Genomic DNA, 114,357 nt, shown 5'->3' on the forward strand with positions numbered 1-114,357 from the left:
AAGCATCAAAAAAGATGCGGAGATCATTCCGTTTTTTGAGCTTCCGGCGCGGCGCGCGGCATTGTAGCGTCCGTCGCAACGATCAAGCCGCGGCGGGACGCCTCATGAAAATCATCAGCAGCATCGAAGAGCTCAATAGGATCTATGGCGCAGGCCTGTCGCAGGCCTCAGTCGACAAGGTGACCAAGCGGCTGACACCGCTCTATCGGGAGATGATCGAGACCTCGCCCTTCGCAGCACTTGCGACCGTCGGGCCGGAAGGGCTCGACTGTTCGCCGCGCGGCGATCTCGGCGGCGTGGTGCGCGTTGCAGATGACGAGACGCTGCATCTGCCGGACTGGCGCGGCAACAACCGCGTCGATTCGCTTTCCAATATCGTGCGTGATCCCAGGCTCGCGCTGATGTTCCTGATCCCTGGCTCGAACACGACGATGCGCATCAACGGCTGCGGCGTCGTCTCGGATGACGAGGCGTTGCTTGCAAGCTTCGAGATGGACGGCAAACATCCGCGCACCGTCATCGTCATCTCGATCGACGAGGTCTATTTCCAGTGCGCGCGCGCCGTGATGCGGGCCGAACTGTGGAATGCCGAACATTTCGCCGATCCTGCAAGGCTGCCCACGCCCGGCCAGATGCTGAAGGCCGCGGTCGGCGATTTCGACCAGGAAACCTACGACCGGGAATGGCCCGGCCGCGCGGCGAAGACGATGTGGTAAAACCGCCGCGGAGTGGAACGGCCGTCAGGTCTTGTAGATCAGCCAGCTCTTGGTGAAATCCTTCTGCATGCCGTCCTGATAGAGGATCGTGCAGTTGCGGCCGGCATTCTTGGCGCCGTAAAGGGCGATGTCGGTCTTGCTGTAGAGTTCGCCGGCATCCTCGGCGCTGGAGGCCATGCAGATGCCGATCGAAACGGTGATCGGGCCATAATTGACCCGCGTGCGGGAATTCTTGAACGGGGTCGTTTCCAGCGTGCGGCGGATGCGCTCGGCGATTGCCGTGATTTCCTCGGGCGTATTGCCGTCGATGATGAGGGCGAATTCCTCGCCGCCGGCACGGGCGACGAAGACATCGCGCCGGACGTTGCTGCGGATGACGGAGGCGACGGTGGCAAGGATCTTGTCGCCGACGGGATGGCCGTAGGTGTCGTTGATCTTCTTGAAGTTGTCGATGTCGGCGAGCAGCAGGGCCGTCACGGGCCGCATGCCGGGATTGTTGAAAACGGCGGCGAGGCGCTCGTCGAAGGCGCGGCGGTTGGAAAGGCGCGTCAGCGAATCGGTGTTGGCGATGCGTTTGTATTCGTCCAGTTCCTTGCGGACCTGGTCCATCTCCTGCGAGCGTTGGACGACGTCCTCGACGGTGCGTTCGCCGTGCGCCATGGTGTCGCCGGTCGCCTGGCTCAAAAGTTCGATGGCGTTTTCGATCAGCTCGACGCTGGCATTGCTCTTGGAGGTGATGCGCTTATGGGTCTCGCCGAGCAGCCTGGTATAGCTTTCGAGCGAACTCTGCTCCTGTTTCAGGATCCGCAGCAGGCCGTCGAGTTCGCCTGATATGCGGGTATGGGCGTCATCGACGACGCGGACCGGGCTGCTGGTGAAATATTGCGCGCCAAGCGCGTCAAGTTCGGCCTGCGTCGCCTGGCTGCCGAGCGCGGAAAGCTCGCGGGTGAGCGCCGGATTGGAACCGATATAGGCCTCGTAGAAGAGTTCGTAATTGCGCGGTATCGGCGCAACGCCCATCGAGCGCATGGCATAGGTGATCTGGCCCGCAACATCGGGAACCTGCACCTTGGGCGCGACAGCCGTATTCATCCGGCGAACTCCTCATATATTCAAAGGCAATATTCTATTTGGTAGCTTAAATTTCTTGGGAAAAGATTAAAGCGATATATACCAAATACTACATACGACAATTGCCCCATGGGTCAATACTTCTTGCAGGCCTATGATTCTGCACGGAAAAACGTATCTTTGGCGAGACAGTGCATACTCATTGTGTGAGAACGGTGTCTGAAAAACTTACAGTTCTTCTCTGCCGGAGATCGTCTTCGACTTGTCGATATCAGCCCAGGTTCAATTCCTGGAAGAAATCATTGCCCTTATCGTCGATGACGATGAAGGCGGGAAAGTCTTCGACCTCGATCTTCCACACCGCTTCCATGCCGAGTTCGGGATATTCGAAGACTTCGACCTTACGGATGCAGTCCTGGGCGAGGCGGGCGGCAGGGCCGCCGATCGAGCCGAGGTAGAAGCCGCCGTGTTTCTTGCAGGCCTCGCGCACCGCCCGTGACCGGTTGCCCTTGGCGAGCATCACCATCGAGCCGCCGAAGGACTGGAACTGGTCGACGTAACTGTCCATGCGGCCGGCCGTCGTCGGGCCGAAGGAGCCGGAGGCGTAGCCGGCGGGCGTCTTGGCCGGACCGGCGTAGTAGACCGGGTGGTTTTTCAGGTAATCGGGCATGCCTTCGCCCTTTTCCAGCCGCTCGCGGATCTTGGCATGCGCCAGGTCGCGGGCGACGATGATCGTGCCGGTCAAGGACAGGCGCGTCTTGACCGGATGTTGCGACAGTTCGGCAAGCACCTCGGCCATCGGCCGGTTGAGATCGATACGCACAGTCGATTCCGACAGCTTCGCCTCATCGATCTCGGGCATGTATTTCGACGGATCGGTTTCGAGCTGCTCGATGAAGATGCCGTCGCGGGTGATTTTGCCCTTGGCCTGGCGGTCAGCGGAACAGGAGACGCCGAGGCCGATCGGCAGCGAAGCGCCATGGCGGGGCAGGCGGATGACACGCACATCATGACAGAAATACTTGCCGCCGAACTGGGCGCCGACGCCCATCTGCTGCGTCAGTCTGTGGATTTCCTTCTCCATCTCGAGATCGCGGAAGGCGTGGCCGCTTTCCGAACCTTCGGTCGGCAGCTCGTCGAGATAGCGGGTCGAGGCGAGCTTGACGGTCTTCAGGTTCATCTCGGCCGAGGTGCCGCCGATGACGATCGCCAGATGATAGGGCGGACAGGCTGCCGTCCCTAACGTCAGGATCTTCTCCTTAAGGAAGTCGATCATCCGGTCATGCGTCAAAAGCGAGGGCGTGCCCTGGTAGAGAAAGGTCTTGTTGGCCGAGCCGCCGCCCTTGGCGACGAAGAGGAATTCATAGGCGTCGGTCCCTTCCTCGTAGATGTCGATCTGGGCCGGCAGGTTATTGCGGGTGTTCTTCTCCTCGAACATTTTCACCGGCGCGAGCTGCGAATAACGCAGGTTCTTCTTCTCATAGGCATCCATGACGCCGCGGGCGAGGGCGGCGCCATCGCCGCCTTCGGTCCAGACCCTGCGACCCTTCTTGCCCATGATGATCGCCGTGCCGGTATCCTGGCACATCGGCAACACGCCGCCGGCAGCAATATTGGCATTCTTCAGGAGGTCGTAGGCGACGAAGCGGTCATTGTCGGTCGCCTCGGGGTCGTCGAGAATCGAGGCGAGCTGCTTCAGATGGCCGGGGCGCAGCAGGTGGTTGATGTCGGCAAAGGCCGTTTCGGCAAGCAGGCGGATGCCTTCCGGCTCGACGGTCAGGATGTCTTGGCCCTTGAAGCTATCGACCGACACATGATCGCTACTGATCTTGCGATAGGGCGTGGTGTCCTTGCCGAGCGGGAAGAGATCGTCAGCCATCGAAGTGACCTTTCTGGTGGGCGCGTCGCTAAATTGGAACCGATCTAAATCCCCTGTCGGGCAAAAGCAATCTGCATGCGGCGGAGTTTGGCCTTGCGGCCATGTCGTGCTGCATTTTGCCGTCGGGATGTCACACGCGGCAGGCGAGTAAAAGAAAGGCGAGATCGACATTTGTCGCGAAACGGCCGACTTCAGGTTGCCTCCAGATCAAGTCCGGTTCATATTCCCGCAGCGTTAACCTGCCGGGGCTTCCAATGCCAAATGCAAAGCCAACTGCTGTCGACGACCTACTCGTTTTTTTCGAACATGACTGGATCAGGGGCGATCTGCTGCGCCTCGCCAGCGATCCCGAAGGAGCGGAGATGTATGCGCGCTTCGTCAATGGCGTGCGTATCGACGCCAAACATGGGCCTGACCATGAAACGATCATCGAAGGCAAGTACGGAACCTTCAAGGTGAAACCTGACGGTTACTTCACGTACGAGCTGGACTACACTCTCGACCTGGTGAAGAATTTAGGGAAATACGATCAGCTCATCGAGACGCTGAGCTACAAGATGTCCGATGGCTCGGGGGGCACGGACCTCGGCGTGCTGACGCTGGCGATCGACGGCGTCAACGAAGGCGAAAAATACCACGAGGTCCTGGATTTTGACGACATGGGCGTCACGTCGAGGGCGGATAATTTCTTCCTTCCCGACTATCGGGGCTTTGCGCTCTCCGTGAACGACAGTCAGGAGCTGACGCTTCTGAACGGCATCGTCTACGATACCATCCCGGGCGTCGACGCCATCACCGAGGACGGCTTCAGCGATACCGTGCTATCCCCGGGCGCGCTGCCGGTGACCTTGAAAATGGTCGATGGCGGCGAGTTTACCTTTCAGGGCGTCTCGATCGCCGAACTGTCCGCATTGCCCTTTCACCTGACGCTCACTGCCCTGAACGACGGCCAGATTGTCTATCAGCAGGAGCTTGAGGTCACTGGCCCCAGTCTCGACGTGAATATCGAAGACATTGAAGATATCCGTTTCGATTTCATGGGCAATTCGGTCGTGATGGACAATTTTTCGCTGTTGGTGTGAGGTTTGCCAGGGCTGTGGGTTGCCGCGGCAGGCGGATGCGGGTTTGTCCGCGTTGGTCAAAAAATTCAGCGAGAATGGCTACCCCAACCTCCCTCATTCCTGTGACGAGCACAGGAATGAGGGAGGGGCGGTGGGCGGTACTCCCCAAGGTCCTACTTCGGGCCGATCATCGTTTCCGGGCGGACAATCGCATCGTAATCCTCCGCCGAGACCAGTCCGCTGGCGAGGGCTTCTTCCTTCAGCGTCGTGCCATTCTTATGCGCGGTCTTGGCGATCTTGGCGGCGGCGTCGTAGCCGATCTTCGGGGCGAGCGCGGTTACCAGCATCAGCGAGCGGTCGAGGCCGGCCTTGATGTTGTCCTCGCGCGCCTCGATGCCGACGACGCAATTGTCGGTGAAGGAGACGGCGGCGTCGGCCAGCAGCTGCACCGATTGCAGGAAATTATAGGCCATCATCGGATTGTAGACGTTGAGCTCGAAATGGCCCTGGCTGTCGGCGAAGGTCAGCGCGGCATGATTGCCGAAGATGTGGATGCAGACCTGCGTCAGCGCCTCGCACTGGGTCGGGTTGACCTTGCCGGGCATGATCGAGGAGCCGGGTTCGTTTTCCGGCAGCGCCAGTTCGCCGAGGCCGGCGCGCGGGCCGGAGCCGAGCAGGCGGATGTCGTTGGCGATCTTGAAGAGGGCGGCGGCCGCCGCATTGATGGCGCCATGGGAAAAAACCATGCTGTCATGCGAGGCAAGCGCCTCGAACTTGTTCGGCGCGGTGACGAAGGGCAGGGCCGTTATGGCCGCGATTTCTTCGGCCACCTTCTCGGCGAAACCGATTGGCGCATTGAGGCCGGTGCCGACGGCGGTGCCGCCCTGGGCGAGTTCGCAAAGGCCGGGCAGGGTCATTTCGATGCGTTTGATGGCGGAGCCGACCTGGGCGGCATAACCGGAAAATTCCTGGCCGAGCGTCAGCGGTGTGGCATCCTGGGTGTGGGTGCGGCCGATCTTGATGATGTGGCTGAATTCGGTGACCTTCATGTCGAGGGCGGCATGCAGGTGCTTCAGACTTGGCAGCAGGTGATGAGCGATCCGTTCGGCGCAGGCGATGTGCATCGCCGTCGGGTAGGTGTCGTTCGACGACTGGCTCATATTGACGTGATCGTTCGGATGCACCGGCTTCTTGGAACCCATGACGCCGCCAAGCATTTCTATGGCACGATTGGAGATCACCTCATTGGCATTCATGTTGGACTGCGTGCCCGAACCGGTCTGCCAGACGACAAGCGGAAAATGCTCGTCGAGCTTGCCCTCGATCACTTCCTGGGCGGCGTCGACGATTGCCTTGCCAAGTGCAGGGTCGAGCTGGCCGAGCGACATGTTGGCGCGGGCTGCGGCCTGCTTGACGATGCCGAGCGCACGCACGATCGACAGCGGCTGCTTTTCCCAGCCGATCTTGAAATTGCCGAGCGAACGCTCGGCCTGGGCGCCCCAATATCGGTCGGCGGCGACGTCGATCGGGCCAAAAGTATCGGTTTCGGTGCGGGTTGCGGTCATCGGCCTTGCCTTCCCTTTACATGCTGTTTTCGGTCATCTGAGAAAGATGAGGTCTTATAGGTGGGAACGTCCGACAAGAAAACCGGACCCCATGCGAAATATTGAAATCCAAAGTCATGTTTGGATGGGTTGTGGTGCGTGCTTTTTCGGCCACTTTGAAAATTTTATGCGTCCGGGCGATTTCGTCCCACTGGCCCGGATGCGAAAATTCGGTAAAAAATTAACTAATAATTTCATAATTTTGTGTGAACTTCGGCGCGGCGCCGCGCAGGATCTCCGTCACACAGAATTGAGTCCGCCGGCGCTGGCGGCGCAGGCCGGTTTCTGATCAATGAGCCGGACGCTGAGTTTCGCGGGATTTGAGCTGAGAACAGCATGACACCGGGACTGGAAGATATATGACGTTCGTTTTGAAAAGCGCGGCATCCGCATTGGCAATTTCCTGCGGCGTGGCGGTTATGAGTGCCGCAACCGCGCATGCTTATACTTTGATGGACATGCTGCGCGGCGACAGGCAGCGGACCCAAAGCACCATCTTCATGGATCAGGCGCCCGGCCGTCCGGTGCCGCGCGGCGCCGACGGCGGCTCGCTCGGCGGGCTCGATCCGGAAGCGCCGCTTCCGAAGGTGAGCGGCCCGCGTTACTACACCTATAAGACAGAGACGCTGCAGTTCGTCGACACCAGCAGGTTTGCCGATCCCGTCGTCACCGGCGCGGTCGCCGATGTTTCGGCAAGCGGCGATGCCAGCGCCGAACCCGCAGTCCAGCGCCGCTTCCTGGCGCAGGCCAAGGTGCGCGCCAATGCGGACGTTGCGAAGGTGCTCGAAGCCTATTACGGCGACAGCCGCAATCCGCTTGTCTGGGTCGATGGCAACCAGATCAACGACCGCGCGAAGTCGGCGATGGCGACACTTGCCGATGCGGCTTCCGTCGGGCTCGATCCTGCCGATTATACGGTCCAGACACCGGCGATTGACCCGGCCAATCCCGATCCCGCCTTCCGCGACCGGGCGCTGACGCAGTTTGAGCTCGAACTCTCGGCCAAGGTACTGGCTTTCGTGCAGGACACCGTGCGTGGGCGCATCGATCCGAACAAGATCTCCGGCTATCATGACTTTCAGCGCAAGGCGGTCAATCTGACGTCGGTGCTGAAGCTTGCCCGCATGAGCCCCGATGTCGGCGCCTACATCGCCAGCCGTTCGCCCGATGGTGCTCAGTTCGAGGCGCTGAAGGCGGAGCTTGCCAAGCTTCGCGCCGCCGACGGCGGCAACGAGGAGCGAATCGTCGTTTCGCTCGACAAGCTGCTGAAGCCTGGCGACAGCTCGCCCGAGATTGCCAATATCGTCAAGGCGATCGGCAAGCATGGGTCCGAAACGCTGAAGACCGATCACGCGGCAACGCTTGCCGCTTACGCAGGCAGCACCGACTATTCGCCCGATATCGTCTCGCTGGTCGAGGCCTTCCAGCAAGAGCGCGGACTGAAGGCCGATGGCGTCATCGGCCAGGCGACCGTGCGGGCCATGACCGGTGGCGATACCAATGCCTCGAAGATCGACAAGCTCGTCGTCGCCATGGAGCAGGCGCGCTGGCTGCCGGAGGATCTTGGTTCCCGCTACGTGATGATCAACCAGCCGGCCTTCATGGTCTATTACCACAATGACGGCAAGGAACAGCTGTCGATGCGCGTCGTTGTCGGCGGCAAGAACAATCAAACCTATTTCTTCGACGACGAGATCGAGACGGTGGAGTTCAACCCGTTCTGGGGCGTGCCGCAGTCGATCATCATCAACGAGATGTTGCCGAAGCTGCGTTCGGATCCGAACTATCTCGACCAGCTCGGCTATGAAGTCGAGGTGAACGGCCATGCCGTCGCCTCGTCGAGCGTCGATTGGTACGGCTCGACCAATAATGTCTCGGTGCGCCAGCCGCCGAGCAGCGACAATGCGCTCGGCGAACTGAAGATCCTGTTCCCGAACAGCCACGCGATCTACATGCACGACACGCCGTCGAAAAGCTTCTTCAAGCGCGATATGCGGGCTTTGAGCCACGGCTGCGTGCGCCTTGCCAATCCGCGTGCTATGGCAGCTGCCGTGCTCGGCACGACGGTCGACGACGTCGCCAAGCAGATCGCCACCGGGCAGAACCATGCCGTGAAGGTGCCGCAGAAGATCCCGGTCTACGTTTCCTATTTCACCGCCTGGCCGAACAAGGACGGCGTGGTGGAATATTTCGACGATGTCTATGGCCGCGACGGCTATGTCGACAAGGCCTTCGACGCGACGACAAAGGCGCGTGGCGCGCAGATTTGACGCAGGGTCTAGCGGGTTATGGAATGGGCGGTCTTCGGGCCGCCCGTTTTGTTTTGGGAGTGAGGAGTAGGGGAGTGTTGCGCTTGGCAGACTGGCGCCCAAAACTCGCCCCTCATTCCTGTGCTCGTCACAGGAATCCAGCAGCCGCTTGTCTACGCGGCGGGGAATTGCAGCCCCGTCGACAAATGGTGCCATTGCAGAAGCAATGTCGTCTTCAAGTGATGGATGCTGGTCTCAATTTAAGGGTCTTTTCGGCTTGCGGACGCAAGCCGGCTGGATTCCTGTGACAAGCACAGGAATGAGGGAGGGAGAGGACAAATGAGCGGACTCCTCAGACCGCGACCTTCACCGCATACTCCCGCAGCAGCCGCTCCACCAGTTCCGGCGTCAGCTCATCGTAGTGGGTGATGATCATATCGGGATCCAGGTTGGAAACCGGCACGTCCGAATATCCAAAAGGCACGGCGATCGACGGTACGGCAGCGTTCTTCGCCACGGCGATGTCGTTGATGCTGTCGCCGATCATCACGGTGCGGGTGATGTCGCCGCCGGCGCGGTCGATGGTGCCGGTGAGGTGGCGGGCGTCGGGCTTGCGCACGGGGAAGCTGTCGCCGCCGGTGATGGCATCGAAATAGCTGACGAGGTCGAGTTTTTCGAGCAGGCCGAGCGCCAGGCTTTCCATCTTGTTGGTGCAGACGGCGAGGCGGTAACCGGCAAATTTAAGCCGGTCCATCGCGGCGACGAGGCCGGGATAGGGTTCGGTGCGGCCGGGCATGTTGCCGGCGTAATGGGCGACGAAGCGCTCGACCAGCGCCGGCAGGGCGTCGCTTTCGAGCGGATGGCCGCGCAGCCGGCAGGCGCGTTCGATCATTACGCGCGCGCCGTGGCCGACGAGATGGGTGAGGTCGTCATAGCTGACCGGGTCGAGGCCAAGGGCTGAGATCGTATGATTGAGGCTCTCGACAAGATCCGTATGGGTATCGAGAAGGGTACCGTCGAGATCGAAGACGATGAGTGCCGGGCGGGCGTGGGAAATGGTCAAGGCTTGTCTCTTTGCGCAATGGGTCGTTCTGGAGAAAAGTCGTCCCGAGGCACGACAGGTTTCCCCTGGGAACGACAGGTCGGCTCCGGAACGATGGATCATCCCAGAGGTAGGCGATCGCGCGGCGGAAAGCAACGTTAGGATGCCGGCCGGGAAGGCCGCAGGCATTTGTTTCGGCTTTTCATTTTCCGTGATGATTTTGACTTTCGTTTGCCAGGCGAGCCGTGTAAACAGCACATCCAACGCAATAATTCGGAGTTGGCGGCGCATGGATGCCCGCGAAATGAAGATAAAGGCCGCCGCAGCCGCACTCGCCCATGTCGAAGACGGAATGCGCCTCGGCATCGGCACGGGCAGCACAGCGGAAGAATTCGTTCGCCTGTTGGCGGAGAAAGTCGCAAGCGGCTTCAAGGTCGAAGGCGTTCCGACGTCAGAAAGGACGGCGCGGCTGTGCGTCGAGCTCGGCGTGCCGCTGAAGTCGCTCGATGAACTGCCGGCACTCGACCTGACAATCGACGGCGCCGACGAGGTCGATCCGGCGCTCAGATTGATCAAGGGCGGCGGCGGCGCGTTGCTGCGCGAAAAGATCGTCGCGGCCGCTTCCGAGCGGATGATCGTCATTGCCGACGAGAGCAAGCTTGTGGAAACGCTCGGCGCCTACGCGCTGCCGATTGAGGTCAATCCGTTCGGGCTCGTCTCGACACGGATCGCGATCGAGAAGGTCGCGGCCCGGCTCGGCCTTTCCGGCGAACTCAGTCTGCGCCAATCCGGTGACGGAGAGTTTACCACGGATGGCGGCCATCACATTATCGATGCATCTTTTGGCCGCATTCCTGATGCAGAGGCGCTTTCGAGCGAGCTGAATTCCATACCCGGCGTCGTCGAACACGGGCTCTTTATCAATATGGCGGCACTTGCAATCATTGCCGGTCCTGCGGGTGCGCGCACGCTGCAGGCAAACAGATAACAGGAGCGTACACACATGATGAACATTGCAGGTCTTGGCCGTTTTGCCGCTGCGACCATCGTTCTTTCCGGTCTTGCCTTCGGCTCTGCCGTCAAGGCGCAGGAGGTCTCCGAGGAGCAGCTGAAGGCCTCTCGCGCGGCGATCGACGCCATCGGCGCCACCGCCCAGTTCGACAACATTTTGCCCGGTCTTGCCGAGCGCCTGAAGGCCGGCCTGATCCAGGATTCGCCGAACTACCAGGACATCATTTCGTCGACGGTCGACGCGCAGGCGCTGGCGCTGGCGCCGCGCCGCGGCGATCTGGAGAAGGAGGCGGCGCTCACCTATGCCAAGACCTTCACCGCCGACGAACTGAAGGCGATCGCCGACTTCTATAATTCCGACGTCGGCAAGAAGCTGCTGCGCGACGGCCCGGTTGCCTCGCGCGAGACGGCGAAGGCTGCCGACATCTGGGCGCAGGGCATTTCTCGCGATCTGGAAAAGCAGAGCAATGCCGAACTCTCCAAGGTCATCAAGGCGCCGCCGCCGGCAACCGACAGCCCGGTGGCTCCGGCACCCGCTCCGGCCCCGGCTGCCCAGAAGTAGGGGCTGCCTCCGCAGATTTGCAAAAGCCCGGCATCGTCCGGGCTTTTTTGCTATGATGGATGCGGCAATACTGATGAGGCTTTGGCGAGGCAACATGTCTGCTCATTACGAGGGCTTGCAGGTGCGAGTATCAGGTAGGGTCCAAGGGGTCGGATTCCGCATGTGGGCGCGCGATGAGGCGTTGCGGCTCGGGCTCACAGGCTGGGTGCGCAATGAAGCGGACGGATCGGTCACCGCTTTGATCGCAGGATCCGATACCGCCATCTCGACAATGATCGATCGTTTCGGCCGCGGGCCTGCGGGAGCATCGGTTTCCGGCGTCGAGTCGGAAGCGACCCAGCTTGCGGAAATGCCGACGGATTTCCGCATCACCGCTTGAAAGCGGCAAACCGCCAGGAGATGGCGCTCTGTGAGCGCCGGACCCTCAGCCCCAATCCTTCGAGCTCTTGGCCAATTGCCATACGCCCGTTTCATCCGGCTCAACGCGCTTGTTGCCGCGGTAGAAGATCGGCAGTCCTGTTTTCTTGTCCATCGCAAAGCGGCTCGGCGCGTATTTTTCGTTCTCGTGGCCTTGGATGGCAAGGCCGAGCGCTTCCTTGAATTTGCCAGCCTTGCAGAGGTTGGCGAAGAGAGTTTGATCCATCTTTTGCTCCGGCTTCTTTTTTACAGCGTGGATTTGCCTGCCAGCCTCAGGCGGTCGGGTCAACCGTTTGCCGGGAAAATTCGGGCGAGAGGAACGGGATGATGCAGGAGCGGGCTTTTGTTTTCAGGGCGATCACCCCTATATCAGGAACATCCTTCCAGCGATTCCCTTCCGGAGCTCCTCATGTCTTCCTACGACTACGACCTCTTCGTCATTGGCGGCGGTTCCGGAGGCGTGCGCGGCGCGCGTGTCGCTGCCTCGCTCGGCAAAAAGGTGGCGATCGCGGAGGAATACCGCTACGGCGGCACCTGCGTCATCCGCGGCTGCGTGCCGAAGAAGCTGTTCGTCTATGCTTCGCAGTTCCATGAGCATTTCGAGGATGCGGCCGGCTTCGGCTGGACGGTCGGCGAAAGCAGCTTCGACTGGAAGAAGTTGGTGGCGGCCAAGGATGCGGAAATTGCCCGGCTGGAAGGCCTCTACAAGAAGGGCCTTGCCGGCGCCAATGCCGAGATCCTGGAAACGCGCGCCGAACTCGTCGACGCCCATACGGTGCGGCTTGTGAAAACTGGCCAGGCGGTGACGGCAAAGACGATCGTGATTGCCACCGGCGGGCGGCCGAACCCGCATGCAGCCCTTCCCGGCCACGAGCTCTGCATCTCCTCCAACGAGGCCTTTCATCTCGAAGAGCTACCGAAATCGATCGTCATCGCTGGCGGCGGTTATATTGCCGTCGAGTTCGCCAATATCTTTCATGGCCTCGGCGTCGAGACGACGCTGATTTATCGCGGCGCCGAGATCCTGTCGCGCTTCGACGAGGATCTGAGGCGCGGGCTGCATGAGGCGATGGTCGCCAAGGGCATCTGCATCCTTTGCCACGACATGCTGCAGAAGGTTTCTAAGGGCGAGGGCGGGCTCGTTCTGGAGACGCTGAACAGCGGCACGCTGCAGGCCGACGTCGTCATGCTGGCGCTCGGGCGCGATCCGAACACCGAAGGCCTCGGCCTCGAGGCGGCCGGCGTTGCGATCGACGAGCGCGGCGCGATTATCGTCGACGACTATTCCCGCACCAATGTCGAGAACATCTACGCGCTCGGCGATGTCACCAACCGGGTACAGCTGACGCCGGTGGCGATCCACGAGGCGATGTGCTTCATCGAGACCGAGTACAAGAACAATCCGACCCGGCCGGACTACGAGCTGATCCCCACCGCCGTCTTCTCGCAGCCGGAGATCGGCACCGTCGGTCTTTCGGAAGAAGAGGCGGGCAAGCGTTACGGTGAGCTCGAGGTTTATCGGGCTCAGTTCCGGCCGTTGAAGGCGACGCTTTCCGGCCGCGCCGAGCGGATGATCATGAAGCTGATCGTCGATGCGGGAAGCCGCAAGGTAGTGGGCGCCCATATCCTTGGCCATGATGCCGGCGAGATGGCGCAGCTGCTCGGGGTCACGCTGAAGGCCGGCTGCACCAAGGACGACTTCGACCAGACCATGGCGCTGCACCCGACTGCGGCCGAAGAGCTCGTCACCATGTATGCTCCTAGCTATCGGGTCCGTGACGGGCAGCGCGTCTGAGTCATCCGTGTGCGCTTAAAGCGCGTCGCATCAAACGTGATTCATGCGACGTGCTTTAGCTCTTTGTTTTGATGCATGTCGTTATCCCGGAACCGCTGTGCACTTCCGGGCGACATGCATTAGCTGGTAATGCGAGGCGCGCGAATGACCTTGAGGAATAGCGCCTTCATCGCATCGGCGATACCTTCCGTCGGCGTCACCTCGAAATAGAGGCCGGGCGAGGCGCATTCCTGCATCTTCGTCGGGATCTGGCTTTGGAAGGGGCTGATCCAGGTATTGTACCAGCTGTTCTTCGGCAGAGGTAGATAAGTGGTGTAGAGCACCGCAATCCTGATGCCCTTGTCCTTCAGCGGTTTGCAGAAGGAAGTGTCGATTGGCTCCTGGCAGCGGTTGCCGGTCAGTTTCTTGGTGCAGCCTTTCGGCTTTTCGCTGTCGCCGACGCCGTCCGAGACGAAGAACAGGATCTTCTGCGGTGTCGTGGCGGTGCTGCCGTCGCCGGGGGTGGTGATAATGTCTTTCATCTGCGTCAGCGCGTTGTCGAAGCTCGTCTGCTGGTCGTTATTGTAGCCCTGCTTCGGGATGGTCATCAGATCAACCGCGTCAGTGTAGGTGCCTACCTTGTCGAGGTCGTCCGTCGGGTCCGATATCGTGGTCAGATTGGCGTCTTCGGCCTTGGTGCCGAAGGTATAGACTCCCATGCGGAACTGGTTGGTGGAAACGCGCGTCGACTTCGCGGTCAGCGTCAGCTCCTTCGTCGCTTGGCGCACGACATCGATGCGCATGCTGACTCCGAGCTTCTTGGCAAGGTTGTAGTAGTTGTTTTTATTTTCCGTTTCGTGGCAGGCGAAAGCGCAGCTATCGCTGGTGTTCTTTTCCATCGTCGCGACGTCTTTCGCCGTGGCGCCGACGCCCATCGATGGCGTGTTGTCGAGCAGGATGTAGAAATCCATGAACGATGCGGTCAGATATTCGGCGGTTGCCGTGCCGGAGATGGTGATCGAATCTTTGCCGAGAACGCGCATGAAGGTGGTCGGCACAACCGCGGTGAAGGAAACCTGTGAATTCAGCTTGTTGGCGGTCTTGGTAACGTCGATGCCGAGATCGACATTAACATCCGACAGTTCTCCCGATACCTGCGACAGGAAGATGCTGCGGGCGTCGGTCTTGCCGAGAGAGATCGTGCCATTGCCGCTCATGGTCATGGCGGCGGCGACCGCGCCGGATTTTTCGGCGATCGAGCCGACGGCGGCGGCATCGGCGGCAGCAAAGAGCTGCGTGCGTAGGCTCATGGCGTGGGCGAAATCCACCGCCATGCCTGCCATGCCGAGGAGCGGCACCATCAGCAACGCCGTCATGATGCCGAAATTGCCCGAACGATCCGATATGAATCCCGGCGGAAGGATCGCCATGATGTGTCCCCGATGTTGAAACTCTTCCCGGTTCTACATTCAAAGTCTAAAATATGGGGAAACCGACGTGGTATATGCCGGTTTAACGATGGAAACGGGGATTTTTGCTACCTGTATGCGAGCGTTGGTCGATGGCGGTAGCGTGGCATGGAGCATCGGGGCGATTGGCCTTTGCAAGCCCGATCTAAAGGGCTATAAGCCGCCGCAATCAAGGACAGGTACATCCCAGGGACGGGTGTGAATGAGGTGAGTGACATGGCAGAGAATTGGACCCCGAGCAGCTGGCGGCAGAAACCGATCCTGCAGGTTCCCGAATATCCGGATGCAGCCGCTTTGGCGGCAACGGAGGCCACGCTCGCCAGCTATCCGCCGCTGGTTTTTGCCGGTGAGGCGCGCCGCCTGAAGAAGCATCTCGCCAATGTCGCAGACGGAAACGGCTTCCTGCTGCAGGGCGGTGACTGCGCCGAGAGCTTCGCCGAACACGGCGCCGACAATATCCGCGACTTCTTCCGCGCCTTCCTGCAGATGGCCGTCGTGCTGACCTTCGGCGCGCAGCTGCCCGTCGTCAAGGTCGGCCGCATCGCCGGCCAGTTCGCCAAGCCGCGTTCGTCGAACGTCGAGAAGCAGGGCGACGTGACGCTGCCGGCCTATCGCGGCGACATCATCAACGGCATCGAGTTCACCGAAGAGTCGCGCATTCCGAACCCGGAGCGTCAGGCCATGGCTTACCGCCAGTCGGCCGCAACGCTGAACCTTCTGCGCGCCTTTGCGATGGGCGGTTACGCCAACCTCGAAAACGTGCATCAGTGGATGCTCGGTTTCGTCAAGGACAGCCCACAGGGCGAGCGTTACCGCAAACTTGCCGACCGCATCAGCGAAACCATGGATTTCATGAAGGCGATCGGCATCACCTCGGAAAACCACCCGAGTCTGCGCGAGACTGATTTCTTCACCAGCCATGAGGCGCTGCTGCTCGGCTACGAGGAGGCGCTGACCCGCGTCGATTCCACCTCCGGCGACTGGTATGCCACATCAGGCCACATGATCTGGATCGGTGACCGCACGCGCCAGGCCGACCATGCACATATCGAATATTGCCGCGGCATCAAGAACCCGATCGGTCTGAAATGCGGCCCGTCGCTGCAGGCCGACGATCTGTTGCAGCTAATCGATATTCTCAATCCGGCGAACGAAGCCGGCCGCCTGACGCTGATCTGCCGCTTCGGCCATGAGAAGGTCGCTGAAAACCTGCCGCGGCTGATCCGCGCCGTCGAACGCGAGGGCCGCAAGGTGGTGTGGTCCTGCGACCCGATGCACGGCAACACGATCACGCTCAACAACTACAAGACCCGTCCTTTCGAACGGATTCTGTCGGAAGTCGAAAGCTTCTTCCAGATCCACCGCGCCGAAGGCACGCATCCCGGCGGCATCCATGTCGAAATGACCGGCAAGGACGTGACGGAATGCACCGGTGGCGCCCGCGCCGTCACCGCCGACGATCTGCAGGACCGCTACCACACCCATTGCGATCCGCGCCTCAACTCCGACCAGGCGCTCGAGCTCGCCTTCCTGCTTGCCGAGCGCATGAAGGGCGGACGCGACGAGAAGCGCATGGTCGCTCACGGCTGAGACCAGCCCGATACGGATGAAGAAAACCCGGCGTGATGCCGGGTTTTTTATTGCCTTCAAATGCTGGCTTGGACGCTATGGAGATTGGCATAGATGCCGTCTTGCGCCATGAGCTGGTCATGGGTCCCCTGTTCGACGATGCCCTCTGCCGTCAGAACCAGGATGCGGTCGGCATGGCGGACGGTCGACAGGCGATGAGCGATGACCAGGGTGGTCCGGCCATTCGCCAGGCTCAGCAGCGCCTGCTGCACCGCCCGTTCACTCTCATTGTCGAGCGCGCTGGTCGCTTCGTCGAAAATCAGGATCTCCGGATCCTTGAGGAAGGCGCGGGCAATGGTGAGGCGCTGGCGCTGCCCGCCCGAGAGTTTGACGCCGCGCTGGCCGATATCGGTGTCATAGCCTTGAGGCAGGGCCATGATGAAGTCGTGCGCATTGGCGGCGCGGGCCGCCGCCTCCAGCTCCGCATCGCCGGCATCGGGCCTGCCGTAGCGAAGGTTCTCCGCCACGGTGCCGGCAAAGAGATAGACATCCTGCTGCACCACCCCGACATGGCGCCGCAGCGAGGCCAGCGTCACATCGCGGATATCAGTGCCGTCAATGCGGATCGCTCCGGCCTCGACATCGTAGAAGCGCGGTATGAGCGCGCATAGCGTGCTCTTGCCGACCCCTGAAGGACCGACGAGGGCAACGAACTCGCCGGGCGCGATGGTGAGGGAAAGCCGCTCCAGCACGCGCGGGCCATCGGCCTCGTAACCGAAGGCGACGTTGGAGAAACTGATCTCTCCCCTCGGCGCCGGCATCGGCCGGGCGGCGGGCCGATCGGTGATATCAGGGTCGATCTCCAGGATTTCCATCGCCCGGATGAAACCGGTGTAGCCTTCCTGCCAGAGACGCACGAAATTGGCGAGCCGCTGGACCGGATCGACAAGCACGGCAACGCAGAGCAGAAAGGTCAGCATATCCGGGACGGTCAGGTCCGCTGTCAGGATACGCAGGCCTCCGACGACGATCACCAGTATGGTGACGAGCTGGGCGAAGGTTTCCGTGCCGACCGAAAACCATGCCTCGCTGCGGTAGCCGTCGGCGCGGCTTTGCAGGAAGCGCCGGTTCTGCTCGGCGAAGCGTTCCCTTTCCAGCGCCTCGTTGGCGAAGGACTGGACGACGCGGATGCCGGCGAGCGCATCCTCGACCCGCTCGTTCACGGCGGCGATCTGATGCTTGCTGGCTTCCAGTGCGCGGTTCATGCGCCGGTTGAAATAGAGCGCATAGATCACCGCGACAGGGGTCAGCAGCAGGATAAGGCCGGCCAGCGGCGGATCGATGAAGAACAGTACCAGCATGGCGCCGCCATATTTCAGCACAGCGATGGAGAGGTCCTCGGGTCCGTGGTGGAAGAGCTCGCCCAGCCATAGGGAGTCGTTGGTGATACGGCTCATCAGCTGGCCGGTGCGCTGGCGGTCGTAGAAGCTGAAGGAGAGCTGCTGGCAGTGTTCGAAGAGTTCCTGCCGCACCGTCGCTTCGATACGGGCGCCCATGACGTGGCCGCGATAATCGACGAAGAAGATGGCGGCGATCTGGACCGCCAGGACGGCCAGCATGATGCCGCCCATCCCCAGGATCTGGGCAAAGGCCTCCGGGGCGTTAGGCAGAGCCAGAAGACGGCTGGTGACGATATTGGCGCAGAGCGGCAGGGCGAGCGCCGTACCGGCGACGAGGATGGCGCACAGCAGATCCGCCAGCAGCAAAGGCAGATGCGGGCGATAATAGGAGAGAAATTTTCGCATACGCGACCAACGCCGACCGCGGTCGACGGTTGAATCGTCCAGAAAGAATTTCAGGAAGGCGTTATGGCGTCGCGAGCTTTTCCTCGCGCGGGAGAACCGAATATTCATGAGGCAGAATGTCCCTGTGGGCGATGTTTCCTTTCTGTTTGGACAGGGTCGCTCTCATGTCAGTCTCCCAGAGGTTGAATGAAATTGGAGCTGCAGTATCGCCGACTACAGCGACTGATTCAATGCCGGCATGTGACGGGATGGGCGGGTGTTGTCGACAAGCAACAGCGGTGACCGCAACAACTGGACACCGGCAACGCCTGCGAGCGTCAAGATTTCTGATGATTTTGTTGAACGGAATGGATTTGACGGCAATCGCGATCGGCGGCAAGTGTCACTCATAAAAGGGGAGAGCGATCATGACCGAACGGCATACAGGCGGCTGTCTTTGCGGCGCCGTGCGATATTCGATTGGGGCGAAGCCTGGCCCCGTTGTCGGCTGCCATTGTTCGCAATGCCGCCGGCAGACCGGGTTCTATTATGCTGCGGTCAATGTGCCGCGCACGGCCCTTTCGGTGGAAGATGCCGGCGCGATCCGCTGGTATCGGTCGAGCGCCGAAGCCCAGCGCGGCTTCTGCTCGAATTGCGGTTCGGCGCTGTTCTGGCAAGGAGACCAATCGCCGGAGGTTTCCGTCATGGCCGGAACTTTCGATGAACCGAGCGGCCTTGCCTTCAGCCATCACATCTACTGCGCCGACAAGGGCGATTTCTATGAGATCACCGATGGCCTGCCGCAATATGACAGGTATCCGGTCTAAAGCGCGTCGCGATCTTTCAGATACGCTCCTCGGGCTTTAGTTTCTTGTTTTTACGCACGTCGTTGCGGCGAAACGCCTAGCGGCTTGCCCGGGGAAAACCGCTTCGCGCTTTGCCTGGGAAATCCGCTGCACAGTTTTGCGCGACATGCTTTAGCCCCTGGCGGCAAGATCGGCGCTGAGGCGGGCGACGTCCTCGCGAAGCGCCGTAAGCTCGGTCAGCACGCGCATGTCGATCTTCTGGTGCAGGGAGAGCACTTCGAGCTCGGCCTTGAGATTGACTTCGTAATCCTTGGCGGCTTCGAAGCGGTCGCGTTCGGCTTGGCGGTTCTGCGACATCATGATGATTGGCGCCTGGATGGCGGCGAGCATCGACAGGATCAGATTGAGGAAAACAAAGGGGTAGGGGTCGAAAGCGCCTGTTGCCAGGATGATGGTATTGATCAGCGTCCAGACCACAAGGAAGGCCAGGAAGGCGAGGATGAACGACCAGGAACCGCCGACGCGGGCGATGCCGTCGGCGACGCGCTCACCGAACGAGGACTCGGCGGAAAGAGCGGCGTTGACATCGGTCGAGATGACTTTGCGCGCGTGCGCCTTTGCCAGCACGCGTTTTTCAATATCGCCGAGTTCGTCGGCCGGCTTGTCGAAATGATGGTGCATGAAGTTCGAAAGATTAGACATGGCCTGTTTCCGGTGCCCGTTATCGATGCAGTCGCTATCGGGCGCAGTATTCCGCTCCTCCGGCAAATTGCAATGCGTGTCTATGCCGCGAGGCGGTTGCGTGTCCGTTCACAAAAATTTCGTCGCCGCAAGGTGCGGCTTTTGCCGCGGACATGTTGCGGTTGCGGAAGGTGCAGGCTAAATAAATGACATGACACAGGAAAACGCTCTTTCTGATATCTTCCGCATTGCCATCGGCCAGCTCAACCCGACGGTTGGCGATGTCGCCGGCAATCTCGCCAAGGCACGCGAAGCGCGCGCCGATGCGGCTCGCGAAGGGGCGCATCTGCTCGTTCTGACCGAGCTTTTCATCTCCGGCTATCCGCCTGAAGATCTGGTGCTGAAGCCGGCCTTCATCCGCGCCTGCTGGAAAGCTGTGGAGAATCTTGCCGCCGACACTGCCGATGGCGGGCCAGGTGTTCTCATTGGTTTTCCCCGGCAGGACGAGACCGGACGCTACAATTCCGTCGCCGTGCTCGACGGCGGCACGGTGATCGCGGTGCGCGACAAGATCGATCTGCCGAACTACGGCGAATTCGACGAGAAGCGCGTTTTCAACCAGGGCGCCATGCCGGGGCCGGTGAATTTCCGCGGCGTGCGCATCGGCATTCCGATCTGCGAGGATATCTGGGGCGACCTCGGCGTCTGCGAGACGCTGGCCGAAAGCGGGGCCGAGATTCTGCTGTCGCCGAACGGTTCGCCCTATTATCGAGGCAAGGTCGATATCCGCCATCAGGTGGTGTTGAAGCAGGTGATCGAGACCGGCCTGCCGCTGGTCTATGCCGCCCAGCTCGGCGGCCAGGACGAACTGGTATTTGATGGCGCCAGTTTCGCCTTCAATGCCGACAAGTCGCTCGCCTTCCAGATGAGCCAGTTCGAGACCGCGCTGGCGGTGACGACATGGAAGCGCGGCGAAACCGGCTGGCATTGCGCCGAAGGGCCGATGGCGCATATTCCTGAAGGCGAGGAGGCCGACTACCGCGCCTGCCTGCTCGGCTTTCGCGACTACGTCAACAAGAACGGCTTCAAGACGGTGGTGCTCGGCCTTTCCGGCGGCATCGACTCGGCGATCTGCACGGCAATCGCCGTCGATGCGCTGGGCGAGGAGCGGGTGCGCACCGTCATGCTGCCCTACCGCTACACATCGGAAGACTCGTTGAAGGACGCGGCCGATTGCGCAAAGGCGCTCGGCTGCCGCTATGACATCGTGCCGATCGAGCAGCCGGTGATGGGCTTCAGCAGCGCGCTGTCCGATCTCTTCGCGGGCACGGAGAGCGGCATCACCGAGGAGAACCTGCAGAGCCGGGCGCGCGGCGTCATCCTGATGGCGATCTCCAACAAGTTCGGCGCGATGGTGGTGACGACGGGTAACAAATCGGAAATGTCGGTCGGCTACGCCACGCTTTACGGCGACATGAACGGCGGCTTCAATCCGATCAAGGACCTCTACAAGATGCAGGTCTATGCGCTGGCCCGCTGGCGCAACGAGAATGTGCCGCCAAGTGCGCTGGGGCCGTCGGGCGAGGTGATCCCGAACAATATCATCGACAAGGCGCCGTCGGCCGAACTGCGTCCCGACCAGAAGGATCAGGATTCGCTGCCGCCCTATCCGGTGCTCGACGATATTCTCGAATGCCTGGTTGAGAAGGAGATGGCGGTCGAGGAGATCGTCGCGCGCGGCCATGATGTGGCGACCGTCCATCGCATCGAGCACCTGCTCTATCTCGCCGAATACAAGCGGCGGCAATCGGCGCCGGGCGTGAAGATCACCAAGAAGAATTTCGGGCGTGATCGGCGCTATCCGATCACCAACCGGTTCCGGGATCGCTAGCGCTGTCGGGATTGTTGACGCTATCGCTCTAGAAATGCGAGGGAGGAAACATGCGCAGCTCGGTCGAGATCTACAATGTCAGGACGGGCAGAGCTCGCGAGGTTTGGCAGACGGACAAGCTCGTCGAGGCGCCGAACTTCTCGCCCGACGGTTCCTACCTGCTCTTGAACGGCGACGGGCTGCTCTGGCGACTGCCGCTCGATGGCGGCGAAGTCGTCAAGGTCGATACCGGCTTTGCCGTCAACTGCAACAATGATCACGGCATTTCACCCGATGGCACCGAGATCGTCATTTCTGATAAGACCGAATTCGGCAAGTCGACGATCTATATCCTGCCCATCGAGGGCGGCAAGCCGCGGCTCGTCACTGAGAACCAGCCGTCCTACTGGCACGGCTGGTCGCCCGATGGCCGCCAGCTTGCCTATTGCGGCATCCGCGACGATCTCTTCGACATCTATACGATCTCCGTCGACGGCGGCGCCGAGACGCGGCTGACGCATGGCGAGGGCCGCAATGACGGGCCGGATTATTCCGCTGACGGACAATGGATCTATTTCAATTCCAGCCGCACCGGGCTGATGCAGATCTGGCGCATCCACCCCGATGGCAGCGGGCTGGAGCAAGTGACGTCGGACAATCAGGGTAACTGGTTCGCCCATCCATCGCCCAGCAATGACAAGGTTCTGCTCCTGTCCTATGACCCGTCGGTTTTCGACCATCCGCGCGATCTCGATGTGCGGCTGCGGCTGATGGACATGGATGGCGGCAATCTGAAGACGTTGTTCGAGCTGTTCGGCGGGCAGGGCACGATCAACGTGCCCTGCTGGTCACCAGACGGTGACGAGTTTGCCTATGTGCGGTATTTCCCGGTGAGATCTTGAGAGCGGCGCACCGCCATTTTTTTATGGGGTGGTGGTGGCCTGTCTGGCACGATTGAACCTTGTGCGCCTGACTAACTTGACGCGACGTCCGGCACATAGTTGCCGGTTTGGTTGCGCCTAGCGCTTCATTTTTGTCACTCCTCGATACATCCATAAATTCAACTTGACCGCGACCACCGAACGCCACTGAGAGAAAAATGGGATCTGCCGAAAGCGGTTTCTTAACCTCGCACCCCACGTAGAAGCTCACGTTTGCAAGCCGCTCGGTTTCTGACACTTCGATTCTGGAACAACTCGCATATCGTATTCGATCCATTTCCTGGGATTCAGTAAGGTATTTATTTAATATATCCCTCGTCTGCTCTTCCGGGCTCTTGTGTGACTGGAGGGTTTCTCCATAGGAGCATATAAAAAGTATAGAAAATGTAAAGAATAATACTATGGGACGACTTAGTATTTTAACAAAACGAAACTCATCTTGCACCTATGGGCGCGGCTGTTGCGACGATATGCATTTTCACAAAGCTCTGATCTAATCCTCAAGTCAACTCGCTTAGGGCTGGCGGGCGGCCACTATTTGATGATGGGGAGTGGGGGGCAGTTGGTCCGCGGACTCTATCAATACCCGTAAGGCATTTTGTCGGCCGTACTTGCGCCGAATTCTCCGCAGTAAGCTTTCCGGGCCTCGTAATCGCTAATGTATTCGCCAGCGGAATTGTCGTGACAATTCGAGATCATGGCATCGGCGGCAAGGCCTGACCAAACTATCGCGATAACGAAGACAATCAGGCATGACAGGCAAAATCCGCCCAGAATTTTCAACAAGCGCATCGGTAGCCCCGTTGTCTAGCTAAACGTGTTTATGGGGTCCTTTCAATTGAGCAAGGCCGCTTCTAGCACGATGTAGCCGATCCTTTGATGATGGGGCAGTGGGTTTGTGCGTTTTCTATAGCACCTTCGCCACTCTGACATGCCAATCGGCCTAGATAGACCCAGCTAACATCGTTTCAAATAGGAAATTACTCAGTCGTGCGTAAAGTATTGATCGCGACCTTAGCCTTCATGATCTGCTGCCCTGTTCTACTGTTTATCACGTTTCCGGTCGAGTATCTTCGGAGGCTCGGAAAATACGAGCACTCTCATGCTCTCAATCGGATGGCGGTCCCGATCGCCAGATTCTATATACAGAATGATATGAGATATGCTTGCGGTAACGAGACGTACTTCAGGAATTATAATGCCATGAGCTTTTTCGATGACCTGCCGCTTTCGCCGGACGAGGAGATCATGCTTCAGTCACAGGACAAGATTGCACTCCTGTTTTTGAGTGACGTCGTTTATGACGATAATGAATATCTCGACTCTATTCGAAGCGTGACCGCTTATAATATGGTCGTCGCCTCTAAGTGCCTGCACAGGCGCACGTCGTGAAAAGCCCTCACCGGCGGACGCGGTCGAAGTGCTGGCTTCCTATGGCCTGGTCAAACCGGAACCATGGGGCGGCTTCTGGACCGATGAGGGCCTGCATCTTTTGGACGAAGATTGACATGCGAATGGGCGGCGGGATATCTGCCCGCCGCGCTTGATAGAGCCGCTCAGGCCGCGACGGCGGCCTTGCGACGATCGCGGACGGCGTGGGCCAGATTATCGAGCACGTCGACCGACATGTCCCAGTCGATGCAGCCGTCGGTGATGGACTGGCCGTAGACCAGCGGTTTGCCTGGCACGAGATCCTGGCGGCCGGCGACGAGGTTGCTCTCGATCATCATGCCCTTGATGTGGCGGTTGCCGGCGGCGATCTGCGAGGCCACGGATTTGACGACGCGCGGCTGGTTCATCGGATCCTTGCTGCTGTTGGCATGGCTGGCATCGATCAGGATGCGTGGGGTCACACCCAGTTTGACGGCTTCGCCCACGACAGCTTCGACATCGGCTGCTTCATAGTTCGGCTGTTTGCCGCCACGCAGGATGATGTGGCAGTCCTCATTGCCCTTCGTCGAGGCAATGGCGGCTTGCCCGTCCTTGGTGACGGCGGGGAAATGATGCGGCTGCGAGGCGGCTAGGATGGCGTCGAGCGCGACACGGACGCCGCCGTCAGTGCCGTTCTTGAAGCCGATCGGGCAGGAGAGGCCGGAAGCGAGCTGGCGATGGATCTGGCTTTCCGTCGTGCGGGCGCCGATCGCGCCCCAACTGACGAGGTCGGCAATGTATTGCGGCGTGATCGTCTCGAGGAATTCGACGCCGGCGGGCAGCCCCATGGCGTTGACGTCGAGCAGCAGGCGCCTGGCAATCCGAAGCCCCTCCTCGATGCGGTAGCTGCCATCGAGATGCGGGTCGTTCATCAAGCCCTTCCAGCCGACCGTAGTGCGAGGCTTTTCGAAATAGACGCGCATGACGATTTCGAGATCGCTGGAGAAGCGCTGCCGCTGTTCCGCCAGCCGCTCGGCATATTCGCGTGCCGCAGCAGGATCATGGATGGAGCAAGGGCCGATGACGACGATCAGGCGGTCGTCTTCTCCCTCGAGAATCTTATGGATCGCATGGCGGTTGCTGGTTACCGTCTCGCTGACGGCAACGGTTCGGGGGATTTCCGCGATGATATCAGCGGGTTTGGTCAGCGGTGTGATCTCGAGGATGCGGAGATCGTCAATGGTATCGGACACGGTATGGCTCCTGTTTGGTCATACCGTGCGGAACAAAAAAGCCGCCAGGTAGACTAGCGGCTGTTCGGGTTGTCGTCGCGTCGACTTCAGTTACGCATAGACCCGCATCCGCTGGGAGCAGCGGTACAAATAAAATCGCGAGGCGTAGATCGAAGTGGTCGACATCGGGCGTGTGTATCGTCGCGGCAGCATTTTGTCACGCAGAATTTGCGGCTTAAAAACCAGGGCGCGGTACCCTTCCCGCAGGGAGCAGAAAGCATATCGCCCAAAAGCGCGGGGCTTCAGGGCGATATGAAGGAGAAGCCGAGATCAGAGGGCGTCGACGTTCACGCCGACGGTGATGGCGCCGATCGGCGTTCCCTTGTCATCGGAAATCGTGACGCTTGCCTGCGACTGCAGCGCCTGGGTCGATTCGTCCTTTTCGATATCGTCGACGAAGACGGCGTCCTTGCCGGCGCCGAAGGATTTCTGGAACTTGCCTTCGTCGCCCTGCCAGTAGTCGGAGGTGGGATCGCTTTGGCCGACATTCAGCCCCTTTGCATCCATGACGAAGATCTCGGCAATCTTGCCATTGGAGGCAGCCTTCTTTTCCTGAAGGAATTTCGACAGCGCATTGCCGAGCACGCCGTCAATCATCGAATGGTCGGAACCATCGACCTCGGCGCGCCACTTCTTGTCGAGGGCGTCGATATCGGCCTGGCCCAGATTGGCGTTTGCGGCATTCTGCGCCTTGATGGCCTCGATGATAACCGGATCGTTCAGCCAGGGCTTTATGTCGCTTGTCACGTAGTCGGAGATCGGGGCGAGCTTCGCATCCTGCGCCATGGATACGCCCATAGGCACGGCGACTGCGGTGCAGGCCAAAAGAAATGCGGTCACGACTTTCTTCATAACTGTTCCCTTCCCGATTTTTGGGGTGTTGAGGATTGAAAGCTTATTGAACGACGTTTGCGTCAGAACTCTTCCCAGGCATCGGGAGAAGCGGCGATGGCGGTGTTGCCCGCATGCCGCTGCGACAAGGCCCTCTGTTCCGGACGAGATTGACGAACGGGTTGAGTGGCTTTGGGCTGGCTGGCGGCAGAGGCTGCGACAGTGAACCTGCCGGCCGAATCCTGCAGAAGGCGTCCCTGTGTGCGCAGCTCCTGGCAGGCCGCGTTGGTCTCTTCGACCATTGCCGCGTTCTGCTGGGTGGCCTGATCCATCTGGTTGATGGCGCCATTGATTTCCTGCAGGCCGGTCGCCTGTTCGCGATAGGACTGGACGATGGAAGCGATGCTGTCGCTGATGCGGTTGATCTGCTCTTCGATCTTCAAGAGGGCATCGCCGGTTTCGTTCACCAGCCCGACGCCGGCTGCCACTTCCTGGCCGGAGACGCTGATCAGGTTTTTGATTTCCTTCGCCGCATTGGCGGACCGCTGGGCAAGTTCCCGCACTTCCTGTGCGACGACGGCAAAACCCTTGCCGGCTTCGCCAGCACGCGCCGCCTCGACGCCAGCGTTCAGCGCCAGCAGGTTGGTCTGGAAGGCGATTTCATCGATGACGCTGATGATGCGGCCGATCTGGCTCGACGAGGTCTGGATCCTGTCCATCGCTCCGATCGCGTCGCGTACCACGGTCGCCGAGACATGCGCGCTGCGCTTCGTTTCCTCGACCAGCTTCCCGGCACTCTCAGCCCGTTGCGATGACATTCTGACCGTGGTGGTTACCTCATCCAATGCGGCGGCGGTCTGTTCCAAGGCTGCTGCCTGCTGCTCGGTCCGCCTGGCGAGCTGATCGGCGGAGGAGGCAAGCTCGCTCGATCCGCCTTCCACTGCGACTGAAGCGATCTTGATCTCGGTCAATGCGGCCGCAACCGCTTCGACCATGCGGTTGAAATCCTGCCGCAGTTTATCGAATTCAGGACCGAGATCGGCGAGGTGTATCGAGAAGTCGCCGGCGGCGAGCTTTTCCAATTCATTTGCGAGCGCTGTCATGACCTGCCGCTGAGCATTGCTGGCTTCCTCCGTCAAGGAAGCGTTGCGCGCCCGTTCGGCGTCGAATGAGGCGCTCTGCTCGGCCGCGGCCTGCTCTCTTTCGACCTTGGCAATCGCCTCGTTGCGGAAGACTTCCAAGGCACGTGCGAGGAAACCGATCTCGTCGCCGTTTTCCCTGTAGGTAACGGGAGAGGCCAGATCGCCTTTCTGCAGCGCGCTGATCCGCTCGCTGAGAACCCTGAGGGGGCGGCCGACGAGGCTGCGCATGGCGAGAAGAAAGGCGACAACGGCGATGGCGGTGATGACGAACTGCGTCAGCAGCGAAATCAGGACCTTCTGCTTGACTTCGGCAGCGATTTTTTCGACCGACCAGTTGGTGACGACGTAGCCGGTCGCCTTGCCTGATTTATCCAACGGAAGCGGCGCAATGATCGTAACAACGCCGGCAGATATTCCGCTGTCATCGATCGTCGTTTTCTCAGGCTTGGTGCTGAGGCTCTTTGCCAGATCGGCGGGTGCCGGCAAACCGCTGATGCCGTCACGTGTCCACGTATCGACGGCGGCAGGTTCGGCGTTGAAGGCGGCAAACTGCACAAGATCAAGCGAGGGGTCGTCGCGGTAAAGCGAATAGGCGTCGCGCACAGCATTCGCCTTGCCCCATTTCACGCCGCCGGCGGCCAGAGACGCAAACTGCTCCACGTCCTTGGACCAGTTCGCCTTGGCGCCATCGATCAACGCCCTGGTTTCGTACATCCAGGTGTAGGTGGCAAAGGCGGAGATGCCGCAAAGGTTGACGGTCACGATAATCGCCGCCAGCTTGGCTGTCAGAGGCATCGTTTTCAAAAAATGGAACATGCCGCGTGGGCCTCGAAACGCGGGCTCGGTCAGATATGTTTCCGACCAGCCTATCAATACAGGCATCCACGCCGGCGGTCGCAGCATGAGCACTCATGCCCATGTCCCCTGTGCGACCCAAAACGCGCAAACGCAGTCTGTCTTCGATGTGTGAAGAAATCATAAAGTGGAATGGGATAGCGAAACGGCGGCCAGCGGGATCAAGGGCTGTTTTCCGCCATGGCCTCTTCCGGCTCGGCCTGGCGGTGCTTGCGGCGGCGCGTCGTCAGTTCGGCGCCGGCATCGCGCGGCAGGCGCAGGAAGGTGATGCAGGCCAGCGCCGAAATCGCCGAGACGCTGAAGAAGGCGGTGTGAAAATCCGAGACCAGAAGCCTGCCGCCGTGGAGGCTGCTCGAAATTTCGAGGATGCCGCCGGCGATCGCCACACCCATTGCCATGGATATACGCTGGGCAACGGCGTTGATCGCGGTCGCCTGGCTGCTGTCGGCCTCACCGACATCGCCGAAGGCCATGGCGTTGACGCCTGAGAAGGCCATGGAGCGGAACAGGCCGCCGATCAGCAGGCAGGCCATGATCAGCGGCAGCGGCGTCTCCCTGGTAAAAAGGCCGTTGATGCCGAGGAAGATTGCCGCCAGCAAGGTGGTGATCGATATCACGGTGCGGAAACCGAAGGCATTGAAGGTGCGCGAAGCGGCAAATTTCGACCCCATGGAGCCGAGCGCGCTGACGAAGGTGACCGAGCCCGATTGCAGCGGCGTCAGGCCGAAGCCGAGCTGCAGCATCAGCGGCATCAGGAAGGGCAGGGCGCCGAGGCCCATGCGGAAATTCGAGGCGCCGAGGATCGCCGCCCGGAACATCGGATAACGGAACATTTTCGGATCGAGCAGCGGATAGGGCGCGCGGCGGGCATGCAGGAGATAGAGGAGGCCGGCAAGGATGCCGACGGCCACCGTGACATAGCCGTAGATGACAGGCACGGCCGGCAGGCTGATCACCGACAGGCCGAAGACGAAGCCAGAAAAGCCGATGCCGCAAAGGAAGAAGCCCGGAAAATCCATCGGCCGTGGACTGCGAGGCTCGACCGCCGGCAGGAAACGCGTGACGAGGATGATGCCGAGCACGCCGATCGGGACATTGATCCAGAAGATCCAGTGCCAGGTGAGATAGGTGGTGAGGAAACCACCGATCGGCGGCCCCATGATCGGGCCGATCAGCGCGGGGATGGTCAGCCAGGCCATGGCATCGACGAGTTCGTGGCGCGGCGTTCCCCGGACCAGCAGCAGACGGCTGACCGGCGTCATCATCGAGCCGCCGGCGCCCTGGATCAGCCGCGCGACGACGAAGGCCGCAATCGAATTGGAAAAGGCGCAGGCGACTGAGCCGATCATGAAGACGAAGATCGCCATACGGAAGATGTTGCGCGCGCCGAAACGATCCGACATCCAGCCGCTGATCGGGATGAAGATCGCCAGTGCCACGAGATAGCTGGTGACGGCAAGCTTCAGCGCGATCGGCGAGGTGCCGATATCGGCTGCGATCGCCGGCAGGCTGGTGGCGATGACGGTCGAATCCATCTGTTCCATGAACAGGGCGACCGCAAGGATCATGGGTGTCAGGCGGGGCACGGGCAACTGGGTGCAAAGAGGAAAATTGCGGCGCCACAGGCGTCGGTTAGGATCTGTTCGGTTCTACGGCAGCGATGCACAGCTGTCCACGCGATCGATGTCACATACGGGTGAATGCGGCATGAGGTCGCTTGCCGCAGGGCCGGTTTGCTGAAATAGATGCGCCGTCAGGTGCCCGCTTTTCAAGCGGGAGAATCGGGAATCCGGTGCGAGACCGGAACGTGCCCAACGCTGTAAGGCCGACGTTTGCCGCTTTATCATGCCACTGGCTTTCGCCGGGAAGGCTGCGGCAGACGGATGACGCCAAGTCAGAAGACCGGCCTGGCAAGATAGACCGAACCCGCGCGGACGGCGGGCGGTTGCGTTGTTGGGGATTTGACGATGCGACCCTTTGATGAGGATGCCCTGTCCGTGGCGTCCGGTTTTTCCTTGGCCGAACGCGAGGCCGTCTATCACGCGATCATGACGCGGCGCGACGTTCGCAGCCAGTTCCTGCCCGAGCCCTTGCCCGACGACGTGGTGGAACGGCTGCTGACCGCCGCGCACCACGCACCCTCCGTCGGCTTCATGCAGCCGTGGAATTTCATTCTGGTGAGAAGTCCAACGGTGCGAGCGCGCATCCGCGATGCCTTTGCCAAGGCCAACGAGGAAGCGGCATTGATGTTTGAGGGCGAGCGGCGGCAGGTCTATCGCTCCCTCAAGCTGGAAGGCATCGTGGAGGCGCCGCTCGGTATCTGCGTAACCTGCGATCCCACCCGCAGCGGCAGCGTGGTGCTGGGGCGCACGCACAATCCGCGAATGGACAGCTATTCGACAGTCTGCGCCATCCAGAATCTCTGGCTGGCGGCCCGCGCCGAAGGGATCGGCATTGGCTGGGTCAGCATCTTTCACGAAGCCGACCTGAAGACCATTCTCGGCATCCCCGAGCATATCGAAGTGGTTGCCTGGCTCTGCGCCGGTTTCGTCGACCGGCTCTACGACCAGCCGGAACTCTCGGTCAAAGGCTGGCGGCAGCGGCTACCGCTTGAGGAACTCGTCTTCCACGATGGCTGGGGAAGGAACGAGAGGTAGCGATCACTGCTGCTGCGGCTGCGGGCCAGGTGCGGCAGGATTGGCAAGGTCGATCGAGCCCTGGTCGCCGGCGAGGAATTGCGGGCCGACCTGGCGGACCTTGTTCTGCGTGGGGTCGTAGGGACGCTCTGGAACCGATGGCTGCGGCGCGGCGGCGGCCGCTGTATCCTTCGCCGGCGGATTGGTGCGGATGGTGGTGATCGAGCCCTGTGGCGGCGGCTGGCTTATCGCCTGCTTGCCGCGCATCTCGTCGTAATAGGCGGTGAGATTGCAGGCACAGGCGTTTTTCTCGCCGGGCGCGCGGCTTTTGTAAGCGAAGGCGTTCTTCATGGCGCTGTAGGGCGTGCCGGTTGCGACCGAGATCATGTTCGAGGCTTCCGTGCTCGTCACGTCGCGATAGAAAAGCTGGGTTTCGATGCCGGGGCACATCTTGGCGCAGGTCTGGGCGTCGCGGCCGAAATCGACCGAGGTGGTGTTTGAACTGATCGGGAAGAAGCCGCCGTCACAGCTGCGCACGCAGATGGTGCTGACCGGCGACAGCATATCGGCCCGCGGCAGGCCGTAGCGCGGATCGGCCTCTCCGCCGCCGAGCGGAATGAAAGTGTCCGAACGCATCGCCTGCTCCTCGACGCTCGGGGCAGGGTCGTTGGCATTGCGCTCGGAAGGCGCATAGAAGTTCTCGCTGTTGCAGCCGTTGCTGTCGAGCGCGGCCATCAGTTCGCGGCGGTCGTCATCGGCGCCGTTCCGGCCGGCCAGCTCGTTGCGGCGGTCCTGGAGATAAGCGATATTGTCGATCATCCGGCCTTCGGCCTGCGACAGCTCGGTGCAATAATCGGCATTCTCGCCGCCGATCACCACCATGCTGCCCGAGGTGCAGCCGTAGTTGCGCAGATCGTTACGCACCTTGCGAAGCTCGAGGTTCTGCTCGGCCATGGCATTGGCATATTGGCGTGCTTCCGGGCCGTTGCCATTGCCGATCGAGCGCGGCAGGTCGGCGAGACGGCCGCGCAGGTCCTCACAGATGGCATTGGTCTGCGCGACGGCGGGCGCTGCGAAGGCGAGGAGAAGGGCGAGAGACAGGTTTCGGCGTTTCACGGCGTCGTCCCGGAATGAGCAAACGGTCGGTGGGTCGAATGCGACTTCAATCGGCCGCGCGTTTTCCCTTAACGGATTTCTCTTAATAAGCTCAAAGAAAATATTAGCGTATTTTCCTGATCTTATCCAGCAATCGCCAGAGACGCGGTGAAAATGACAAGCATCCCCGACGAGATCCCTTCCTTTGCACCGACATCAGGCGTGACGGAAGCCCAACACGGCCTTCACCTCTTCGCGGACGGTTGTTATGAGCCCGGTTCCGGGCATGGAGGCTGGTCGTTTGTCGCTTATCGCGATGCGGTGGAAATCGCCTCCGACTTCGGTGGCGTCGACGATTCCAGCAATAATGCCATGGAATTGACCGCCGTTCTCAGGGCCGCCATGTGGATCAACAGCCAAACAGCCGGAGAACCCGCGATCATCTGGTCCGATTCCGTCTATGCCGTCAAAGGCTGCAACAGCCGCCGACATATCTGGAAGAACAACGGCTGGAAGAAAAGCAGCCCGAATGGACATGGGCGACGGCGAACGATCGACAATGCGGACCTCTGGAAAGCCGTCGATCGTCAGCTATCCCAAAACGCCCTGGTGACCATTGCCTGGTGCAAGGGACATTCGGGGATTGCCGGCAACGAGCGCGCGGACGCGCTCGCGGATAGAGGACGCCTGTCGATAGCCGATGGCTGACGTTGGCGGCAACCGGCTTACGCCGGCTGCGATGCCTCGACGACGGCGAGGGCGGCCATGTTGACGACGCCGCGGGAGGTGACTGAAGGCGCCAGGATGTGGGCGGGCAGGGCGGTGCCGAGCAGGATCGGGCCGACATGCAGGCCGTCCGTCATCGACTTGACCACGCCGAGCGTGATGTTGGCGGCGTCGAGATTTGGGAAGACCAGCAGGTTCGCCTCGTCGTGCAATGTCGTATCCGGCATGACGCGTTTGCGCAGCGCTTCGGTGATGGCGCTTTCGCCATGCATTTCGCCGTCGACCTCAAGATCGGGGGCAGTCTCGCGCACCAGCTGCAGGGCGTTGCGCATCTTCGTGGCGCTCTCGGATTCGCGCGAGCCGAAGTTGGAATGCGAGACGAGGGCGGCGCGCGGGGTGATGCCGAAACGGCGAATTTCCTCGGCCGCCAGCACCGTTGCCTCGGCAACCTCCTCGGCGCTCGGATTGAAGGTGACGTAGGTGTCGGTGAAGAAGGTGGCGCCGCGCTGCGAGATCATCAGGCTGAGGGCGGAGAAATCGCGGACATTCTTGCGTTTGCCGATGATCTGACGGACGTCGCGCAGATGTTTTTCATAGCGGCCTTCCAGACCGCAGATCAGCGCATCGGCTTCGCCGCGCCTCAGCGCCAGTGCGCCGATGACGGTGGTGTTGGTGCGCACGATGGTGCGGGCGGCTTCGGGAATGACGCCGCGGCGGCCAACGAGGGAGAAATAGAGATCGACATATTCGCGGAAGCGCGGATCGTCTTCCGGGTTGATGACTTCGAAATCCTGCAGCGGCCGGATACGCAGACCGTAGCGCTTCAGGCGCGTCTCGATGACCTGCGGGCGGCCGATGAGGATCGGGTCGGCAAGGCCTTCCTCCAGCAGCACCTGGGCGGCGCGCAGCACACGCTCATCCTCGCCCTCGGAGAAGATGACGCGCTTGCGCTCGGCGGCCTTGGCCGCGGTGAAGATCGGCTTCATGACGAAGCCGGAGCGGAAGACGAAGCGGTTCAACTGGTCGAGATAGGCGTCGAAATCCTGGATCGGGCGGCGCGCCACGCCGCTCTGTTCGGCGGCCTTGGCAACGGCAGGCGCGATGCGCAGGATCAGGCGCGGATCGAAGGGCGAGGGGATCAGGTAATCCGGGCCGAAGACCGGCGTCTCGCCGGAATAGGCGCGGGCGGCGACGTCCGACGGTTCCTCGCGGGCAAGGGCGGCGATGGCGCGCACGGCCGCCATCTTCATTTCCTCGTTGATCGTCTCGGCGCCGCAATCGAGCGCGCCGCGGAAGATATAGGGGAAGCAGAGGACGTTGTTGACCTGGTTGGCGAAATCCGAGCGGCCGGTGCAGATCATCGCGTCGGGGCGAGCGGCACGGGCAAGATCAGGCATGATTTCGGGCGTCGGATTGGCGAGCGCCATGATCAGCGGCTTGTCGGCCATCTGCGCCAGCAGCTCCGGCTTCAGCACGCCGGCGGCCGACAGGCCGAGGAAGACGTCGGCGCCGCCGATATTTTCGGCGAGCGTGCGCGTGTCGCTCTTCTGGGCGTAGACGGATTTCCATTCGTCCATCAGCTCGGTGCGGCCCTCATAGACGAGGCCTTCGAGATCGTGGACCCAGATGTTTTCGCGTTTTGCGCCGAGAATGACCAGCAGGTTGAGGCAGGCAAGGGCGGCGGCCCCGGCGCCGGAGGCGACGATCTTGACGTTCTCGATTGCCTTGCCGGCAAGTTCCAGCCCGTTTAGGATCGCGGCGGCGACGATGATCGCCGTGCCGTGCTGGTCGTCGTGGAAAACCGGGATCTTCATCTTCTCGCGCAGGCGCCGCTCGACCTCGAAACATTCCGGCGCCTTGATGTCTTCGAGATTGATGCCGCCGAAGGTCGGCTCCAGCGAGCTGACGGTCGAGACCATCTGCTCGACGCTTGCCGCGTCGATCTCGATATCGAAGACATCGATGCCGGCGAACTTCTTGAAGAGCACGGCCTTGCCTTCCATCACCGGCTTTGAGGCCAGCGGACCGATATTGCCGAGGCCGAGCACGGCGGTGCCGTTGGAGATGACGGCGACGAGATTGGCGCGCGAGGTATATTCAGCCGCCATCTCAGGATTGTCTCGGATGGCAAGGCAAGGGGCGGCAACGCCCGGCGAATAGGCGAGCGCCAGGTCGCGCTGGTTGCCGAGCGGCTTGGTTGCCTGGATCTCCAGCTTGCCGGGACGGGGATAGCGGTGGAAGAACAGCGCCTGCTCGTCGAGATCGCCGCTTGTCAGGTTCTTGTCCGTCTTGGATTTTTCCTGGTTATCCATTGCCGCCTCCGTGCACGTCTTTTTGGGAGTTCCCTCCATACATCAATCGGATACGGGCGACAGTATGGAAATGGGGGATGGGCGAAGTTTTCGAGAAGTGGGCGCCCGGTGGCTTCAGGCGATTAGCTAATCCTTTTGGAAAACTTGTTTGGCGATCACCGCAGGCGCAATATGCCGCCGCGACGGTGCGGGGCGCCGGTCGCATGGAGGAAATCATGGACAATTTGAACCTCACGACCCTGCAAAGGGGGCAGACGATGGTCAATGACGTGGCCATCGATGCGTTTGCCGCCGGATTTCGCGGCAATCTCCTGACCGGTAAAGACAAGGATTACAATGAGGCTCGGGCGATCTGGAATGCGATGATCGACCGGCGGCCCGGGCTTATCGCGCGTTGCGCCGGTGCTGCCGATGTCATGCGCGCGGTGCGGTTTGCCCGCGACAACAATCTTCTCGTTTCGGTGCGCGGCGGTGGGCACGGCATTGCCGGCAACGCGGTTTGCGAGGGCGGCGTCGTCATCGACCTGTCGGCGATGAAATCGGTGCGGGTCGACCCGGAGACGCGCCGCGCCAGGATCGAGCCGGGGGCAACGCTTGCCGATGTCGACCAGGAAACGCTGGCCTTCGGGCTGGTGCTGCCGACCGGCATCAATTCCACCACCGGCATTGCCGGCCTGACGCTTGGCGGCGGCTTTGGCTGGCTGACCCGCAAATTCGGGCTGACGATCGACAATCTGGTCTCGGTCGATGTGGTGACGGCCGATGGCGAACTGGTCAAGGCAAGCGAGACGGAAAGGCCGGACCTCTTCTGGGCCTTACGCGGCGGCGGCGGCAATTTCGGTGTCGTCACCTCCTTCGAGTTTCAGCTGAACCCGCTGCATTCCGATGTTCTTGCCGGGCTGGTCGTACATCCCTTCGCTGACGCGGAGAGAGTGCTGCGGGAATATCGGCAGGCGCTGGAAGCCGCACCCGATGAACTGACCTGCTGGGTGGTAATGCGCCAGGCGCCGCCGCTGCCCTTCCTTCCGGCCGAGTGGCACGGCAAGGAGGTCGTGGTGCTCGCCATGTGCTATTGTGGAGATATCGCGGCGGGAGAAAAAGCGACGGAAAGATTGCGAGCGATCGGAAAGCCGATTGCCGATGTCGTCGGTCCGGTGCCGTTCACCGGCTGGCAGCAGGCATTCGATCCGTTGCTGACGCCAGGTGCGCGCAATTACTGGAAGAGCCAGGATTTCGCCTCGCTTTCGGATGCGGCGATCGAGGTGCTGCTCAACGCCGTGCGCAAGCTGCCGGGACCGGAATGCGAGATATTCGTCGGCCATGTCGGTGGCGCGGCCGGCCGTATTGCCACCGAGGCCACCGCATTTCCGCAGCGCAGTTCGCATTTCGTCATGAACGTGCATGCGCGCTGGCGGGAGGCCGGGATGGATGCAAATTGCACCGGCTGGGCGCGCGAACTTTTCGAGGCAACCAAGCCGCATGCCGTGGGAACCGCCTATATCAACTTCATGCCTGATGACGAGGCCGATCGGGTGGAAATGGCCTATGGCGCCAATTACGCCCGGCTTGCCGAAATCAAGCGGCGTTATGATCCTGACAATCTGTTTCGGATGAATCAGAACGTCAAACCGATGGCGGCTGTGCGGGCTGCGTGAGGGGATCGAAACGGAACTTGGCTGCAGTGAAAACCCCTCCCGACAAGGGAGGGGCTTGATGCTGCTGCCGATGCTTTGCATTCGTCCCTTTGTGGGGTCTATCCCTCAGGCTTCGGCGTGATCGTCACGTCGGCGCCATAGGCATCGCGCAGTTCATTTTCCTGTCCCGGCTGCCGGTCGGCCGCCTCATGCAACAGGATCGACTCGTATCCTTGCAGGCGCGTCCCCTTGATCAGTGTGATATCGGCATTTCCGGGGTTGTCGGAACGCTCGAACCACTCGACGGGGCGGTGGAGAAAATTCATTTCGACTGCCCGGTTGGTGACGCCATGGCCGACGATCACGACGTTGTGGCTGCTGTTTTCGGCGTCGCGCATGACGGTCTGCAGGAAGAGGCGCACCCGCTGGGCCACATCCGCCCGGCTCTCGCCATCCGGCGGCCGCGCGTAGAACTTGCCGCTGTTGCTGCGCAGCCTCGCCCATTTTTCGAACTCTTCGGGGAATTTCTGCTTCTGTTCGGCATGGTCATAGATTTCGGTGAAAAGACCGAAATCCTGCTCGCGCAGCAGGTAATCCTCCCGGATCTCGCCGATGAAGCTTTCCGGCAAGGCTGTCAGCAAGGCATCCTTGCTCTGCCGTGTCCTGAGGAATGGTGAGTACCAGATATGCAGCTTGCCGAAATCGGCGCGTGGCAATGCCTTCAGATAGGAGGCGATGGCCCTGCCGGCTTCGACCGCCTGACGGTGGCCCCACTGCGTCAGCGGCACGTTGTGGTCGCCGAATTGGCGATAGGCCTGTTCGTTGAGGTTGCCGAGAGATTCGCCGTGGCGAACGAGAAATAGACGCATCAGCCATCCCGCAGTGTCGGACCTGGAATCGCCGCCATCATGAACGTGCCCGATGGAGAGGGCAACATCGCCACCGCGCCGGCTTTTCCGCAACCTGTCATCTTCCTGAAACACGAGTCTGGTTTTGGAAGGTGAGATGAAAGATGGGGCATGAGCGACGCTCGTGATAGACATGATGGAACCCAGACATTTCCGCACGCTCTTCATTTCCGATGTCCATCTCGGCTCGAAGGCCGCGAAGGCTGATTTCCTCCTGGATTTCCTGCGCCACCACGAGGCCGATACGATCGTGCTCGTCGGCGACATCGTCGACGGCTGGCGCCTGAAGCGCAGCTGGTACTGGCCGCAGGTCTGCAACGACGTGGTCCAGAAGCTGTTGCGCAAGGCGCGCAAGGGCACGCGCGTCGTCTATATTCCCGGCAATCACGACGAATTTCTGCGCGATTTTCCGGGCATGCATTTCGGCGGCATCGAGGTTGTCGAGCGCATGATGCATAACGGCGCCGACGGCAAGAAATATCTGATCCTGCACGGCGACGAATTCGACGTCGTCGTCCGCAACGCCCGCCTGCTCGCCTATCTCGGCGACTGGGCCTACGATACGGCGATCCGCATCAACCTGCTGCTCGCGGCCGTGCGCCGCCGCCTCGGTATGCCCTATTGGTCGTTTTCGGCCTGGGCGAAGCTGCAGGTCAAACATGCCGTCAACTTCATCGGCGAGTTCGAGCGCGTCGTGGCGGAGGAAGCTCGCAAAAACGGCGCCGACGGTGTCATCTGCGGACACATCCATCACGCCATCATCCAGGACATGGACGGCATCCGCTACATCAATACGGGCGATTGGGTGGAAAGCTGCACGGCGGTCGCCGAACATGAGGATGGCACCTTCGAACTGATCACCTGGCGAGCGCTCGCCAGCAGCGTGCCGACGCTTGCCGCCATTGAAATGCACGATGAAGGCGAACTGGCCCCGCAGGCGGCCTGATTTCGGCATCGGCGCATCCGCACTCCACCGACTTACCCGTTACCGTCGGGCGACAGGCTGTATTTATTTTCTAAAACGTTTCAGTAGGGCTATTTCTCGCAATAGGCGCCTCCAGGGTGGTGTGTTAGGACAACGACCAGTTTCCTTCAGGTCCACCAATGATTCCCGCCCAATATTCCCCGAGTGAGGGAGCGCCCCCGCGCTTCCGGCTGCTCAGCGCGCTTTCGTATTGCGCACCGCTGCTCGTCAACGGCATCGTTCTGCCGTTCTTTCCGGTCTGGCTTGCGACCCATAGTTTCAGCGACCACGAGATCGGCATCATCCTTGCCATACCGATGGTGGTGCGCGTGCTGGTGGCGCCCGTCGTCGCGATGATTGCCGACCGTCTGAAGGAGCGCGCCGACGTGCTGCTCTGGTCAGGCAGCCTGTCGCTGCTGACGGCTATCGCGCTTTTCTGGACGACGAGCTTCTGGCCGGTGACGATCGTCTATGCGCTGCAGGGCGCCACCTTCGCGCCCTATGTGCCCGTCGTCGAATCGATCGTCATTTCGGGTGTGCGCCGCTGGGGGCTCGATTACGGATCGATGCGCGTCTGGGGCTCTATTGCCTTCATCGTCTCGACGCTGGTCGGTGGCCAACTGATCAGCCGGTGGGGCGGCGGATTGGTGCTCGATGTCATGGTGTTCGGCTTTGCCATGACGGTCGTCATGGCGATCTTCTGTCCGCGCATCGGGCCGACGCGGCGGCGTGGCCAGCCGATCAACATTCCGGCCGCCACCGGCAGCGGACTGCGCGAGCCGCATTTGCTGCTGCTCTTGATCGGTGTCGCCATCCAGCAGTCGAGCCATGCGGTGCTCAACGCGTTCTCGTCGATCTATTGGCATCATCTCGGCTTTTCCGGCACGGAGGTCGGCTTGCTCTGGAGCGCCGGCGTTGCTTCCGAGGTGACGGTGTTCTTCCTGTCGAAACGTCTCAACCGGCGCTTCGACGCTTGGACGCTGATCCGCTTCGGCTGTGCCGTCAGCGTCTGCCGCTGGATCCTGTTTCCCATGAATGCGGGGTTTGCCGGGTTTTTCCTGCTGCAGTGTTTCCACGGCTTCACCTATGCCTTCGTCCATACCGGCGTGCAGCGGCGGATCATGGCGACGGTGCAGGAGACGCAGGAATCCTCGGCGCAAGGCGCCTACTTCTTCTACGTCGGCATGGCGATGGCGCTGATGACGCTGGCGTCGGGTTATCTCTATGCCTGGCTCGGCGTCGTCAGCTATTACGTCATGGCGCTGGTCGCGTTTACCGGCCTCGGCCTCGTCATATCGGCCTATTACCTTCAGCCCCAGAGCGTGCTTTCGGGCGGAAAGACCAGGGAAGCGGCGTAGCGCAGGCCGGGTTCGCGGTCGCGGGCAAGCAGCAGCGGGCCGTCGAGATCGACGAAATCGGCATTCTGGGCGAGCAGCACCGCCGGCGCCATGGCAAGCGAGGTGCCGACCATGCAGCCGATCATGATGCTGAAACCAAGCCGCTCAGCTTCCGCCTTCATCGCCAGGGCTTCCGTCAGGCCGCCTGTCTTGTCGAGCTTGATGTTGATCGCGTCATAGCGGTCGGCAAGGCTCGCAAGATCGCCGGTATGGTGGACACTTTCGTCGGCGCAGACGAGGAGCGGGCGGCGTATTTCAGCAAGCAGTGCGTCGCGGCCGGACGGCAGCGGCTGCTCGACCAAAGCCACACCGGCTTGCGCCGCGATATCAAGATGACGTTCCAGCACCGCTTCCGGCCAGCCCTCATTGGCGTCAAGGATGATTGTGGCATCGGGCGCGGCGGCGCAGACGGCGCGGATGCGGCTTTCATCGTCGCCGGTGCCGACCTTGACCTTGAGCAGCGAGCGGCCGGCATGTTCACGCGCCTTTGCGGCCATCACCTCCGGTTCCCCGAGCGAAATGGTATAGGCGGTGGTGAGTGGCTTCAGATCGGCAAGGCCGAGGCGGGTCGCAACGCTTTCACCCGTTCGTTTGGCCTCGAGGTCCCAAAGGGCGCAATCGACGGCATTGCGGGCAGCGCCGGGCGGCATCGCCGACAACAGGTCGCGGCGCGAGATCCCGGCCTCGACCAGCGGACGCGCGGCTTCGATCTGGGCGAACACGCTCTCCATGGTCTCGCCGTAGCGGCGATAAGGCACGCATTCGCCAAGCCCCCGCGCACCGTCTTCGGCGAGCGTACAGGTAATCACCTCGGCCTCGGTCTTGGCGCCGCGCGAGATAGTGAAGGCTCCGGCAATCGGAAAGGAATTCATCTGGATATTGAGGGTGCGCGGCATTATTGCTGTCCTGTGAGCATGGAAATCGCACGTTGCTTCTGTATATTGACGCGCCGGGCGGCAAAGGATCCGCCGAGTCGGCGATGTCGCCCTTAAGCCTTGAAAGACATAAGTATCTTGAACGCCGAAAATCGCAACGTTGCCTCACTTGACGTGGACGACCAATCCGGTGGTTCGGGGCAGCATGTGCGTCTCAAGGGCAACTGGCGCAGCGCCTATGTGCATTTCGTGCTGCGCGACTTCGAGAAGCTGCTGCATCAGAAGGCCGGGGACCTGACGGTCGATCTCTCCGACATCACCGATATCGATACCGCTGGGATCTGGCTGCTGTGCCGGCTGAAGAAGGAAGAGGAGGCTGCCGGCCGAACCGTCCGCTTCGAAGGCACCAATCCGCATATCGATGAAATGCTGGAGATGTTTTCCGAGGAGCCGGCCAAACCGGAGCCGGAGCAGAAAGAGAAGGTCTCGCTTGCTGCGCGCGTCCTCGCGCCGATCGGCAGGATGACCTACGACATCTGGGACAATTTCGCCGCCGCCATGTATATCCTCGGTTCGGCAGTGCGCGGCGCGCAGATGAAGTTCGGCCGCGGCAGCGGCGTTTCCCCGGCCTCGATCGTCAACCAGATCGACCACATGGGTGTTCGCGCCGTTCCGATCATTCTTCTGATGTCATTTCTGATCGGGGCGATCATTGCCCAGCAGGGCGCCTTCCAACTGCGCTACTTCGGTGCTGAAGTCTTCGTCGTCGATCTCGTCGGCATCCTGCAATTGCGCGAAATCGGCGTGCTGTTGACCTCGATCATGATCGCCGGCCGTTCGGGCAGCGCGATCACCGCCGAAATCGGCTCAATGAAGATGCGCGAGGAGATCGACGCGCTGAAGGTGATGGGACTGAACCCGATCGGCGTGCTGATCTTCCCGCGGCTGGTGGCGCTGACCATCGCGCTGCCGCTTTTGACGGTGCTGGCGAATTTCGCCTCGCTCGCCGGCGCGGCCGCCGTCGCCTGGGGCTATTCCGGCATCACCTTCGCCAACTTCCTGTCGCGCCTGCACGAGGCGGTCACGCTGTCGACGGTGCTCTCCGGCATGATCAAGGCGCCGTTCATGGCGCTGGTCATCGGCATCGTCGCCGCCGTCGAAGGGCTCAAGGTCGGCGGCAGCGCGGAATCGCTCGGCCAGCATGTGACGGCTGCGGTGGTGAAGGCGATTTTCGTGGTCATCCTGATGGACGGGCTTTTTGCGATGTTCTATGCAGCGATCGACTTCTAGCATGGCGAATCGCGTGGAAAAACCGATCGATACGGAAGACAGGGACGACAAGAACGAGAGGGACATCGTGCTCTCGGCGCGCGACGTCACCGTTGCCTTCGGCTCCAAAGTGGTGCTCGACAATCTCAACCTGAATATCTATCGCGGCGAGATCCTCGGCTTCGTCGGCGCGTCGGGCACCGGCAAATCGGTGCTGATGCGCACTGTGCTCCGGCTGCTGCCGCGGCGTTCCGGCACGATCAAGATCCTCGGCCAGGATTTCGACGAACTCGATGAGCCGCAGCGCAACGCGCTCGACATGCGGCTCGGCGTGCTGTTTCAGCAGGGGGCGCTGTTCTCGTCGCTGACGGTCAAGGAAAACATCCAGGTGCCGATGCGCGAATATCTCGACCTGCCGCGCTCGCTGATGGACGAACTGGCGCATCTGAAGATCCGCATGGTCGGGCTCGCGGCCGATGCCGCCGACAAATATCCGTCCGAACTGTCCGGCGGCATGATCAAGCGCGCCGCCCTTGCCCGGGCGCTGGCACTCGATCCCGAACTCGTCTTCCTGGATGAGCCGACCTCGGGTCTCGACCCGATCGGCGCTGCCGAATTCGACGAGCTGATCGCCAACCTGCGCGATAGTCTGGGACTGACCGTGTATATGGTGACGCATGACCTCGACAGCCTATTTTCGGTCTGCGACCGTATTGCCGTGCTCGGAAAGAAACGGGTAATGGTGGAAGGCACGATCGACGACATGCTGGCCTATGACGATCCCTGGGTGCAGGCCTATTTCAAGGGTAAACGGGCACGGGCGATCGTGCCGCAGGATGATGGCGCGCGGCACGGCAGCAGCGGGAAGTGATCGGATAAATGGAAACCAAAGCCAATTACACGATTGTCGGTTTTTTCACGGTGTTGGTGATCGCGGCTGCCTTCGGCTTCGTCTACTGGATGGCCGAATATGGCCGTGGCGGCCCGATGACCGAGCTGATCGTGCGTATTCCGGGTTCGGCCAACGGCCTCAGCGTCGGCTCGCCGGTGCGCTTCAACGGCATTCAGATCGGCTCGGTGCAGACCCTGTCGATCGATGCCGACGATCCGCAATATTCACTGGCGTTCACCCAGGTGCGCACCGATGCGCCGATCTATCCGTCGACCAAGGCTGCTCTTGAAATTCAGGGCCTGACCGGGGCTGCCTATATCGAACTGTCGGGCGGCCGCAAGGGCGAGGAAAGCATCCTCCAGCATGCGATCGACAACGGCAAACGCGCCGTCATCGTCGCCGATCAGTCGAGCGTCACCAATCTACTGGCGACCGCTGACAAGATCCTCGATCGCGCCAATGACGCGGTCGGCGAACTTCAGGGATTCATCGAAGATTCACGCGCGCCCCTCACTCAGACGTTCAAGAATGCCGAGACCTTCTCGGATGCGCTTGCCAAGAATTCCGGCAATATCGACGCCTTCCTACAGAGCGTCGGCGAGCTGTCGAATACGGTGAAGGCGGTCTCCGGCCGTGTCGATTCGACGCTTCAAGCGGTGGAATCGCTGGTCAAGGCGGTCGACGCCCAGAAAATCGACAATATCGTTTCCAACGCCGAAAAGATCACTGCCAATGTCGCCGATGCCTCTGGAGATCTGAAGGGGGCGATCCAGAAGTTCGACCAGACGGCCACCACCTTCAACGATTTCGGCAAGCAGGCCCAGGCGACGCTCGACCGCGTCGACACGCTCGTCGCCCAGATCGACCCCGCCAAGGTGAAGGGCTCTGTCGACGACATCGCGCAGGCGACCAAGGATGCGCGTGCAGCCGTTGCCTCGATCCGGGATGTCGCAAACACGGTTTCGTCGCGCCAGAAAGATATCGACCAGACGATCCAGGACGTCTCGCAGCTTGCCAACAAGCTGAATTCGGCCTCGACCCGCATCGACGGCATTCTCATCAAAGTCGATGCGCTGCTCGGCACCGACAATACACAATCGATGTTCGCACAAGCGCGCGATACGCTGGAATCCTTCAAGAAGGTCGCCGACAATCTGAATGCACGCATCGGGCCGATCGCCGACAATCTGCAGAAATTCTCCAGCGGCGGCTTGCGCGACGTGCAGACTCTCGTCAACGACATGCGCGGAACCGTCAACAATCTCAACGACACGATCACCAACTTCGACCGCAATCCGCAACGCCTGATCTTCGGCGGGGACACGGTCAAGCAATATGACGGCCGGACGCGGCGTTAACTGGGAAGTCAGGGGTAGCCTAATATGGTCGCATCGCATCTCTTGTCGCGCCGTTCATGGATCAGGGGAACGGTGATCGCGCTGCCGCTGACGGCGCTGATCCTTTCGGGGTGCGGCACCGCGGCCAAGAACGATACCTATGACCTATCCGCCGCCGTTGACGGTGACGGACCCGCGGCCAAATCTCGCCAGATCCTGATCGCTTCGCCAACGGCGCTGAGTGCGATCGGCAGCGAGCAGATCGTCATCCGCGTTTCGCCTTCGGAAATTCAGTATCTCTCGCGGGCGCAATGGGGCGACAAGCTGCCGCACATGGTGCAGTCGAAACTGGTGGAAGCCTTCGAGAACTCCGGCAAACTCGGTGGCGTCGGCATACCGGGGCAGGGACTGGCGATCGACTATCAGGTCGTCACCGATATTCGCTCCTTCGAGATCGACGCTTCCAACGGCAATCAGGCGGTGGTCGAAATCTCCGCCAAGATCCTCAACGACCGCAACGGCTCGGTGCGCGCACAAAAGGTGTTCCGCGCCATGGCGCCGGCCGGCGGCGACAATGCCGGCTTCGTCAAGGGCCTAGACCGCGCCTTCTCCACGGTTGTCTCCGAGATCGTTAACTGGACGCTGCGTTCAATCTGAGATGGCGTTTGGCGACCGCTGCGTCGACATCAAGGGTTGCCGATTCTGAAAAATATGCGGCTCCATGAAGTCGGGGCTGTCATCGTATTCAAATTCTTCACGAATTTGTGGAACGCATCATGTTATCGCTGTCAGGAGGCATGCTGCATGGTGGTCGCAAGAGTATTCGGAAAGTCGTCGTCGGAGGCGATCCAGCGCGATAACGACCGCCTGGCTGCGCTGCAGCAGCTCGATCTTCTCGACACGCCGCGGGACGAAGGTTTTGAGCGGATCGTCCGCCTGATAAAGCAAATCTTTTCCATCGACATCGGCATCGTTTCCCTGATCGATGCGCACCGGCAATGGTACAAGGCTTGTTCCGGCCTCTCCGCCGACGAAGTGTCGCTCGACGACACATTCTGCCGCTGCGTGGTGGACTGCGACGAACCCGTTATCGTGCAGGATGCGACCAAGGACGCGCGCTTTTCAAGACATTCTGCGGTGACCGGCGAAGACCATATCCGCTTTTATGCCGGCGTGCCGTTGAGAACGAAGGCCGGGCATATGATCGGAACGGTCTGCGCGATCGACCGCCGGCCGAGATCGTTCGGCAGCAGAGATCTCGACATTCTCCAGGAACTGGCGGGGGCGGCGATGGACCGCATCGAGCTCGTACAGTCGGCCGCCACCGACAGTCTGACCGAGGCGATGACACGGCGCGCTTTCAAGCAGGAAGCCGATCAGCTGATTTCGCTCGCTTTGCGGCACCAGCATGACCTGTCCTGCATCGCCTTCGATATCGACCATTTCAAGAAGGTGAACGATACCTATGGGCATGCCGCGGGAGATGCGGTTCTCAAGGCGGTTGCCTCGATTTGCAAGGCGACCCTTCGCGCCGGCGATCTGTTCGGGCGTATCGGAGGCGAGGAATTTGCCGTCGTCCTGCCGCATGTCGACCGGGAAGGGGCTTTCGCCGTCGCCGAGAAGCTCAGAGCCGCCATCGCCGCGCAGCCCATTCGCGGTGATCACGGTTCTTTGAATGTCACGGCGAGCTTCGGAACGTCGGCGCTTTCGATCGTCAGCAAGGAGATCGAGACGCTGTTGGCTCAGGCGGATGCCGCGATGTATCAGGCCAAACATGCGGGACGAAATCGTTGCGTGTCATGGAGTTCCATCCACGCCGATCATGCAATTGGTGCGCGGCGGCGGGTGCTGAAGGCAGGTTCGATCCTGTTCAACGATCGACGCTCGACCATCGACTGCACCGTCAAATCCATCGGCTCGGAAAGCGCCGGCATTTCGGTGTCCAGTTCGGCCGGCATTCCTTCCGAGTTCATTCTTGCCATCAAGGGAGAAGGATTCGAAACGAATTGCCGGGTGATCGCCCAGGACCGGCAACACCTGGAAGTGGCTTTCAGATAGAATAGCAGCCTATTTTGTCGGCTGCGCATCCGTCATCGTCGCTCCGGGCTGGTTGCTCGGCGTTGTGGAAGCTGTCGCGCTTGATGAGGGAGACAGGGTGCTGTCCAGCAGGCCTGCCATCTTGTCGTCGCGCAGGCTCGCTGTCTTTTCGCCCATGACGACGCCGACGACGCGGCGGCCGTCCTTCAGCGCCGATGTCACGACATTATAGCCCGACGCGTCGGTATAACCGGTCTTGATGCCGTCGACGCCGTCATAACGATACATGAGGTTGTTGTGGCCGCGCAGCTTCATGCCGCGGAACTGGAAGCCGCGCATAGAGAAGAGCTTGAACTCCTCGGGAAAGTCCCGCATCAGCGAAATGCCGAGAGTTGCCATATCTCGCGCCGAGGTGACCTGCTCGGGATCGGGAAGGCCCGAGGGATTCCTGAAGACCGTATTCGTCATGCCGAGCTGGCGCGCCTTGTCGGTCATCGCTTTGGCAAAAGCCTGTTCGGAGCCGCCGAGCTGTTCGGCGATCGCCACGGCAGAATCGTTGGCGGACAAGACGACGATGCTTTCGACCGCTTCGCGCAGCGTCACCTGGCGGCCGGCGCCGACGGCGAGCTTGAACGGTTCCTTGCTCTCGGCATTTTCCGACATGGTGAGCTTCTGGTCCCAGGTGAGGCGTCCCTCATGCAGGGCCTCGAAGGCGAGGTAGAGCGTCATCATCTTGGTCAGCGACGCCGGATAGTTCAGGTCGTCCTGATTGGAGGCTTCGAGAACCTGACCGGATTGCGCATCGACGACGAAGCTCGCCTGGCCGGCCTCGACCAGGGTGAACGCGCCCAGCAGAACGGCGGAAGAGAGCGCGGTGGCAAGGAGCCGGGAGGTCGTCTTGGTCATCGATGTTACTGTCTCTGTCGTTGGAAGGTCGAGCGTTGGAAGGTCGGGTCAGCCGTTAGCTAAACGCAAGCCGATCGAGAAAGTTTGTGACGAAATGAAGGACGGGCGGCAATAAAAAAGCCCCATCCACAGCTGATTCATTTTGTCTCACCGAATTGGGGTTTTGACAAAGGCACGGGCGGCACGTAGAAAATTCGATCATGACCATGAAGCGCGCCCCTTTCTCCCGCCATTTCAGCACCTGCCTGCAGGTCGCGAGTGTGCGCGCATTTGACGGACGAGGTCTCCGCGTCCCGCTGTGACGTTGGGCGCTCCGGGCGTCCGGCGCGCTGCTGGACGTAAAGCCCCTCACCACGTCAATCAAGGCTGCCAGGGAGACAGGCGCCGTGCTCAATCTTTATCATGTCAATTCGCTCGTCCATTGGGAGGAGCGCGAGATCCATCTGCGCGATCATATGATCGGCTTCTTCTCGCAAGAGGTCGGCCGCTTTCTCAAATCGGTCAATCCGGCCTGGGATGTCAGAAGGGTCGAGGCGCCGGCGCTGATGCCGCTGGAGATGGTTTCCAGCGCCTATTCGAACGTCGATATCTGGGTCCAAGAACAGCTTTCCGCCGGCGATACCGCGCTGGTGCTGAGACCTGAGACCACGCCGTCAACCTATGCCTATATGCAGTATATTCTCGGCAACCACTCGAAGACGCGGCTGCCGCTCTGCGTCTGGCAGGCGGGCCGGTCCTATCGCCGCGAGCAGGAGCAGGCGACCAAACACATCCGGCTGAAGGAGTTCTGGCAGCTGGAATTCCAATGCGCCTTCACGACCGACAGCGGCAACGACTATCACGCCGCCTGCCTCGAACCGGTGCGCCGCATGATCGCCTCGCTGATCCATCTACCGACGCGGATCGTGCCCTCCGACCGGCTGCCGGCCTATTCCGAGGTGACGATGGATATCGAGGTCGACAATGGCGACAAATGGATGGAGGTCTGCTCGATCTCGCGACGCACGGACTTTCCGCAACGCTATCGGTCGCAACCAAAAAAAGGACCTGCTGTCGACCATGGCGTCCTCGTGCTGGAAATCGCCATCGGTCTCGATCGGTGCGTTTACAATTGGGGCATAGCGGCCGATCGGTGAGAAAGGGAACCGGGGTCGCTGCGGCGGTCCCGGCTTTCCATGGCACATGGTGCGGTTGGTAGCGAGCTGTCGTCGTTTGCCGGTGTTGAACGTTCGGGCGTCCCGTTGCTATGAATAGGATCAGCGACAAGGACACGATTGTATATCTCCTCGGGCCTACATGCATTCATCGAACAATGGGATGAGAACCCATGCTGATTATCTTTGGCGGCTTGCCGGGGAGCGGGAAAACGACTGTTGCCCGCGCGCTCGCGAAACGGCTGGGTGCCTTATACGTCCGGGTGGACACCATCGAACAGGCGATCAGAGTGTCCGGTGGTGACCCTGCAAGAGACGTCGGTCCGGCAGGGTATGTCGTCGCCTATGGGGTTGCCGAGGACAATCTCACCCTCGGCCGCGTGGTGATTGCCGACTCGGTCAATCCGCTTGACATAACCCGCGACGCTTGGCTGGCGGTCGCGGCGCGGTCCGGCGTGCTCGCGGTCGAAGTGGAAGTGATCTGTTCCGACAAGACCGAGCACCGCCGTCGGGCCGAGACGCGGAAAACGGATGTGGAAGGTCTGGTGAAGCCAACGTGGCAGGATACCGTCGAGCGAGAATATGACGATTGGGGGCGGAGGCCGATCATTGTCGATACGGCAGCGAGGGATGTGCCGGAGGTCGTCGAGGCGCTGATCGTCAAGTTGAGGACCGATCGCCTGCTTCCGATTTGATGTTGGCTGTTGCTGCCGGAGCCTTATGAAAAATCAATGTTGGCGGTGGGACGGATATCGACGATCGCCCTGCCGGCGTCGAAACCGTCGAGCGTTTCATTGTGGTGGGCGACAATCTCGGAGAAGGTGAGGGTCGCCGTATCGCCGGTGGTGTGGCCATCCGCCACCAGCGTCACGTTATAGCCAAGAGAAACGGCGCGCCTGACCGTCGTGTCGACGCAGAATTGCGACATGCAGCCGCCGATGACGAGGTGAGTGATCGAGCGTTCGTTCAGGCGTTCGGCAAGGTCGGTCTCGAAGAAAGACTCGGCGCTTTTCTTGCGCACGACGACCTCGCCTGGTTCCGGCGCAATCTCCTGGCGCAGCGCCCATCCTTCCGTGCCGACGGCCAACCGGTGACCACTGTCGCCGTCATGTTGGATCAGCACGACCGGCGCGCCCGCATTCCGAGCTTTCTCCTGAAGCGACGCCAGCCGCGCGACGGTCTCGTCGAGTGCGGCATCAATCTCGGGCTGGCGCTCCGGCAAGGCTTTTCCGGAAAGGATCGCATTTTGCACGTCGATGATCAGAAGGGCCTGGGTCATTTGGGGCGGTTTTCCGTGGCTGGACAAAGGGGGCTCGGTACTCGCCAATGGCTGCAAGAGAGGTTTTAGTCGCACCGGCATCTTACGAGAAAAGCCGCCTGACACATGGTCAAGCGGCTTTCCCTCAACGTCAATTGAAATCGGCAAACTCAGCTGAGCCTGCCTGCGGCATGGGCAAGCATGGTGTAGACCTTGCCCGTATCTGAGGTCAGGTAGGACTGCGAGACGATCTGGTTCGGGTCGGTGCGGGCGACGTCGGCCAGTAGCTTTTCGAAATCACCGATATAGCGATCGACGGCGGTGCGGAATTCCGGTTCGCGGTCATATTTGCGCTTGATCTCGTCAAAGGTCTGCTGGCCCTTCAGCGTGTAGAGGCGGCGGGTGAAGACGTCGCGCTCGCCGCGCTGATAGCGGCGCCACAGATCGACCGAGGCGTCGTGATCGATGGCGCGGGCGATATCGACAGAGAGCGAGTTCAGCGATTCGACGACATGGCGCGGATTGCGGATGTCACTGCTGCGTGCGGCCGGTGTGGCGGTTTCCGCCGAGCGAGCCGGGGCACGGGCAGGCGCCTCGTCGGCGGCCTCCTCACGTGATGCGCCGCGCAGCAGATCGCTGATCCAGCCGCCGCTTTCGGCACGAGCCGGTTCCTGGCGGCCTGGTTCCTGACGGGCAGGCGCGGGCTGCGGAGCGGCGCGCTGGGGAGCGGCAGCCGGTGCCGGCGGGGCGATCGTTCCGCGCAGGCCCGTCGCTTCGATCGGCGCGGGCGCTGCCGGCTGTGGCGGCGGGGGCGTCACCGGCTGACTTGCGATCGGCTGACTTGGGATCGGCTGGGCGGCACGCGGGGCCGGCTGCGCCTGGGCGAGCGTGCGGGCGACGGGCTCAGAGATCTCGAGCTGCTGGCTGGAGCGGCCGACGAGCTGGGAGATATCCTGCAGCGCCTTAATCTGCTCGGCGACGGCCCGGCGCATGGCCGAGGCGCTTTCCTTGGCTTCCTCGGGAAGGTCGAAGGCGCCGCGCTTCAGTTCGGCGCGGGTGGCGTCGAGCTCGTTGCGGATGTCGGCGGCGGAGCGGCGGATATCATCGGTGGCGCCGGAGAAGCGGCCGACGGCATCATCGATCGCTTCGCGCAATGCTTCGCGCATGTGCTGGGCGGCGCCGTCGGAGGCGCGGCCGGCTTCGCCGAGCATGCGCTCGACTTCCGACAGCGACGCCGTCAGGCCACCGCGTATGCGGTTGGAGAGGTCGCCGGAGCGACGCTCGACATTGGCGAAGGTGCCGTCGATCGTCGTATTGGCCTCGTCGCCGGCGCGGGTGATCGCCTCGCGCATCGTCTCGGCGGCTTCCTGGGCGCGTTTCTCGGTTTCGGTAAGAATGCGGCCGATATCGGCGAAGGAGGACTGCACGCCCTGGCGCAGATTGCCGGTGACCTGGCTGGAGCGCTGTTCGGCTCGCTCGAACACGGTCTCGATCATGCCGCCGAGGCCGCGCATGGTCTTCTCGATCTCGTCGGAGCGTTGAACCAGGCTGACGGAGAGCGCTTGCAGCGCGCCTTCGCGCTCTTCGAGCGTCGAGGCAAGGTTGGACTGGGCGGCGCCGAGAAGCTGCGAGGCCTGTGTCAGGACCTTGGAGTGTTCGTCGAACCGGCCGATGATGCCGCCGACCTGTGACAGCGTCTGCCCCGAAATGTCAGAGAGGCGGTCGACCTTGCCTTCGAGAAGCCGGGTCGAGGCGTTGACCATCTCGGCAGCCTTGGTGGTGGAGTCGGCAAAGCGCGTCGTGGTTTCGCCGAGACGGCTGTCGACGCTGGTCAGCTGCTCGACGGCGCGGTTCATCATCATCGCCATCGCCGCGCTGCTTTCCGACATGCGCTCGACGAGGCCGTTGACGTTGCCGACCAGGCTGTTTTCGATGGCGCTGACGGCGTTGGCGACATTCTCGGTGCGGGCGGCAACGGCGCTGGCGAGCGCTTCGTTTTCGGTACGCAGACGGTCGGCGCTGAGGTTGGCTGCTGCGGTGATGCGGGCGGCGGCCTGTTCGCCGGCATCGGTATATCGGTCGATGATCGGACGGGCAGTTTCGTCGAGGATGCGCGTCAATTCGACCGAACGGCCAGCGAGCATCGAGTTGAGGTCGCGGGTGCGCTCGTCGAGTGTCGCGCGGATCGAATTGCCGCGCGCTTCGAGCGCCCGGTCGATGCCGGAGAAGGTCGTATCGATCTCGCGGGCGCGCTCCTCGAGATTGGAGCGGATAGCGTTGCTGCGGGCTTCGAGCGCCCGATCGACATCCGCCATGGTGGCGGAAATCTCGTTGCCGGCTCCCGACAACGTTGAGCGGATGGCATCGCCGCGCGTCTCCAGAGACTGGCCGGCATCCGACAGCGCCTTGGAGATGGCATTGACCTGCGTACCGACGATGGTCTCGGCCTCGGCAACCTTGTTGACGATGGCGTTGCCGGCTTCCGAGAAGGTCTGGGCGACGGCGGCGGCCTGGCTTGCCAGCCGGCTCTGGGCTTCGGCGACGCGGGTGACGATCTGCGACGAGCGCTCATCCATGGTGCGGGTGAATTCGTCGCTTTTCGCATTGAGATCGACGGCGAATTGCTGGCCGGTCTTGCCGAGCAGCTCGGTGGTTCTCGTCGCTTCGCCTTCCATTCCCTGGGCCGCCTCGGCAACCGCGCTGCGCAGCGTCGAGGCGAGGCCGGCGGCCTTGCCTTCGATGGTGCGGTTGACGGCATCGAGGCCGACGGTCAACGCACGATCCATGGTGGACAGACGTTCCTCGATGCGTTCATTGCCGCGGTCGAGGGTTTCGCCAAGGCTGGCGGTGCGGCCGTCGATGGCGCCGGTCAGGGTTGTAGCGCGGCTGTCGAGCGTCTCGGCCAGATTGGCGGCGCGGCTGTCGATCGCCTGGGTGAGGTTTGCGGCGCTGCCTTCGAGCGTCGCGGTGATACGCCGGTTGGCGTCGTCGCTAAGCGCGCTGATACGGGAGATGCCGTCGGCAAGCACGCCGGAGAGCTGGCCGCTGGCGGCTTCGACCCTTTCGGCGACACCGCCGACGCCGTTGCTGATGCGGGTCTCGATCGCCGCTAGACCGGATTCCACCCGCGATCCGGTTTCTTCAAAACGGCCGGTCAGGCTTTCGACAGACTGATCGAGTTGGGCGGAGAAATTCTGCGTGGAGGTGGAAATCGCATTTGCCGCCTCCTGGAAGCGGCCGGCGATCTGGCCGGCGCCGGCATGCATGCGCTCTTCCAACGTCTGGGCGCTGGCATCGATAGCCTGGCGGATCGAGGCTTCACGGTCCTCCAGCGACATTTCGAGCATGCTGACGCTCGTCGCCACCGAGGTGCCGATGCTGGTCGCGTGTTCCGTCAGCGTATCGTTGATAAGCGTATGGGCCTGGTTCAGCGACAGATCGATGGCATTGGCGCGATCTTCAAGCGTCGTGCGGATGCGCTCATGGGCAGAGGTGAGCCCGCCTTCGATACGCGCCGCGGCCTCGTCGGCGAGGCCTCCGAGCCGCGCATGGGCATCGCTCAGACGACCTTCGATGCGGCCGGTCAGGCCGCCGACGAGATCCTCGAAGCGAGCGCCGCCGGCATCGAGAACGCCGGAAAGGGCGGCACTATGCTCGGAAAGCGCATTTTCGAGCCGTTGCTGATTGTCGGTGTAAGCGGCGCGGATAGCATCGGTCTTGTCGGTGAAGGCGCCGGCGACGCGCGACTCGGCGCCGGAGACGGCCTCCATGATGGCGTTGCTGCGCGCTTCGAGCACGCTGTCGAAGCGGCTCTGGTTGTCGTCGAGCGAAATGGCGAGCGCCATGGTCTTTTCGTCGAGCGTGTCGGTCAGCCTGTCGTGCGTTGCCGTTACGGCACCGATGATCGCGGCGGTGCGGTGCACCAGGGCTTCCTCGAGGCGGGCCTGGCCTTCATTCAGCGAGGAGGCGATGGCCGCAGCTTTCCGGTCGAGCACACCGTTCAGGCCGTCATGCGTGCCGGAGACCGCCTGGGTGATGGCATCGGCGCCTGAGGTCAGGGTTTCCTCGAGGCGGCTCTGGCTCTCGTTCAGCGAAATGGCAAGCGCCATTGCCCGGTCGTCGAGTGTCTCGGACAGGCGGTCGTGGGTAGTGGAGACCGCACTGAGGAAGGATTCCGAGCGGCTGTCAAGCGTGTCCTGCAGGCGGCTCTGACCTTCGTTGAGCGAGGCGGCGAGGGCTGCCGACTTTTCATCGAGCGTTTCCGAAAGCCGCTCATGCGTGCCGGACACGGCCTTGAGGAAGGCTTCGGAGCGCGCTTCGAGCGTGTCTTCGATCCGTGACTGGCTCTCATTCAGCGAGATGGCGAGCGTCATCGCCTTTTCATCCAGCGTTTCGGACAGGCGCTCATGGGTGCCGGAGACCGCATTCAACAGGGCCGCGGAGCGGCTTTCGAGCGTCTCCTCGATGCGAGCCTGGCCTTCGCTGAGCGAGGTGGCAAAAGCTTCCACCTTGCCTTCCAGCGTTTCGGACAGACGATCATGCGTGCCGGAGACAGCGTTCAGCAGAGCCGCCGAGCGGGTCTGAAGCGTCTCTTCGATGCGGGCCTGGCTCTCGTTCAAGGAGATGGCGAAGGCCGCCGCCTTTTCGTCGAGGGTCTCGGCAAGTCGGTCGCGCGTGCCGGACACGGTGTTCAGCAATGCCTCGGCACGGGTTCCAAGCGCATTGTCGATGCGGGCATGGCGCTCATCGAGCGAGGTGGTCAGGGCGGCGGCCTTGCTGTCCAGCGTTTCGGACAGGCGGTCATGGGTGCCGGAGACGGCGTTCAGCAGGGCCGCGGAGCGGGTCTCGAGCGTATCTTCAATGCGGGCCTGGTTTTCATTGAGCGAAATGGCGAGCGCCATGGCCTTTTCATCGAGTGTCTCGGAGAGGCGGTCATGCGTGCCCGATACCGCGCTCAGCAGCGCTTCCGAGCGGGTCTCGAGCGTATCCTCGATGCGGGCCTGGCTCTCGTTGAGGGAGATGGCGAGGGCCATCGCCTTTTCGTCGAGCGTCTCGGCCAGACGGTCATGGGTGCCGGAGACGGCATCGATGATGGCATCGGCGCGTGATGTCAGCGCTTCTTCGAAGCGGCTGTGATGGGTGGTAAGCGCATCGACAAGCGCACCGCCGCGCTCGGCCATGACGCTGTCGATGCGGCCGTGGGCCGTGCCGAGCGCCTCGCTGATTTCGGCAGCGCGGGCAGTCAGCATGCCGCTCAGCTCCTCGCCGCGGCCGCCGAAGGCTGCGGTGACCTGCTCGGTGCCGGCGGCAACGGCGGTGGTCAGATCGCTGGTGGTGGTGCGCAGCGTGTCGCGGAATTCGGCCGAGCGGGCCTGAAGATTGTTCTGGAGATCGGAGGTGCCGGATGCAAGCGTCAGCGCGATTTCCGAAGTGGCGCTCTGCAGCGCCGAAGTCAGTTCGCCGGTGCGGTTGGTGAGCGCCGCGGTGATTTCGTCCGCCCGGGTGCCGAGCGCGCTTTCCAGCACTTCGTGGCCGGTGGAAAGCGCAGTGGCGAGTGCCAGCGACTGGTCGGTCATCGAGGAGCTCAGCCGGTCGATGCCGGAACTTAGGATGCCGTCGATCGAATCCGAGCCGCCGGTCAGCGTCTCGTTGATGCGGGCGAGGCTCTCCATCAGCTTGGTGTCGAGCGAGCCGGTGCGCTTGTCGAAGGCGCTAGTGAATTCAGCGACTCGTTCGTCGAAGGCGGTAGACAGCTGGGCGACGGTCGTCTGGAGCCGTTCTTCGAAGAAGCCGGAGCGGACGTCGAGATCCATGACGGCGTCGTCGGCGGTGCTCTGCAGGCTCTGGCGGAAGCTCGCTCCCTTTTCATCGAGGGCGCTGTTCAGCTTCGACAGCACGTCGTCAAGCGTGCCGCCGATGGTGCGTTCACCTGAAGTGAGGCTCTCATTGATCTCGCGGGTGCGGGCGATCAGTATCTCGCTGAGCTGCTGCGTGCGCTCGTGCAGCGCGGCATTCAGCTTCTCAGTGCTGCTGTCCATGGTCGAGGCGCGCGTCTCGAATTGGCTGAGCAGTTTTTCGCCATGGTCATTGAGGTTGACGGAGAGCGCTTCGAGGCGGTTGTCGAATTCGGTGGCGAGCGCGAAACCCGATGCGTTCAGCGTCTGCAGCAGGCTATCGGTCTTGGCGGCGAGCAGGCTGCCGATCGATTGCAGGGCATTGTCCGATTTTTCCAGAATCGTCGCGGCGCGCGTATCGATCAGCGAGGCAAAGGCCTCGCCCGATGTGGAAAGCCGCACGGCGATCTCTTCGGTTGCCAGCGAGAGCTCTTCCTTCAACTGGTCATGGACGCTGCCGATCGAGGTGCGGATGCGATCGGCATGGTTGACGATCGCCTCGCGCTCCGAGCCAAGTTCGTGGACGAGGCCGCGGACGCGCAACTCGTTGTCGGCATAGGAGCGTTCAAGTGCATTGACTTCGGAATGGACAAGCGTTTCGAGTTCGGACGCACGCGCAATGGTGCGTTCGATGCCTTCATTCATGGCCGAGACCTCACGGCGCACGGCCTGGCCGACGGTCATGATGCGCTCGGAGGCGATGGTTTCCGGCTCCGCCAGTCGCAATGCGACCTCCGCCATGGAACGGGCGGCGTTGCGCATGTCCTGGGCGCGGGCGATCATGATGGCGAAAGCATAGAACATCATGACGGGGATAATGATGCCGACGAGGCCGGCGATGACGCCAGGCAGGGCGACGAGATCGGCGAGCGAACGGATCTGCCAGATCTGCGGGGCATAAAGCAGCGACATCAGGCCGAGGCCGCCCATGACCCAAAGCACTGAGAACAGCGTGGCGGTGCGCACCGCCGAGCGGCTGGAGGCGCCGTCGAAGGATTTCAGAATCGAGGCGGGCGTGTTGCGGCTGGCATCGTTGGCGGGCGTGAAAGCCGGCCCCCTGGAAGCCTGCTCGGCCCCGGCGCTGCGGCGGTTGCGGCGCTGCGCTTCTTCCTGGGCCTGCTGGTTACGCGCATTCACTGGATCAGACACATTAGCCTCCGGGGCCTCTGGCGCATCGCCGCGGCGAGACGGCACGTTATCTTTGCCGAAGTCGATCTGGAGCGCCTCGTCCAATGCCTTGAACGCCTTGTCCTCAATCGACTCGTTATATTTGTTGTTCGCCATTGGTTATGCCTCGTTACTGTCGGCCGGTCCGGCAGCGCAATCCCGGGCTTCCGCCTCGCCGGGGAACAACTTTGCCGTTCCAGCCTTCCATCCCAACGACGGACGGATAAGCATGTCATTTCAGAGTAGATAGCCGCTTTTTCAAACGGAAGGTATCAAAACACTACCATTATCCACTCGCTCGGCAAAGGCGCGTACCATAAACCCGCTCCACCAGTATCGTAGTGACACATCTGGGCTCTTCACACAATTAATGAAGGCTTGAGATTCCAAGCTCGTTAACCCGTTGTTAACATCTTTAGATCTGCGGCACCGCTTAAAAACCAATAATTTAGCGATATTTAACGGATGTTAACCATATGGCGAGATTTCCGCCCTGCATGTGCCGGAATTTAACGCGATGGCCACCCTCCTGTCGCAGAACTGTTGCAACTGCGCACGACACGAGACGGGAGAATTGGCAATGGCAGCTCAGATGGCAGCTTTGAACATCGTATTCGAGGCGCCGGATAATGCAAAGGGACCCTGTCCCTCCAAGGTCCGGCCGATCGATCTCGTCCATCTCGCCAAGCAGACGATGGGCGACAAGTCGCTGGAAATCGAAGTCCTTCAGATGTTTGCGCGCCAGGCTCGCGCATGCCTGCAGGATATTGCGAGCGGCGAAACCATCCGCGTCGGCGCGGCCGCACACCGCCTGAAGGGCGCGGCAAGCTCGGTGGGGGCGTTCCGCGTGTCGCAGACGGCCGAAGCCGTCGAGGAAACCGGCGGTGACGCCGGGGCGACGGCAGCGCTCGGTGCCGCCGTCATCGACGCCGAGAATTTCATCCTCAAGCTCTGCCGCGGCTGATCCTTGTTTGAGATCGTTTGAATGAGGCCCGTTGTTCCATTGCGGAACCGCGGGTCTTTTTGCGACGTCTTCCATGACGCTTTGAAGACGGCGGGCGGAGGCCCGATCTGCGAGGTTATGGCGACTTTCCCGATGTTGACTGAAGCGTCGAATTGTCGGAAGAAAATCCGCCCATCATTTGAAGACCGGAAATAGTCCTGATGCCAAAACTTACCATCGTCGCCTTCGACGGCACGCGCTTCGACCTCGATGTCGACCAAGGCTCCACCGTCATGGAGAATGCCGTGCGCAATTCGGTGCCCGGCATCGAGGCTGAATGCGGCGGCGCTTGCGCCTGCGCGACCTGTCATGTCTATGTCGATGAGGCATGGACAGAGCAAGTCGGCCAGCCGGAAGCGATGGAAGAAGATATGCTCGACTTCGCCTTCGATGTGCGCCCGACCTCGCGGCTGTCCTGTCAGATCCGCATGAAGGCTGCCTATGACGGGCTCGTGGTGCACGTGCCGGAACGCCAGGCTTAAGCGCCGAGCTGCACACTTCGCCGGAATGGGATCCACAAAAAAGACGCCTCGCGCGCTGGTGCGAGCGAGGCGAGGCGGGCGCATTACCTACGGATGAGGGAGGAACATCCGCGGCTTCGGAACGCGCCAGGAGAACCCAGCGATGAAAGAGCAGATGCCGTAGCTGCACTTTCGAATGTGTTCATATTAACGCGTCCCGGTTGAGTCTGCCAGGATGAAAAATGACCATTCAATCACTGGGGAGGGTGCAAGTTTCGCACAAGTTTCGTTGTCCAGCTAAGGTTTTCCGCTCGCAACCAGACTGAAAAAGCCTTATTTTGCGCCGGCTCGGCCGTTGATTCGATTGTTCAACAATCTCAGCATGCGCTTCTGGAAATTGACCGCCTCGACCCGGTCGAATCGCGCCTGCTGCCGATCGTGCTCCTCTATACCGCGAGCTGATTCGCCTGAGACGAGTTCCTGCATGGCCTCGCAGCTGCGCTGCTGAGGCAAGGTGCGGATGGCGCGTTCCATGGCGCGGGCCTGATCGCGGGCGATTTCGGCATGGCGCTCCTCGTGGCGCTTGATATCGCTCGACAGGGCGTCCCAGATCATTGACAGCTCCTTGCTGGCGCCCTTGCGGCTGTTCCAGCGCGGCAGGATGATCTGGGTGTGGACCGTGACCTTGACGTTGCCGACACGGCAACGTCCGTTATCCTGGATATAGGTGGCTTCACCGCCGAAGCGGATCTTGGTGGCGCCGGGGTGGCGCGCCGAGGAACCGCTCGAGGTCGGGCCGCGCCGGCTGAGTTCGCGGTCGAGCTCATCCGCGGTTTTGCCGCGGATGTCGAAATAGGAATAGCTTTTCGATGCGATCACTTCTGCTGCCACTGGGCTGCAGACGGAAAGAGCAATGGAAAAGGCGATAGGAAGGACCATATAACGCACTGCAAGCGGCATTCTGAACGCAACCCGTGTTGAAATCGACCGGAGCTTGGGGCATAGCCACCGCAAGCGCAATATCGGATGGCGCTTTTTTCGCGATCGATAGGATAAGTCTGGTGACAGGGTTCGAAGGCAGTTTATGGCGTGTGGGCCATGGCCGGGAGATCGAACTCGGCCGTCGTTCTCTCATCATGGCGATCATCAATGTGACGCCGGACTCCTTTTCCGACGGCGGACGCTTCGAAACCGTCGATGCTGCTGTCGAGCACGCGCTTCGCGCGGTGAGCGAGGGTGCCGGGATTGTCGACATCGGCGGGGAATCGACCCGCCCGAACGCCGCTGCCGTCAGTCCTTCCGAGGAGCAGGCGCGCGTGCTGCCGGTCATCGAGGCGCTGCGCGGGCGCACCCAGGCGCTGATCTCGATCGATACCTATCGCGCCGAAACGGCGCGGCTGGCGGTCAGTGCCGGCGCCCATATCGTCAACGATGTGTTCGGGCTGCAGAAGGAGCCCGATATCGCCGACATCGCCGCGGCGACCGGGGCCGGGCTCTGCATCATGCATACCGGCCGCGACAGGGCGAAGCTTCCGGACGTGATTGCCGACCAAGTGCATTTTCTCAAGCGGTCGCTTGAGATCGCTCAGGCCGCCGGCGTCAACAGCGACCGCATCGTGCTCGATCCGGGCTTCGGTTTTGCCAAGGAGACGGCGGAGGAGAACCTCGAACTGATGGCGCGATTTTCCGAACTTTCCCGCTTCGGACTGCCGCTGCTTGCCGGGACGTCGCGCAAGCGCTTCCTCGGCGCGGTGACGGGGCGTGAGGCGGCAGACAGGGATGCGGCGACGGCCGTCACCAGCGCCCTGCTCAGGCTTCAAGGGGCTGCTGTTTTCCGGGTGCACAATGTCGCAATCAACAGGGATGCGCTTGATATCGCCGATGCTATGCTGAATGCGCGCCAGGAATTCGAGAGGAAGCGGCCGACATGACCACCTACACGATCACGCTGCAGAACTGCGCCTTCTTTGCGCGCCACGGCGTGCACGACGAGGAGGAATTCCTCGGCCAGCGCTTCTTCGTCGATGCCGAGCTCGATGTCGTTGCCGGCGAGGCGCTGAAAAGCGATTCGATCGACGATACCGTCAATTACGGCATCGCCTTCACGGTGATCGAGGGGATCGTCACCGGCAAACGGCGTTACCTGATCGAGGCCCTGGCGCTCGATATCGCCAAGGGACTCTGCGATACATTCCCGCAGGTCCGGCGCGCAAAGATCACGGTGCGCAAGCCGAATGCGCCGGTGCCCGGCGTGCTCGATTTCGTGCAGGTGAGCGTTGAACACTTTGCCTGAGACTGCATTGCAATCGGCCACACTCGGCCTCGGCGGCAACATCGGCGATCCCGTCAAGGCGATGGCCGTCGCACTGCAGCGGCTGGACGGACGAGATGACTGCCGGGTTACGGCGGTCTCGCGGCTCTACCGCACGCCACCCTGGGGCAAGACCGACCAATCCTTCTTCTTCAACGCCTGCGCTGCCGTCGAAACCCGGCTGGAGCCGGAGGCTTTGCTCGATGTCTGCCTGTCGATCGAACGGGAGATGAAACGCGAGCGTATCGAGCGCTGGGGGCCGCGCACACTCGACATCGACGTGCTGACCTATGGCGACGTCATCCAGGAGGCGCCGCGGCTGGAACTGCCGCATCCGCGCATGACCGATCGCAGTTTCGTGCTGATGCCGCTTGCCGATATCGCGCCGGACCTTATCGTCAAGGGCAGGGCGGTCAGCGACTGGCTTGAAGATGCAGAGGTAGCGGGCATCGAAGTCGCCAACAACAGCCGCGACTGGTGGCTCCAAACCTGAGGCAGAGATCCTGAAACGGAAAACGGCGGGAAACCCGCCGCTTCAGGAAAATGCGCTGTAGCTTCAGGAAAATCCGCGGTGCGATTGATCTACTGGATGGACCCGACGGCCATCTCGTCGACCTGGCGGGTCAGCGTCAGGCCGATGACCGGGATCATCTGGCTTTCGACCTTGACCGAAACAGTGACGTTCATCGTCTTGTCATCACGCACGCGGGCGATCATCGCGCCGTTCAGCTTGGCGCGGTTGATGCCGACGACGACGGTATCTTCGCTGACGGCGCCAGAGACGACGTCAAGACCCTTGCCGGCGGCGCCGTCAAGGAACTTGCCCTTGTAGGTCGAGCCCGACTGCGAGATGACGGCTGTCATCGGCTGCTTGAAGACGCCGACGCGGCAGGTGCCGTCGAGCTTGATGCCGGCGCCGCTGTCGCCCGTGGGCTCGCCGATCAGGTTGCAGGTGAATTTCGTCCCCTTGTATTTGCCGGCGACGATTTCGCCCGGGCCCTTCCATGAGCCGGCGACGGAATCGAAGAAGGCCTTGTCACGGGTTGCGGCGGTAGCTGCCGGAGCGACGTCTGCGACGGGAGACAATGCCGCGGCGGCCAGACCGCATATAATGAGAAACTTGCGCGAATACATGGATTTTCCTTGGCAAACACCACTCACGAACTGGCTGCAAGTTTTGCCTGGGAATGGTTAATCCTTCCTTTCAATCGTGCCGAAATGCGCTGGAATACAGGGGTTTCGCGCGGTCCAGATTTTAGCTTGTCGCTATTAGAGCCTTGAATCTGCTGTAATTTCGCCAACATTCCGTTAGGGATGGCAAAGTGTGCGGAATTGCTCCGACTCTCAAGGAGTGTTGCCGCGCGGCGACATGGAGGGCGTGAGGTCGCCGATGAAATCGCCGATTCCCGGCCGCTTCAGGGCATGGAAGGCGAGCGGGCGGCAGAGATCCATTGCCGCGATTCCAATGCGGGCGGTCATCAGGGCGTTGATGACGCCTTCGCCGAGCCGGGCCGAGAGCTTGGAGGCCAGCCCATGGCCGAGCACCTGCTGGACGAGGCTGTCGCCGACGGCGATCGAGCCGGTGACGGCCAGATGCGCCAGCACGTCGCGCAGCAGACGGAACATGCCGAGCGTGCCGGGACGGCCGCCGTAAAGCTCGGCCATAGCTCGGATAAGACGCACGGCCTCATAGAGGACGTAGAGCAGGTCGACCACGGCGCGCGGGCTGACGGCGGTGACGATTGAGACGCGCTTGGAGGCGTTGACGATCAGGGCACGGGCCTTGCGGTCGAGGGGCGTGAGCAATTCCCGTTCGGCGAGCGCAATCAGATGCGGGGGATCGATGACCTCGCTTTCCGTCGCCTTCAGCGTGGCGCGGCCCTTCGATGTCTCGGGATTGGCCGACAGCAGCGTGCTCAGGCGGGCGACGACGGCGCGCGCCCGTGCCGGCCGGGTTTCGACCATCGCGGCTTCCGCTTCGGCCTTGATCGCCTGGACGGCGGCAAGGCGCATCATCCCTAATGTTTCGCGGATGATGAGCGCAAGCACGGCGAGGATGCCGACCGCAAGCACGGCCAGCGCCGCATAGCCCAACCAGTCGGCACGGGTGAAGAGATCGCGGATCAGCCTATCGGTCCAGAGGCCGATGCCAAGCGACAGCAGAATGCCGAAGGCGCCGGCGGCGATCTTGCCGAAGGAGGTTCGGCGTCTCAGCGGCGTTGCCACGGGCACTGCGCTCAGATCCTTGTCGGGATTGAGGAAGGGATCGTCCTCATCCGCCGTCACGACGATGTTTTCGGAGAAGCTTTCCGGCTTGCGCCGCTGCTCTGCCTGGCGGCCGTTGTCAAGGCGCTCGGTGGCCTCGTCCTCGTAGATGAAAGCCGCGGGCGGGCGGCGTGGCGGATCGGAGGGGGGCTGGCTCATGCGAGACGATCTCCGAACAGGAACTGCATGGCGCGGTCGAGGCGGATATGCGGGACCGACAGCTTGATGCCGCCGCCGGTTTCCTCAAGCTGAGGCGGGCGGAACCTGACGACATTGACATCAGGCAGCCGCAAGCCGCTCTCGCCCGCGGCGATGCGGTCGAACAGGCTTTCTGGATCCGCCGGCAGGTCGCCGGGAAAGATCGCGGTCTTTCTCTGGCCGTCGAAACGCTCGCCGGCGATGGTTTCGCCCTCCATCGGCGTGCCGACGATGACAGGCAGGTCATGTCCGTCGCGCTTGACGGATGCCTCTCGGGTGGCGCGCACGGAGGCAAGCGCCATGACGTCGATGCCCGCACCCGCCATGCCGATGCGGTCGATGGCGCGATCGACCAGGCGGCGGGTCAGCGCGTCGAGCCGGTCGTGGCTTTCATGGTGGAGATGATCGGCCTTGGTCGCGGCGACCAGCACGCGGTCGATGCGGCGCCCGAGCAGCGAGGAGAGCAGCGAATTGGTGCCGGGGCGGAAACAGGCGAGCACATCGGTCAGCGCGCGTTCCAGATCCTGGACGGCTTCGGGGCCGCGGTTCATCGCCTGAAGCGCATCGACCAGCACGATCTGGCGGTCGAGCCGGGCGAAATGCTCGCGGAAGAAGGGTTTGACGACGACTGATTTATAGGCCTCGTAGCGCCGCTCCATCATCGTCCAGAGCGAGTTGCGCCCGGGACGGCCGTCCGCCGGCAAGGCCAGCGGTGCGAAGGTCAGCGCCGGCGAGCCGTCGAGATCGCCGGGCAGCAGCAGGCGGCCGGGCGGCAGGGTGGAGAGCGAGCGTTCGTCGGCCTTGCAGGCCTTGAGATAATCGGCAAAGGCGGTGGCGAGGCCGCGGGCGATCATCTCGTCGGCGCCGGCCTGGATATCGGCGGCATGGGTCAGCGCCAGCCATCCGCGCGACAGTTCGGAGCGGACGCCGGTTTTCGCTAGCGCGATCGTTTCCTCACTAAAGGTGCGGTAATCCTTGCCGAGCAGCGGCAGGTCGAGCAGCCATTCGCCCGGATAGTCGACGATATCGATCGACAAACGGCCGGGCGAAAACAGCCGGTTCCAGCCGCTGGCGCTCTGATAATCCAGTGTGATGCGCAGCTCAGAGATGGCGCGGGTCGAATCCGGCCAAATACGATCCTTCACCAGCGCGCGGATATGATCCTCGTATTGGAAGCGCGGTACGGCATCGTCGGGCTGCGGCTCCAGCCGCACCGCCGAGACGCGGCCGGACTGCACCGGCTCGAACAGCGGCAGGCGGCCGCCATGCAGAAGATTGTGTACCAGCGAGGAAATGAAGACCGTCTTGCCGGAGCGGGAGAGGCCCGTGACGCCGAGCCGCACGGTCGGATTGACGAGGCCGCTTGCCCGATCGGCGAGATTGTCGAGGGCGATGCGGGCGTCGTCGGCAAAGGATGTGAGGCGTGGCGGCAAGGCGCAATTCCGGTTGGTGACTGCCGGCAATATAGGAAGGACGTGCCGCCTGAAAAAGACGCGGCGCGAAAGCTTTCAGACAACCACGAAATCGATGAGACGCCAACCGCCGGCTGAAGCGTCGTAATCGACGACGGCAAGGCCCGCCGTCGGGAAGCCGCCGGGAAGGGCGCTTGCCATCGCCTCATGGCCGATCAGCGCCTCCAGCGCCTGCTCCATGGTTGGATTGTGGCCGACCAGCATGACGGCCGCCTCTTCCTGCGAATCGACGATTTCCAGGTAGTTATCGACCGTGGCGTTGTAGAGCGCATCAACATAACGGATGTCGAGCGTAAGGCCCATCGCCCGATGGACCGCATCGGCAGTGCCGCGGCAGCGCAGCGCCGTCGAACTGATCAGCAGATCGGGACGGTAGCCCTTGTCGGCGGCTTTGTCGGCAATGATCTCGGCATCGCCGAAGCCCTTTTCGTTGAGCGGCCGGTCGAAATCGCGCTGTCCGGGTTCGGCCCAGGCCGCCTCGGCATGACGCAGGAGATAGATGCGGTTCGGCGGAGGCAGCGGTACGGTCATGGGCAAATCCAGGATCGGGCGGGTCTTTTCAGTAGCGGTTGCGCTTGGCCGCCGTCAATCGCTGGCCATGCTGCGACGGCGCAAAACGTGGCTGACAACACGGCGTTTTGAAGGCGAAGAAGAAAACGGTAGCCGGAATAACCATGACAAAATAGATCGTTAGCCTAAAATTGTAACAGATTTAAAAATCTGTTTACCTGTCGTATTTGGCTTGAATCGCGGCTAGCGCTTGGGATATACACCCGCCCAGATGAGATGTTCTTCAGGAGAATCGCGTTGAGTGAGAAGATCGATCTTAGCAATTACGTTCCCTCGGAAGAGGAAGAGTTCATGAACGTAAACCAGCGTGCCTACTTCAGGACCAAGCTGGTTGCATGGAGAAATGATATCCTTCGAGAAGCGCGCGAAACCCTCGACCACCTGGCCGAGGAAAGCGCAAACCATCCCGACCTCGCCGACCGGGCGTCCTCGGAAACCGACCGGGCGATCGAACTTCGCGCCCGTGATCGGCAGAGAAAGCTGATTTCCAAGATCGACGCGGCACTGCAGCGCATCGAAGACGGTACTTACGGCTATTGCGAGGAAACCGGCGAACCAATCGGCCTCAAGCGTCTCGACGCCCGCCCGATCGCGACGCTGTCGATCGAGGCGCAGGAGCGCCACGAACGCCGCGAAAAAGTCTATCGCGACGAATAATGGTTTTCATGCAGAGGTGAGAGCAAGCGCCGCGATCGGATCGCGGCGCTTGTTCGTTGATCACTGCTCCGCTGCACAAATGCCTATCGCCAGAGCTTTCCACGATTGCTCTCGCTCGGCCTCCATAGAGAGGTCGATCGTCACAAGGGTGCCGTTCCTCAGGCGGTGTCGCAGGATGTCCGCCTTCTCAGGATCCGTCCGAACCATGCCTTCAGTGTGAAGGGCCTGCAGTCTCGAGCGTGAAAGCTTCAGTTCCGAGGCCAGCAGACGGTCGAGGCGGGTGCTTGTTGGGACAGGGACCGTCAGTTCGATTGCCAATGTCGTCCAATTTGCGGTTTCGTGCCGCATCTCCTTGGTGATTTCAAATTCGGCAAACTCGTCCATACGCAGCGATTTGCGTCGGAGAGCATCGAGGTTGAAGGTCTCTGCCCGGATCCAGTCCGGATCGTTGGCCTGCAGCGCGTCAAGGACCGCAGGATCGATGTCGCGGACATTGCGGCGCTCGAAGATCGGCCGGTTCCATGTCCTTTCGCAGGTCAGGCATTTGTAGATCAGCCAGGCATCCAGTTTGCGGCCGTTGGCGTTCAGCCGAATCTTGCCGCTGGATTGGAAGGCTCTCATGCCTCCGCATCCGCCGCATGCGATCCAGGGCTGGGGAGCTGTCTTGGGAATAATGGTCCATCGGACCTGAAGCGTCTTGCACATATCGTCTTGGTCTTCCGTTCGGAAGTCCATCGAGATGGTGCAGGAGAAACCCTTGCGGGCGCGGTGTGGCGATGTTGTGGGCGGCTGAAGAGCTGAGACAGCGGAACTGCACATGGCACATTGGAACAATGCCAAACCGGTCTCTCGCCACCACCCGATGAACATGGTCGCATGCCGCCAGCATGTCGCTAGACGGCAGTACGGGTGAAACTGGAGTGAGACCGGTGTTTACTTAGGCAAAATGCAACCTCGGATGCGCCAACGCTCTTCACCCCGATCGATAGCAAATGATCGGCATGATGGGGAGGCCAAAGACATTCGGACACTGAAAAAGCCGCGGTATGCGGCTTTTGTGCAACTTCATGGTGAAGGAGAGGGCGCGGCAACCCGGCGTGACGCGGGGGCCTTTGCCCTCATTTGTCGCGATTGACGCTCATTTCGCCGAAGATGCGGGCGACTTCTTTCTGCAGTTCCGTATCGGCGCCGGTGATTGGGGCGAGGTCGGGATCGCGGCGCGGCAGGTTGCTCGGCTGCGGCTGCGGTATGGCTTGGCGGGGGGCCTGGTTTGCCGGCGCCGGCACGATGCGTTCGGCCGTCAGATTGTTCGACATCTCCTCTTCCAGCACCCGCTGGAAATCATGGCGGGTCGCCGCTGCCGATTGCGCAGCCGCATCGTCTTCGGCTGGGCCGGGGGCGGCGGGCGGCATGTGCTGGACAGGCGGTGCGGAGATCTCGGGTTCAATGCGCTGCTGCGGCAGCACGCGCAGACGGGCGGCATCGAGGATCTCGGCCGCACTTGCGGTATCGTGGAACGCTGCGGGCGCGACCGGGGGAGCAACAGGACGCTCCGGCGGGCGCGGCTGGGGTGGGGCAGGTGGAGGAATGTCGCGTTCGGCCGACAGGGGCGCTATCACCCGGTTTGCCGGAAGAGGGCTGGTCGCCACCGGCGGTGCTGCGGCCTGCTGGGCCTGCGGTTCGGGGCGCGGGCGCGGCTCGGGCGAAACCGGTGCGGAGAAGGAAGGCTCGGCGGCCGGCTCGACGCGGGCTGCGGCAGGCGGTGAGGCCGGAGCTGCAATTGCAGCGCGGGGCGGAGAAACGGGGGACGGTTCCGGCTGCGCCGGGGGTGATACTGGACGCTGTTCGACAGGTTGTGGAAGGCCGGCGATTTCCGGCTGTTCGGCCGCTGCGGGCAGGATACGGCTTTCGATGACTATATCGCTCGGGCCGCCGATCATGATCAGATGCTCGACGTCGTCGCGGCGCACCAGCACCAGCCGGCGACGGGCATCGACAGCGGCGGCATCCAGGACCTGCAGACGCGGCTGGCGGTTGCGGCCGCCGCGCACGAAGGGCGAGGGCGCCCGGCTGCGGATCACCCAGAGCACGAGGATGAGCAGGAGAAGCGCCAGACCGACGCCACCGGCGGCAAGCAGAAAACGGCTGCCATAAGCTCCGACAACATCATCCAACATAGTCACTCACTCCATTTCATATTCGGCACATATTGACGACTTTTCCGTTCCTTAGGCAAGGGCCGCCGGTGCTGTCCAGTCACGGGAGAACGCGTTTTCGTGTTCCGCGGATTGGGCGCTCGCCGATGTTGCGCACGGTCGGCCGCGTCAGGGTTCAGGGGCAGATGGCGCTGTTGCCTGTGAATTCAAGCAGTCTTGCCGACCACCGGTGTTTTTGCCAACGCGGCAAATTGCTAAGAAGGAAAGAGTGCCTGATTCCCGCTTCGTGTTCGTGCTACGAAGCTGGAGGGACTTATGTGAGGAATACATGACGAAACCGCGTCAGGCCGACGATTATAACGCACCGCTTGTGGATCGTGGGGGGCGTTCTGGCACGGTTTTGCGCATTCTTCTGCTGGCCCTTGTGCTGATTGCAGCCGCCGGCGGCTTCGTCGTCTTCAAGAGATCGCTCGACAATGAGATCGTGCTCGGCGGTCTCGGCGTGCTTGCCATGGTCGGCATCTTCTTCCTGGTATCCTCGGTCATCGGCTTCATCGAGGTGATGCCGCAGCGTCAGTCCGACAGCCTGGCGCGCGCCTTCCTCAACAGCCATCCCGACGGCACGCTGATCACCGACGAAAAGGGCCGGATCATATATGCCAACGCCGCCTATGGTGCGCTGACCGGCGCGCGCAAGGCGACCGAGGTGCAGACGCTGGAAAGCCTGCTGTCGCGCCACCGCGAATCGAATGAGGCGCTCTATCGGCTGGTCAACGGCCTGCGCGAGGGCAAGGAAGGCCGGGAGGAATTCCGCCTGCTGCGCGCCGTCGGCCCCGGCAGCAACAGCTCAGGCGCCCATTGGTATCGGCTGAAGGCGCGGCTGCTGCAGCCGGAGGAAAACGGCGGCAAGCCGCTGCAGATCTGGCAGATTACCGATATCACCACGGAGCGGGACGACCAGGAGCGCTTCTTCAAGGAATTGCAGAACGCGATCGACTATCTCGACCATGCGCCGGCCGGTTTCTTCTCAGCCGGGAGGAAGGGCGAGATCTTCTATCTGAACGCCACGCTTGCCGAGTGGCTAGGCCTCGATCTCACCAAATTCGTGCCGGGCTCGATGACCATCGGCGACGTGGTGGCGGGCGAGGGGCTGGCGCTCATCCAGTCGGTGCAGGCCGAACCCGGCCTGAAGAAGACGGTGACGCTCGATCTCGACCTGCGCAAGACCAACGGCCAGAGCCTGCCGGTGCAGATCATCCACAGCGTCACCTCGATGCGCGACGGCGCACCCGGCGAAAGCCGGACGATCGTGCTGGGGCGTGAAAAGAGCGAGGCGGGCGGCCAGTCCGCTTCGGCCGCCGCCATGCGGTTCACCCGCTTCTTCAACAATACGCCGATGGCGATCGCCTCGGTGGACGGGGAGGGGCGCATCCTGCGGACCAACGCACCGTTCCTGAAGATGTTCTCCGGCGTCGTCTCGCGCGACGATCTCGAAAAGGCGCCGCATCTCGAAACCATCGTGCAGGAAAGCGACCGGCCGCAACTCGCCGAGGCGCTGGCAGCGGCCAAGGACCGGCAGGGCGACATTGCGCCCCTCGATACCCGCACGCCGACCGACGAAGCGCGCTATTTCCGTTTCTACGTCAACGCCGTCATCGACCAGAGCGACGAGGCGCCCGAGGAGGCGGCGATCGTCTACGCCGTCGAGGTGACCGAGCAGAAGGCGCTGGAAGCGCAGATGGCGCAGACGCAGAAGATGAATGCCGTCGGAACGCTCGCCGGCGGCATCGCGCATGATTTCAACAATGTGCTGACGGCGATCCTGCTTTCCTCCGACCATCTGCTGCTGCAGGCACGGCCGGCCGATGCGAGCTTTGCCGACCTGATGGAAATCAAGCGCAACGCCAACCGCGCCGCGGCGCTGGTGCGCCAGTTGCTCGCCTTCTCGCGCAAGCAGACGATGCGGCCCTCGGTGCTCAACCTCACCGATGTCGTCGGCGACCTGCGCATGCTGGTCGACCGGCTGCTCTCCGGCACCAATGTCAAGCTCGACGTGCAATATGGCCGCGACCTCTGGCCCGTCAAAACCGACCTTTCGCAATTCGAACAGGTGCTGATCAATCTCTGCGTCAATGCGCGCGACGCCATGCCCGAGGGTGGCACACTGACGCTGCGCACCCGAAACCTGACTGCTTCCGAGGTCTCCGCCTTCAACTATTCCTACATGCCGGCTGAGGACATGGTGCTGATCGAAGTCGCCGACAACGGCACCGGTATCGCGCCCGAAATCATGGACAAGATCTTCGAGCCCTTCTTCACCACCAAGGATGTCGGCAAGGGCACCGGGCTTGGTCTCGCCATGGTCTATGGCATCGTCAAGCAATCGGGCGGCTATATCCAGCCGGAATCCGAAGTCGGCAAGGGCACGACCTTCCGGGTCTTCCTGCCGCGCCACATCCCGGAGCCGGCGGTGGCCGCGGAAGCGGGTGCGATCGACAGCGCCGTCGCCGAGATCGGCATTCGGCCGGAGGCGCCAACGGCGCAACAGCCGGAGGACCTGACGGGATCGGCGGTCATCCTTCTCGTCGAAGACGAGGAGGCGGTGCGCCGCGGCGGCAAGCGCATGCTGGAAACGCGCGGTTATACCGTGCACGAAGCCGGCTCGGGCGTCGAGGCGCTCGCCATCTTGGAAGAGCTGGAAGGCAAGGTCGACATCGTCGTGTCCGACGTCGTCATGCCCGAGATGGACGGCCCGACGCTGCTGCGCGAGTTGCGCAAGACCTATCCCGACATGAAATTCATCTTCGTCTCGGGTTACGCCGAAGATGCCTTTGCCCGGAACCTGCCGCCGGACGCGAAATTCGGGTTTTTGCCGAAGCCGTTTTCGCTGAAGCAATTAGCTGTGGTGGTGAAGGAGACGCTGGACGGGTGAGGGCAGCCGGCATCGCCTTAGTAGACAGGGCGTGCCGCGGCCGCCCCCTCTGCCCTGCCGGGCATCTCCCCACCTGTGGGGAGATCACAAGCGGCGGAACCTTCTCGCCACATCAACGTTCCGGCGAGCTGCGACGCCAATTGTTTGGGGAAGCCATTGCGTCTAGCCAATCTCCCCACCTGTGGGGGAGATGCCCGGCAGGGCAGAGGGGGCTGGAACGGCAGCAGCTGTCTGGCAAGGCGATTCCGGCCTGCCCCGTAGGCCTCACTCGCCCAACGCCACGGCAATCTCAGCCGCCAGCCGCGCATTGTTCTCGACCAGCGCAATATTCGTCTTCAGGCTCTGGCCGTCCGTCAGATCGAAGATGGTCGAGAGCAGATAAGGCGTCACCGCCTTGCCCGTGATCTCGTCGCGCTCGGCGCTGTCGAGTGCCCGCTCTATGTAGATCTCCATCTCTTCGCGGGCGATCTCGTCGGCTTCCGGCACCGGATTGGCGATGAGCATGCCGCCGTCGATGCCGAGCTGTTCGCGCACCGTCTGGAAATTGGCGATGGCGGCCGGGCTGTTCAGCGACAGTGGGCTGCGGATGCCCGAGGCGCGTGACCAGAAGGCGGGGAATTCTTCGCTCTCATAGGTGACGACGGGAACGCCGCGGGTTTCCAGCACTTCCAGCGTCTTCGGAATGTCGAGGATCGCCTTGGCGCCGGCGCAGACGACGATGACGCCGGTGCGGGCGAGTTCCTCGAGATCGGCCGATATATCGAAGCTTTCCTCGGCGCCTCGGTGCACGCCTCCGATGCCGCCTGTGGCAAAGACGCGGATGCCGGCGCGGGCGGCGGCAATCATCGTCGCGGCCACCGTGGTGGCGCCGGTGCGGCGCTCGGCGATCGCGAAGGCGAGATCGGCGCGCGATACCTTCATCACTTCGGTCGCCTTGGCAAGCTGCTCCAGTTCGCCGGCTTCAAGGCCGATATGCAGCGTGCCATGAATGACGGCGATGGTTGCCGGCACCGCGCCCTGTTCGCGAATGATCGTCTCGACGCTGCGGGCCATCTCGATATTGCCGGGATAGGGCATGCCATGGGTGATGATGGTCGATTCCAGCGCCACCAGCGGCGCGCCGCGCTGCTTGGCGCTGGCAACCTCTTTCGAATAGGCGATCGGCAGAAGGGGCGAAATGGGCTTGGTCATGATGTTGTCCTGTCGTCGATGAGCATGATGCCGAAGCGTGTCAGCGGTTTTCGCACCTCATGCTCGACTATTTAATATAGCGGCTTCAATGCAGAATTCTGACCTCGGGAACAAGGGCAAGCGCCGCATTCAAGAGATCCGGCGTCAGATTTTCGTTGACGGCGTGCCGCGACTGCACGGTGAGCGTTGCGGCAGCCGTGCCGTGGCGAACGGCCTCTTCGAGCGGCAGACCGAGCATCAGGGCGGCAAGCGTGCCGGCCGCAAGAGAATCGCCGGCTCCGGTGACGTCGGCGACCGTGTCGGCGATCGGCGGCTGCAGCGTCACGGCGCGGCCCTCGCAAAGTGCCACGAGCTCGCGGCGGCCGCGGGTGACGACGGCTTTCCTGATGCCGATCTGGTTCAGAAGCGGCGGCCAGCCGGCAGCGTCTTCCGGCTGTTCACCGGCAAGGGCAGCGGCCTCGGCTTCATTCAGGAACAGGTAGTCGATATCCGCGATGCACGGTTTCAGCCTGACGACCTTGGCCGGCGAGATGGCAATCGCAGCGACCGGCTTCGCCAGGGAATGTGCCTTGGCAACGATCGCTGCGATCGTCTCCTCCGGCAGGTTGGCGTCGAAAAGAATGAGATCATGGGCGGCGAAAGCTTCGCGCACCCAGCGGATGGAGAGACGCCGCGGCACGAAGAATCGGTAGAGATCCATGTCGGCAAGGGCGATCACCAGATTGCCGTCCTTCTCGATGATCGCCGTATAGCTCGGGGTCTTGCGGTCGAGGAACACGAAAGGCCGGTCGTCGATGCCGGCGAAATCGGCGGCTTCCCCGACCATCTCGCCGATGGGGTCGCCGCCGCGTGGCGAAATCATCGTCACCTGAAAACCGAGCCTTGCCAGGTTGCGGGCCGCATTGAAGCCGCCGCCGCCCGGCTCCTCGAACCAGGTGCCGGGATTGCTGGCGCCCGGCGCCGTTTCGCCGGAGATCCGGCCGCGCCGGTCGATATGGGCGCCGCCGAGAACAAGAATCTTTTTCTTCATTTCAACCGCCTTCCGATGCCCGAAGCGCGAATCGAGACGGTGCTAGCAGCTGCGGCAAAGCCGGTGCATAAGGCCTAAGCCGTTGCTTTGCATCGATAAAACAAATATAGAACACAGGCTGTTTTACCTTTTTCTTTCAATCGTTTGATCGCCTATTGCGGGAATAGAACAAATGGGGTACAAACTCGACATTGCTTGGGCGGCTTCAATAACCTAAAGGTGGATCGGATGTCTCAGAATTCATTGCGGCTGGTAGAGGACAAATCGGTGGACAAAAGCAAAGCGCTTGAAGCGGCACTCTCACAGATAGAGCGGTCGTTCGGCAAGGGCTCGATCATGAAACTCGGCTCCAACGAGAATGTTGTCGAGATCGAGACGATCTCGACCGGCTCGCTTGGCCTCGATATCGCACTTGGCGTTGGTGGTCTGCCGAGGGGCCGTATCATCGAAATTTACGGGCCGGAAAGCTCGGGTAAGACGACGCTTGCGCTGCAGACCATTGCCGAAGCGCAGAAGAAGGGCGGCATTTGCGCCTTCGTTGATGCCGAACATGCGCTCGATCCCGTCTATGCCCGCAAGCTTGGCGTCGATCTGCAGAACCTTTTGATCTCGCAGCCCGATACCGGCGAGCAGGCGCTCGAAATCACCGATACGCTCGTGCGCTCTGGCGCCGTCGACGTTCTCGTCGTCGACTCGGTCGCCGCACTGACGCCGCGCGCCGAAATCGAAGGCGAGATGGGCGACAGTCTTCCCGGCTTGCAGGCGCGCCTGATGAGCCAGGCGCTACGCAAGCTCACGGCTTCGATTTCCAAGTCGAACACCATGGTGATCTTCATCAACCAGATCCGCATGAAGATCGGCGTCATGTTCGGTTCGCCTGAGACGACAACCGGCGGCAATGCGCTGAAGTTCTACGCCTCCGTGCGCCTCGACATCCGCCGCATCGGCGCGGTCAAGGAGCGCGAAGAGGTGATCGGCAACCAGACCCGCGTCAAGGTCGTCAAGAACAAGATGGCGCCGCCCTTCAAGCAGGTCGAATTCGACATCATGTATGGCGAGGGCGTTTCCAAGACCGGCGAACTGGTCGATCTCGGCGTCAAGGCCGGCATCGTCGAGAAATCCGGTGCCTGGTTCTCCTATAACAGCCAGCGTCTCGGCCAAGGCCGCGAAAACGCCAAGACCTTCCTGCGCGACAATCCGGATCTCGCCCGTGAGATCGAGCTGTCGCTGCGCCAGAATGCCGGCCTGATCGCCGACCGCTTCCTGCAGAACGGCGGACCGGATCCCGATGATGGTGACGCTGCCGCGGAAATGTGATTTTCGCGATCGGTTTTCCGCCAGTCCCTTTGAAAATCCAAGCCGGCTGCATTCCCTGATCAGAATGCGGCCGGTTTTGTTTGTCTGCTGGACAGTGGCGGAGGTGAACGTTAAAAGCCGATGGATTTAGATTTACCTGCCTCCGGCAGCATTGAAGGGCATAGCATGAGCGGTGTGAACGATATCCGGTCGACATTCCTCGACTATTTCAAGAAGAACGGTCATGAGATCGTCTCGTCGAGCCCGCTCGTGCCGCGCAACGACCCGACGCTGATGTTCACCAATGCCGGCATGGTGCAGTTCAAGAACGTCTTCACCGGCCTGGAGAAACGCCCTTATTCCACGGCGACCACCTCGCAGAAATGCGTGCGCGCCGGCGGCAAGCATAACGACCTCGACAATGTCGGCTATACCGCCCGCCACCTGACCTTCTTCGAAATGCTCGGCAACTTTTCGTTTGGCGACTATTTCAAGGAGAATGCGATCGAGCTTGCCTGGAAGCTCGTCACCGAAGGTTTCGATCTGCCGAAACATCGCCTGCTGGTCACCGTCTATTCCGAAGACGAGGAAGCCGCGACGCTGTGGAGGAAGATCGCCGGCTTGTCCGACGACAAGATCATCCGCATCCCGACCTCCGACAATTTCTGGCAGATGGGCGATACCGGCCCCTGCGGCCCATGCTCTGAAATCTTCATAGACCAGGGCGAGAACGTCTGGGGCGGCCCTCCCGGTTCGCCGGAGGAGGATGGCGACCGGTTCCTGGAATTCTGGAACCTCGTCTTCATGCAGTTCGAGCAGATCGAACCCGGCGTGCGCAATCCGCTGCCGCGTCCGTCGATCGATACTGGCATGGGTCTAGAGCGCATGGCCTGCATCCTGCAGGGCGTCCAGAGCGTCTTCGACACCGACCTGTTCCGCACGCTGATCGGCGCCATCGAAGAGACGATGGGCGCCAAGGCTGAGGGCAGCGCCAGCCACCGCGTCATCGCCGACCATCTGCGCTCCTCGGCCTTCCTGATCGCCGACGGCGTGCTGCCGTCGAATGAAGGCCGCGGCTATGTGTTGCGCCGTATCATGCGTCGCGCCATGCGACACGCCCAGCTTCTCGGCGCCAAGGAGCCGCTGATGTACAAGCTGCTGCCGACGCTGGTGCAGGAGATGGGCCGCGCCTATCCGGAACTCGTGCGTGCCGAAGCGTTGATCTCGGAGACGCTGAAACTCGAAGAAGGCCGCTTCCGCAAGACGCTGGAGCGTGGCCTGTCGCTGCTGTCGGATGCGACCACGGATTTCGGCAAGGGCGACATGCTGGACGGCGAGACCGCCTTCAAGCTCTACGACACCTACGGCTTCCCGCTCGACCTGACGCAGGACGCTTTGCGCGCCCGTGAGATCGGCGTCGATATCTCCGGTTTTACCGATGCCATGCAGCGCCAGAAGGCCGAAGCCCGTTCGCACTGGGCCGGTTCCGGCGAGAAGGCAACCGAAACCATCTGGTTCGAGCTTAGGGAAAAGAACGGGGCAACCGAATTCCTGGGTTACGACACCGAAACCGCCGAAGGCGTGGTGCAGGCGATCGTCAAGGACGGGGCTGCTGCTGAAGAAGCCCAGGCCGGCGACAAGGTGCAGATCGTCGTGAACCAGACGCCGTTCTATGGCGAATCCGGCGGTCAGATGGGCGATACCGGCATCATTTCGTCCGACCACGGCAGAATAGAGATATCGGACACGCAGAAGAAGGGCGAAGGCCTCTTCGTGCATTCCGGCGTCGTTGTCGAAGGCGCATTCAAGAGCGGCGATGCGGTTGTTCTCACCGTCGATCACGCCCGCCGTTCGCGGCTGCGCGCCAACCACTCGGCAACACACCTGCTGCACGAGGCGCTGCGCGAAGTGCTCGGCACCCATGTTGCCCAGAAGGGTTCGCTGGTCGCGCCCGAGCGCCTGCGTTTCGACGTGTCGCATCCGAAGCCGATGTCGACCGAGGAGCTGAAGATCGTCGAGGATATGGCCAACGAGATCGTGCTGCAGAATTCTCCTGTCACGACCCGGCTGATGAGCGTCGACGACGCCATCGAGGAAGGCGCCATGGCGCTCTTCGGCGAGAAGTACGGCGATGAAGTGCGGGTCGTCTCGATGGGCACAGGCGTTCATGGCGCAAAGAGCAACAAGCCTTACTCGGTCGAGCTTTGTGGCGGCACGCATGTGTCGGCCACCGGTCAGATCGGCCTGATCCGCGTTCTCGGCGAAAGTGCCGTCGGCGCCGGGGTTCGCCGCATCGAAGCGCTGACCGGTGAATCGGCGCGCGAATATCTGGCTGAGCAGGACGATCGCGTGAAGACGCTGGCTGCCTCGCTGAAGGTTCAGCCTTCGGAGGTTCTGTCGCGTGTCGAAGCGTTGATGGACGAGCGCCGCAAGCTCGAAAGGGAACTGGCCGACGCCAAGCGCAAACTTGCCATGGGCGGCGGGCAGGGCGGCTCGGCCGATGCCGTGCGCGAAGTCGCCGGCGTCAAGTTCCTCGGCAAGTCGATATCGGGCGTCGATCCCAAGGACCTCAAAGGGCTTGCCGATGACGGCAAGACCAGCATCGGCTCCGGCGTCGTGACGCTGATCGGCGTCTCCGACGACGGCAAGGCGAGTGCGGTCGTCGCCGTGACGCCGGATCTCGTGGATCGTTTCAGTGCTGTCGATCTGGTGCGCGTCGCCTCGGCCGCCCTCGGCGGCAAGGGCGGCGGCGGCCGCCCCGACATGGCCCAGGCCGGCGGCCCCGACGGCTCGAAGGCCGACGAGGCGATCGAAGCGGTGGCCGTAGCACTCGCGGGCTAAGCTGCCGGGTTACGTCGGCTCTCCTCCCTCATTCCTGTGCTTGTCACACGAATCCAGTGCGCCCAAGTCATTGGGCGCGAAAGATCTTTTTTCTTTCGGTACTGATTCATTCACGGCGCGGACGCGCCGTGAATGGAATCCTGTGACGAGCACAGGAATGAGGGACGTTGGCGTGATGCCGGTGTACCCGCCTCGTCCTTCGAGGCACCTGCTCGGCACGTCAGCAAGGATAAGGCTCTCTTGAACTTTGGCGCTCCGGAGCCGGCAAGTCCGCAGGATTTGTCAAATCGGGCTATGCTTTGTTGCATCCGATCGATTTGCAGGAGGTTTGACATGAACGGGGAAACGGCATGGGCACTTTATGAAACCCGTCTGAGACGGGTTTCGGCTTATATTCACGACCACCTCGACGAGGAGCTGGATATGGCGCGCCTGGCCGAGATCGCCTGCATGTCCAGCTATCACTGGCACAGGATCTATCGGGCGATTTACGGCGAGACGCTGGCGGCCACCGTCAAGCGGCTGCGGCTGCATCGCGCGGCGGGCGAAATCGTCCGCACGGAGCTTGCCGTCCGTGAGATTGCGAAGCGATCAGGCTATCCCAATCTCCAATCCTTCAACCGCATTTTCAAGTCGGTCTACGGCATGCCGCCGGCACGCTATCGGAAAGAGGGAAGCCACACAGCCTTCCAACCCTCACCTAACGGAAAGATCAAAGCCATGTTCGACGTTACCATACGTGAGATCGCACCCACCGAACTGATCGGTGTCGCCCATGCCGGCTCCTATATGGAGATCGGCAAAGCCTTCGAAACATTGTTCGGCACGCTTTACGCGCGTGGTCTCGCCAGGCCCGACATGCGGATGATCGGTGTCTATCTCGACGATCCTGATATCGTGCCGGCCGAACAGCTGCGCTCGATCGCCTGCGTCACCGGCGTTTCCGCGGGGTCGGCCGAAGCGCCGTTCGAGCGGCGCACGATCGACGGCGGCGACTACGCCGTGCTGCGCCATAAAGGCCCCTATGCCGACATGCACAAGGCCTACCAGTGGCTCTATGCGGAGTGGCTGCCGAAATCCGGGCGGCAACTGAAGGACAGCGTCATGTTCGAGGAATATCTCAACAACCCGCGCGACGTGCCGCCGACCGAGCTGATGACGGATATCCATATGCCGCTTGCCTGAGGGCTGACATCCCGGCGCGGCCAAGTAAGGGGCGCGGCGATGACGATCAGGCGGCCTGCATCGTCTTGCCGGCCTCATCATCCAGCGTATTGGCGCGCTTATAGGGCTCACGTTCGCTGATGCGGCCGAAGTAATCGACGAAGGCCTGGCGCTTTTCGATGCTGCCGAAGCCGAGACCCCAGCCGATATGCGAGCCGACATAGACGTCGGCGGCGGTGAAGCGCTCGCCGGCGACGTAGGTCGAGCCGGAGACGGCCATTTCGAGTGTGTTCATGACGTCGCCGAAACCGCCGCAGCCGGCCATGCGGAGGCGTTCTGCTGGAATTTCGAAGCCGAGCGCCTTCATCGTCACCGCCGATTCCAGCGGGCCGGCGGCAAAGAACATCCAGCGGTAGTAGCGGGCGCGCTCTTCCTGCTTGGGGGCCAAACCTTTTTCGGGGAAGGTCTCGGCGAGATAGGCACAGATCGCCGCGCATTCAGTGACGACGGTGTTGCCATGGCGGATCGCCGGAACCTTGCCCATCGGGTTGATGCGCAGATATTCCGGCGCCTTCATGCGTTCGCCGAAGGTCAGGAGTTCGGTGCGATAGGGCTGACCGATTTCCTCCAGCATCCAGCGCGCGATGCGGCCGCGTGACATCGGGTTCGTGTAGAATACCAATTCTTCGGTCATGACATCCTCCTCCTGTTGCGTCGCTCGGAATCAATAGCGCGGGGAGGTCTTTGTGCAACCCCCGATCTTCAAAGAGCCTTGCGGTACTGGATGAAGCCTGAGCGCTCGGCGATCTTGTCGTAGAGCCGCCTCGCCGTGGCATTCGTTTCATGCGTCATCCAATAAAGCCTGCCTGCGCCGTTTTGACGGGCAAGATCGGCGACCGCATCGATCAGCGCGGCGCCGGTACCGAGCCCGCGCTGGCTGTTTTCGACATAGAGATCCTGCAGGTAGCACGTCCATTGCGGCAGCCAGCAGGAGCGGTGAAAGATGGCATGGACGATGCCGACGAGGCGGCCGTCTCCATCGAAGGCGCCGAGCGCATGCATCGGTTCGCTGGCATCGTGGAAGCGGCCCCAGGTGAGATCGGTGGTTTCGGGTGGGATGACCACTTCGTAGAAGCGCTGATACGCCTCCCACAGGGTTTCCCAAGCGGCGCGGTCGGATGGTTCCAGCGGGCGTACGGTCGCCGTCATCAGCTGTTCTCCCAAAATGAAAACGGCGGGGAAATCCCCGCCGTTTCGATGCTATCCCGAAAGAGGAGGCTTACGCCATCGCCTTCTGCAGGTTCTGGTCGATCTTGTCGAGGAAGGCGGTGGTCGACAGCCACGGCTGGTCGGGGCCGATCAAGAGCGCCAGGTCCTTGGTCATGAAGCCGGATTCGACGGTATCGACGCAGACCTTTTCGAGCGTCGAAGCGAAGCGGCCAAGCTCGGCGTTGTCGTCGAGCTTGGCGCGATGGGCGAGGCCGCGGGTCCAGGCGAAGATCGAGGCGATCGAGTTCGTCGAGGTTTCCTGGCCCTTCTGGTGCTGGCGGTAATGGCGGGTAACCGTGCCGTGGGCGGCTTCGGCTTCCACCGTCTTGCCATCCGGCGTCAGCAGCACCGAGGTCATCAGGCCGAGCGAGCCGAAGCCCTGGGCAACCGTGTCAGACTGGACGTCGCCGTCATAGTTCTTGCAGGCCCAGACATAACCGCCCGACCACTTGAGCGCCGAGGCGACCATGTCGTCGATCAGACGGTGTTCATAGGTGATGCCGGCTTCCTTGAACTGATCCTTGAATTCTGTCTCGTAGACTTCCTCGAAGATGTCCTTGAAGCGGCCGTCATAGGCTTTGAGGATGGTGTTCTTGGTCGACAGGTAGACCGGCCATTTGCGCATCAGGCCGTACATCATCGAGGCGCGGGCGAATTCGCGGATCGATTCATCGAGGTTGTACATGGCCATGGCGACGCCGGCGCCCGGCGCGTTGAAGACTTCCTTCTCGATGACGGTGCCGTCTTCGCCGACGAACTTGATCGTCAGCTTGCCCTTGCCGGGGAACTTGAAGTCGGTGGCGCGGTACTGGTCGCCGAAGGCGTGGCGGCCGACGACGATCGGCTGGGTCCAGCCGGGAACCAGGCGCGGCACGTTCTTGCAGATGATCGGCTCGCGGAAGATGACGCCGCCGAGGATGTTGCGGATCGTGCCGTTCGGGCTCTTCCACATTTCCTTGAGGTTGAATTCCTTGACGCGGGCCTCATCCGGCGTGATCGTCGCGCACTTGATGCCGACGCCGTACTTCTTGATGGCATTGGCGGCGTCGACGGTCACCTGGTCGTTGGTGGCGTCGCGGTTTTCGACGGAGAGGTCGAAATAGTCGATATCGAGGTCGAGATACGGATGGATCAGCTTATCCTTGATGAGCTGCCAGATGATGCGCGTCATTTCATCGCCGTCGAGATCGGCGACGGGATTGGCGACCTTGATCTTGTTCATGTATCTGCCTCGTTCGAGCTTGAAGGGGACAAGCGTCCCGGGTGGGTGACCTGATGAGGAGCGCTATAGCACTGTGAACCGGGAACGCAAAGCTGCAACGGGTTTCACAATGCGTTTTTGCCGGCATTGCCAAGCGCTGAAATCTGGCTAGTGTCCGCGTTGATTTGCCCGCCCCGGAACATTCGATCATGAAGACAATCGCCGTTGTTATCGCAAGCCTTATCGCCTTTTCAGGCGCCGCCCACGCGGCCGATGCCACGGCTCCCGTGAAGGAGATCATGGACGCAACCAGGAGCAACTGGGCCGACAACAATAGCGACTGGACCGACATCTTCGATGCGAGCCGGCTCGACCAACTCTACAGCAAGGACTTCATCGCAAAATATCAGGCGGCCGCGCAATTTCCCGCCGGCGACGACGACGACGGCATATCGCCCTTCGATTACGATGTCATCGTCAACGGCCAGGATGCATGCCCGCTGGAGGATCTGACGATGGCGGCTGCGCCCCCGGTCAACGGGACGACCGAGGTCACGGTGCGCTTCAAGAAATCCGCCTGCGCGGACACTCCTGACGCCAAGGACTACACAACCGTTCGCTTCGAGGTGGTCGAGGAGGCTGGCCAAGCCGTCATCGATGATATCGTCACCGAGAATATCGAAACGCAGGGCCGCGATTCCCTGAAGGCGACGATGGCGCTGATTGCCAAGGGCCAATAGGCGCGCGACAGTCGCGAGCGTCGAGATTCGATCGCGGGCGATTTGCTTCGCCCGGCATGGCATTATCTGTCGATCCTTCCGCGGCATGAGGAGGCCTGCATTTGTTTTCCGGTTTTCAGGCTCGCGACTGGCTGCTTGCCAATGATCCGGCGCTTTCGCGTCTGCGCATGGCCCTGCGGGTGACGCTGACGATCGTTTTCTCCTTTTTGGTCCTTCTTGCCATCCACATGCTCATCCTGTCGTTGCCGACCGCGGCCTTTGGCCTCGGCATTGTGCTGTCGATCGAAGGCGGCGTGGCGGTGCGCGACAAGGGCAATTCCCGCCAGTTGGTGACGCGGCTCTTCGGCTGTGTGGCAAGCCTCGCCGTCGTCGGCATTGCCGCGGGGCTCGAGGATCGCCGCTTTCTCTCCGATCTCGTCTTCCTGGTGGTGATCGCGCTCGCATCGGCGGGACGGGTGTTCGGGCCGCGCGGTTTTGCCATCGGCATGTTCGCCTTCACCTCCTATTTCATGGGCGCCTATTTCCGGCCTCCGCTTGCCGAGCTGCCTGAAGTGGCGATCGGCCCTGTCGTCGCGGTGCTCGTCGGCCATCTGGTCAGGGCGGTTCTGCTGCCCGACGATTGGCGGCGCGATCTGTTGCGTTCGCTCGAAAGCGTCAGGGGTCGGATCAACCAGATCCTCTTCAAGCTCGCCGCCATCGCCGGCGGCGCCGAGATCGGCGAAGCCGACCGGCAGGAACTGCGCCAGCTGGAAGACCGGCTGAAGGAAGTGGTGCTGATGGCGGAGACCTTCATCCCGCGCCCGCCGGCCGGTGTTTTCGACGGCGCCGCCGACCCAGCCGCCGAACTGGCGATCCGGCTTTTCGACGCTCATCTTGCCGCCGAGAGCGCGATCGTGCTGAGCTTCCAGAGCCCGCCGCCTTTTGCGCTCGTCCATGCCGTTATCGAGGGGGATACGGCGGAAGTTGCAAGATTTGAAGGGATGGCCGACGCCATCAGGGATCAGCCGCAGGGAGAAACCCTGCGGGCCCTTCTCTGGCTCGGCGAGGCGCGGCAGCAGTTGACGCAGGCGATCGGCGAGGGGCAGGCCTCCGGTTTCTCCGAGATCGACGCGATCAAGGATACGGCGCAATCCCAGGCGATCGACTTTTCTTTCGCCAATCCTCTGCTGCGTTCGGCACTGCAGATCACCATCGCGTCGGCGATCGCCATGAGCTTCGGCCTGCTCTTGTCACGCGAACGCTGGTTCTGGGCGGTGCTTGCTTCCTTCCTCGTCTTTACCAACACCAATTCGCGCGGCGACACTGCGATGAGGGCGCTGTCGCGCTCGCTCGGCACCGTGTTCGGGATTGCCATCGGCCTTGTGCTGGCAACGCTGATTTCAGGCGAGCCCGATATTGCCATTCCGGTTGCCGCCGTCTGTATCTTCCTCGCCTTCTATTTCCTGCAGGTTTCCTATGCGACGATGACCTTCTTCATCTCGATCGTGCTCTGCCTGGTCTACGGCATGACGGGCGTGCTGACGCTCGATCTGTTGAAGCTGCGCATCGGCGAGACCATGATTGGGGCTGCGGCCGGAACGGCGGTCGCCTTCATCGTCTTTCCGACACGCACGCGTGGCGCGCTCGATTCCGCGCTTGCCCGCTGGTTCCAGGCGCTGCGCGACCTGCTCGGGGCGCTTAGCGAGGGTAAGAGCGGTTTCGAGCTGATGGCGCTGTCACAGAAGATCGATGCCTGCTACCGCGACGTGACGGTGGCGGCGCGGCCGCTCGGCTCGTCGTGGTCGGTGGTGACGCGGCCGGGCCAGATCCGCCAGACGCTGGCGATCTTCCTGTCCTGCACCTATTGGGCGCGTATCCTGGCAAAGAATTATCAAGCGCCGGCCGCCGACACTCTGAAAGGGCTGATTGCGGCGGATCTGGCGCTGATCGACGATGCTGCCCCGCGCGGATCCAGCTGCTTCCTGATCAAGCGCAAGGCATCGCGGACGACAGGACGACACCTGCCGCTGTCGCGCGAGGGCGCCAGGCTCGGGCTCGAAATGATCGGTTCGGCGCTGGAAAGGCTCTATCCGCAGGCCGACGTCTTGCCGTTTGCGACGGGCGAGGCTATTGCGCGCTCGAAACAAGGATAAGACCATGGCAGGCACGAACAGCGAGCGTCAACTTCTGGCCGAGGGGCCGGCCGTCATTCTGGTCGAGCCGCAGATGGGCGAGAATATCGGCATGGTGGCGCGCGCCATGGCGAATTTCGGCTTGGCAGAACTGCGCCTCGTCAATCCGCGTGACGGCTGGCCGAACGAAAAGGCGCTGGCGACCGCCTCCAAGGCCGATCATGTGATCGCGGCAACGAAGGTCTACGACACGCTGGAGCAGGCGGTCGCCGATCTCAACTTCGTCTATGCGACGACGGCACGCGAGCGCGACGGTTATAAGCCGGTGCGCTCCCCGGTCATCGCCGCCGAGATGCTGAGGGCGAAATTCCGTGCGGGCGAGGGCACCGGCATTCTCTTCGGGCGCGAGCGCTGGGGGTTGACCAACGAGGAAGTGGCGCTGGCCGACGAGATCGTCACCTTTCCCGTCAATCCGGCCTTTGCCTCGCTGAATATCGCCCAGGCCGTGCTGCTGATGTCCTATGAATGGATGAAATCCGGCATGGAGGATATTGGCGCCGTGCCCTTCCAGGCAATCGGGCAGACACCCTCGACCAAGGAGCAGTTGTTCGGCCTGTTCGATCAGCTGGAAGAGGCGCTCGATGCGCGAGGTTATTTCCATCCTGCCGGGAAAAAGCCCAAAATGGTCGACAATCTGCGTGCAGTTCTATCCCGCCGGGCTTTCACGGAGCAGGAAATCAGCGTGTTGCGCGGCGTCATCTCATCTCTCGACCGCTTCTCGCGCAAGAGCCCGCGCGGCGGCAGGTTCCCGACACCGGCCAAGGAAACACCGCCAGATGACAGCGACGACGCGTGAGCTGAAACCTATCCTTCTCTTTGATTCCGGCATCGGCGGGCTGACCGTCTTGCGCGAGGCGCGCGTCTTGATGCCGGAGCGCGGCTTCATCTATGTCGCCGACGATGCTGGTTTTCCCTATGGCGGCTGGGAGGAACAGGCGCTGAAGGAGCGGGTTATCGGGCTCTTCGCCAAGCTGCTGGCGGATTATGACCCTGAAGTGTGCATCATCGCCTGCAATACCGCCTTCACTCTGGTCGGCGCCGACCTGCGCGCCGCCTTTCCCCAGATGACCTTTGTCGGCACCGTGCCGGCGATCAAGCCGGCGGCGGAGCGCACGCGCTCAGGTCTGGTCTCGGTGCTCGCGACGCCCGGCACGGTCAGGCGGGCCTATACGCGCGATCTCATCCAATCCTTCGCGCAGCAATGCCATGTCCGCCTCGTCGGCTCTGAGAACCTCGCGCGCATGGCCGAAGCCTATATCCGCGGCGACGCCGTCTCCGATGACGCCGTGCTTGCCGAAATCGACCAGTGTTTCGTCGAGAGGGACGGCCAGAAGACCGATATCGTCGTGCTGGCCTGCACCCATTATCCCTTCATGGCCAATCTGTTCCGGCGGATTGCCCCGTGGCCGGTCGATTGGCTCGATCCGGCCGAAGCAATCGCACGGCGCGCCCGCACGCTGGTTCCGCTGGTTGCCGATGCCGTGCATCCCGACAATTTCGACTTCGCCGTGTTTACCTCAGGCCAGCAGGATTTCGCGACGCGGCGGCTGATGCAGGGATTCGGCCTGAGGGCTTGAGGGAATTGTCCTGTGGGTTGGCAAAATCCGGCCCTGAACATCAGCAGATTCTTTGATAGACGGGGCGTTGCCGTTTCGGAAGAATGGCGTTTCGTTCATGTGAGTCTCTTCGTCGCGAGGATCGGCATTGCAAGTTGGCATCGATATGGGATTGGCGTCCGGCAGCCCGGCGACGCTCGATATCGAGGAGCTGCTGGCGACCCGTCTGCTCGTGCAGGGTAATTCCGGATCGGGGAAGTCGCATCTCTTGCGCCGTCTGCTCGAGCAATCGGCGCAATGGGTGCAGCAGGTCATCATCGATCCCGAGGGTGATTTCGTCACCCTCAGCGACAGGTTCGGCCATATCGTCGTCGACGGCGAACGCACCGAGGCGGAGTTGGCTGGTATTGCCAACCGCATTCGCCAGCATCGCGTTTCCTGCGTGCTGACGCTGGAAGGACTCGACATCGAGCAGCAGATGCGTGCCGCTGCCGCCTTCCTCAACGGCATGTTCGATGCCGACCGCGAATACTGGTATCCCGTTCTTGTCGTCGTCGATGAAGCGCAGATGTTTGCGCCGTCCGTCGGTGGCGACGTCTCGGAAGATGCGCGCAAGATGTCGCTGGGCGCGATGACCAATCTGATGTGCCGCGGCCGCAAGCGCGGGCTTGCCGGCGTCATTGCCACGCAGCGTCTCGCCAAACTCGCCAAGAACGTCGCGGCCGAGGCCTCGAACTTCCTGATGGGCCGTACCTTCCTCGATATCGACATGGCGCGCGCTGCCGACCTGCTCGGCATGGACCGGCGCCAGGCGGAGATGTTTAGAGACCTGAAGCGCGGCAATTTCGTCGCCCTCGGCCCGGCGCTGTCGCGTCGGCCGCTTCCAATCCAGATCGGCGCGGTGGAAACCTCAGCGCGCTCCTCCAGCCCGAAGCTGATGCCGCTGCCGGATGCGCCGCAGGATGTCGAGGATCTGATCTTCACGCCCGATCCGGAAGAATTCCAGCGTCCGCTCGTGCGCCGCGCGCCGCCGGCGCCGCGGCCGACCACCGATATACTGGCGGAGCTCTCACGCTCGACGCCGGCGGCGTCACCCGCATCTGTCGAGGCGAGGGCGAGCCAGATGGAGGTCTCCGCCGAGGAGCGGGAAGAGCGCCTCGCAGGCGTGCTTGCCGAAATCCTCGACGATCCCACCTCCGCCTTCCGTACCGATTCGGTACTCTACCAGGACTTTCTCGTGCGGCTGCGCATGCGCCGCGTGCCGGGACCGCCGATCGCGCTGCCGGATTTTCGACGGCGTGTGGCGATCTCCCGCTCCGGTGTCGATACCGCGACAGCGGCGACCGACGAGTGGGCGACGGCGCTGTCGCTGTCATCTGGCGTTACCGACGACCTGCAGGGTGTGTTCCTGATGCTCGCCAAGGCTGCGGCCTGCGGTGAGCCGTGCCCGTCGGACGCCCGCATCGCCCGCGCCTATGGCACCCACTCGGCGCGGCGCGCGCGGCGCCTGCTCGGTTATTTCGAGGAGCAGGGGATCGTCGTCGTCCACACGGATTTCTCCGGCAAACGCATCGTGGCATTCCCCGACATGAATTGCCAGACCGCGCCGGGCGACGCGAATGCGCCCGATACGGGTGATCAGCCGCTGGCTGCGGAATAGTGGCGCTTTCGGGCTTTGGCGCAGTTGACATTTTCATGACGGGCCTCTAAAGACCGCGCCAAGCACCGGGCAGCAATGTCCGGTGTTTCATTTGACATGTCCCGTGGATCGTTTCTGTTCGCGTAACCGGAACATCCTGTCAGATCTCGGCAGAGATCAGAGGAGGGCGTGTTTCCTTTGCGCGGTTTGGCAACAAACCGGCATAAACCTTTGAAAGGAAATACGATGAGCAAGCGCGAATCGTCCAAGTACAAAATTGACCGCCGTATGGGCGAAAACATCTGGGGCCGTCCGAAGTCCCCGGTGAACCGCCGCGAATATGGCCCGGGCCAGCACGGCCAGCGCCGCAAGGGCAAGCTTTCGGACTTCGGTGTGCAGCTGCGCGCCAAGCAGAAGCTCAAGGGCTACTACGGCGACCTGCGCGAAAAGCAGTTCCGCGCGATCTTCGCTGAAGCCGACCGCCGCAAGGGCGACACGTCTGAAAACCTGATCGGCCTGCTGGAATCGCGCCTCGACGCGATCGTCTATCGCGCCAAGTTCGTTCCGACGGTCTTTGCTGCCCGTCAGTTCGTCAACCATGGCCACGTCACCGTCAACGGCGTGCGCGTCAACATCGGTTCTTACCGCTGCAAGGCTGGCGACGTTATCGAAGTTCGCGAGAAGTCGAAGCAGCTGGTGACCGTTCTGGAAGCCGTCAGCCTCGCTGAGCGCGACGTTCCTGATTATATCGAAGTCGATCACAACAAGATGGTCGCTACTTTCGGCCGCGTCCCGACGCTCAGCGACGTTCCGTTCCCGGTCGTCATGGAACCGCATCTGGTCGTCGAATTCTATTCGCGTTAATAAGAACCAGGCGTTTTCGCTTATGGAAAAGCCGCTCTTTCGGGCGGCTTTTTTGTTATCCGGAGAGAAGCGATGGCGGATCTGCAGGCAATCCTCGATAGTATCCATACCGATATCCTGCCGCGCATCGGCGAGGGTAAGGTCGCCGACTATATTCCCGAGCTTGCCAAGGTCGATCCACGGCAGTTCGGCATGGCGATCGTCACCGTCGACGGCAAGGTCTACCGTGTCGGCGATGCGGACATTGCCTTCTCGATCCAGAGCATCTCCAAGGTCTTCATGCTGACCTTGGCGCTCGGCAAGGTCGGCGAGGGTCTTTGGAAGCGCGTCGGGCGAGAACCGTCAGGATCGGCGTTCAATTCCATCGTCCAGCTCGAGCATGAGAGCGGCATCCCGCGCAATCCCTTCATCAATGCCGGCGCGATCGCCGTCAGCGATGTCGTCATGGCCGGCCACGCGCCGCGTGAAGCGATCGGCGAATTGTTGCGCTTCGTGCGTTATCTCGCCGATGACGAATCGATCACCATCGACGACAAGGTGGCGCGTTCGGAAACGCAGACGGGATATCGGAATGTCGCGCTTGCCAACTTCATGCGCGCCTACCGCAATCTCGATCACCCGGTCGACCACGTGCTCGGCGTCTATTTTCATCAATGCGCGCTGTCGATGAGCTGCGAACAGCTGGCCCGCGCCGGGCTGTTCCTCGCAGCGCGCGGCAGCAATCCGATGACCGGCCATTCCGTCGTGTCTCCGAAGCGGGCGCGGCGCATCAATGCGCTGATGCTGACCTGCGGCCATTACGACGGCTCAGGCGATTTCGCCTATCATGTCGGCCTGCCCGGCAAGAGCGGTGTGGGCGGCGGCATCTTCGCGGTTGCGCCGGGCATTGCCTCGATCGCTGTCTGGTCGCCGGGCTTGAACAAGGTCGGCAACTCGCAGCTCGGCGCCGTAGCGCTGGAAATGCTGGCGGCGCGTACCGGCTGGTCGGTTTTCGGCGATTGACGCTGTGTTGGCGAACTCGTTTCTGCTAAGGCAGACAGACCTCGATGGGACGACGCAATGAATATCGCAGCCAATATTGCGAATGATCTGGAAAACGGCGAAGCCAACGGCAGCGTCGGCCATGCGCTGTTTGCCGATGCGCCGCACTCGGTCTCCTTCAACAAGCTGCGCAAGCGGCTGCTCAGGCAGGTGCGCCAGGCCTTCGACGATTTCGATATGCTGAAGGGACAGAAGCGCTGGCTGGTCGGCCTTTCCGGCGGCAAGGATTCCTACGGGCTGCTGGCGCTGCTGCTCGACCTGCAATGGCGCGGGCTGCTGCCGGTCGAACTCATTGCCTGCAATCTCGATCAGGGCCAGCCGAACTTTCCCAAACATGTGCTGCCGGATTATCTTACAAGCATCGGCGTGCAGCACCGCATCGAGTATCGGGATACCTATTCGATCGTGAAGGAGAAGGTGCCGGAAGGTGCGACCTATTGCTCGCTCTGTTCGCGGCTGCGGCGCGGCAATCTCTATCGCGTCGCCCGGGAAGAGGGCTGCGATGCGCTGGTGCTTGGCCACCACCGCGAGGACATTCTCGAAACCTTCTTCATGAACTTCTTCCACGGCGGACGGCTAGCCTCCATGCCGGCGAAGCTTTTGAACGATGAGGGCGACCTTATGGTGCTTCGCCCGCTTGCCTATGCTGCCGAGGACGACCTCGCTAAGTTCGCCGTTGCCATGCAGTTTCCGATCATTCCCTGCGATCTCTGCGGCTCGCAGGATGGGCTGCAGCGCAATGCAATGAAGGATATGCTTGCCGATATCGAGCGGCGCATGCCGGGGCGCAAGGACACGATGCTGCGGGCGCTTTCGCATGTGAACCCGTCGCATCTGCTCGATCCGAAACTCTTCGACTTTTCCACCCTTGGTGTCACCGATCCTTCATGAAAGTCCGGCTAAGCAGCTGGCTATTGGATGAAGCGCAGGAATTCGCATGACCATTGCAGATCAGGATATTCTCTTTCTCGGCGATTGCGTGAAGGAGGCGGCGCGCGTGGAAATCTTGCCGCGTTTCCGCAATCTCGGCACTGCCGACGTTTCGGAAAAGACCTCGGCAATCGACGTGGTGACGCAGGCGGATTTGCTCGCCGAACACAGGATTACCGCGGCGCTGAAAGAGCGCTTTCCCGCAGCCCTCGTCGTCGGCGAGGAAGCCTATGACGCCGACCGGTCCGTCGTGCCGGCCCTTGCCGATGCCGAGCTCGCCTTCGTCATCGATCCTGTGGACGGCACCTTCAATTTCGCCGCCGGACTTCCGGTCTTCGGGACGATGCTGGCGGTCACCATCAGGGGCGAGACGGTCGCCGGCATCATTCATGATCCCGTCCTTGGCGATACAGTGACGGCGATCAAGGGAGCGGGCGCCTTCCTGACGCGGCAGGACGGGCAATCGACCAGACTGAGGGTGGCGGAGCCCGCCTCCTTGAGCCAGATGGTCGGCGGCATCTCTTGGGGTCATATGGATGACCCGGATCGCTCGCGCATCGCAGCCAACATGGCGAAGATCAAAATGACCTTCGCTTTCAACTGCTCGGCCTATGAATATTGGATGGTCGCCTCCGGCAAGCTGCATTTCATCGGCCATGCGAAGCTGATGCCCTGGGATCACCTGGCTGGCGTGCTCGCACATCAGGAGGCGGGTGGCCATACGGCGAAATTCGACGGCACGCCTTATCGCCCCGGTGAGACGACGGGCGGCATCATCTCCGCACCCGACAGGGAAAGCTGGCAGCTGATCCGCCGCGAGATCATCGGCATCTGATTTAGCTCCTCACTAAGAGGCCGGACCGAAAGGATTTGACATGACTGCGACTGTCGACGTGACCGTTCTTGCCGACCTGTTGCGCCGCGCGGCGAAGACGGAAATCCTGCCGCGCTTCCGCCGACTCGGCCAGGACGAGGTGCGCGCCAAGAGCGAGGCGACCGATCTCGTCACCGAGGCCGATGAGCAGGCCGAGCGGATGATCAAGGCGGAAGCGGAGCGGCTCTGGCCGCAGGCGCTGTTCCTCGGCGAAGAATCGGTCGCAGCCGAGCCCGCATTGCTCGGCAGGCTCGCAGATGCAGATCTCGCCATCATCGTCGACCCAGTCGACGGCACGTTCAATTTCGCCGCCGGCATCCCGGCCTTCGGCGTCATGGCCTCAGTCATTTCAGGTGGCGAGACGATTGCCGGCATCATCTACGATCCGATGGGGGATGACTGGGTGATGGCGGAAAAAGGCGCCGGCGCCTGGCTGCGGCGGCCGGATGGCGAAGCACGGCGGCTGCGCGCGGCAGAGCCTGTCGCGCTCGACCAGATGGTCGGCATGGCCTCGACAGGCTACCTGCCGCAGGAGAAGCGGGCCGAGATCCTCAACAATCTCGCCAAGGTGCGTTTTCTCACCAACTACCGCTGTGCGGCCCATGAATACCGCACCCTTGCGGGCGGCCATGTGCATTACCTCATATACAACAAGCTGATGCCCTGGGATCATCTGGCCGGCACGCTGATCTCGCAGGAGGCCGGCGCCTATGTCGCGCGTTTCGACGGTTCTCCGTACCTGCCGCACCATCTCGATGGCGGGCTGCTGGTTGCGCCCGACAAGGCCTCATGGGAGCTGCTGCGCCGTGAGGTCGTTACGGTCTGAAGGCGTGCAACCGGCCGCAGGACGCTGATTTTGCTGAGGCAGCCTGCGACGGGGACTGCCGGCTTCGTTCGATGACGCGTATCGGTGCCTCACCCTATTCCGCGTAGAGCTTTTCCATAAGGAAATTCTCCAGGCTTTGCCCACGTTTCTCGACGGTTTGCCTGGCTATCACACGGAAACCCTTGCGTTCGAAAAACGGGCGGGCGGTTCTGCTGGCTTCCGTATAAATTCGCTTGAAGCCGAGCTTCAGAGCTTGCTCCTCCACCCTGCTTAAGAGGAGGCTTGCTATTCCGAGTCCCTGGAACTCAGGGTGGACGAACATCATGTCCAGACATCCGTCGCCGGTCAGATCGGAAAAGCCCACCGGCACTCCATCGATTTCCGCGACCCAGGCTGGCCTGCTTATCCTTCGCTCCGCCCAAAGACCGCGATCTTCGACCTTTGCCCAAGCTTCGATCTGAGCAGGCGAATAGTCTTTCGACGAGACCTCCCGGATGGCGCGCAAAAAGATCTCAATCGTCGCGTCCGCGTCGCTTGGCGCGTAAGGCCTGATCAGAACCGGGTCGTTCATCGTCATGCCTTTCGCGCACTGCCTAAGATAGTTGTCACCGTCAGAAGTGGGCGGCACCCGGATCCAATTGTGGGCTATCGCCCGGGTGGGTGAAGAGCTTGCCGTTTTCAGCCCAGAGGGTGGCGCCGATCGTCACCACCCCGAACAGCGCAAAGCCGCCGAAGAGGGGCTGGACCGTGCCGTTGAACATCTGGCCGACCAGGCCGCCGAGAATGGCTCCGAATGTTGTCGAGACGAAGCCGGTGACGGCGGTGGCGGTGCCGGCGAGATTGCCCATAGGTTCAAGGCTGATGGCGGTGAAATTGGTGGCGATGACGGCAAACATCATCAGCACGATGGTGAAGATGCTGTAGGCGACGGCGAAGTCCGGTTTGGCGGCCAGCGAAATGAAGAAGCCGACAGCCGACAGCGCCGTGAAGATTAGCAAAGCGGCGTGCGAGATGCGGCGCATGCCGAATTTGCGGACGAAGAAGCCGTTAGCGAAATTGGCAACGGCGATGCCGCCGGCGGTCGCCGCAAAGGCGATCGGCAGCCAGTCGCCGAGGCCATAGACCTCGCCGAAAACCTGCTGCACCGAAATCACATAGGCGCTGATGACGCCTGTGAACATCGTGAGGCCGATCATGTAGCCGCAGGTGATGCGGTTGGTAAGCACGGTCTTGAAGCCGTCGACGACGGAACCGACCGACAGCGGCAGGCGCTCTTCCGGCGGCAGCGATTCCTTTAGCCGCAGAAGGGCCCAGACGAACAGGATGGTGGCGGTGACGCCGAGCAGGATGAAGATCCAGTGCCAGTTGGCATAAAGGATGATGAGCTGTCCGACGGAAGGGGCGACGATCGGCACGATCATGAAGACGATCATGACATAGGACATGACACGGGCCATCTCGCGGCCGCCGAAACAATCGCGGACGATGGCCATCGTGGTGATGCGCACCGCCGCACCACCCACACCCTGAACGAAACGCATGATGAGCAGCATTTCGAAGCTGCCGGTTGCTGCGGCGGCAAACATGCCGATCACGTAGCAAACCAGGCCGCCGAGCAGGATGTTGCGGCGGCCGAACGTATCCGACAGGCTGCCGAAGAATATCTGCGAAACGCCGAAGCCGAGAAAAAACACGCCGATGATCAGCTGCGCGTCATTGGTATTGGTGACGCCGAGGGAATGGCCGATATTGGGCAATGCCGGCAGCATGCTGTCGATGGCCATGGCGATGCTGGCGGTCATGATGGCGATGGTGACGACGAACTCGCCGAAACCCATGCCGATGCGACGGGAGCCCTGGTTTTCCTGGTGCGGCTTATGCGGCGGCGTCATGTGGTGAAATCCTGGATGCGGAGGAGGTCGGCCGTTCAGACGGCAGGATTCTGCTGTTGGAAGAGGCGGCCCTTTTCGGCGATCAGCACGAAGATCAGTCCGATGATCGACACGATGAAATAACCGGCGACCATCGGCAGCGCAGTGCCATCGAAAGCCTGGCCGATGCCAGCGCCGATGAGGGCGCCGCCGACCGTGCTCATGAAGCCGAGGACGGAAGAGGCGGTGCCGGCGACATGGCCGAGCGGCTCCATGGCGAGCGAGTTGAAGTTCGAGCCGATCCAGCCGAACTGGAACATCGCAAGGCCGAAGAAGGAGATGAACAGAGCGAAAGGCATCGGCTCGGAACTCGCCATCTGGACGATCAGCCAGATGGTGTTGATGGTGATGAAACCGATGAGCGAGCCGTGCGACAAGCGGCGCATGCCCAGCTTGCCGACGAAGCGTGAGTTGAAAAAGGACGACAGCGACATGAAGATCGCCACGCCGGCAAAGGCGAAGGGGAAATAGACGCCGAGATCGTAGATGCCGACATAGACCTGCTGGGCCGAATTGATAAAGCCGAACAGCGCGCCGAAGATGAAGGTACTGGCGATGGTGTAGCAAAGCGCGATGCGATTGGTCAGCACCAGCTTGAAAGCGCCGAAGATCGAGCGGGCGGTGAAGGGGCGGACATTGGTGGGATGCAGGGTTTCCGGCAGGCGAAGATAGGCCCAGACGGCGATAACGGTCGCCATGGCGGCGATGAAGAGGAAGATCAGGTGCCAGTTGCCGAAGAACATGACGATCTGGCCGGTGCCCGGTGCAATCACCGGCACGATCATGAAGACCATCATGATCAGTGACATGACTTCGGCCATCTGCCGGCCGCCATAGATGTCGCGGACAATGGAGACGGTGATGACGCGGGTTGCCGCCGAACCGACGCCCTGGACAAAGCGCAGGGCAAGCAAGCCTGCGAAGGAGGGGACGAAGACGATACTGATGGCGGAGAGAATGTAGATGACGAGACCGATCAACAGCGGCGTGCGGCGACCGAAGCGGTCAGACAGCGGGCCGTAGAACAACTGGGCGCAGCCGAAGCCGAGCAGATAGGTTGAGACAACGAACTGGCGATGATTTTCGCTCTCGACGCCGAGGCTCGCACCGATCTGCTGCAGAGCCGGCAGCATGATGTCGATCGCCAGAGAGTTGACGGCCATCAGGAAGGCAGCGAGCGCGATAAATTCTCGCTTGCCCATGGGCAAGCGGCCCGCGGACACGGCTTGTGATGAATCTGTCACAATGAATTTCCCATAAACAGGCTAAGGCGCTGCTAGCCGCAGCGCCTCGGTCTCAAGATTACAGATTTGGAAACCGGGCGGACGCCCAGTGACCGGTCAGGCGGCGCCGCGCACGGTGATGCCGTTTTCCTGGAGATGCTGCTGCAGCTCACCGGCCTGGAACATTTCCCGGACGATATCGCAGCCGCCGACAAACTCACCCTTGATGTAAAGCTGCGGGATCGTCGGCCAGTTGGAATATTCCTTGATCCCTTGGCGGATCTCCGAATCGGCGAGCACGTTGACGCCTTTGTAGTCGACACCGATATAATCGAGAATCTGCACGACCTGTCCGGAGAAACCGCACTGCGGAAACTGCGGCGTGCCCTTCATGAAGAGGACGACGTCGTTGCTCTTGATTTCGTTGTCGATGAATTCGTGAATGCCGCTCATGGGACCTGATCCTTTCAACAGGCGGGTTAAAGGCCCGCCGTTTCAATCGTTGCCTTTAGATAGCATGCGACGGCAGGAATTCCAGCCGCCCCAATCAAAAAAAGACAATTTGGTCAGACCACTCCGGCTTTGTTGCCGTCGCGTTACGGTTGCCGGGTGAGATAGGCCTGAATCTGTTCGATTTCGATATCCGTGAAATAGCGGAAATCCCATTGCGAGACCTGCGTCATCACGCCGAGATCGCGTCCTCCGACACCCTTGCCGGTCCGCAGCAGCGTCTTGAAATCCGCAGCCGAATAGGATTGCGCCAAGGGCTTCAGTGCCGGAGCGAGAAAAGCTTCGGACTGCTTTGCCGTATCGAGATTGTGACAATGACTGCAGTCGGTTCTGAAGGCATATTCACCGATATCGGCCGGGCGCGTGGCGGCGGGGGTTAGGTCGGCGGGCACCAGATCGGCCTCGAAGGGAATCTTGTCGAGCGCCAGCCCCATTCGGCCGAGCGGTCCCCATTGCGTCCCTCCCGCCACGGCGTCGGGAAGCTGTTTCAGGCTGCGCAGCCAGGCGATCAGTGCTGCCATGTCGTCGTCGGTGATATTGGCGAAATTGCCAGCCGGCATGATGACGGCGCCGGTGCCGTCCTTCTTGACGCCGTGGCGAATGAGACGCACGAGTTCTGCGTCGTTGTACATAGGCGCCAGACGGGTCAGGTTCGGCGCGACGATGCGACCGACGCCCGGCTCGTCGAGCAGGATGTAGCCGGCATCGTGATGACAGCCGCCGCACATCAGCGTGCGGGCGCGGCGTTCGGCTTCCTCAGCGGGCAGCGTCGTCTTGACGGTAAAATCCGCGGCCGCCACCTCATAGGTCCTGGAAAGGCGCATCTCCGACAAGGCGTAAATGCCGACAACGGCAATAAGACAGATCGCAACCAGCGCCGCGAGGACGATTTTTAGAATGCGTTTCATCGGTCCGGGCCCCCAAAGACCTTGTGGAGGCAGATGCGCCGCGCTCCATCGTGACAATCCGTTTGACATCGGCACAGGCGCGCCGACTTTTGTTGCCGCGGCATCGAGCCGGCGCGGGATATGAAAATCTGCAAGGTCGGCGCCGGCAAAGGCACCAACTGCCAGCTAGCTGCGGCGCTGGCGGCTGCGGCCGGCGGCGGTCCGGCGCTTGCTGACCTGTTTGCGGGCGGGCTTGCGTGTCGCCGCAGCCGTCTTGCGGGCGGTCGAGGCTGGTTTGCGCGCTGCAGCCGTCGTCGACGAACTGCGCGTCTTACGCTTCTTGCGCTTCGTCGTGGCGCGGCTGGTGGTTTTCCTCAGGATTTCCTTCAGCACGCTGTCGACGACGCCTGATATCAATTCTTTGACTAGATCGGCCACAAAACCCCTCCGTTCGTGGTGGAAACGACATGCCTGCTATTGAATTCCGGAAGAGTTCGGTTAGCAAGACGGCTTCGAGACCAGGACTGCTTTTTTGCCGATATTTGCGGCGGAGCAATCGGATCGCAGCAACATGCCGGCCATTTGGCCGGCTGGAAGGTGGAATGAAACTCATCGAGACGCGGGTCGTCGTGCATTTCCCCGGCTTCGAGCCGCTCGATGGCGCCGCCCACAGGGCGCGCTACGAGCGTTCTGCCAAACAGAGCGCTGCCGTCTGGGGCTATTCGATCGACGTGGGTGCGTCGGCGGGAAACGATCCGCTCTGTTTCGAGGTCACGACGGGCGGTGGCGACGCGGCACCCGAGGCAGCCGGCGGCGCGTCGCCTGAGGCAGGGACCGATTCCCCTGGGTGGCAGACGAAGAGCCGGATCCACATGGTCGATCACGACGTGCTGGTAGGCCGGCTGCGCAGCGGTAATACGCTGAGCCAGATCATCGTGGGGTTCCGCAGTTGCGCCCAGATCGTGCTGGACGGCGGCATGCGCGGATATTTCCGCCACGCCTGGCGCTTCGGACTGTTCTTCCTCTTTCCGTTCCTGCTGACGGCGCTGGCGATCGCGTTAACGGCGCAGATCGCCATCATGCCCTATAGTCTCGGCTTTTCGCCCTGGCACATGCTCTGGAGCGGGCCGCTCGCGCTCTGCTTCTTCATCTTCGCCTTCCTGCCGTTTTCCGAACGCTTTCACACGCTGCATCTTTTTGCCGATTGGAAAATGGCGGTTGCGCTCGGCCGCATGGACCGGGCCGATTTCAACCGCTGGCTGGAAGATCGGGCCGCTGCCGTGCGCAAGGCGCTGGCTGAGGAGGCGGAGGAATATGTGATCTCCTCGCACAGCATGGGATCGAGCGTTGCCGCCCATGTCATCGGTATATTGCTGGAAAGGGAGCCGGAGATCTTCAAGGGCAAGCGCGTGGTGTTCGCCACCCTCGGCAGCGCCATCCTGCAATGTGCGCTGCTGTCGACGGCGACGCTGCTTCGCGCCCGCGTCGGCTTGATCGCCCGCTGTCCGGAGATTTCCTGGCTCGACGTGCAGTGCCTGACGGATTCGATCAATTTCTACAAGGTGCCGGTCGTCGCCGTTGCCGGCCATGCGGATGCACCTTCGGCAAAGATGATCCAGATTCGCGTCAAGCAGATGCTGACGCGCGAGCGCTACCGCAGGATCCGCAAGGACCAGCTGCGCGTCCACCGCCAATATGTGCTGGGCCCCGATCTCAAGGCGCCCTTCGATTTTACGCTGATGACGTCGGGTCCGATGCCGGCCTTGGTGTTTGCCAGCCCAGACGCTGAGAGGATGCCAGGCTGAGGGCTGTGGTATCCGGGTAGCGAGATGCTGGGAGACACGTCGAACCTTTTCAGAAGGTAAGAGCAGTTCTCACGTGAAGTGCTCGATTTAGGGTAGGCCCGCTGCCCTGCACTCCTCATTCCTGTGCTCGTCACAGGAATCGAGTGCGCCCAAGTCCTTGGGCGCGGAAAACTCTTTCCTTCGAAACAGGTGAGTCATCCACAGCGCCGACGCGCGGTTGCTGGATTCCTGTGACGAGCACAGGAATGAGGGAAGTTGAGACAGAGCGCGCCATTAAGTCCACACGCTTTGGTGAGTTGGAATCACCGCGCGTCGGCGAAAAAGCCCGGCAGAAAGTAAGTCTTCCTGCCGGGCCGGTTCATCGCAAACTTTCAACCGACCAACGGCAGCCGGTCAATCCGGCGCCGAGGTCTGCAGCGCCAGCGCGTGCAGGACGCCGCCCATATTGCCCTTCAGCGCCTCGTAGACCATCTGGTGCTGCTGCACGCGGCTCTTGCCGCGGAAGGCTTCGGCGACGACTTCGGCGGCGTAGTGATCGCCGTCGCCCGCCAGATCGCGGATCGTCACCTTTGCACCGGGAATCCCAGCCTTGATCATGTCTTCGATATCGCCGGGTTTCATGGCCATGATCGTTACTCCTTGCGCATCATTCCGCGGCCAGTTCGCCGCAGCCTTCCATGAAATCAGGGAACCACGATTCATGGGCTTCGCGCAATTGCTGAATCGGCAGCGAGATGAGATCGCCGACGGTAAGAGCCGTCCCTCCGACCGTTCCAAGGCGGCGGAACGGAACGCCCGCACCTTCGGCATTGGCGCAGACGAAATCGGCGACATCGGCCGGGATCGTCAGCACGTAGCGCGCCTGATCCTCACCGAAGAGCAGCGCATGCGGCGCACCCTTGCCTTCGCCGAGATCGATCGCCAGACCCTTGTCCGATGCCATGACCATTTCGGCGAGCGCGACCGCAAGGCCGCCCGAGGAAATATCGTGGCAGGCGGTCGCCTGGCCGTTGCGGATGACGGAACGGACGAAATCGCCGTTGCGGCGTTCGGCAAACAGATCCACTTCGGGGGCGGGACCTTCGCGACTGTCGAGCACATCGCGCAGATAGACCGACTGGCCGAGGTGGCTGCCGTCGACGCCGATCATGATCACCTTGTCGCCGTCGTTGGCGGCGCCGATACGGGCCATCTTGCGCCAATCCGGCAGCAAGCCGACGCCTGCAATCGTCGGGGTCGGCAGGATGGCGACGCCGTTGGTCTCGTTGTAGAGCGAGACGTTGCCTGAGACGATCGGGAAATCGAGCGCCCGGCAGGCCTCGCCGATGCCCTTCACCGCCTGGACGAACTGGCCCATGATCTCGGGCTTTTCGGGATTGCCGAAATTCAGATTGTCGGTGGCGGCAAGCGGCTCGGCGCCGGTTGCGGTGATGTTGCGCCAGCATTCGGCGACCGCCTGCTTGCCGCCCTCGAAAGGATCGGCTTCGACATAACGCGGCGTCACGTCGGAGGAGAAGGCGAGCGCCTTGCTCGGATGGCCGTCGACCCGCACAACGCCGGCATCGCCGCCCGGAAGCTGCAGCGAATTGCCCTGGATCAGCGTGTCATATTGCTCATAGACCCAGCGGCGGCTCGACTGGTTGGCGGAGCCGACGAGTTGCAGCAGCGCCTGGCCGTAATCCTGAGGGGCTGCGATGAGATTTGCGGGCAACGGAGCCTGCTTGCCGGATTCGCGCCAGGGACGATCATATTCCGGCGCCTGGTCGCCGAGATCCTTGATCGGCAGGTTGGCGACTTCCTCGCCCTGATGCATGACGCGGAAGCGCAGATCATCGGTCGTCTTTCCGACGACAGCGAAATCGAGGCCCCATTTCACGAAGATCGCCTTGGCTTCCTGTTCCTTCTCCGGCTGCAGCACCATGAGCATACGCTCCTGGCTTTCCGACAGCATCATCTCATAGGCGGTCATGCGCTCTTCACGCACCGGCACCTTGTCGAGTTCGAGCAAGATGCCGAGATCGCCCTTGGCGCCCATTTCGACGGCCGAGCAGGTGAGCCCGGCCGCACCCATATCCTGGATGGCGATGACGGCGCCGGTCTGCATCAGCTCGAGGCAGGCTTCGAGCAGGCACTTTTCGGTGAAGGGGTCGCCGACCTGCACGGTCGGGCGCTTTTCTTCGATCGATTCGTCGAATTCGGCCGAGGCCATCGTCGCGCCCCCGACGCCGTCGCGGCCGGTCTTGGCGCCGAGATAGACGACCGGAAGGCCGACGCCCTTGGCTTCGGACAGGAAGATGGCGTTGGATTTGGCGATGCCGGCTGCAAAGGCGTTGACAAGGATATTGCCGTTATAGCGGGCATCGAACTCGACCTCGCCGCCGACCGTCGGCACTCCAAAGGAATTGCCGTAGCCGCCGACGCCGGAGACGACACCGGAAACGAGGTGGCGGGTCTTCGGATGATCCGGGTCGCCGAAGCGCAAGGCGTTCATCGCGGCGACCGGGCGCGCGCCCATGGTGAAGACATCGCGCAGGATGCCGCCGACGCCGGTCGCAGCCCCCTGGTATGGCTCGATATAGGAGGGGTGGTTGTGGCTCTCCATCTTGAAGACGACGCAATCGCCGTCATCGATATCGACGACGCCGGCATTTTCGCCCGGGCCCTGGATGACGCGCGGCCCTTTGGTCGGCAGCGTGCGCAGCCATTTCTTCGAGGATTTATAGGAGCAGTGCTCGTTCCACATGGCCGAGAAGATGCCGAGCTCGGTGAAGGTCGGTTCGCGGCCGATCAGATCCAGAATGCGCTGATACTCGTCCGGCTTCAGGCCATGGCCCGCAATGAGTTCCGGCGTGATCGGGATGGTGTTTGGAATGGTCATGAGCGGAAAGTCCCTGGCGCGTTTTGCGCTGTCTTTAGCGTATGTAGCGGCGGCGCGCGACAGAAAAAAGCCCGCTGTCAACACAGTGAACTGACTCCCAAAGTTGGACACCCAACTTCGGCGGTCAGTTCACAGGGCGGGCAGGTTCTTTTCACAAAGCGGCAATCGGTCAGAACTTGTAGCCGACCTGCAGTCCGGCGCGTGTCATGCCGTCGTTCGGGCCGTCGCAGAGATTGGCATGCGAGGAGTGGGCAATCTGAGCCATCACGTTCCAATGCGGGGTGAAACGGTAGCCGGCGCCTGCATATTCGTGAAAGAGGACGCGGCAGCCCAGTTCCGGGCCGTCATCATCGCCCTCGAGATCGCCGGTGTGGATGACGCCGCCGAAGCCGGCTTCGGCAAAGAGCTTCTCGTTGAAATTGACCGTCCAGGTGAAGCCTGTGAAGAATTGGCTGGCCTCGCCCGATGTGCCGATCGAGGTGCCGAGATGAACACGGGGGTGCAACAACTGCTGCTGCCAGCCGACTGAAGACTCGTAGCCGAAAGGATCGAAAAGAGCGGTGATCTCGGGAAAGACGCCGTCTTCCCTGGAATGGCCGGATTGCACCGAGGTCGAGAGCCCGAAACGCAGTTCGTCGAATATCTGCTCGCCGGCATTCGCCGAGCCTGCCGCCAAGGTGCCGGCTACCGCTGCCACTGATGCCTTACTCAAAAAACGCAACGCGATTCTTCCGAAGTCGACCCTCATTTGCTGTCCTTTGATTCGCGTCAGGCGGGAATAACAAAGAGGTAGCATGGAGGTTCGGTCGGTAAAGCACCGCGAATAGGCCCCGGCGGTTTTTCTAATTTATGACGTGTATTTGCAACACATCATATTTCACCATCATAGGCGGAGCCGCCGTTTTCCAGCAGCCGGCGCAGGATCATCAGGCCGGAGACCAGTTCCTGTTGCGACTTGGGCGACGAGAAGCCGATGCGAACGCGGTGATAGATTTTCTCGCCGCGCGCCGCCTTGAATTCGTCCTCGTCATCGACCAGCACGCCATCGCGGTAAGCGGCGTTCTTGAACGTGCCGGACATCCACGGCTCCGGCAGTTTCAGCCAGAGGAAGGGCGCGTGCGGGTGCGATTGGAAATCGAAGCCCTGCAGTTGCTCGCGGGCGAGCCCGACGCGCCGGGAGAGTTCTTCGACGCTCTGCTTGCGGATTTCGTGCGCCGTGCCGCTTTCGACAAGACGTGCGCAGGTTTCCGCCAGGATGAAGGGCAGGCCACCGGTGATCATCCTGTGCGTCACCCTGATGCGCTGGGCAAAATGCGGCGGGCAGGCGACCCAGCCGCCGCGCACGCCGGCGGCGACGGATTTCGACAGGCCGCTGACGAGGAAGGTGCGATCGGGCGCAAGCGAGGCGATGAGCGGCGTGTCATCGTCGGCCATGCCGCCGTAGAGATCGTCCTCGATCAGCCAGACGCCGTGCTTCCTGGCGATTGCAGCAATTGCCGCGCGCCGTTCATAGGGCATGATCGTCACGGTGGGATTGTGGATGGTCGGCATGAGGAAGGCGAGCTTCGGATGCTGCTGCTGGCAGAGCCGCTCGAAATCCTCCGGGATCACGCCGTCTTCATCCGAATCGACCGTCAGCGTGCGGCGGCCGAGCAGGCGGGCGCTGCGGCTGACCTGCGTGTAGGTGAGGTCCTCGAAGACGATCTTGTCGCCCGGCGCCGAGACGGCGGCGATGACGGCGACCGCGGCCGCGTGGGCGCCGAGTGTCGGCACGATGTTTTCGGCTTCCGGCGTCCAGCCGCTGCGGGCAAGCCAGCGGCGGCCCGCCTCGAACCAGTTGCCCGGAAAACTCCGGGAATAGGAGGAGATTTCGGCAAGATGCTCCTCGCCGATCTCGGAAAGGATGCCCGCTATGATCTTGCCCTGGCCGAGATCGGGAGCGGCGGTGGTGTCGAAACGGATCTTGTCTGCCGGCGCATCGCGGAGGCGGGTGCTGCCGAGCGAAACCGTCAACGGGTCGGCCTGTTCGCCGGGCGGGGTCTCCGAGCGGTTCAGCACATAGGTGCCGCGCCCGACTTCGCCGGCGACCAGGCCACGCTCATGCACCAGCGCATAGGCGCGGCCGATCGTGCCGATTGTCACCCCGATATCGTAAGCGAGATTGCGTTGCGGCGGCAATTTGCTGCCGGCGGGCAGGGCCCCGCTCGAAATAGCGGATTCAATGCTGTCGGCGAGCCGGAGATAGACCGGCCCGGAGCCGCGGGAAAGATCAGGAAGCCAATTTGTCATGGTGACAATTGCCTATATTGTCACATTGTCTCTGTCAAGATTAAGAGTCAATTCCAACGGATAACCGAGAGGATTCCTGGAATGTCTGCCTTGCCTGAGATCAAAATGCCAATTGTACCGATTGTCTCTTACGAGGATAGGAGACAAATCGTCGTTCCCGACGCACCTGCCGAGGCGACGACGCGCTTGGGTCGGGTCTGGGCGGCGGTGCTTCTCTGGCATCAGAAGCGGGAAGGCCGTCGGGCACTTAGAAACCTGACGGCGAGCGAACTCAAGGATATCGGGGTGTCGCAGTCCGATGCTGCGCGCGAAGTCGGCAAGTCGTTCTTCTGGGACTGACGGTGCGGAAAGCGATTGCCGCGATCAGCTGCAGGCCTTGCTGCCGCCGGACCAGCGATTGACGTCGGCGGCGATGCGGCCGGCGACCGGCTCCGACATCATCGGACCGAAGGCCTGGACATGCGACGGGCTTCCCTCGGCCTGCACGACGAGCAGCGGTCGGCTTTCCGGGCTGCCCTTGTGGACGAGAAGGATGCGCGGGCGGCCGGAGAAGGAATTGAGCTCCGGCGCAAGCTTATAGGCGGCAAAAGCCGGATCGCCCGACTTGAACCAGCAGGCATTGGCGCCGAGCGCCACGCGCTCCATCGTCGGCAGCGCGGCGCGGTTCGGACCCGTTGGCGCCGGCGTGGACTGGCAGGCCGCGAACATGGCTGCGAGAGCGGCAAGCAGGGCGGCATTTGCGACGGAAAGGCGAGGGCGCATCGATCTTGCTCCAGATCCGGATGAGAGGATTTCAGGCGGCAATGACATCGAGCGCCGAGGCGAACAGGCCGCGGCCATCCGAGCCGCCATGGGCGGCTTCGATCAGGTTTTCGGGATGCGGCATCATGCCGAGCACGTTGCCCTTTTCGTTCATGACGGCGGCGATGTCGTTGACCGAGCCGTTCGGGTTGGTGCCCTCGGCGTAGCGGAACACCACCTGGCCATTGCCTTCGATTGCCGCCAGCGTCGCTTCATCGGCGAAATAATTGCCGTCGTGATGGGCGACCGGGCTGCGGATGATCTGGCCCTGCGCGTAGGCGCGGGTGAAATCCGTGTCGGCATTGACGACTTCGAGCTTGATTTCGCGGCAGACGAATTTCAGCGAGGCATTGCGCATCAGCGCGCCGGGCAGCAGGCCGGCCTCGACGAGGATCTGGAAGCCGTTGCAGACGCCGAGCACCTTCACGCCTTTTTCGGCTTTGTCGATGATCGCCTGCATGACCGGCATACGGGCGGCGATCGCGCCGCAGCGCAGGTAATCGCCATAGGAAAAACCGCCGGGGATGACTATCAGGTCGACATCGGGGATCTCGGTTTCCGTCTGCCAGATCGTCACCGGCGGCTTGCCGGAAATTTTCGTCAGGGCGGCGATCATATCTCGGTCGCGGTTGAGGCCCGGAAGTTGAACGACGGCTGATTTCATGGGGTCCCCGCGTCTGGCGAAAGATATTGATTTGGAACGCTTTCGGCGAGCCATACTCCATTGTCGGAGACAAAGAAAGAATGACCCTCTGAAAACATGCGAGCCGCATCGACACGCAGGATGAGATATTCACCCTTGCGGCGCGTTGCGACGATTTTTGCGGTTTCGATGTCCGCCGACAGATGAACGTGATGACGCTGCATCTTTTTCAAGCCTTCGCGCTCGATCGAATGCCAGTTGGCGGAAGACGTGCCGTGGTAGAGAGCCGCTGGCGGTTCCACCGGGGTCAATGCGAGATCGACGTCGACGCTATGACCCTGATTGGCGCGAATTCTATTGTCGGCAAGGGTGAAGCGCTTCTTCGGATTGTTTTCGACGACGGCGATAATATCGGCGCGGGAAACGTCGTATTTCGACGTCATCGCCTTTTCGAGTTCATCCAACGATACCCAGCCCTCGGCATCGAGCGTCAAACCTGCGGCCTCAGGCGCATGACGCAAAACATAGCTCATATATTTCGAGACGTCTGTCTCCAGCTTTGCCTGCGTCATGACGCAAAATCCTCAAGGTCCGCCGGACGACGGGTCGGTGATCGTCAGTCGATCGCGATCGCGTAGTTCTCGATGACCGTGTTGGCGAGGAGCTTCTCGCACATGGCTTTTAGGTCGGCTTCGGCCTTGGCCTTGTCGGTGCTTTCCAGTTCCAGGTCGAAGACCTTGCCCTGTCTGATGTGGCCGACGCCCGAGAAGCCGAGGGCGCCGAGCGCGCCTTCGATAGCCTTGCCCTGCGGATCGAGAACGCCGTTTTTCAGCGTGACGGTGACACGAGCCTTGATCACTTTGTCTTTCCTGCCTTACTTGACCAGAACCGGGCCGGTGCCACGCACAGGCTCGTTTTCATTGATGATGCCGAGACGGCGCGCAACTTCGGAATAGGCTTCGAGCAGCCCGCCGAGATCGCGGCGGAAACGATCCTTGTCCATCTTCTCGTGGGTCTCGATATCCCAGAGCCGGCAGCTGTCCGGTGAGATTTCGTCGGCGAGGATGATGCGCATCAGATCGCCTTCGAATAGGCGGCCGCATTCGATCTTGAAGTCGACGAGCTGGATGCCGACGCCGAGGAAGAGGCCGGTCATGAAGTCGTTGACGCGGATGGCAAGCGCCATGATGTCGTCGAGCTCGGCGGGATTGGCCCAGCCGAAGGCAGTGATGTGCTCTTCGGAGACCATCGGATCGTCGAGCGCGTCGGATTTGTAGTAGAATTCGATGATCGAGCGCGGCAGTACCACGCCTTCGTCGATGCCGAGACGCTTGGCGAGCGACCCGGCGGCGACATTGCGCACGACGATCTCCAGCGGGATCATCTCCACTTCCTTGATCAGCTGCTCGCGCATGTTGAGCCGGCGGATGAAATGCGTGGGGATGCCGATCTTGTTCAGATGGCTGAAGATATATTCGGAAATGCGGTTGTTGAGGACGCCCTTGCCATCGATGACTTCGTGTTTCTTCTTGTTGAAGGCAGTGGCATCGTCCTTGAAGAACTGGATCAAAGTGCCCGGTTCCGGGCCCTCATACAGAATCTTTGCCTTGCCCTCGTAGATACGGCGGCGACGGTTCATCGTGGTCATTCTCTGTTGTTGGCGCTCTTGGGATAGCGCGAGTGGATCGATCTCGTGGCGTCCCCTTAAAGGAAAAGAGTGAGTTTCACAATCCGCCTATCCTTCCTTCCCCGGTTTCCAGATTTTACGGAATACCGCCAAGAGAATCGAATGAATTCGCAAGACGAGTCTAGCGCCTTTTCCGATACGGTGAAATGACGACGAAATGGCGGGCTGCTTGTGCAGGTCTTTATTTGGCGGATCTGCTTCGAAGCTCGCGGCGAAGCTGCGTCTGCAAGGCGCGCGCGGCGACCTGCCCGTGGCGCCAGCTGCCGGCGCGGATGAAGGAGGGGATCTGCATCGCCGGCATCGGCCGGGCGAGCGCGTAGCCCTGCAGCGTGTCGCAGTCGAGTTCTTCGAGAATGCGGATATGATCTGACGTCTCGACACCCTCGGCAATGACAAGGATGTTCAGCGAGCGGCCGATATCGATGATCGAGCCGACGAGTTTGCGCTGCTCAGCCGATTGCGGCAGCAGCCGGATCAGCTCGCGGTCGATCTTCAGCGTCTTCGGGCTCAGGCGCAGCAGGCTGACGATCGATGCATGGCCGGTGCCGAAATCGTCGATCTGAATGTCGATGCCGAGTTTGCGCAGCTTTTTCAGGTTGGCGGCGACCGCCTCATCGCAATCGTCGAGCGAGATCGATTCCAGCAATTCGAAGGCGAAGGTGCCGGGCGCAATCTTCAGGGCGCGGAGCTTCTTGCCGAGATCGGGATCGGCAAGCCGCCGGGCGGAAACGTTGACTGATATCTTCGGAACGGACAGCCCGTCCTTGATCCAGGCGCGGCGATCGGCGATGGCGCGCTCCAGGATCAGAGCGTCGATGGTCGAGACGACGTCGAGATCCTCGGCGATATCGAGGAAACGGTCTGGTGCCAGCAGCCCGTGCACCGGGTGCTGCCAGCGGGCAAGTGTTTCGACGCCGACGACATCAAGGGTGCGGGCATCGAACTGCAGCTGATAGAAGGGCACGAATTCGTTGCGCTCGAGGCCGATCAGGATCTCGTCGGCAAGGTGCTTGGCCGAGATGACGTCGCGGCGGTCGGATGCGGAGAAAAATTCGAAACGGTTGCGGCCCAGGCCCTTGGCGCGATAGAGCGCGATATCGGCATCGAGCAGCATCTGTTTGGCGTCGAGTGTCGGGCCGCTGTCGACGGCAATGCCGATGCTGGCCCCGAAACGGCAGTCGTGCCCCTCATATCTGACCGGTTTGCGCAATTCACGAATGATCCGTTCGGCAAGGCTGGCGATCTTCTTCGAGGCGGGATCGACGGTGCAGAGGATGACGAATTCGTCGCCGCCGATGCGGGCCACGAAATCGGCGGCGCGGACGGAGTTTCTGAGCACGCTTGCTGCATGCTGCAGCATGGCGTCGCCGGCCCGGTGGCCGAGCGTATCGTTGATCTGCTTGAAGCGGTCGAGATCGATATGCAGGATCGCAAGGCCCAAGCCCTTGGCCCGGCATTCAGCCGAGCGCTCGTCCAGCATCTTGTCGAGATAGCGGCGGTTCGGCAGGCTGGTGAGATAATCGTGCAGCGCCAGGCGCTCGATGCTCTCCTTGGCGGCTTCGAGTTCGCGGTTATGCGCCTCGGCCTGATCCTTGGCGCGCTGCAGCTCGTTGCGGAGCGCGACCTCCTCGGTGACGTCCCAATTGGCGCCGATCAGCTTGCGGTGGCCGTTGCCGTCGACGAAGAAGGCCGAGCGGGCACGGATGACGCGCTCGGCGCCGTCGCCGCGGATGATGCGGTATTCCTGCTGAAAATCACTGCCGCTTTCGACGCTGCGATCGGATAAGCCGAGCACGCGCTCGCGATCGTCGGGATGCAGGCTTTTTGCCCAGATGTCGCTGGCGATTGGCCGCGAGGCGCCCTTCAGCCCGTAAATGGCGATGAGACGCTCGTCCCATTCGACGGTGTCATTCTCGATATCCGCCTCGAAGACGCCGATGCGGGAAATCTCCAGCGCCAGGTCGAGCCGGCGCGACAGGCGCGACAGCGTATCTTCGGCCTCCTTGCGGGCGGTAATATCCGTATCCGTGCCGACGATGCGCGTCGGCACGCCGCTCTCGTCCCATTCCACGCAGGCGCCGCGGCAGTCGATCCACATCCAGTGGCCGTCCCTGTGGCGCTCGCGATATTCGAAGATCTGGAAATCCGGATCGCCGGCATTTTGCCGGTCGATGGCATGGACGACAAAATCGCGATCATCGGGATGGACGAGGGCCAGCCAGGCATCGTAGTCGCCGGCGGCCTCCTCGTCGGGCGCCATGCCGCGCATGGTCTTCCACGTCTGCGAATAATATTTCCGGTCGAGACGATAGTTGTGATCCCAGACGCCGAGGCCGGAGCCGACGAGCGCATGGTTCCACCGGCTCTCCCGTTCCGCCAGGTCGGAATCGTCATCCGCCACGCTGCCGACGCCTGCCTCAGCCGCCGTGGAATCATCGGCCTCTGGATGGGCTTTCTTCACGGGCATTCTCGCTTATTTCATCTCGGTGCAGTTTGCTGTCATTCCATTAAGAAAGACTTAGAAAGCACTTTCTGAATTATCGAGAAGGGCCGGTTTCCTCTATCAGGCGGAGAGCCGGCTGAGGAACTGAGCGAAGACCATTGTGCCCTCGGGCCAGGGGCCGTGGCCGGAATCGGCATTGATATGTCCTGCCTCGCCGGCATCGACGAGGAAGGAGCCCCAGCTGCTGGCGATATCGTCGGCATGTTCGTAGCTGCCGAACGGATCGTTGCGGCTCGCCACCGTGATCGATGGGAAGGGCAGCGGATCGCGCGGGTAGGGGCCGAAGGTCATCAGGTGCTTCGGGCGGATATCGGGATTGGCGACATCGGGCGGGGCGACGAAGAAGGCGCCGGCCACCGGCTTGCGGAAATGCGGGATGGCGTGGATTGCCGAGGTCACGCCGAGCGAATGGGCGACGAGGATAACCGGGCGGGTCGAGGCGTTCACTTCCTCGGCAATCCGGGCGATCCAGTCCTCGCGGACTGGCTTTGTCCATTCGGCCTGTTCGACGCGCCGCGCCGTACTGAGCTTTGCCTCCCAGCGGCTCTGCCAGTGGCTCGGGCCGGAATTGGTGTAGCCGGGGATAATGAGGATATCTGCGTCTGAGGCTTTCATAGTGCCGCCGATGTGAGAAGGCGCGCCCGAGATGTCAAGAGGGGATGTGAAGGGAGAGAGCGACACGGGCGATTTGGTTTGCTATATTGCTCCAGTGCCGGTTGCGGATTTCGTGTCGGCGTTCCCGCCGATTGCGTGTCCGCAGCCGACAAGGTCTCGGCTGAGGAGGAGAAAGCCATGGCGGCATTTCATGTCATGACGGGTTCTAGCGAAAGCTTCGCACGGCCCGTTGTCAATCGCATCGGTATCGCCGACGTCTTCGACGCGCTGAAGCGCGGTTACGACGATTTCATGGAGAAACCGTCCCACTACGTGTTCCTGTGCCTGATGTACCCGATTGCCGGCGTCTTCCTGACGTTATGGACGTCGGGTGCCAACCTTTTGCCGATGGTCTTTCCGCTAATGGCAGGTTTCGTGCTGATCGGCCCGATCGCGGCGATCGGCCTCTACGAGATCAGCCGCCGGCGCGAAGCCGGCCTCGATAGCTCCTGGACGCATGCGCTCGAGGTACGCCATTCGCCGGCGCTGCCCTCGATCGTCGCAGTCGGGCTGATGCTTTGCGGCATTTTTGTCGTCTGGCTGGTGACGGCGCAGACGCTCTACAGCAATCTGCTCGGCGAAGTGTTTCCGCGCAGCATGGCGGATTTCTTCCGCCAGGTCTTCGGCACGCCCGAGGGCATGCAGCTGATCATCTGGGGCAACCTGATCGGCTTCGTCTTCGCGCTCGTCGTGCTGGCGACGACCGTCATCACCTTTCCGCTGCTGCTCGACCGCGATGTCGGCGCGGTAGCCGCCGTCGTCGCCTCGATCCGCGCGACGATCGCCAATCCGGTGCCGGTGCTGCTGTGGGGCCTGATCGTCGCTGCACTGCTCGTCATCGGCACGATCCCGGTCTTTGCCGGGCTTGCGCTTGTCATTCCCATCCTCGGCCATGCGACCTGGCATCTTTATCGCAAACTGATTGCGCGGGAGCCCGCGTAATCGAAGGTTTCCGGGGATCGCGAACTCTCGCGATCCCCGGAGGTTAAAGCTTCGCCGATTCCCGGAACCTCGGGACCTCTCGCCGCGTTATTCAGCACATGCTTGTGGGAGGATTTCGATGAAGCATCTGTTCGCCCGCTTCGCAACCAAGATATCGGAATGGGCGGGCAAACCCGTCATCTTCATCCTGGCGCTGACCGCCGTCATCATCTGGGCGGCACTCGGCCCCTTCTTCGATTATTCGGAAACCTGGCAGCTGGTCATCAACACCGGCACGACGATTATCACCTTCCTGATGGTCTTCGTGTTGCAGAACGCCCAAACGCGCGACACGCGGGCAATCCAGGCCAAGCTCAATGAAATGATCCTGACGAGCCATGCCGAGAACCGCTTCATCGGCATCGAAAATCTCGACGAGGAGGAACTGAAACACCTCGACCAGCTGGTCGCCAAGGCTGCCAAGGGCAGGGGCGAGACGGAGGCTTGCAGGACGACGGAGGCCGCGGAAGCTGTTGCGCCGAAAAAGACGGAGACGAGGAAGCGCGCTATGGCTGGCAAAGCGCCGAAGCAAAAACAACGGCCGCTTGAAAGGAGATAGAGAAATATTGGCGAGCGCAGGCGCGACAACTGCGATAACAGAATGTAATCAAACATAAAAACGGCGCCGTAAAGGCGCCGCAATATTGTCGATTTGGAGAACTCACGCTTCGCCAAACACCCGCCGGAAAATCGTGTCCACATGCTTCGTGTGGTAGCCAAGGTCGAACTTCTCGCGAATATCTTCTTCAGAAAGCGCAGCACGGACCTCCGCATCCGCCAGCAGCTCCTCCAGAAAATCCTTGCCCTGTTCCCAAACCTTCATGGCATTGCGCTGCACAAGGCGGTAGGCGTCTTCGCGGGAGGTGCCGGCTTGGGTCAGCGCCAACAGCACGCGCTGGGAGTGGACGAGGCCGCGGAATTTGTTGAGGTTCTTCTCCATGTTCTCAGGGTAGACCAGCAGCTTTTCGATGACGCCGGCGAGACGCGAGAGGGCGAAGTCGAGAGTCACGGTGGCGTCGGGGCCGATCATGCGTTCGACCGAGGAGTGGGAGATATCGCGCTCGTGCCAGAGTGCGACGTTTTCCATGGCCGGCAGGGCGTAGGAGCGGACCATGCGGGCGAGGCCGGTGAGGTTTTCAGTCAGCACCGGGTTGCGCTTGTGGGGCATGGCCGAGGAGCCCTTCTGGCCGGGGGAGAAATATTCCTCGGCTTCCAGAACCTCGGTGCGCTGCAGGTGGCGGATCTCGGTCGCCAGGCGCTCGATCGACGAGGCGACGACGCCGAGGGTGGCGAAGTACATGGCGTGGCGGTCGCGCGGGATGACCTGGGTCGAGACCGGCTCGGCTTTCAGGCCGAGCGCCTCGGCGACATGTTCCTCGACGCGCGGGTCGATATTGGCGAAGGTGCCGACGGCGCCCGAGATGGCGCAGGTCGCGACTTCCTCGCGGGCGGCGACGAGACGCTGGCGGCAACGCTCGAATTCGGCATAGGCGAGCGCCAGCTTGACGCCGAAGGTGGTGGGCTCGGCGTGGATGCCGTGCGAACGGCCGATGGTGACGGTGTCCTTATGTTCGAAGGCGCGGGTTTTCAGCGCTGCGAGCAGGCGCTCGATATCGGCGATCAGGATGTCGGTGGCGCGCACCAGCTGGACGTTGAAGCAGGTGTCGAGCACGTCTGACGAGGTCATGCCCTGGTGGACGAAGCGAGCATCCGGGCCGACGATTTCGGCAAGGTGGGTCAGGAAGGCGATGACGTCATGCTTGGTGACGGCCTCGATCTCGTCGATGCGGGCGACGTCGAAGGTGGCCGCACCGCCCTTTTCCCAGATCGTCTTTGCCGCCGATTTAGGGATGACGCCGAGCTCGGCCAGCGCGTCGCAGGCATGCGCCTCGATCTCGAACCAGATGCGGAACTTGGTTTCGGGAGACCAGATGGCGACCATTTCGGGCCGGGAATAACGCGGGATCATGGCGGCTGCCTTCACTTCAAGAGGTTTACTTCGATTTTTCTTTGCGCAAAACCGCTGCGCAGTCTTGCCTGAATTGCTTCAACGCCCCTGTAGCAAAGACGGGCGGCAATCTCAACGCATGCGTTTGGCAAGATGATAGCTGCTGACGACAAGGCAGACGAGACCGAGCGGCAGGAAGAGCCGCAGGCCGATGACCAGGAACTGGTAGACGGCGCTGATGCTGGTGAAGACGAACTGAAAAGCCCAGACGACGCTGCCGAAAGGCGCGTGCCAGCGCGAATAGAAGAGCCGGTATTCCATGGCGAAGAGGAAGGCGGTCATGGCGATCGTCGCTGCCGTCAGCGTCACGAAAAAGGCGGCAAAACGCGCTTCCGGCGGCCTGTCATAGGCAAAGAAGCGGGCGACCGGCAGGGCAAGGGGCCACGCGAACAGTCCGCCGGCGAAATACAGCGCGGCGACTTCGGCAAGCCGGCTCGTCTGCAGGCCGTTGCGCAGGTAAAGGCCGAGCATGGCGGAAGCGAGCATCTGCGCGCCCCAGAACAATGCGCCGGCAATCAGATCGGGGTAGGGCGGCCGCGCGGCTCTCAGACGATCCATTTTCGGGCGATCTGTCTTAGAGCGATCCGTGCTGGGGCGATCCGGGCTCGGGCCATCCATCCCTGGGCGATCCGGGTTCAGGGATGAACCGGAACGGCGATCCAGCGTCCGTTCCTGTCGGCGTCGAAGGCCAGGATCAAGGCGATGTGAACCTGGTCTCCGGCTTCCGGCTGATAGACCACCGCGCCGCCGATCCGGTATTCCACAGAACAGGCGCGCTCGGCCGGAATCGCCGTCGCCTGCCGTGCCGCCTGGCGGTTCGGAGCGCCTTGTTTTTCGATCATCTGCAGGCTGAAACCAAGGACCCGCTTGTCGACTGCTGCACAATCCTTCGGCGTCGGCACCGGCATCTCACCGAGCGACAGCGTATAGGGCGATTTCGGCGGGCCATCGGTCGCGAGCGTGGTGTAGCGGATGGTCTTTGCGGGAGAACCGAGCTCAGTTGGCGGATTGAAGGCGGCGATGAGGCCCGGATTGGTGAGCAGATCGTATTTGTCCATCTGGCTGCGCGCTGCCGTCAGGTTCTGCCGCCGCGCCTTGGAAAGATTGGCGTCCTTCTCGGTCATCTTGGTGCGGAAGGGGGTGCCCTCGAGATACTGGCCGTTTTCAGTGTCGATGAAATAGGTGTTGGAGTAGGGAGCGCCGCCTTCCTCCTTGATGCCGAATTCCTGAAATCCGAACACCTTGCCATCGGCGGAAAAGCCGATCGGCTGGATATTGGCGATGTCGCCGGCCAGTGACAGGCCGGGCAATGCGGCGGCAAGCATGCCGCCGATGAGTAGACGCTTCATCATGATCGTGCCCCTTCGGCTGCCTGACGCAGATCGGCGATGGTCCGGCGATAATCCTCGACCGTCGCGCCCTTGAAAATCGCCGAGCCGGCGACGAGGACGTTGCCGCCGGCGCGGGCGATTGCCGGCGCCGTTTCCACCGTGACGCCGCCGTCGACCTCGAGTTCGATCGGCCTGTCACCGATCAGCGACTTCGCCGCCGCGATCTTGGCTCCCATCGCCGGAATGAACTTCTGGCCGCCGAAGCCGGGATTGACCGACATGATGAGGATGAGGTCGACATCGTCGAGCACGTTCTCGATGGCGCTGAGCGGGGTTGCCGGATTGAGCGTCACGCCGACCTTCTTGCCGAGATTGCGGATGGTCTGCAGCGAGCGATGCAGATGCGGCCCGGCTTCGGCATGGACGGTGATGCGGTCGCAGCCGGCCTTGGCAAAGGCCTCGAGATAGTCGTCGACCGGCGAGATCATCAGGTGGCAGTCGAAGGTCGCCGAGGTATAGGAGCGTAGCGACTTGATGACATCCGGACCGAAGGAGATGTTCGGCACGAAATGCCCGTCCATCACGTCGAGATGGATCCAGTCGGCGCCCGCGGCCGTGACGTTGCGCACCTCCTCGCCGAGCCTGGCGAAATCCGCCGCGAGGATCGAAGGGGCAATGCGAATGGGCAGCGTCATCAAGTTTTACTCCCTGTGGGCGGCCGTTTGAGCGCGGCGCCCGATTTCAAGACGGGCGGCCGCCGATCATTGCGTCGGCGCGCCAGGTGGAAAAAAGCCATTGCCCCGCCATTCGAGCAGGCGGTAGGGGTTTTGGGCAAGTTCGTGCGCGGCAGTGAAAGCGATGGCGCCGACCGGCGTCTGGAATGTCGTGCCGAGGAGCGTCTCCTGCAACGGCTTGCCCGCAGCGGCCGCGGCTTCCGCCGCCTGGCCGGCGATCAGTGCTGCCGCCAGCGACGGCAGGACGTAGCCTTCCGGCTCGATGCCCTTGGCGCTGAGAGCCTCGGCTGTCGCCGTGCCTTCCGGCAGTACGGCATATTCCGGCAGGGCGACAGCGCGCACGCCGGGGTCAAGCGGCAGCGGCTGGTCGGCGGCG

Annotated in this window: 103 protein-coding genes and 1 riboswitch (2 of these 104 cut by a window edge); of the genes, 50 read left to right on the forward strand and 53 right to left on the reverse strand. The window is 61.8% G+C overall.

The annotated features are described in order from the left end of the window. Together FHX03_RS29955 and FHX03_RS29960 are read left to right on the forward strand one after the other, a co-directional pair. Positions 1-67, forward strand: partial view of an alpha/beta hydrolase gene (locus FHX03_RS29955; protein WP_183856714.1) — the 3' portion only. Its footprint begins 914 nt before the window's first position; 67 of the gene's 981 nt are visible here — the last part of the coding sequence; the start codon falls outside the window, past its left edge; its stop codon occupies positions 65-67. Positions 68-104: 37 nt separating this feature from the next. Next, positions 105-716, forward strand: a complete 612-nt coding sequence (locus tag FHX03_RS29960; RefSeq protein ID WP_183856716.1) for a pyridoxamine 5'-phosphate oxidase family protein — start codon at positions 105-107, stop codon at positions 714-716. Between the two features lie 24 nt (positions 717-740). Here FHX03_RS29960 and FHX03_RS29965 read toward each other — a convergent pair whose 3' ends face one another. Beyond that, positions 741-1,808 carry a GGDEF domain-containing protein gene (locus tag FHX03_RS29965; RefSeq protein WP_097628540.1) on the reverse strand — a complete coding sequence of 356 codons (1,068 nt, stop codon included), beginning with the start codon at positions 1,806-1,808 and terminating at the stop codon, positions 741-743. 250 nt (positions 1,809-2,058) lie between these two features. After that, the gene (locus FHX03_RS29970; RefSeq protein WP_183856718.1) at positions 2,059-3,666 is read right to left on the reverse strand and encodes a fumarate hydratase; all 1,608 of its coding nucleotides are present in this window, start codon (positions 3,664-3,666) and stop codon (positions 2,059-2,061) included. A 254-nt stretch (positions 3,667-3,920) separates the two neighbouring features. On the opposite strand from FHX03_RS29970, the gene FHX03_RS29975 reads away from it, so the two are divergent. Continuing rightward, positions 3,921-4,748, forward strand: a complete 828-nt coding sequence (locus FHX03_RS29975; protein WP_183856720.1) for a VCBS domain-containing protein — start codon at positions 3,921-3,923, stop codon at positions 4,746-4,748. Positions 4,749-4,900: 152 nt separating this feature from the next. Here the strand turns inward: FHX03_RS29975 and fumC are convergent, their stop codons facing one another. Then, entirely contained in the window at positions 4,901-6,292 is a 1,392-nt protein-coding gene (gene fumC / locus FHX03_RS29980; RefSeq protein ID WP_183856722.1) for a class II fumarate hydratase, read from the reverse strand. Between the two features lie 91 nt (positions 6,293-6,383). On the opposite strand from fumC, the gene FHX03_RS29985 reads away from it, so the two are divergent. Both FHX03_RS29985 and FHX03_RS29990 read left to right on the forward strand, forming a co-directional pair. Continuing rightward, a complete protein-coding gene (locus tag FHX03_RS29985; RefSeq protein WP_143541935.1) occupies positions 6,384-6,620 on the forward strand; it encodes a hypothetical protein in 237 nt (78 codons plus the stop codon). 70 nt (positions 6,621-6,690) lie between these two features. Next, positions 6,691-8,601: a murein L,D-transpeptidase gene (locus tag FHX03_RS29990; RefSeq protein WP_183856724.1), complete on the forward strand. Its 1,911-nt coding sequence runs from the start codon at positions 6,691-6,693 to the stop codon at positions 8,599-8,601. Positions 8,602-8,932: 331 nt separating this feature from the next. Here the strand turns inward: FHX03_RS29990 and FHX03_RS29995 are convergent, their stop codons facing one another. Further along, positions 8,933-9,643, reverse strand: coding sequence for an HAD family hydrolase (locus tag FHX03_RS29995; protein WP_183856726.1), 711 nt, complete (start codon positions 9,641-9,643; stop codon positions 8,933-8,935). Positions 9,644-9,911: 268 nt separating this feature from the next. Between FHX03_RS29995 and rpiA the strand changes: the two genes are divergently transcribed. The 3 genes from rpiA (at position 9,912) to FHX03_RS30010 (ending at position 11,574) form a co-directional block, all read left to right on the forward strand. Further along, complete coding sequence (gene rpiA, locus FHX03_RS30000) at positions 9,912-10,610, forward strand: ribose-5-phosphate isomerase RpiA (protein ID WP_183856728.1); 699 nt, start codon at positions 9,912-9,914, stop codon at positions 10,608-10,610. Positions 10,611-10,625: 15 nt separating this feature from the next. Continuing rightward, complete coding sequence (locus tag FHX03_RS30005; RefSeq protein WP_003579679.1) at positions 10,626-11,195, forward strand: DUF2059 domain-containing protein; 570 nt, start codon at positions 10,626-10,628, stop codon at positions 11,193-11,195. Positions 11,196-11,289: 94 nt separating this feature from the next. Continuing rightward, entirely contained in the window at positions 11,290-11,574 is a 285-nt protein-coding gene (locus FHX03_RS30010; protein WP_097628651.1) for an acylphosphatase, read from the forward strand. Between the two features lie 45 nt (positions 11,575-11,619). Here the strand turns inward: FHX03_RS30010 and FHX03_RS30015 are convergent, their stop codons facing one another. Next, complete coding sequence (locus FHX03_RS30015) at positions 11,620-11,838, reverse strand: hypothetical protein (protein WP_003569075.1); 219 nt, start codon at positions 11,836-11,838, stop codon at positions 11,620-11,622. A gap of 183 nt (positions 11,839-12,021) precedes the next feature. Between FHX03_RS30015 and gor the strand changes: the two genes are divergently transcribed. Further along, positions 12,022-13,407 (forward strand): glutathione-disulfide reductase, encoded by a 1,386-nt coding sequence (gene gor / locus FHX03_RS30020; RefSeq protein WP_183856730.1) that lies wholly within the window; start codon positions 12,022-12,024, stop codon positions 13,405-13,407. A gap of 119 nt (positions 13,408-13,526) precedes the next feature. On the opposite strand, the gene FHX03_RS30025 is transcribed toward gor, so the two are convergent. Next, entirely contained in the window at positions 13,527-14,816 is a 1,290-nt protein-coding gene (locus FHX03_RS30025; RefSeq protein WP_097628548.1) for a vWA domain-containing protein, read from the reverse strand. Between the two features lie 255 nt (positions 14,817-15,071). Here FHX03_RS30025 and FHX03_RS30030 point away from each other — a divergent pair, with 255 nt between their 5' ends. Further along, on the forward strand, positions 15,072-16,445 hold the full coding sequence (locus FHX03_RS30030) for a class II 3-deoxy-7-phosphoheptulonate synthase (protein WP_097628549.1): 1,374 nt from the start codon (positions 15,072-15,074) through the stop codon (positions 16,443-16,445). Positions 16,446-16,501: 56 nt separating this feature from the next. On the opposite strand, the gene FHX03_RS30035 is transcribed toward FHX03_RS30030, so the two are convergent. After that, positions 16,502-18,337 (reverse strand): ABC transporter ATP-binding protein, encoded by a 1,836-nt coding sequence (locus FHX03_RS30035; protein WP_183856732.1) that lies wholly within the window; start codon positions 18,335-18,337, stop codon positions 16,502-16,504. 299 nt (positions 18,338-18,636) lie between these two features. On the opposite strand from FHX03_RS30035, the gene FHX03_RS30040 reads away from it, so the two are divergent. Beyond that, positions 18,637-19,035 (forward strand): GFA family protein, encoded by a 399-nt coding sequence (locus tag FHX03_RS30040; protein WP_097628551.1) that lies wholly within the window; start codon positions 18,637-18,639, stop codon positions 19,033-19,035. 150 nt (positions 19,036-19,185) lie between these two features. On the opposite strand, the gene FHX03_RS30045 is transcribed toward FHX03_RS30040, so the two are convergent. Beyond that, complete coding sequence (locus FHX03_RS30045) at positions 19,186-19,716, reverse strand: DUF1003 domain-containing protein (RefSeq protein WP_064838705.1); 531 nt, start codon at positions 19,714-19,716, stop codon at positions 19,186-19,188. 190 nt (positions 19,717-19,906) lie between these two features. Here FHX03_RS30045 and FHX03_RS30050 point away from each other — a divergent pair, with 190 nt between their 5' ends. From FHX03_RS30050 to FHX03_RS34695, 3 genes are all read left to right on the forward strand, one after another. Further along, on the forward strand, positions 19,907-21,586 hold the full coding sequence (locus tag FHX03_RS30050; protein ID WP_183856734.1) for an NAD+ synthase: 1,680 nt from the start codon (positions 19,907-19,909) through the stop codon (positions 21,584-21,586). 50 nt (positions 21,587-21,636) lie between these two features. Beyond that, positions 21,637-22,467: a TolB family protein gene (locus FHX03_RS30055; RefSeq protein ID WP_097628553.1), complete on the forward strand. Its 831-nt coding sequence runs from the start codon at positions 21,637-21,639 to the stop codon at positions 22,465-22,467. A 1,242-nt stretch (positions 22,468-23,709) separates the two neighbouring features. Beyond that, the gene (locus tag FHX03_RS34695; RefSeq protein ID WP_246699304.1) at positions 23,710-23,898 is read left to right on the forward strand and encodes a hypothetical protein; all 189 of its coding nucleotides are present in this window, start codon (positions 23,710-23,712) and stop codon (positions 23,896-23,898) included. A gap of 164 nt (positions 23,899-24,062) precedes the next feature. Here FHX03_RS34695 and FHX03_RS30065 read toward each other — a convergent pair whose 3' ends face one another. From FHX03_RS30065 to FHX03_RS30080, 4 genes are all read right to left on the reverse strand, one after another. Further along, positions 24,063-25,130 (reverse strand): 3-deoxy-7-phosphoheptulonate synthase, encoded by a 1,068-nt coding sequence (locus FHX03_RS30065; protein ID WP_017994258.1) that lies wholly within the window; start codon positions 25,128-25,130, stop codon positions 24,063-24,065. A gap of 309 nt (positions 25,131-25,439) precedes the next feature. Next, positions 25,440-26,021: a hypothetical protein gene (locus FHX03_RS30070; RefSeq protein WP_097628556.1), complete on the reverse strand. Its 582-nt coding sequence runs from the start codon at positions 26,019-26,021 to the stop codon at positions 25,440-25,442. Positions 26,022-26,083: 62 nt separating this feature from the next. Then, positions 26,084-27,958: a methyl-accepting chemotaxis protein gene (locus FHX03_RS30075; protein ID WP_183856738.1), complete on the reverse strand. Its 1,875-nt coding sequence runs from the start codon at positions 27,956-27,958 to the stop codon at positions 26,084-26,086. A 200-nt stretch (positions 27,959-28,158) separates the two neighbouring features. Further along, complete coding sequence (locus FHX03_RS30080; RefSeq protein WP_183781872.1) at positions 28,159-29,565, reverse strand: MFS transporter; 1,407 nt, start codon at positions 29,563-29,565, stop codon at positions 28,159-28,161. 170 nt (positions 29,566-29,735) lie between these two features. Further along, positions 29,736-29,923, forward strand: a riboswitch (cobalamin riboswitch). 41 nt (positions 29,924-29,964) lie between these two features. On the opposite strand from FHX03_RS30080, the gene bluB reads away from it, so the two are divergent. Next, positions 29,965-30,654 (forward strand): 5,6-dimethylbenzimidazole synthase, encoded by a 690-nt coding sequence (gene bluB, locus FHX03_RS30085; RefSeq protein ID WP_183856740.1) that lies wholly within the window; start codon positions 29,965-29,967, stop codon positions 30,652-30,654. A gap of 3 nt (positions 30,655-30,657) precedes the next feature. Here the strand turns inward: bluB and FHX03_RS30090 are convergent, their stop codons facing one another. Next, positions 30,658-31,749 carry a DUF2865 domain-containing protein gene (locus tag FHX03_RS30090; protein WP_183856742.1) on the reverse strand — a complete coding sequence of 364 codons (1,092 nt, stop codon included), beginning with the start codon at positions 31,747-31,749 and terminating at the stop codon, positions 30,658-30,660. Positions 31,750-31,902: 153 nt separating this feature from the next. Between FHX03_RS30090 and FHX03_RS30095 the strand changes: the two genes are divergently transcribed. Further along, complete coding sequence (locus tag FHX03_RS30095) at positions 31,903-32,436, forward strand: ribonuclease H (protein WP_183856744.1); 534 nt, start codon at positions 31,903-31,905, stop codon at positions 32,434-32,436. 17 nt (positions 32,437-32,453) lie between these two features. Here the strand turns inward: FHX03_RS30095 and FHX03_RS30100 are convergent, their stop codons facing one another. Beyond that, positions 32,454-34,766 (reverse strand): NADP-dependent malic enzyme, encoded by a 2,313-nt coding sequence (locus FHX03_RS30100; protein ID WP_064838684.1) that lies wholly within the window; start codon positions 34,764-34,766, stop codon positions 32,454-32,456. A gap of 215 nt (positions 34,767-34,981) precedes the next feature. Between FHX03_RS30100 and FHX03_RS30105 the strand changes: the two genes are divergently transcribed. Beyond that, on the forward strand, positions 34,982-36,421 hold the full coding sequence (locus FHX03_RS30105; RefSeq protein ID WP_183856745.1) for an FAD-binding oxidoreductase: 1,440 nt from the start codon (positions 34,982-34,984) through the stop codon (positions 36,419-36,421). 98 nt (positions 36,422-36,519) lie between these two features. Here FHX03_RS30105 and FHX03_RS30110 read toward each other — a convergent pair whose 3' ends face one another. Next, positions 36,520-37,269 carry a histidine phosphatase family protein gene (locus tag FHX03_RS30110; protein WP_183856747.1) on the reverse strand — a complete coding sequence of 250 codons (750 nt, stop codon included), beginning with the start codon at positions 37,267-37,269 and terminating at the stop codon, positions 36,520-36,522. Positions 37,270-37,441: 172 nt separating this feature from the next. Here FHX03_RS30110 and FHX03_RS30115 point away from each other — a divergent pair, with 172 nt between their 5' ends. Next, positions 37,442-38,254: a UDP-2,3-diacylglucosamine diphosphatase gene (locus tag FHX03_RS30115; RefSeq protein WP_183856749.1), complete on the forward strand. Its 813-nt coding sequence runs from the start codon at positions 37,442-37,444 to the stop codon at positions 38,252-38,254. Between the two features lie 158 nt (positions 38,255-38,412). Beyond that, a complete protein-coding gene (locus tag FHX03_RS30120) occupies positions 38,413-39,630 on the forward strand; it encodes an MFS transporter (RefSeq protein WP_183856751.1) in 1,218 nt (405 codons plus the stop codon). Here the strand turns inward: FHX03_RS30120 and dgcA are convergent. Further along, complete coding sequence (gene dgcA / locus FHX03_RS30125; protein WP_183856753.1) at positions 39,582-40,565, reverse strand: N-acetyl-D-Glu racemase DgcA; 984 nt, start codon at positions 40,563-40,565, stop codon at positions 39,582-39,584. The genes FHX03_RS30120 and dgcA overlap by 49 nt on opposite strands. 99 nt (positions 40,566-40,664) lie before the next feature. On the opposite strand from dgcA, the gene FHX03_RS30130 reads away from it, so the two are divergent. From FHX03_RS30130 to FHX03_RS30150, 5 genes are all read left to right on the forward strand, one after another. Then, on the forward strand, positions 40,665-41,834 hold the full coding sequence (locus FHX03_RS30130) for an ABC transporter permease (RefSeq protein WP_179867166.1): 1,170 nt from the start codon (positions 40,665-40,667) through the stop codon (positions 41,832-41,834). A 1-nt stretch (position 41,835) separates the two neighbouring features. Further along, complete coding sequence (locus tag FHX03_RS30135) at positions 41,836-42,684, forward strand: ABC transporter ATP-binding protein (protein ID WP_097628567.1); 849 nt, start codon at positions 41,836-41,838, stop codon at positions 42,682-42,684. 8 nt (positions 42,685-42,692) lie between these two features. Beyond that, entirely contained in the window at positions 42,693-44,063 is a 1,371-nt protein-coding gene (locus tag FHX03_RS30140) for an MCE family protein (protein ID WP_064838665.1), read from the forward strand. Positions 44,064-44,087: 24 nt separating this feature from the next. Further along, entirely contained in the window at positions 44,088-44,699 is a 612-nt protein-coding gene (locus FHX03_RS30145) for an ABC-type transport auxiliary lipoprotein family protein (RefSeq protein WP_183856755.1), read from the forward strand. Between the two features lie 147 nt (positions 44,700-44,846). After that, complete coding sequence (locus FHX03_RS30150) at positions 44,847-46,100, forward strand: sensor domain-containing diguanylate cyclase (protein WP_183856757.1); 1,254 nt, start codon at positions 44,847-44,849, stop codon at positions 46,098-46,100. A gap of 9 nt (positions 46,101-46,109) precedes the next feature. On the opposite strand, the gene FHX03_RS30155 is transcribed toward FHX03_RS30150, so the two are convergent. Further along, entirely contained in the window at positions 46,110-46,985 is an 876-nt protein-coding gene (locus FHX03_RS30155) for a D-alanyl-D-alanine carboxypeptidase family protein (protein WP_183856759.1), read from the reverse strand. 386 nt (positions 46,986-47,371) lie between these two features. On the opposite strand from FHX03_RS30155, the gene FHX03_RS30160 reads away from it, so the two are divergent. Continuing rightward, complete coding sequence (locus FHX03_RS30160) at positions 47,372-48,121, forward strand: aminoacyl--tRNA ligase-related protein (RefSeq protein WP_131711010.1); 750 nt, start codon at positions 47,372-47,374, stop codon at positions 48,119-48,121. 191 nt (positions 48,122-48,312) lie between these two features. Continuing rightward, positions 48,313-48,834 carry an AAA family ATPase gene (locus FHX03_RS30165; RefSeq protein ID WP_183856761.1) on the forward strand — a complete coding sequence of 174 codons (522 nt, stop codon included), beginning with the start codon at positions 48,313-48,315 and terminating at the stop codon, positions 48,832-48,834. 23 nt (positions 48,835-48,857) lie between these two features. On the opposite strand, the gene FHX03_RS30170 is transcribed toward FHX03_RS30165, so the two are convergent. Both FHX03_RS30170 and FHX03_RS30175 read right to left on the reverse strand, forming a co-directional pair. Next, complete coding sequence (locus FHX03_RS30170) at positions 48,858-49,418, reverse strand: cysteine hydrolase family protein (RefSeq protein ID WP_183856762.1); 561 nt, start codon at positions 49,416-49,418, stop codon at positions 48,858-48,860. A 149-nt stretch (positions 49,419-49,567) separates the two neighbouring features. Continuing rightward, positions 49,568-56,575, reverse strand: a complete 7,008-nt coding sequence (locus FHX03_RS30175) for a hypothetical protein (protein ID WP_183856764.1) — start codon at positions 56,573-56,575, stop codon at positions 49,568-49,570. A gap of 463 nt (positions 56,576-57,038) precedes the next feature. Between FHX03_RS30175 and FHX03_RS30180 the strand changes: the two genes are divergently transcribed. Both FHX03_RS30180 and FHX03_RS30185 read left to right on the forward strand, forming a co-directional pair. Next, positions 57,039-57,422, forward strand: a complete 384-nt coding sequence (locus FHX03_RS30180) for an Hpt domain-containing protein (protein WP_003569019.1) — start codon at positions 57,039-57,041, stop codon at positions 57,420-57,422. Between the two features lie 200 nt (positions 57,423-57,622). Continuing rightward, entirely contained in the window at positions 57,623-57,943 is a 321-nt protein-coding gene (locus FHX03_RS30185; RefSeq protein WP_085737415.1) for a 2Fe-2S iron-sulfur cluster-binding protein, read from the forward strand. 312 nt (positions 57,944-58,255) lie between these two features. Here FHX03_RS30185 and FHX03_RS30190 read toward each other — a convergent pair whose 3' ends face one another. Further along, positions 58,256-58,882, reverse strand: a complete 627-nt coding sequence (locus FHX03_RS30190) for a DUF922 domain-containing Zn-dependent protease (protein ID WP_097628575.1) — start codon at positions 58,880-58,882, stop codon at positions 58,256-58,258. 101 nt (positions 58,883-58,983) lie between these two features. On the opposite strand from FHX03_RS30190, the gene folP reads away from it, so the two are divergent. From folP to folK, 3 genes are read left to right on the forward strand one after another with little or no spacing between them, the layout of a single operon-like run. After that, positions 58,984-59,853 carry a dihydropteroate synthase gene (gene folP / locus FHX03_RS30195; protein ID WP_097628576.1) on the forward strand — a complete coding sequence of 290 codons (870 nt, stop codon included), beginning with the start codon at positions 58,984-58,986 and terminating at the stop codon, positions 59,851-59,853. After that, positions 59,850-60,215 carry a dihydroneopterin aldolase gene (gene folB / locus FHX03_RS30200; RefSeq protein ID WP_097628577.1) on the forward strand — a complete coding sequence of 122 codons (366 nt, stop codon included), beginning with the start codon at positions 59,850-59,852 and terminating at the stop codon, positions 60,213-60,215. Before folP ends, folB begins: the two co-directional genes overlap by 4 nt. Continuing rightward, complete coding sequence (folK, locus tag FHX03_RS30205) at positions 60,208-60,726, forward strand: 2-amino-4-hydroxy-6-hydroxymethyldihydropteridine diphosphokinase (RefSeq protein ID WP_183856826.1); 519 nt, start codon at positions 60,208-60,210, stop codon at positions 60,724-60,726. Before folB ends, folK begins: the two co-directional genes overlap by 8 nt. Before the next feature lie 89 nt (positions 60,727-60,815). Here the strand turns inward: folK and FHX03_RS30210 are convergent, their stop codons facing one another. From FHX03_RS30210 to FHX03_RS30225, 4 genes are all read right to left on the reverse strand, one after another. After that, positions 60,816-61,367 (reverse strand): hypothetical protein, encoded by a 552-nt coding sequence (locus FHX03_RS30210; RefSeq protein WP_003579600.1) that lies wholly within the window; start codon positions 61,365-61,367, stop codon positions 60,816-60,818. A gap of 210 nt (positions 61,368-61,577) precedes the next feature. Beyond that, a complete protein-coding gene (locus tag FHX03_RS30215; RefSeq protein ID WP_097628580.1) occupies positions 61,578-62,657 on the reverse strand; it encodes a YcjF family protein in 1,080 nt (359 codons plus the stop codon). Continuing rightward, complete coding sequence (locus FHX03_RS30220) at positions 62,654-64,129, reverse strand: YcjX family protein (protein ID WP_183856766.1); 1,476 nt, start codon at positions 64,127-64,129, stop codon at positions 62,654-62,656. Before FHX03_RS30220 ends, FHX03_RS30215 begins: the two co-directional genes overlap by 4 nt. A 75-nt stretch (positions 64,130-64,204) precedes the next feature. Beyond that, the gene (locus FHX03_RS30225; protein ID WP_097628582.1) at positions 64,205-64,699 is read right to left on the reverse strand and encodes a SixA phosphatase family protein; all 495 of its coding nucleotides are present in this window, start codon (positions 64,697-64,699) and stop codon (positions 64,205-64,207) included. Between the two features lie 276 nt (positions 64,700-64,975). Between FHX03_RS30225 and dksA the strand changes: the two genes are divergently transcribed. Then, on the forward strand, positions 64,976-65,395 hold the full coding sequence (gene dksA, locus FHX03_RS30230) for an RNA polymerase-binding protein DksA (RefSeq protein WP_003569003.1): 420 nt from the start codon (positions 64,976-64,978) through the stop codon (positions 65,393-65,395). Positions 65,396-65,455: 60 nt separating this feature from the next. Here the strand turns inward: dksA and FHX03_RS30235 are convergent, their stop codons facing one another. Next, positions 65,456-66,100: a DUF1062 domain-containing protein gene (locus FHX03_RS30235; protein WP_131711038.1), complete on the reverse strand. Its 645-nt coding sequence runs from the start codon at positions 66,098-66,100 to the stop codon at positions 65,456-65,458. 413 nt (positions 66,101-66,513) lie between these two features. Next, entirely contained in the window at positions 66,514-67,572 is a 1,059-nt protein-coding gene (locus FHX03_RS30240) for a flagellar biosynthetic protein FliO (RefSeq protein ID WP_183856767.1), read from the reverse strand. Positions 67,573-67,879: 307 nt separating this feature from the next. Between FHX03_RS30240 and cckA the strand changes: the two genes are divergently transcribed. Next, positions 67,880-70,483 (forward strand): cell cycle histidine kinase CckA, encoded by a 2,604-nt coding sequence (gene cckA / locus FHX03_RS30245; protein WP_183856768.1) that lies wholly within the window; start codon positions 67,880-67,882, stop codon positions 70,481-70,483. A 264-nt stretch (positions 70,484-70,747) separates the two neighbouring features. Here the strand turns inward: cckA and FHX03_RS30250 are convergent, their stop codons facing one another. Together FHX03_RS30250 and FHX03_RS30255 are read right to left on the reverse strand one after the other, a co-directional pair. Next, complete coding sequence (locus FHX03_RS30250; RefSeq protein ID WP_054183126.1) at positions 70,748-71,674, reverse strand: pseudouridine-5'-phosphate glycosidase; 927 nt, start codon at positions 71,672-71,674, stop codon at positions 70,748-70,750. Positions 71,675-71,759: 85 nt separating this feature from the next. Then, positions 71,760-72,704 carry a carbohydrate kinase family protein gene (locus FHX03_RS30255; RefSeq protein ID WP_183856769.1) on the reverse strand — a complete coding sequence of 315 codons (945 nt, stop codon included), beginning with the start codon at positions 72,702-72,704 and terminating at the stop codon, positions 71,760-71,762. A 228-nt stretch (positions 72,705-72,932) separates the two neighbouring features. Here FHX03_RS30255 and recA point away from each other — a divergent pair, with 228 nt between their 5' ends. The 3 genes from recA (at position 72,933) to FHX03_RS30270 (ending at position 78,026) form a co-directional block, all read left to right on the forward strand. Next, the gene (gene recA, locus FHX03_RS30260) at positions 72,933-74,021 is read left to right on the forward strand and encodes a recombinase RecA (RefSeq protein WP_003586201.1); all 1,089 of its coding nucleotides are present in this window, start codon (positions 72,933-72,935) and stop codon (positions 74,019-74,021) included. A gap of 165 nt (positions 74,022-74,186) precedes the next feature. Continuing rightward, on the forward strand, positions 74,187-76,841 hold the full coding sequence (alaS, locus tag FHX03_RS30265; RefSeq protein WP_183856770.1) for an alanine--tRNA ligase: 2,655 nt from the start codon (positions 74,187-74,189) through the stop codon (positions 76,839-76,841). Between the two features lie 333 nt (positions 76,842-77,174). After that, entirely contained in the window at positions 77,175-78,026 is an 852-nt protein-coding gene (locus tag FHX03_RS30270) for a GyrI-like domain-containing protein (RefSeq protein WP_097628588.1), read from the forward strand. Positions 78,027-78,072: 46 nt separating this feature from the next. Here FHX03_RS30270 and FHX03_RS30275 read toward each other — a convergent pair whose 3' ends face one another. From FHX03_RS30275 to FHX03_RS30285, 3 genes are all read right to left on the reverse strand, one after another. Continuing rightward, positions 78,073-78,699 carry a glutathione S-transferase family protein gene (locus FHX03_RS30275; protein ID WP_183856771.1) on the reverse strand — a complete coding sequence of 209 codons (627 nt, stop codon included), beginning with the start codon at positions 78,697-78,699 and terminating at the stop codon, positions 78,073-78,075. Positions 78,700-78,767: 68 nt separating this feature from the next. Then, positions 78,768-79,214, reverse strand: a complete 447-nt coding sequence (locus tag FHX03_RS30280; protein ID WP_183856772.1) for a GNAT family N-acetyltransferase — start codon at positions 79,212-79,214, stop codon at positions 78,768-78,770. Positions 79,215-79,284: 70 nt separating this feature from the next. Continuing rightward, the gene (locus tag FHX03_RS30285) at positions 79,285-80,496 is read right to left on the reverse strand and encodes an NADP-dependent isocitrate dehydrogenase (RefSeq protein WP_088396493.1); all 1,212 of its coding nucleotides are present in this window, start codon (positions 80,494-80,496) and stop codon (positions 79,285-79,287) included. 188 nt (positions 80,497-80,684) lie between these two features. On the opposite strand from FHX03_RS30285, the gene FHX03_RS30290 reads away from it, so the two are divergent. The 10 genes from FHX03_RS30290 (at position 80,685) to FHX03_RS30335 (ending at position 91,116) form a co-directional block, all read left to right on the forward strand. Further along, a complete protein-coding gene (locus FHX03_RS30290) occupies positions 80,685-81,215 on the forward strand; it encodes a hypothetical protein (RefSeq protein ID WP_088396492.1) in 531 nt (176 codons plus the stop codon). A gap of 95 nt (positions 81,216-81,310) precedes the next feature. Beyond that, a complete protein-coding gene (locus FHX03_RS30295) occupies positions 81,311-83,347 on the forward strand; it encodes an FUSC family protein (RefSeq protein ID WP_183856827.1) in 2,037 nt (678 codons plus the stop codon). Between the two features lie 4 nt (positions 83,348-83,351). Continuing rightward, positions 83,352-84,182 (forward strand): RNA methyltransferase, encoded by an 831-nt coding sequence (locus FHX03_RS30300; RefSeq protein ID WP_097628591.1) that lies wholly within the window; start codon positions 83,352-83,354, stop codon positions 84,180-84,182. Next, positions 84,163-84,963: a glutamate racemase gene (gene murI, locus FHX03_RS30305; protein WP_097628592.1), complete on the forward strand. Its 801-nt coding sequence runs from the start codon at positions 84,163-84,165 to the stop codon at positions 84,961-84,963. The genes FHX03_RS30300 and murI overlap by 20 nt, the downstream gene beginning before the upstream one ends. A gap of 127 nt (positions 84,964-85,090) precedes the next feature. Beyond that, positions 85,091-86,602 carry an ATP-binding protein gene (locus FHX03_RS30310; RefSeq protein ID WP_097628593.1) on the forward strand — a complete coding sequence of 504 codons (1,512 nt, stop codon included), beginning with the start codon at positions 85,091-85,093 and terminating at the stop codon, positions 86,600-86,602. Between the two features lie 225 nt (positions 86,603-86,827). Continuing rightward, entirely contained in the window at positions 86,828-87,445 is a 618-nt protein-coding gene (gene rpsD / locus FHX03_RS30315) for a 30S ribosomal protein S4 (protein ID WP_004676212.1), read from the forward strand. A gap of 72 nt (positions 87,446-87,517) precedes the next feature. Next, the gene (locus tag FHX03_RS30320; protein ID WP_097628594.1) at positions 87,518-88,447 is read left to right on the forward strand and encodes a glutaminase; all 930 of its coding nucleotides are present in this window, start codon (positions 87,518-87,520) and stop codon (positions 88,445-88,447) included. Between the two features lie 57 nt (positions 88,448-88,504). Then, positions 88,505-89,377, forward strand: a complete 873-nt coding sequence (gene ttcA, locus FHX03_RS30325) for a tRNA 2-thiocytidine(32) synthetase TtcA (RefSeq protein ID WP_097628595.1) — start codon at positions 88,505-88,507, stop codon at positions 89,375-89,377. A gap of 46 nt (positions 89,378-89,423) precedes the next feature. After that, the gene (locus FHX03_RS30330) at positions 89,424-90,251 is read left to right on the forward strand and encodes an inositol monophosphatase family protein (protein WP_183856773.1); all 828 of its coding nucleotides are present in this window, start codon (positions 89,424-89,426) and stop codon (positions 90,249-90,251) included. Between the two features lie 40 nt (positions 90,252-90,291). Then, positions 90,292-91,116: an inositol monophosphatase family protein gene (locus tag FHX03_RS30335; protein ID WP_183856774.1), complete on the forward strand. Its 825-nt coding sequence runs from the start codon at positions 90,292-90,294 to the stop codon at positions 91,114-91,116. Positions 91,117-91,210: 94 nt separating this feature from the next. Here FHX03_RS30335 and FHX03_RS30340 read toward each other — a convergent pair whose 3' ends face one another. The 6 genes from FHX03_RS30340 to FHX03_RS30365 form a co-directional block, all read right to left on the reverse strand. Continuing rightward, entirely contained in the window at positions 91,211-91,687 is a 477-nt protein-coding gene (locus FHX03_RS30340; protein ID WP_183856829.1) for a GNAT family N-acetyltransferase, read from the reverse strand. Between the two features lie 40 nt (positions 91,688-91,727). Continuing rightward, on the reverse strand, positions 91,728-93,008 hold the full coding sequence (locus tag FHX03_RS30345; protein ID WP_183856776.1) for a multidrug effflux MFS transporter: 1,281 nt from the start codon (positions 93,006-93,008) through the stop codon (positions 91,728-91,730). Positions 93,009-93,043: 35 nt separating this feature from the next. Then, the gene (locus tag FHX03_RS30350) at positions 93,044-94,249 is read right to left on the reverse strand and encodes a multidrug effflux MFS transporter (protein WP_183856778.1); all 1,206 of its coding nucleotides are present in this window, start codon (positions 94,247-94,249) and stop codon (positions 93,044-93,046) included. A 138-nt stretch (positions 94,250-94,387) separates the two neighbouring features. Continuing rightward, positions 94,388-94,723, reverse strand: a complete 336-nt coding sequence (gene grxD / locus FHX03_RS30355) for a Grx4 family monothiol glutaredoxin (protein WP_003586231.1) — start codon at positions 94,721-94,723, stop codon at positions 94,388-94,390. A 143-nt stretch (positions 94,724-94,866) separates the two neighbouring features. Beyond that, the gene (locus tag FHX03_RS30360; protein WP_183856779.1) at positions 94,867-95,688 is read right to left on the reverse strand and encodes a c-type cytochrome; all 822 of its coding nucleotides are present in this window, start codon (positions 95,686-95,688) and stop codon (positions 94,867-94,869) included. Between the two features lie 165 nt (positions 95,689-95,853). After that, positions 95,854-96,105: a hypothetical protein gene (locus FHX03_RS30365; RefSeq protein ID WP_183856780.1), complete on the reverse strand. Its 252-nt coding sequence runs from the start codon at positions 96,103-96,105 to the stop codon at positions 95,854-95,856. A 164-nt stretch (positions 96,106-96,269) separates the two neighbouring features. On the opposite strand from FHX03_RS30365, the gene FHX03_RS30370 reads away from it, so the two are divergent. Continuing rightward, a complete protein-coding gene (locus FHX03_RS30370) occupies positions 96,270-97,472 on the forward strand; it encodes a hypothetical protein (protein ID WP_183856781.1) in 1,203 nt (400 codons plus the stop codon). 393 nt (positions 97,473-97,865) lie between these two features. Here FHX03_RS30370 and FHX03_RS30375 read toward each other — a convergent pair whose 3' ends face one another. From FHX03_RS30375 to FHX03_RS30390, 4 genes are all read right to left on the reverse strand, one after another. Beyond that, a complete protein-coding gene (locus tag FHX03_RS30375; RefSeq protein WP_004676237.1) occupies positions 97,866-98,099 on the reverse strand; it encodes a BolA/IbaG family iron-sulfur metabolism protein in 234 nt (77 codons plus the stop codon). Positions 98,100-98,118: 19 nt separating this feature from the next. Further along, a complete protein-coding gene (gene purL, locus FHX03_RS30380; protein WP_183856782.1) occupies positions 98,119-100,350 on the reverse strand; it encodes a phosphoribosylformylglycinamidine synthase subunit PurL in 2,232 nt (743 codons plus the stop codon). Positions 100,351-100,519: 169 nt separating this feature from the next. Beyond that, complete coding sequence (locus FHX03_RS30385) at positions 100,520-101,098, reverse strand: acyloxyacyl hydrolase (protein WP_183856783.1); 579 nt, start codon at positions 101,096-101,098, stop codon at positions 100,520-100,522. 122 nt (positions 101,099-101,220) lie between these two features. Then, positions 101,221-102,639 (reverse strand): PLP-dependent aminotransferase family protein, encoded by a 1,419-nt coding sequence (locus tag FHX03_RS30390; protein ID WP_097628605.1) that lies wholly within the window; start codon positions 102,637-102,639, stop codon positions 101,221-101,223. Between the two features lie 81 nt (positions 102,640-102,720). Between FHX03_RS30390 and FHX03_RS30395 the strand changes: the two genes are divergently transcribed. Further along, positions 102,721-102,978 carry a DUF1127 domain-containing protein gene (locus FHX03_RS30395; RefSeq protein ID WP_097628606.1) on the forward strand — a complete coding sequence of 86 codons (258 nt, stop codon included), beginning with the start codon at positions 102,721-102,723 and terminating at the stop codon, positions 102,976-102,978. Between the two features lie 24 nt (positions 102,979-103,002). Here the strand turns inward: FHX03_RS30395 and FHX03_RS30400 are convergent, their stop codons facing one another. The 7 genes from FHX03_RS30400 to FHX03_RS30430 form a co-directional block, all read right to left on the reverse strand. Further along, on the reverse strand, positions 103,003-103,401 hold the full coding sequence (locus tag FHX03_RS30400) for a hypothetical protein (RefSeq protein ID WP_183856784.1): 399 nt from the start codon (positions 103,399-103,401) through the stop codon (positions 103,003-103,005). A gap of 31 nt (positions 103,402-103,432) precedes the next feature. Next, entirely contained in the window at positions 103,433-104,104 is a 672-nt protein-coding gene (gene purQ / locus FHX03_RS30405; RefSeq protein WP_183856786.1) for a phosphoribosylformylglycinamidine synthase subunit PurQ, read from the reverse strand. Next, on the reverse strand, positions 104,101-104,655 hold the full coding sequence (locus FHX03_RS30410; protein ID WP_183856788.1) for an RNA 2'-phosphotransferase: 555 nt from the start codon (positions 104,653-104,655) through the stop codon (positions 104,101-104,103). The genes purQ and FHX03_RS30410 overlap by 4 nt, the downstream gene beginning before the upstream one ends. Positions 104,656-104,699: 44 nt before the next feature. Continuing rightward, positions 104,700-104,942, reverse strand: a complete 243-nt coding sequence (gene purS, locus FHX03_RS30415; protein WP_003568928.1) for a phosphoribosylformylglycinamidine synthase subunit PurS — start codon at positions 104,940-104,942, stop codon at positions 104,700-104,702. 15 nt (positions 104,943-104,957) lie between these two features. Beyond that, the gene (purC, locus tag FHX03_RS30420; protein WP_003568927.1) at positions 104,958-105,722 is read right to left on the reverse strand and encodes a phosphoribosylaminoimidazolesuccinocarboxamide synthase; all 765 of its coding nucleotides are present in this window, start codon (positions 105,720-105,722) and stop codon (positions 104,958-104,960) included. Between the two features lie 229 nt (positions 105,723-105,951). Then, positions 105,952-108,237: a putative bifunctional diguanylate cyclase/phosphodiesterase gene (locus tag FHX03_RS30425; RefSeq protein ID WP_097628609.1), complete on the reverse strand. Its 2,286-nt coding sequence runs from the start codon at positions 108,235-108,237 to the stop codon at positions 105,952-105,954. A gap of 96 nt (positions 108,238-108,333) precedes the next feature. Continuing rightward, positions 108,334-108,888, reverse strand: a complete 555-nt coding sequence (locus FHX03_RS30430) for an RBBP9/YdeN family alpha/beta hydrolase (protein WP_097628610.1) — start codon at positions 108,886-108,888, stop codon at positions 108,334-108,336. Positions 108,889-109,065: 177 nt separating this feature from the next. On the opposite strand from FHX03_RS30430, the gene FHX03_RS30435 reads away from it, so the two are divergent. Together FHX03_RS30435 and FHX03_RS30440 are read left to right on the forward strand one after the other, a co-directional pair. After that, positions 109,066-109,869 carry a DUF2189 domain-containing protein gene (locus tag FHX03_RS30435; protein ID WP_097628611.1) on the forward strand — a complete coding sequence of 268 codons (804 nt, stop codon included), beginning with the start codon at positions 109,066-109,068 and terminating at the stop codon, positions 109,867-109,869. A gap of 118 nt (positions 109,870-109,987) precedes the next feature. Beyond that, complete coding sequence (locus FHX03_RS30440) at positions 109,988-110,467, forward strand: low affinity iron permease family protein (RefSeq protein ID WP_097628612.1); 480 nt, start codon at positions 109,988-109,990, stop codon at positions 110,465-110,467. 102 nt (positions 110,468-110,569) lie between these two features. Here the strand turns inward: FHX03_RS30440 and purB are convergent, their stop codons facing one another. From purB to FHX03_RS30465, 5 genes are all read right to left on the reverse strand, one after another. Next, positions 110,570-111,877, reverse strand: coding sequence for an adenylosuccinate lyase (gene purB, locus FHX03_RS30445; protein ID WP_097628613.1), 1,308 nt, complete (start codon positions 111,875-111,877; stop codon positions 110,570-110,572). Positions 111,878-111,988: 111 nt separating this feature from the next. Beyond that, positions 111,989-112,474 carry a hypothetical protein gene (locus FHX03_RS30450; RefSeq protein WP_097628614.1) on the reverse strand — a complete coding sequence of 162 codons (486 nt, stop codon included), beginning with the start codon at positions 112,472-112,474 and terminating at the stop codon, positions 111,989-111,991. Between the two features lie 77 nt (positions 112,475-112,551). Continuing rightward, positions 112,552-113,268, reverse strand: coding sequence for a DUF2259 domain-containing protein (locus tag FHX03_RS30455; RefSeq protein ID WP_183856790.1), 717 nt, complete (start codon positions 113,266-113,268; stop codon positions 112,552-112,554). Next, positions 113,265-113,942, reverse strand: a complete 678-nt coding sequence (gene rpe / locus FHX03_RS30460) for a ribulose-phosphate 3-epimerase (protein WP_097628616.1) — start codon at positions 113,940-113,942, stop codon at positions 113,265-113,267. The genes FHX03_RS30455 and rpe overlap by 4 nt, the downstream gene beginning before the upstream one ends. Positions 113,943-114,008: 66 nt before the next feature. Further along, positions 114,009-114,357, reverse strand: partial view of an ABC transporter substrate-binding protein gene (locus FHX03_RS30465; RefSeq protein ID WP_183856792.1) — the end only. Its footprint extends 734 nt past the window's final position; only the last 349 of its 1,083 coding nucleotides appear in the window; its start codon lies beyond the right edge, outside the window; its stop codon occupies positions 114,009-114,011.

It is taken from the genome of Rhizobium sp. BK456 (genome assembly GCF_014194045.1).
GTDB classification, from domain to species: Bacteria; Pseudomonadota; Alphaproteobacteria; order Rhizobiales; family Rhizobiaceae; genus Rhizobium; species Rhizobium redzepovicii.

Bases quoted from the DNA above. Each gene is read 5' to 3' on its own strand.
- FHX03_RS29960 (WP_183856716.1), top strand. From the start codon at position 105: ATGAAAATCATCAGCAGCATCGAAGAGCTCAATAGGATCTATGGCGCA.
- FHX03_RS30095 (WP_183856744.1), top strand. From the start codon at position 31,903: ATGACAAGCATCCCCGACGAGATCCCTTCCTTTGCACCGACATCAGGC.
- rpiA (WP_183856728.1), top strand. From the start codon at position 9,912: ATGGATGCCCGCGAAATGAAGATAAAGGCCGCCGCAGCCGCACTCGCC.
- purB (WP_097628613.1), bottom strand. From the start codon at position 111,877: ATGATCCCGCGTTATTCCCGGCCCGAAATGGTCGCCATCTGGTCTCCC.
- FHX03_RS29965 (WP_097628540.1), bottom strand. From the start codon at position 1,808: ATGAATACGGCTGTCGCGCCCAAGGTGCAGGTTCCCGATGTTGCGGGC.
- FHX03_RS30435 (WP_097628611.1), top strand. From the start codon at position 109,066: ATGGCGGCATTTCATGTCATGACGGGTTCTAGCGAAAGCTTCGCACGG.
- FHX03_RS30030 (WP_097628549.1), top strand. From the start codon at position 15,072: ATGGCAGAGAATTGGACCCCGAGCAGCTGGCGGCAGAAACCGATCCTG.
- FHX03_RS30145 (WP_183856755.1), top strand. From the start codon at position 44,088: ATGGTCGCATCGCATCTCTTGTCGCGCCGTTCATGGATCAGGGGAACG.
- FHX03_RS30425 (WP_097628609.1), bottom strand. From the start codon at position 108,237: ATGCCCGTGAAGAAAGCCCATCCAGAGGCCGATGATTCCACGGCGGCT.
- grxD (WP_003586231.1), bottom strand. From the start codon at position 94,723: ATGAGCGGCATTCACGAATTCATCGACAACGAAATCAAGAGCAACGAC.
- FHX03_RS29985 (WP_143541935.1), top strand. From the start codon at position 6,384: ATGCGAAATATTGAAATCCAAAGTCATGTTTGGATGGGTTGTGGTGCG.
- FHX03_RS30035 (WP_183856732.1), bottom strand. From the start codon at position 18,337: ATGAATATTCGGTTCTCCCGCGCGAGGAAAAGCTCGCGACGCCATAAC.
- FHX03_RS30375 (WP_004676237.1), bottom strand. From the start codon at position 98,099: ATGGCCATGAAACCCGGCGATATCGAAGACATGATCAAGGCTGGGATT.
- FHX03_RS30040 (WP_097628551.1), top strand. From the start codon at position 18,637: ATGACCGAACGGCATACAGGCGGCTGTCTTTGCGGCGCCGTGCGATAT.
- purL (WP_183856782.1), bottom strand. From the start codon at position 100,350: ATGACCATTCCAAACACCATCCCGATCACGCCGGAACTCATTGCGGGC.
- FHX03_RS30390 (WP_097628605.1), bottom strand. From the start codon at position 102,639: ATGACAAATTGGCTTCCTGATCTTTCCCGCGGCTCCGGGCCGGTCTAT.
- FHX03_RS30410 (WP_183856788.1), bottom strand. From the start codon at position 104,655: ATGACGCAGGCAAAGCTGGAGACAGACGTCTCGAAATATATGAGCTAT.
- FHX03_RS30290 (WP_088396492.1), top strand. From the start codon at position 80,685: ATGAAGACAATCGCCGTTGTTATCGCAAGCCTTATCGCCTTTTCAGGC.
- gor (WP_183856730.1), top strand. From the start codon at position 12,022: ATGTCTTCCTACGACTACGACCTCTTCGTCATTGGCGGCGGTTCCGGA.
- FHX03_RS34695 (WP_246699304.1), top strand. From the start codon at position 23,710: ATGAGCTTTTTCGATGACCTGCCGCTTTCGCCGGACGAGGAGATCATG.
- FHX03_RS30280 (WP_183856772.1), bottom strand. From the start codon at position 79,214: ATGACGGCGACCGTACGCCCGCTGGAACCATCCGACCGCGCCGCTTGG.
- FHX03_RS30225 (WP_097628582.1), bottom strand. From the start codon at position 64,699: ATGACCGTACCGCTGCCTCCGCCGAACCGCATCTATCTCCTGCGTCAT.
- FHX03_RS30050 (WP_183856734.1), top strand. From the start codon at position 19,907: ATGACACAGGAAAACGCTCTTTCTGATATCTTCCGCATTGCCATCGGC.
- FHX03_RS30395 (WP_097628606.1), top strand. From the start codon at position 102,721: ATGTCTGCCTTGCCTGAGATCAAAATGCCAATTGTACCGATTGTCTCT.
- rpe (WP_097628616.1), bottom strand. From the start codon at position 113,942: ATGACGCTGCCCATTCGCATTGCCCCTTCGATCCTCGCGGCGGATTTC.
- FHX03_RS29970 (WP_183856718.1), bottom strand. From the start codon at position 3,666: ATGGCTGACGATCTCTTCCCGCTCGGCAAGGACACCACGCCCTATCGC.
- FHX03_RS30080 (WP_183781872.1), bottom strand. From the start codon at position 29,565: ATGATCCTTGCGGTCGCCCTGTTCATGGAACAGATGGATTCGACCGTC.
- folB (WP_097628577.1), top strand. From the start codon at position 59,850: ATGACCACCTACACGATCACGCTGCAGAACTGCGCCTTCTTTGCGCGC.
- bluB (WP_183856740.1), top strand. From the start codon at position 29,965: ATGCGACCCTTTGATGAGGATGCCCTGTCCGTGGCGTCCGGTTTTTCC.
- alaS (WP_183856770.1), top strand. From the start codon at position 74,187: ATGAGCGGTGTGAACGATATCCGGTCGACATTCCTCGACTATTTCAAG.
- FHX03_RS30170 (WP_183856762.1), bottom strand. From the start codon at position 49,418: ATGACCCAGGCCCTTCTGATCATCGACGTGCAAAATGCGATCCTTTCC.
- FHX03_RS30075 (WP_183856738.1), bottom strand. From the start codon at position 27,958: ATGTTCCATTTTTTGAAAACGATGCCTCTGACAGCCAAGCTGGCGGCG.
- FHX03_RS30370 (WP_183856781.1), top strand. From the start codon at position 96,270: ATGAAACTCATCGAGACGCGGGTCGTCGTGCATTTCCCCGGCTTCGAG.
- FHX03_RS30045 (WP_064838705.1), bottom strand. From the start codon at position 19,716: ATGTCTAATCTTTCGAACTTCATGCACCATCATTTCGACAAGCCGGCC.
- FHX03_RS30215 (WP_097628580.1), bottom strand. From the start codon at position 62,657: ATGAGCCAGCCCCCCTCCGATCCGCCACGCCGCCCGCCCGCGGCTTTC.
- purQ (WP_183856786.1), bottom strand. From the start codon at position 104,104: ATGAAATCAGCCGTCGTTCAACTTCCGGGCCTCAACCGCGACCGAGAT.
- FHX03_RS30165 (WP_183856761.1), top strand. From the start codon at position 48,313: ATGCTGATTATCTTTGGCGGCTTGCCGGGGAGCGGGAAAACGACTGTT.
- FHX03_RS30285 (WP_088396493.1), bottom strand. From the start codon at position 80,496: ATGAACAAGATCAAGGTCGCCAATCCCGTCGCCGATCTCGACGGCGAT.
- FHX03_RS30180 (WP_003569019.1), top strand. From the start codon at position 57,039: ATGGCAGCTCAGATGGCAGCTTTGAACATCGTATTCGAGGCGCCGGAT.
- FHX03_RS30340 (WP_183856829.1), bottom strand. From the start codon at position 91,687: ATGAACGACCCGGTTCTGATCAGGCCTTACGCGCCAAGCGACGCGGAC.
- FHX03_RS30455 (WP_183856790.1), bottom strand. From the start codon at position 113,268: ATGATGAAGCGTCTACTCATCGGCGGCATGCTTGCCGCCGCATTGCCC.
- FHX03_RS30350 (WP_183856778.1), bottom strand. From the start codon at position 94,249: ATGGGCAAGCGAGAATTTATCGCGCTCGCTGCCTTCCTGATGGCCGTC.
- fumC (WP_183856722.1), bottom strand. From the start codon at position 6,292: ATGACCGCAACCCGCACCGAAACCGATACTTTTGGCCCGATCGACGTC.
- FHX03_RS30185 (WP_085737415.1), top strand. From the start codon at position 57,623: ATGCCAAAACTTACCATCGTCGCCTTCGACGGCACGCGCTTCGACCTC.
- FHX03_RS30450 (WP_097628614.1), bottom strand. From the start codon at position 112,474: ATGGATCGTCTGAGAGCCGCGCGGCCGCCCTACCCCGATCTGATTGCC.
- FHX03_RS30440 (WP_097628612.1), top strand. From the start codon at position 109,988: ATGAAGCATCTGTTCGCCCGCTTCGCAACCAAGATATCGGAATGGGCG.
- purC (WP_003568927.1), bottom strand. From the start codon at position 105,722: ATGAACCGTCGCCGCCGTATCTACGAGGGCAAGGCAAAGATTCTGTAT.
- FHX03_RS30135 (WP_097628567.1), top strand. From the start codon at position 41,836: ATGGCGAATCGCGTGGAAAAACCGATCGATACGGAAGACAGGGACGAC.
- FHX03_RS30320 (WP_097628594.1), top strand. From the start codon at position 87,518: ATGGCGGATCTGCAGGCAATCCTCGATAGTATCCATACCGATATCCTG.
- FHX03_RS30025 (WP_097628548.1), bottom strand. From the start codon at position 14,816: ATGGCGATCCTTCCGCCGGGATTCATATCGGATCGTTCGGGCAATTTC.
- FHX03_RS30300 (WP_097628591.1), top strand. From the start codon at position 83,352: ATGGCAGGCACGAACAGCGAGCGTCAACTTCTGGCCGAGGGGCCGGCC.
- FHX03_RS30105 (WP_183856745.1), top strand. From the start codon at position 34,982: ATGGACAATTTGAACCTCACGACCCTGCAAAGGGGGCAGACGATGGTC.
- FHX03_RS30115 (WP_183856749.1), top strand. From the start codon at position 37,442: ATGATGGAACCCAGACATTTCCGCACGCTCTTCATTTCCGATGTCCAT.
- FHX03_RS30005 (WP_003579679.1), top strand. From the start codon at position 10,626: ATGATGAACATTGCAGGTCTTGGCCGTTTTGCCGCTGCGACCATCGTT.
- FHX03_RS30235 (WP_131711038.1), bottom strand. From the start codon at position 66,100: ATGTGCAAGACGCTTCAGGTCCGATGGACCATTATTCCCAAGACAGCT.
- FHX03_RS30100 (WP_064838684.1), bottom strand. From the start codon at position 34,766: ATGGATAACCAGGAAAAATCCAAGACGGACAAGAACCTGACAAGCGGC.
- FHX03_RS30150 (WP_183856757.1), top strand. From the start codon at position 44,847: ATGGTGGTCGCAAGAGTATTCGGAAAGTCGTCGTCGGAGGCGATCCAG.
- FHX03_RS30385 (WP_183856783.1), bottom strand. From the start codon at position 101,098: ATGAGGGTCGACTTCGGAAGAATCGCGTTGCGTTTTTTGAGTAAGGCA.
- FHX03_RS30140 (WP_064838665.1), top strand. From the start codon at position 42,693: ATGGAAACCAAAGCCAATTACACGATTGTCGGTTTTTTCACGGTGTTG.
- FHX03_RS30240 (WP_183856767.1), bottom strand. From the start codon at position 67,572: ATGTTGGATGATGTTGTCGGAGCTTATGGCAGCCGTTTTCTGCTTGCC.
- recA (WP_003586201.1), top strand. From the start codon at position 72,933: ATGTCTCAGAATTCATTGCGGCTGGTAGAGGACAAATCGGTGGACAAA.
- FHX03_RS30270 (WP_097628588.1), top strand. From the start codon at position 77,175: ATGAACGGGGAAACGGCATGGGCACTTTATGAAACCCGTCTGAGACGG.
- cckA (WP_183856768.1), top strand. From the start codon at position 67,880: ATGACGAAACCGCGTCAGGCCGACGATTATAACGCACCGCTTGTGGAT.
- FHX03_RS30110 (WP_183856747.1), bottom strand. From the start codon at position 37,269: ATGCGTCTATTTCTCGTTCGCCACGGCGAATCTCTCGGCAACCTCAAC.
- FHX03_RS30345 (WP_183856776.1), bottom strand. From the start codon at position 93,008: ATGACGCCGCCGCATAAGCCGCACCAGGAAAACCAGGGCTCCCGTCGC.
- FHX03_RS30155 (WP_183856759.1), bottom strand. From the start codon at position 46,985: ATGACCAAGACGACCTCCCGGCTCCTTGCCACCGCGCTCTCTTCCGCC.
- FHX03_RS30190 (WP_097628575.1), bottom strand. From the start codon at position 58,882: ATGCCGCTTGCAGTGCGTTATATGGTCCTTCCTATCGCCTTTTCCATT.
- FHX03_RS30330 (WP_183856773.1), top strand. From the start codon at position 89,424: ATGACCATTGCAGATCAGGATATTCTCTTTCTCGGCGATTGCGTGAAG.
- FHX03_RS30055 (WP_097628553.1), top strand. From the start codon at position 21,637: ATGCGCAGCTCGGTCGAGATCTACAATGTCAGGACGGGCAGAGCTCGC.
- FHX03_RS30070 (WP_097628556.1), bottom strand. From the start codon at position 26,021: ATGAAGAAAGTCGTGACCGCATTTCTTTTGGCCTGCACCGCAGTCGCC.
- FHX03_RS30210 (WP_003579600.1), bottom strand. From the start codon at position 61,367: ATGTATTCGCGCAAGTTTCTCATTATATGCGGTCTGGCCGCCGCGGCA.
- FHX03_RS29975 (WP_183856720.1), top strand. From the start codon at position 3,921: ATGCCAAATGCAAAGCCAACTGCTGTCGACGACCTACTCGTTTTTTTC.
- FHX03_RS30015 (WP_003569075.1), bottom strand. From the start codon at position 11,838: ATGGATCAAACTCTCTTCGCCAACCTCTGCAAGGCTGGCAAATTCAAG.
- FHX03_RS30175 (WP_183856764.1), bottom strand. From the start codon at position 56,575: ATGGCGAACAACAAATATAACGAGTCGATTGAGGACAAGGCGTTCAAG.
- FHX03_RS30335 (WP_183856774.1), top strand. From the start codon at position 90,292: ATGACTGCGACTGTCGACGTGACCGTTCTTGCCGACCTGTTGCGCCGC.
- FHX03_RS30400 (WP_183856784.1), bottom strand. From the start codon at position 103,401: ATGCGCCCTCGCCTTTCCGTCGCAAATGCCGCCCTGCTTGCCGCTCTC.
- FHX03_RS30430 (WP_097628610.1), bottom strand. From the start codon at position 108,888: ATGAAAGCCTCAGACGCAGATATCCTCATTATCCCCGGCTACACCAAT.
- FHX03_RS30250 (WP_054183126.1), bottom strand. From the start codon at position 71,674: ATGACCAAGCCCATTTCGCCCCTTCTGCCGATCGCCTATTCGAAAGAG.
- FHX03_RS30360 (WP_183856779.1), bottom strand. From the start codon at position 95,688: ATGAAACGCATTCTAAAAATCGTCCTCGCGGCGCTGGTTGCGATCTGT.
- murI (WP_097628592.1), top strand. From the start codon at position 84,163: ATGACAGCGACGACGCGTGAGCTGAAACCTATCCTTCTCTTTGATTCC.
- ttcA (WP_097628595.1), top strand. From the start codon at position 88,505: ATGAATATCGCAGCCAATATTGCGAATGATCTGGAAAACGGCGAAGCC.
- FHX03_RS30010 (WP_097628651.1), top strand. From the start codon at position 11,290: ATGTCTGCTCATTACGAGGGCTTGCAGGTGCGAGTATCAGGTAGGGTC.
- FHX03_RS30255 (WP_183856769.1), bottom strand. From the start codon at position 72,704: ATGAAGAAAAAGATTCTTGTTCTCGGCGGCGCCCATATCGACCGGCGC.
- FHX03_RS30120 (WP_183856751.1), top strand. From the start codon at position 38,413: ATGATTCCCGCCCAATATTCCCCGAGTGAGGGAGCGCCCCCGCGCTTC.
- rpsD (WP_004676212.1), top strand. From the start codon at position 86,828: ATGAGCAAGCGCGAATCGTCCAAGTACAAAATTGACCGCCGTATGGGC.
- FHX03_RS30275 (WP_183856771.1), bottom strand. From the start codon at position 78,699: ATGACCGAAGAATTGGTATTCTACACGAACCCGATGTCACGCGGCCGC.
- dgcA (WP_183856753.1), bottom strand. From the start codon at position 40,565: ATGCCGCGCACCCTCAATATCCAGATGAATTCCTTTCCGATTGCCGGA.
- FHX03_RS29990 (WP_183856724.1), top strand. From the start codon at position 6,691: ATGACGTTCGTTTTGAAAAGCGCGGCATCCGCATTGGCAATTTCCTGC.